113 protein-coding genes (2 of these 113 cut by a window edge) are annotated in these 110,581 nt (G+C 68.6%); 63 read left to right on the top strand and 50 right to left on the bottom strand.

Translation table 11 applies throughout. From position 1 onward, the window contains the following. The 9 genes from B9N97_RS14840 to rpmB form a co-directional block, all read left to right on the top strand. Positions 1-512: the 3' portion of a hypothetical protein gene (locus B9N97_RS14840; RefSeq protein ID WP_244560723.1), read on the top strand. The gene continues 4 nt to the left of window position 1, outside the view; only the last 512 of its 516 coding nucleotides appear in the window; its start codon lies beyond the left edge, outside the window; its stop codon occupies positions 510-512. Positions 513-592: 80 nt separating this feature from the next. After that, positions 593-2,455 carry an extracellular solute-binding protein gene (locus tag B9N97_RS14835; protein WP_085087822.1) on the top strand — a complete coding sequence of 621 codons (1,863 nt, stop codon included), beginning with the start codon at positions 593-595 and terminating at the stop codon, positions 2,453-2,455. 74 nt (positions 2,456-2,529) lie between these two features. Then, positions 2,530-4,380: an extracellular solute-binding protein gene (locus tag B9N97_RS14830; RefSeq protein ID WP_085087819.1), complete on the top strand. Its 1,851-nt coding sequence runs from the start codon at positions 2,530-2,532 to the stop codon at positions 4,378-4,380. Between the two features lie 75 nt (positions 4,381-4,455). Further along, the gene (locus tag B9N97_RS14825; protein WP_085087817.1) at positions 4,456-5,565 is read left to right on the top strand and encodes a microcin C ABC transporter permease YejB; all 1,110 of its coding nucleotides are present in this window, start codon (positions 4,456-4,458) and stop codon (positions 5,563-5,565) included. Then, positions 5,565-6,650: an ABC transporter permease gene (locus tag B9N97_RS14820; protein WP_085087814.1), complete on the top strand. Its 1,086-nt coding sequence runs from the start codon at positions 5,565-5,567 to the stop codon at positions 6,648-6,650. The genes B9N97_RS14825 and B9N97_RS14820 overlap by 1 nt, the downstream gene beginning before the upstream one ends. A 25-nt stretch (positions 6,651-6,675) precedes the next feature. After that, on the top strand, positions 6,676-8,316 hold the full coding sequence (locus B9N97_RS14815; protein ID WP_143266719.1) for an ABC transporter ATP-binding protein: 1,641 nt from the start codon (positions 6,676-6,678) through the stop codon (positions 8,314-8,316). A 358-nt stretch (positions 8,317-8,674) separates the two neighbouring features. Further along, positions 8,675-9,700: a methylmalonyl Co-A mutase-associated GTPase MeaB gene (meaB, locus tag B9N97_RS14810; RefSeq protein WP_085087811.1), complete on the top strand. Its 1,026-nt coding sequence runs from the start codon at positions 8,675-8,677 to the stop codon at positions 9,698-9,700. Positions 9,701-9,915: 215 nt separating this feature from the next. Next, positions 9,916-10,605 carry a phasin family protein gene (locus B9N97_RS14805; RefSeq protein ID WP_085087808.1) on the top strand — a complete coding sequence of 230 codons (690 nt, stop codon included), beginning with the start codon at positions 9,916-9,918 and terminating at the stop codon, positions 10,603-10,605. A gap of 230 nt (positions 10,606-10,835) precedes the next feature. Then, positions 10,836-11,135, top strand: a complete 300-nt coding sequence (gene rpmB / locus B9N97_RS14800; RefSeq protein ID WP_085087805.1) for a 50S ribosomal protein L28 — start codon at positions 10,836-10,838, stop codon at positions 11,133-11,135. 186 nt (positions 11,136-11,321) lie between these two features. On the opposite strand, the gene B9N97_RS14795 is transcribed toward rpmB, so the two are convergent. Then, positions 11,322-11,900 (bottom strand): regulatory protein RecX, encoded by a 579-nt coding sequence (locus B9N97_RS14795; RefSeq protein WP_085087802.1) that lies wholly within the window; start codon positions 11,898-11,900, stop codon positions 11,322-11,324. Positions 11,901-12,022: 122 nt separating this feature from the next. Here B9N97_RS14795 and B9N97_RS14790 point away from each other — a divergent pair, with 122 nt between their 5' ends. The 8 genes from B9N97_RS14790 (at position 12,023) to B9N97_RS14755 (ending at position 17,982) form a co-directional block, all read left to right on the top strand. Beyond that, on the top strand, positions 12,023-12,826 hold the full coding sequence (locus B9N97_RS14790; RefSeq protein ID WP_085087799.1) for an ABC transporter permease: 804 nt from the start codon (positions 12,023-12,025) through the stop codon (positions 12,824-12,826). 139 nt (positions 12,827-12,965) lie between these two features. Next, the gene (locus B9N97_RS14785) at positions 12,966-14,123 is read left to right on the top strand and encodes an acetylornithine transaminase (protein ID WP_143266855.1); all 1,158 of its coding nucleotides are present in this window, start codon (positions 12,966-12,968) and stop codon (positions 14,121-14,123) included. Continuing rightward, positions 14,120-15,061 (top strand): ornithine carbamoyltransferase, encoded by a 942-nt coding sequence (gene argF, locus B9N97_RS14780; RefSeq protein ID WP_085087796.1) that lies wholly within the window; start codon positions 14,120-14,122, stop codon positions 15,059-15,061. The genes B9N97_RS14785 and argF overlap by 4 nt, the downstream gene beginning before the upstream one ends. Before the next feature lie 245 nt (positions 15,062-15,306). Further along, on the top strand, positions 15,307-16,242 hold the full coding sequence (locus B9N97_RS14775) for an Hsp33 family molecular chaperone (protein ID WP_244560722.1): 936 nt from the start codon (positions 15,307-15,309) through the stop codon (positions 16,240-16,242). A 114-nt stretch (positions 16,243-16,356) separates the two neighbouring features. Beyond that, positions 16,357-16,620: a type II toxin-antitoxin system ParD family antitoxin gene (locus B9N97_RS14770; RefSeq protein WP_085087790.1), complete on the top strand. Its 264-nt coding sequence runs from the start codon at positions 16,357-16,359 to the stop codon at positions 16,618-16,620. Next, positions 16,617-16,925 (top strand): type II toxin-antitoxin system RelE/ParE family toxin, encoded by a 309-nt coding sequence (locus B9N97_RS14765; RefSeq protein ID WP_085087787.1) that lies wholly within the window; start codon positions 16,617-16,619, stop codon positions 16,923-16,925. Before B9N97_RS14770 ends, B9N97_RS14765 begins: the two co-directional genes overlap by 4 nt. Before the next feature lie 123 nt (positions 16,926-17,048). Then, entirely contained in the window at positions 17,049-17,645 is a 597-nt protein-coding gene (locus B9N97_RS14760) for a hypothetical protein (protein ID WP_085087784.1), read from the top strand. An 82-nt stretch (positions 17,646-17,727) separates the two neighbouring features. Beyond that, a complete protein-coding gene (locus B9N97_RS14755; protein ID WP_085087781.1) occupies positions 17,728-17,982 on the top strand; it encodes a hypothetical protein in 255 nt (84 codons plus the stop codon). 102 nt (positions 17,983-18,084) lie between these two features. Here B9N97_RS14755 and B9N97_RS14750 read toward each other — a convergent pair whose 3' ends face one another. Continuing rightward, entirely contained in the window at positions 18,085-19,977 is a 1,893-nt protein-coding gene (locus B9N97_RS14750) for a potassium transporter Kup (RefSeq protein ID WP_085087778.1), read from the bottom strand. 257 nt (positions 19,978-20,234) lie between these two features. Here B9N97_RS14750 and B9N97_RS14745 point away from each other — a divergent pair, with 257 nt between their 5' ends. The 6 genes from B9N97_RS14745 (at position 20,235) to B9N97_RS14720 (ending at position 26,965) form a co-directional block, all read left to right on the top strand. After that, positions 20,235-21,293: a GGDEF domain-containing response regulator gene (locus tag B9N97_RS14745; protein WP_085087775.1), complete on the top strand. Its 1,059-nt coding sequence runs from the start codon at positions 20,235-20,237 to the stop codon at positions 21,291-21,293. A gap of 136 nt (positions 21,294-21,429) precedes the next feature. Next, positions 21,430-21,996: a hypothetical protein gene (locus B9N97_RS14740; protein WP_085087771.1), complete on the top strand. Its 567-nt coding sequence runs from the start codon at positions 21,430-21,432 to the stop codon at positions 21,994-21,996. Between the two features lie 14 nt (positions 21,997-22,010). Beyond that, a complete protein-coding gene (locus tag B9N97_RS14735; RefSeq protein WP_085087768.1) occupies positions 22,011-22,532 on the top strand; it encodes a hypothetical protein in 522 nt (173 codons plus the stop codon). A 119-nt stretch (positions 22,533-22,651) separates the two neighbouring features. Beyond that, positions 22,652-25,759: an error-prone DNA polymerase gene (locus tag B9N97_RS14730; RefSeq protein WP_085087766.1), complete on the top strand. Its 3,108-nt coding sequence runs from the start codon at positions 22,652-22,654 to the stop codon at positions 25,757-25,759. Positions 25,760-25,868: 109 nt separating this feature from the next. After that, positions 25,869-26,246, top strand: coding sequence for a VOC family protein (locus tag B9N97_RS14725; RefSeq protein ID WP_085087763.1), 378 nt, complete (start codon positions 25,869-25,871; stop codon positions 26,244-26,246). A gap of 23 nt (positions 26,247-26,269) precedes the next feature. After that, positions 26,270-26,965: a helix-turn-helix transcriptional regulator gene (locus B9N97_RS14720; protein WP_085087760.1), complete on the top strand. Its 696-nt coding sequence runs from the start codon at positions 26,270-26,272 to the stop codon at positions 26,963-26,965. Positions 26,966-26,972: 7 nt separating this feature from the next. On the opposite strand, the gene B9N97_RS14715 is transcribed toward B9N97_RS14720, so the two are convergent. Continuing rightward, positions 26,973-27,377 (bottom strand): DUF2141 domain-containing protein, encoded by a 405-nt coding sequence (locus tag B9N97_RS14715; RefSeq protein WP_208621223.1) that lies wholly within the window; start codon positions 27,375-27,377, stop codon positions 26,973-26,975. A 26-nt stretch (positions 27,378-27,403) separates the two neighbouring features. On the opposite strand from B9N97_RS14715, the gene B9N97_RS14710 reads away from it, so the two are divergent. Next, positions 27,404-28,273 carry a LytTR family DNA-binding domain-containing protein gene (locus B9N97_RS14710; protein ID WP_244560721.1) on the top strand — a complete coding sequence of 290 codons (870 nt, stop codon included), beginning with the start codon at positions 27,404-27,406 and terminating at the stop codon, positions 28,271-28,273. Between the two features lie 6 nt (positions 28,274-28,279). On the opposite strand, the gene B9N97_RS14705 is transcribed toward B9N97_RS14710, so the two are convergent. Together B9N97_RS14705 and tsaD are read right to left on the bottom strand one after the other, a co-directional pair. Further along, complete coding sequence (locus B9N97_RS14705) at positions 28,280-29,299, bottom strand: NAD(P)H-dependent glycerol-3-phosphate dehydrogenase (RefSeq protein ID WP_085087754.1); 1,020 nt, start codon at positions 29,297-29,299, stop codon at positions 28,280-28,282. Positions 29,300-29,327: 28 nt separating this feature from the next. Further along, positions 29,328-30,401: a tRNA (adenosine(37)-N6)-threonylcarbamoyltransferase complex transferase subunit TsaD gene (tsaD, locus tag B9N97_RS14700; protein WP_085087752.1), complete on the bottom strand. Its 1,074-nt coding sequence runs from the start codon at positions 30,399-30,401 to the stop codon at positions 29,328-29,330. Between the two features lie 144 nt (positions 30,402-30,545). Here tsaD and hemC point away from each other — a divergent pair, with 144 nt between their 5' ends. The 4 genes from hemC (at position 30,546) to B9N97_RS14680 (ending at position 35,522) form a co-directional block, all read left to right on the top strand. Next, positions 30,546-31,484, top strand: coding sequence for a hydroxymethylbilane synthase (hemC, locus tag B9N97_RS14695; RefSeq protein WP_085087749.1), 939 nt, complete (start codon positions 30,546-30,548; stop codon positions 31,482-31,484). A gap of 25 nt (positions 31,485-31,509) precedes the next feature. Then, positions 31,510-32,280 (top strand): uroporphyrinogen-III synthase, encoded by a 771-nt coding sequence (locus B9N97_RS14690; RefSeq protein WP_085087747.1) that lies wholly within the window; start codon positions 31,510-31,512, stop codon positions 32,278-32,280. Positions 32,281-32,415: 135 nt separating this feature from the next. Beyond that, on the top strand, positions 32,416-34,176 hold the full coding sequence (locus B9N97_RS14685; RefSeq protein ID WP_085087745.1) for a mitofilin family membrane protein: 1,761 nt from the start codon (positions 32,416-32,418) through the stop codon (positions 34,174-34,176). After that, a complete protein-coding gene (locus tag B9N97_RS14680; protein WP_085087743.1) occupies positions 34,173-35,522 on the top strand; it encodes a heme biosynthesis protein HemY in 1,350 nt (449 codons plus the stop codon). The genes B9N97_RS14685 and B9N97_RS14680 overlap by 4 nt, the downstream gene beginning before the upstream one ends. Positions 35,523-35,678: 156 nt before the next feature. Here B9N97_RS14680 and B9N97_RS14675 read toward each other — a convergent pair whose 3' ends face one another. Next, complete coding sequence (locus B9N97_RS14675; RefSeq protein ID WP_244560720.1) at positions 35,679-37,511, bottom strand: right-handed parallel beta-helix repeat-containing protein; 1,833 nt, start codon at positions 37,509-37,511, stop codon at positions 35,679-35,681. A 353-nt stretch (positions 37,512-37,864) separates the two neighbouring features. Between B9N97_RS14675 and B9N97_RS14670 the strand changes: the two genes are divergently transcribed. Together B9N97_RS14670 and B9N97_RS14665 are read left to right on the top strand one after the other, a co-directional pair. Beyond that, the gene (locus B9N97_RS14670; RefSeq protein ID WP_085087740.1) at positions 37,865-39,274 is read left to right on the top strand and encodes an O-antigen polymerase; all 1,410 of its coding nucleotides are present in this window, start codon (positions 37,865-37,867) and stop codon (positions 39,272-39,274) included. Continuing rightward, a complete protein-coding gene (locus B9N97_RS14665; protein WP_085087738.1) occupies positions 39,271-40,221 on the top strand; it encodes a glycosyltransferase family 2 protein in 951 nt (316 codons plus the stop codon). The genes B9N97_RS14670 and B9N97_RS14665 overlap by 4 nt, the downstream gene beginning before the upstream one ends. Here the strand turns inward: B9N97_RS14665 and B9N97_RS14660 are convergent. Further along, complete coding sequence (locus tag B9N97_RS14660) at positions 40,160-40,726, bottom strand: MAPEG family protein (RefSeq protein WP_085087736.1); 567 nt, start codon at positions 40,724-40,726, stop codon at positions 40,160-40,162. The genes B9N97_RS14665 and B9N97_RS14660 overlap by 62 nt on opposite strands. Positions 40,727-40,994: 268 nt before the next feature. Between B9N97_RS14660 and B9N97_RS36755 the strand changes: the two genes are divergently transcribed. Then, positions 40,995-41,123 carry a hypothetical protein gene (locus B9N97_RS36755; protein ID WP_256379242.1) on the top strand — a complete coding sequence of 43 codons (129 nt, stop codon included), beginning with the start codon at positions 40,995-40,997 and terminating at the stop codon, positions 41,121-41,123. Between the two features lie 63 nt (positions 41,124-41,186). On the opposite strand, the gene pspC is transcribed toward B9N97_RS36755, so the two are convergent. The 4 genes from pspC to B9N97_RS35645 form a co-directional block, all read right to left on the bottom strand. Then, positions 41,187-41,588, bottom strand: coding sequence for an envelope stress response membrane protein PspC (gene pspC / locus B9N97_RS14655; protein WP_085087735.1), 402 nt, complete (start codon positions 41,586-41,588; stop codon positions 41,187-41,189). A 187-nt stretch (positions 41,589-41,775) separates the two neighbouring features. Further along, positions 41,776-42,003 (bottom strand): envelope stress response membrane protein PspB, encoded by a 228-nt coding sequence (pspB, locus tag B9N97_RS14650; RefSeq protein WP_085087734.1) that lies wholly within the window; start codon positions 42,001-42,003, stop codon positions 41,776-41,778. Between the two features lie 81 nt (positions 42,004-42,084). Continuing rightward, the gene (gene pspA, locus B9N97_RS14645) at positions 42,085-42,756 is read right to left on the bottom strand and encodes a phage shock protein PspA (protein ID WP_085087733.1); all 672 of its coding nucleotides are present in this window, start codon (positions 42,754-42,756) and stop codon (positions 42,085-42,087) included. 17 nt (positions 42,757-42,773) lie between these two features. Beyond that, positions 42,774-42,938 (bottom strand): hypothetical protein, encoded by a 165-nt coding sequence (locus B9N97_RS35645; RefSeq protein WP_167393311.1) that lies wholly within the window; start codon positions 42,936-42,938, stop codon positions 42,774-42,776. Between the two features lie 178 nt (positions 42,939-43,116). On the opposite strand from B9N97_RS35645, the gene pspF reads away from it, so the two are divergent. Next, positions 43,117-44,136: a phage shock protein operon transcriptional activator gene (gene pspF / locus B9N97_RS14640; RefSeq protein WP_085087732.1), complete on the top strand. Its 1,020-nt coding sequence runs from the start codon at positions 43,117-43,119 to the stop codon at positions 44,134-44,136. 91 nt (positions 44,137-44,227) lie between these two features. Further along, positions 44,228-45,832, top strand: a complete 1,605-nt coding sequence (gene aceB, locus B9N97_RS14635; RefSeq protein ID WP_085087731.1) for a malate synthase A — start codon at positions 44,228-44,230, stop codon at positions 45,830-45,832. A gap of 94 nt (positions 45,833-45,926) precedes the next feature. Here aceB and B9N97_RS14630 read toward each other — a convergent pair whose 3' ends face one another. Further along, entirely contained in the window at positions 45,927-46,712 is a 786-nt protein-coding gene (locus B9N97_RS14630) for a class I SAM-dependent methyltransferase (RefSeq protein ID WP_085087730.1), read from the bottom strand. Between the two features lie 192 nt (positions 46,713-46,904). Here B9N97_RS14630 and B9N97_RS14625 point away from each other — a divergent pair, with 192 nt between their 5' ends. Next, complete coding sequence (locus B9N97_RS14625; RefSeq protein WP_085087729.1) at positions 46,905-47,861, top strand: acetyl-CoA carboxylase carboxyltransferase subunit alpha; 957 nt, start codon at positions 46,905-46,907, stop codon at positions 47,859-47,861. Between the two features lie 3 nt (positions 47,862-47,864). Here B9N97_RS14625 and B9N97_RS14620 read toward each other — a convergent pair whose 3' ends face one another. Next, a complete protein-coding gene (locus B9N97_RS14620) occupies positions 47,865-49,331 on the bottom strand; it encodes a Y-family DNA polymerase (protein ID WP_167393309.1) in 1,467 nt (488 codons plus the stop codon). A 258-nt stretch (positions 49,332-49,589) separates the two neighbouring features. On the opposite strand from B9N97_RS14620, the gene B9N97_RS14615 reads away from it, so the two are divergent. The 7 genes from B9N97_RS14615 to htpG all read left to right on the top strand — a co-directional run bounded on the left by B9N97_RS14615 (position 49,590) and on the right by htpG (position 57,220). Further along, positions 49,590-50,135, top strand: coding sequence for a hypothetical protein (locus B9N97_RS14615; RefSeq protein WP_085087727.1), 546 nt, complete (start codon positions 49,590-49,592; stop codon positions 50,133-50,135). 110 nt (positions 50,136-50,245) lie between these two features. Then, positions 50,246-50,740, top strand: coding sequence for a HupE/UreJ family protein (locus B9N97_RS14610; RefSeq protein WP_085087726.1), 495 nt, complete (start codon positions 50,246-50,248; stop codon positions 50,738-50,740). 203 nt (positions 50,741-50,943) lie between these two features. Then, entirely contained in the window at positions 50,944-52,131 is a 1,188-nt protein-coding gene (locus B9N97_RS14605) for a TAXI family TRAP transporter solute-binding subunit (protein ID WP_244560719.1), read from the top strand. A gap of 119 nt (positions 52,132-52,250) precedes the next feature. Further along, entirely contained in the window at positions 52,251-52,712 is a 462-nt protein-coding gene (locus tag B9N97_RS14600; protein ID WP_085090581.1) for a GNAT family N-acetyltransferase, read from the top strand. An 88-nt stretch (positions 52,713-52,800) separates the two neighbouring features. Continuing rightward, a complete protein-coding gene (locus tag B9N97_RS14595; RefSeq protein WP_085087706.1) occupies positions 52,801-53,469 on the top strand; it encodes a glutathione S-transferase family protein in 669 nt (222 codons plus the stop codon). A 93-nt stretch (positions 53,470-53,562) separates the two neighbouring features. Continuing rightward, entirely contained in the window at positions 53,563-55,188 is a 1,626-nt protein-coding gene (locus tag B9N97_RS14590) for a hypothetical protein (RefSeq protein WP_085087703.1), read from the top strand. A gap of 151 nt (positions 55,189-55,339) precedes the next feature. Then, entirely contained in the window at positions 55,340-57,220 is a 1,881-nt protein-coding gene (htpG, locus tag B9N97_RS14585) for a molecular chaperone HtpG (protein WP_085087700.1), read from the top strand. Between the two features lie 203 nt (positions 57,221-57,423). Here the strand turns inward: htpG and B9N97_RS14580 are convergent, their stop codons facing one another. After that, positions 57,424-58,611 (bottom strand): ATP-binding protein, encoded by a 1,188-nt coding sequence (locus B9N97_RS14580; protein ID WP_244560718.1) that lies wholly within the window; start codon positions 58,609-58,611, stop codon positions 57,424-57,426. Positions 58,612-59,060: 449 nt separating this feature from the next. On the opposite strand from B9N97_RS14580, the gene B9N97_RS14575 reads away from it, so the two are divergent. The 4 genes from B9N97_RS14575 (at position 59,061) to B9N97_RS14560 (ending at position 61,363) form a co-directional block, all read left to right on the top strand. Further along, positions 59,061-59,492, top strand: a complete 432-nt coding sequence (locus B9N97_RS14575; RefSeq protein ID WP_085090580.1) for a Fur family transcriptional regulator — start codon at positions 59,061-59,063, stop codon at positions 59,490-59,492. 195 nt (positions 59,493-59,687) lie between these two features. Then, positions 59,688-60,053, top strand: coding sequence for a hypothetical protein (locus tag B9N97_RS14570; protein WP_085087695.1), 366 nt, complete (start codon positions 59,688-59,690; stop codon positions 60,051-60,053). A 121-nt stretch (positions 60,054-60,174) separates the two neighbouring features. Then, a complete protein-coding gene (locus tag B9N97_RS14565; protein WP_085087692.1) occupies positions 60,175-60,912 on the top strand; it encodes an HAD family hydrolase in 738 nt (245 codons plus the stop codon). Between the two features lie 76 nt (positions 60,913-60,988). Next, a complete protein-coding gene (locus B9N97_RS14560) occupies positions 60,989-61,363 on the top strand; it encodes a response regulator (protein ID WP_085087689.1) in 375 nt (124 codons plus the stop codon). Positions 61,364-61,375: 12 nt separating this feature from the next. Here B9N97_RS14560 and sigJ read toward each other — a convergent pair whose 3' ends face one another. From sigJ to B9N97_RS14510, 10 genes are all read right to left on the bottom strand, one after another. Beyond that, positions 61,376-62,284, bottom strand: a complete 909-nt coding sequence (gene sigJ / locus B9N97_RS14555; protein ID WP_085087686.1) for an RNA polymerase sigma factor SigJ — start codon at positions 62,282-62,284, stop codon at positions 61,376-61,378. Further along, positions 62,281-62,733, bottom strand: a complete 453-nt coding sequence (locus tag B9N97_RS14550) for a carboxymuconolactone decarboxylase family protein (protein WP_085090579.1) — start codon at positions 62,731-62,733, stop codon at positions 62,281-62,283. The genes sigJ and B9N97_RS14550 overlap by 4 nt, the downstream gene beginning before the upstream one ends. Before the next feature lie 97 nt (positions 62,734-62,830). Further along, positions 62,831-63,088 carry a hypothetical protein gene (locus B9N97_RS14545; RefSeq protein ID WP_085087683.1) on the bottom strand — a complete coding sequence of 86 codons (258 nt, stop codon included), beginning with the start codon at positions 63,086-63,088 and terminating at the stop codon, positions 62,831-62,833. A gap of 16 nt (positions 63,089-63,104) precedes the next feature. Beyond that, complete coding sequence (locus B9N97_RS14540) at positions 63,105-63,557, bottom strand: DsrE family protein (RefSeq protein ID WP_143266854.1); 453 nt, start codon at positions 63,555-63,557, stop codon at positions 63,105-63,107. 81 nt (positions 63,558-63,638) lie between these two features. Beyond that, positions 63,639-64,427, bottom strand: a complete 789-nt coding sequence (locus tag B9N97_RS14535; protein ID WP_085090577.1) for a HesA/MoeB/ThiF family protein — start codon at positions 64,425-64,427, stop codon at positions 63,639-63,641. 95 nt (positions 64,428-64,522) lie between these two features. Further along, positions 64,523-65,317, bottom strand: coding sequence for a hypothetical protein (locus B9N97_RS14530; protein WP_085087681.1), 795 nt, complete (start codon positions 65,315-65,317; stop codon positions 64,523-64,525). Between the two features lie 169 nt (positions 65,318-65,486). Then, a complete protein-coding gene (gene cysK, locus B9N97_RS14525; RefSeq protein ID WP_085087679.1) occupies positions 65,487-66,446 on the bottom strand; it encodes a cysteine synthase A in 960 nt (319 codons plus the stop codon). A gap of 186 nt (positions 66,447-66,632) precedes the next feature. Further along, a complete protein-coding gene (locus tag B9N97_RS14520) occupies positions 66,633-67,088 on the bottom strand; it encodes an RrF2 family transcriptional regulator (RefSeq protein WP_042701959.1) in 456 nt (151 codons plus the stop codon). A 154-nt stretch (positions 67,089-67,242) separates the two neighbouring features. Then, complete coding sequence (locus B9N97_RS14515; RefSeq protein WP_085087677.1) at positions 67,243-67,536, bottom strand: DUF2218 domain-containing protein; 294 nt, start codon at positions 67,534-67,536, stop codon at positions 67,243-67,245. Positions 67,537-67,556: 20 nt separating this feature from the next. Next, positions 67,557-68,168, bottom strand: coding sequence for a PadR family transcriptional regulator (locus tag B9N97_RS14510; protein ID WP_085087675.1), 612 nt, complete (start codon positions 68,166-68,168; stop codon positions 67,557-67,559). Between the two features lie 195 nt (positions 68,169-68,363). On the opposite strand from B9N97_RS14510, the gene B9N97_RS14505 reads away from it, so the two are divergent. The 6 genes from B9N97_RS14505 to B9N97_RS14475 all read left to right on the top strand — a co-directional run bounded on the left by B9N97_RS14505 (position 68,364) and on the right by B9N97_RS14475 (position 75,154). Beyond that, positions 68,364-70,292, top strand: coding sequence for a hypothetical protein (locus B9N97_RS14505; RefSeq protein ID WP_085087674.1), 1,929 nt, complete (start codon positions 68,364-68,366; stop codon positions 70,290-70,292). Between the two features lie 35 nt (positions 70,293-70,327). Next, positions 70,328-71,332 (top strand): thioredoxin-disulfide reductase, encoded by a 1,005-nt coding sequence (gene trxB / locus B9N97_RS14500; RefSeq protein WP_143266716.1) that lies wholly within the window; start codon positions 70,328-70,330, stop codon positions 71,330-71,332. A 246-nt stretch (positions 71,333-71,578) separates the two neighbouring features. Continuing rightward, a complete protein-coding gene (locus B9N97_RS14490; RefSeq protein WP_085087666.1) occupies positions 71,579-72,589 on the top strand; it encodes an ABC transporter permease in 1,011 nt (336 codons plus the stop codon). Further along, a complete protein-coding gene (nikC, locus tag B9N97_RS14485) occupies positions 72,586-73,506 on the top strand; it encodes a nickel transporter permease (protein ID WP_085087664.1) in 921 nt (306 codons plus the stop codon). The genes B9N97_RS14490 and nikC overlap by 4 nt, the downstream gene beginning before the upstream one ends. A gap of 2 nt (positions 73,507-73,508) precedes the next feature. Next, a complete protein-coding gene (locus B9N97_RS14480) occupies positions 73,509-74,369 on the top strand; it encodes an ABC transporter ATP-binding protein (RefSeq protein ID WP_244560716.1) in 861 nt (286 codons plus the stop codon). 5 nt (positions 74,370-74,374) lie between these two features. After that, complete coding sequence (locus tag B9N97_RS14475; protein ID WP_085087661.1) at positions 74,375-75,154, top strand: ABC transporter ATP-binding protein; 780 nt, start codon at positions 74,375-74,377, stop codon at positions 75,152-75,154. A 32-nt stretch (positions 75,155-75,186) separates the two neighbouring features. Here the strand turns inward: B9N97_RS14475 and B9N97_RS14470 are convergent, their stop codons facing one another. From B9N97_RS14470 to B9N97_RS14460, 3 genes are read right to left on the bottom strand one after another with little or no spacing between them, the layout of a single operon-like run. Further along, on the bottom strand, positions 75,187-75,432 hold the full coding sequence (locus tag B9N97_RS14470) for a helix-turn-helix domain-containing protein (RefSeq protein ID WP_085090575.1): 246 nt from the start codon (positions 75,430-75,432) through the stop codon (positions 75,187-75,189). A 31-nt stretch (positions 75,433-75,463) separates the two neighbouring features. Then, positions 75,464-75,739: a BrnT family toxin gene (locus B9N97_RS14465; protein ID WP_085087659.1), complete on the bottom strand. Its 276-nt coding sequence runs from the start codon at positions 75,737-75,739 to the stop codon at positions 75,464-75,466. A gap of 50 nt (positions 75,740-75,789) precedes the next feature. Next, positions 75,790-77,658, bottom strand: coding sequence for a GGDEF domain-containing protein (locus B9N97_RS14460; protein WP_085087658.1), 1,869 nt, complete (start codon positions 77,656-77,658; stop codon positions 75,790-75,792). Between the two features lie 612 nt (positions 77,659-78,270). On the opposite strand from B9N97_RS14460, the gene B9N97_RS14455 reads away from it, so the two are divergent. Next, entirely contained in the window at positions 78,271-79,836 is a 1,566-nt protein-coding gene (locus B9N97_RS14455) for an ATP-binding protein (protein WP_085087656.1), read from the top strand. A 22-nt stretch (positions 79,837-79,858) separates the two neighbouring features. Here B9N97_RS14455 and B9N97_RS14450 read toward each other — a convergent pair whose 3' ends face one another. Continuing rightward, a complete protein-coding gene (locus B9N97_RS14450; protein ID WP_085087654.1) occupies positions 79,859-80,380 on the bottom strand; it encodes a substrate-binding domain-containing protein in 522 nt (173 codons plus the stop codon). A 156-nt stretch (positions 80,381-80,536) separates the two neighbouring features. On the opposite strand from B9N97_RS14450, the gene B9N97_RS14445 reads away from it, so the two are divergent. Then, the gene (locus B9N97_RS14445) at positions 80,537-81,466 is read left to right on the top strand and encodes a LysR substrate-binding domain-containing protein (RefSeq protein WP_085087652.1); all 930 of its coding nucleotides are present in this window, start codon (positions 80,537-80,539) and stop codon (positions 81,464-81,466) included. 19 nt (positions 81,467-81,485) lie between these two features. On the opposite strand, the gene B9N97_RS14440 is transcribed toward B9N97_RS14445, so the two are convergent. After that, a complete protein-coding gene (locus tag B9N97_RS14440; RefSeq protein ID WP_085087650.1) occupies positions 81,486-82,511 on the bottom strand; it encodes a zinc-binding alcohol dehydrogenase family protein in 1,026 nt (341 codons plus the stop codon). Positions 82,512-82,752: 241 nt separating this feature from the next. On the opposite strand from B9N97_RS14440, the gene B9N97_RS14435 reads away from it, so the two are divergent. Continuing rightward, on the top strand, positions 82,753-83,091 hold the full coding sequence (locus tag B9N97_RS14435) for a hypothetical protein (RefSeq protein WP_085087648.1): 339 nt from the start codon (positions 82,753-82,755) through the stop codon (positions 83,089-83,091). A 6-nt stretch (positions 83,092-83,097) separates the two neighbouring features. Here B9N97_RS14435 and B9N97_RS14430 read toward each other — a convergent pair whose 3' ends face one another. From B9N97_RS14430 to groES, 6 genes are all read right to left on the bottom strand, one after another. Beyond that, positions 83,098-84,261 carry an ATP-binding protein gene (locus B9N97_RS14430; protein ID WP_085087646.1) on the bottom strand — a complete coding sequence of 388 codons (1,164 nt, stop codon included), beginning with the start codon at positions 84,259-84,261 and terminating at the stop codon, positions 83,098-83,100. A 153-nt stretch (positions 84,262-84,414) separates the two neighbouring features. Next, the gene (locus B9N97_RS14425) at positions 84,415-85,128 is read right to left on the bottom strand and encodes a response regulator transcription factor (protein WP_085087645.1); all 714 of its coding nucleotides are present in this window, start codon (positions 85,126-85,128) and stop codon (positions 84,415-84,417) included. A gap of 413 nt (positions 85,129-85,541) precedes the next feature. Beyond that, positions 85,542-86,459 (bottom strand): DMT family transporter, encoded by a 918-nt coding sequence (locus tag B9N97_RS14420; RefSeq protein ID WP_085087644.1) that lies wholly within the window; start codon positions 86,457-86,459, stop codon positions 85,542-85,544. Between the two features lie 15 nt (positions 86,460-86,474). Beyond that, positions 86,475-86,840, bottom strand: a complete 366-nt coding sequence (locus B9N97_RS14415; RefSeq protein WP_085087643.1) for a hypothetical protein — start codon at positions 86,838-86,840, stop codon at positions 86,475-86,477. A gap of 246 nt (positions 86,841-87,086) precedes the next feature. Next, positions 87,087-88,730, bottom strand: a complete 1,644-nt coding sequence (groL, locus tag B9N97_RS14410; RefSeq protein ID WP_085087641.1) for a chaperonin GroEL — start codon at positions 88,728-88,730, stop codon at positions 87,087-87,089. Between the two features lie 49 nt (positions 88,731-88,779). After that, entirely contained in the window at positions 88,780-89,070 is a 291-nt protein-coding gene (groES, locus tag B9N97_RS14405; RefSeq protein ID WP_042702035.1) for a co-chaperone GroES, read from the bottom strand. Positions 89,071-89,362: 292 nt separating this feature from the next. Here groES and B9N97_RS14400 point away from each other — a divergent pair, with 292 nt between their 5' ends. The 4 genes from B9N97_RS14400 to B9N97_RS14390 all read left to right on the top strand — a co-directional run bounded on the left by B9N97_RS14400 (position 89,363) and on the right by B9N97_RS14390 (position 91,726). Beyond that, a complete protein-coding gene (locus tag B9N97_RS14400; protein WP_085087638.1) occupies positions 89,363-89,626 on the top strand; it encodes an usg protein in 264 nt (87 codons plus the stop codon). Between the two features lie 120 nt (positions 89,627-89,746). Continuing rightward, complete coding sequence (locus B9N97_RS35640; protein WP_167393307.1) at positions 89,747-89,899, top strand: hypothetical protein; 153 nt, start codon at positions 89,747-89,749, stop codon at positions 89,897-89,899. 145 nt (positions 89,900-90,044) lie between these two features. Further along, positions 90,045-90,539 (top strand): lysozyme, encoded by a 495-nt coding sequence (locus B9N97_RS14395; RefSeq protein ID WP_085087635.1) that lies wholly within the window; start codon positions 90,045-90,047, stop codon positions 90,537-90,539. Between the two features lie 113 nt (positions 90,540-90,652). Next, on the top strand, positions 90,653-91,726 hold the full coding sequence (locus tag B9N97_RS14390; protein WP_085087634.1) for a COX15/CtaA family protein: 1,074 nt from the start codon (positions 90,653-90,655) through the stop codon (positions 91,724-91,726). A 226-nt stretch (positions 91,727-91,952) separates the two neighbouring features. On the opposite strand, the gene B9N97_RS14385 is transcribed toward B9N97_RS14390, so the two are convergent. The 8 genes from B9N97_RS14385 to ccoN form a co-directional block, all read right to left on the bottom strand. Further along, positions 91,953-92,639, bottom strand: a complete 687-nt coding sequence (locus B9N97_RS14385; RefSeq protein ID WP_083897443.1) for a Crp/Fnr family transcriptional regulator — start codon at positions 92,637-92,639, stop codon at positions 91,953-91,955. 158 nt (positions 92,640-92,797) lie between these two features. Next, positions 92,798-93,001 carry a cbb3-type cytochrome oxidase assembly protein CcoS gene (ccoS, locus tag B9N97_RS14380; protein ID WP_085087633.1) on the bottom strand — a complete coding sequence of 68 codons (204 nt, stop codon included), beginning with the start codon at positions 92,999-93,001 and terminating at the stop codon, positions 92,798-92,800. Further along, entirely contained in the window at positions 92,922-95,453 is a 2,532-nt protein-coding gene (locus B9N97_RS14375; protein WP_085087632.1) for a heavy metal translocating P-type ATPase metal-binding domain-containing protein, read from the bottom strand. Before B9N97_RS14375 ends, ccoS begins: the two co-directional genes overlap by 80 nt. A 45-nt stretch (positions 95,454-95,498) precedes the next feature. Further along, complete coding sequence (locus B9N97_RS14370) at positions 95,499-96,029, bottom strand: FixH family protein (protein WP_085087631.1); 531 nt, start codon at positions 96,027-96,029, stop codon at positions 95,499-95,501. Between the two features lie 243 nt (positions 96,030-96,272). Further along, positions 96,273-97,163 (bottom strand): cytochrome-c oxidase, cbb3-type subunit III, encoded by an 891-nt coding sequence (gene ccoP, locus B9N97_RS14365; protein WP_085087630.1) that lies wholly within the window; start codon positions 97,161-97,163, stop codon positions 96,273-96,275. 3 nt (positions 97,164-97,166) lie between these two features. Next, positions 97,167-97,328, bottom strand: a complete 162-nt coding sequence (locus B9N97_RS14360; protein ID WP_012972963.1) for a cbb3-type cytochrome c oxidase subunit 3 — start codon at positions 97,326-97,328, stop codon at positions 97,167-97,169. 15 nt (positions 97,329-97,343) lie between these two features. Continuing rightward, the gene (ccoO, locus tag B9N97_RS14355; RefSeq protein WP_085087629.1) at positions 97,344-98,081 is read right to left on the bottom strand and encodes a cytochrome-c oxidase, cbb3-type subunit II; all 738 of its coding nucleotides are present in this window, start codon (positions 98,079-98,081) and stop codon (positions 97,344-97,346) included. 21 nt (positions 98,082-98,102) lie between these two features. Beyond that, complete coding sequence (gene ccoN / locus B9N97_RS14350; protein WP_085087624.1) at positions 98,103-99,599, bottom strand: cytochrome-c oxidase, cbb3-type subunit I; 1,497 nt, start codon at positions 99,597-99,599, stop codon at positions 98,103-98,105. Between the two features lie 245 nt (positions 99,600-99,844). On the opposite strand from ccoN, the gene B9N97_RS14345 reads away from it, so the two are divergent. Beyond that, positions 99,845-100,414 carry a hypothetical protein gene (locus B9N97_RS14345; protein ID WP_085087622.1) on the top strand — a complete coding sequence of 190 codons (570 nt, stop codon included), beginning with the start codon at positions 99,845-99,847 and terminating at the stop codon, positions 100,412-100,414. Positions 100,415-100,480: 66 nt separating this feature from the next. Further along, positions 100,481-101,692, top strand: coding sequence for a class I SAM-dependent rRNA methyltransferase (locus B9N97_RS14340; RefSeq protein WP_085087620.1), 1,212 nt, complete (start codon positions 100,481-100,483; stop codon positions 101,690-101,692). A gap of 28 nt (positions 101,693-101,720) precedes the next feature. Here the strand turns inward: B9N97_RS14340 and B9N97_RS14335 are convergent, their stop codons facing one another. Continuing rightward, positions 101,721-103,067: a class I SAM-dependent RNA methyltransferase gene (locus tag B9N97_RS14335; protein WP_085087618.1), complete on the bottom strand. Its 1,347-nt coding sequence runs from the start codon at positions 103,065-103,067 to the stop codon at positions 101,721-101,723. 39 nt (positions 103,068-103,106) lie between these two features. Then, positions 103,107-103,529, bottom strand: coding sequence for an acyl-CoA thioesterase (locus B9N97_RS14330; RefSeq protein WP_085087616.1), 423 nt, complete (start codon positions 103,527-103,529; stop codon positions 103,107-103,109). A gap of 180 nt (positions 103,530-103,709) precedes the next feature. Between B9N97_RS14330 and B9N97_RS14325 the strand changes: the two genes are divergently transcribed. Next, entirely contained in the window at positions 103,710-103,955 is a 246-nt protein-coding gene (locus tag B9N97_RS14325; RefSeq protein WP_014248877.1) for a hypothetical protein, read from the top strand. Between the two features lie 3 nt (positions 103,956-103,958). On the opposite strand, the gene B9N97_RS14320 is transcribed toward B9N97_RS14325, so the two are convergent. The 5 genes from B9N97_RS14320 to hemA form a co-directional block, all read right to left on the bottom strand. Further along, a complete protein-coding gene (locus tag B9N97_RS14320) occupies positions 103,959-104,774 on the bottom strand; it encodes an ABC transporter permease (RefSeq protein ID WP_085087614.1) in 816 nt (271 codons plus the stop codon). Between the two features lie 25 nt (positions 104,775-104,799). Beyond that, positions 104,800-105,684 (bottom strand): ABC transporter permease, encoded by an 885-nt coding sequence (locus B9N97_RS14315; RefSeq protein ID WP_085087611.1) that lies wholly within the window; start codon positions 105,682-105,684, stop codon positions 104,800-104,802. Between the two features lie 107 nt (positions 105,685-105,791). After that, positions 105,792-106,568, bottom strand: a complete 777-nt coding sequence (locus B9N97_RS14310; RefSeq protein ID WP_085087608.1) for an Hpt domain-containing protein — start codon at positions 106,566-106,568, stop codon at positions 105,792-105,794. Positions 106,569-106,712: 144 nt separating this feature from the next. Next, entirely contained in the window at positions 106,713-107,258 is a 546-nt protein-coding gene (locus B9N97_RS14305; RefSeq protein WP_085087605.1) for a hypothetical protein, read from the bottom strand. A gap of 190 nt (positions 107,259-107,448) precedes the next feature. After that, positions 107,449-108,663, bottom strand: coding sequence for a 5-aminolevulinate synthase (hemA, locus tag B9N97_RS14300; RefSeq protein ID WP_085087602.1), 1,215 nt, complete (start codon positions 108,661-108,663; stop codon positions 107,449-107,451). A 467-nt stretch (positions 108,664-109,130) separates the two neighbouring features. Here hemA and B9N97_RS14295 point away from each other — a divergent pair, with 467 nt between their 5' ends. Together B9N97_RS14295 and B9N97_RS14290 are read left to right on the top strand one after the other, a co-directional pair. Continuing rightward, positions 109,131-110,177 (top strand): phytanoyl-CoA dioxygenase family protein, encoded by a 1,047-nt coding sequence (locus B9N97_RS14295; protein ID WP_085087599.1) that lies wholly within the window; start codon positions 109,131-109,133, stop codon positions 110,175-110,177. 193 nt (positions 110,178-110,370) lie between these two features. After that, positions 110,371-110,581: the 5' end (the start) of a DUF2235 domain-containing protein gene (locus tag B9N97_RS14290; protein WP_085087596.1), read on the top strand. The gene runs 896 nt beyond the window's last position; the window shows 211 of its 1,107 coding nt (coding positions 1-211); the start codon lies at positions 110,371-110,373; its stop codon lies off the right edge, out of view.

Below are 110,581 nucleotides of genomic sequence, written 5' to 3'. Positions count from 1 at the left end.
CCGCCCCAACGATGACCGCTATCGAGCCGCCCGCCCGTTCCGTCTTCGAAACGTCCCCTGAAAAGCTGCGGCCCTTTCTGGAAAGCCTGGCCGCGCGGGTGTCGGGCGGGTCGAACTGGATGGTGCGCAAGAAGACCGTCTGCGACCTGCTGCTGGGGCTGGACGCCTTCTTCGCCCTGCCGGCGGCCGAACGCAGCGCGCTGATGGCCGATGACACCTCTTCCGACACCCCCGCCGACGAGGGAGGCGGGCCGGAGGATTTCCGCAAGGTCCTGCCGCTCTATGTCGGCGCCATCCTGGAGGGGCTGAAGGAAACGGCCATTGCGTCCCCGGAACAGGCGGCCATCTACCTGCTGTCGATCCATCCCGAGCATCAGGCGGCGGCGGAGGCCTGGATGCTGGCCGATCCGCGCAACGGGAAGTCGGTGCGCCGGCTGATGCGGGACGACCGCCGCTATCGCCAGTTGATGGATCGCATGGCCGACCACTGGCGAAGCTCGCAAAGCCGCTGAACCTGAACCGGAATTGCGCTTGACGGGCGCGCGGGCGTGGCAATCTAACCAGAACGTCCGCTCTCCACACAGGACCGCCGATGCGCCGCCTTCTCGCCGTTGCCGCCACGATCCTGACCCTCGCCGCGCCGGCCGCCCTTACACAGGCGCAGGCCGCGACCCAGGCAATGACCAGGACCGTCACCGCGCTGAAGCAGTTCGGGGAGCCGCAATTCAAGCCCGGCTTCACCCATTTCCCCCACGTCAATCCCGACGCGCCCAAGGGCGGGTCGATCGGGCTGGCCGAATCGCAGCCGGGCACCTACGACAGCCTGAACACGCTGATCCTGCGCGGGGTGCGTCCGCGCACGCTGGGGCTGATCTCCGACACGCTGATGGTCGGGTCCGGCTGGGAGCTGGACGCCGCCTATGCCCATCTGGCGGAAAGCGTCGAGGTGCCGAACGATTACGGCTGGGCGATCTTCACGCTGCGCCAGGGTGCCCACTGGCATGACGGCACGCCGATCACCAGCGCTGACGTGGTCTTCACCTGGGACGCCATCCAGGCCCACGGTGCGCCCTTCATCAAGTCCTTCCTCGACCACATCGCCAAGGTGGAGGCGCTGGACGACCGCCGCTTCAAGATCACCCTGACCGGCACGGGGGAGATCAAGCCGATCATCGACTTCGCCACGACCTTCTCGCCGCAGCCCAAGCATTGGTGGACCGCCAATGGCCGCGACATCTCCAAGACGACGCTGGAGCCGGTGCTGGGCAGCGGCCCCTACCGGATCAAGATCGTCGATCCCGGCCGCTCCATCACCTACGAACGGGTCGCCGACTGGTGGGCGAAGGATCTGCCGACCGCCCGCGGCTTCTACAATTTCGATACGGTGAAGGACGACTTCTACCGCGACGACGACGTGATGTTCGAGGCGTTCAAGGCCGGCGCCTACGACTTCCGCGGCGAATACCGGGCGCAGCGCTGGACCACCGGCTACGACTTCCCCGCCGTCAAGGATGGCCGGGTGAAGACGCTGGAGGTGCAGAGCGAACTGCCGCTGGGCGCCCAAGGCTTCCGCCTGAACACCCGGCGCGCCAAGTTCGCCGACCCGCAGGTGCGCGAGGCGCTGACCCTGCTGTTCGACTTCGACTGGATCCAGAAGAACATCCTCTACGGCCAGTACAAGCGCACGCTCAGCAACTTCCCCAACTCCGACTTCGGGGCCAAGGGACCGCCCGGCCCGGCGGAACTGGCACTGCTGGAGCCCTATAAGGTGCAGCTGTCGGAGCGGGTGCTGACCCAGCCCTTCACCCTGCCCACCAGCGACGGCAGCGGCAACAACCGCGCCCAGGTGCGCGAGGCCACCCGCCTGTTCAAGGCAGCGGGCTGGGAGGTCCGCAACGGCAAGCTGACCAATGTGAAGACCGGCGAGGTGATGGCGATCGAATTCCTCGACGGCACCGGGGCGCTGACCCGCGTCATCCAGCCCTATGTCGAGACGCTGCGCCGCGTCGGCATCGACGCGTCCTTGCGCCTTGTCGACACCGCCCAGTATCAGGCCCGGCTCGACGAGTTCGATTTCGACGCCATTATCGTCAATCTCGCCTTCTTCACCCCGCCGGGCACCGAACTGCGCGGCTATTTCGGCTCCGCCGCCGCCGGCACCAAGGGCTCGGCCAATTATTCCGGCATCCACGACCCGGTTGCCGACGCGCTGATCGAAAAGGCGTTGGCCGCCAAGGATCTGGACAGCGTCCAGGCGGCGACCCGCGCGCTCGACCGCGTTCTGCTGTGGGGCTTCTACATGGTGCCGCAATGGTACAACCCGGAAAGCTGGATCGCCCACAAGGCGTGGCTGGCCCATCCCGCGGTCTGGCCGAAATACGACCAGGATTATCGCAGCACCAATTTCCCGGCGACTTGGTGGGTCGATGCGGCCAGTAAGGCGGCGCAGCCTTGATGGCGCCCCATTGCCGGGCTAACTCCATCCATCTGAACGGTTTTCGCGAAAACAAGCGAGGGAGGGGATCGGGTATGACGGGTCGGATGCGGTGGCTGGGCACCGGTATGGCGGCGGCGATGACGGGGATTCTGCTGCTGGCGACTCCGGCCGTGGCGCAGGAGAAGGGCAGCCACGCCCTGGCGCTGCACGGCAAGCCGAAATACGGGCCGGATTTCCAGCATCTCGACTACGTCAATCCCGACGCGCCGAAGGGTGGCGAGGTCAAGCTGATGGCCTTCGGCGGCTTCGACAACCTGAACCCCTTCATCCTGCGCGGACAGGCCGCCGCCGGCTCCGGGCTGGCGTTCCAGACCCTGACCACCAGCAACGGCGACGAGGCGATCACCGAATACGGCCTGCTGGCCGAAAGCATCGAGGTGGCGCCCGACCGCAGCTGGGTCGCCTTCACCCTGCGGCCGGAGGCCCGATTCCAGGACGGCAAGCCGGTCACGGTCGACGACGTGATCTGGAGCTTCGACACGCTCCGCGAAAAGGGCCATCCGCTCTACCGCACCTATTACGCCGACGTGACGAAGGCGGAGAAGACCGGCGAGCGCACGGTCAAATTCTCGTTCCGGGATGGCAACAATCCGGAGCTGCCGGTCATCATGGGCCAGCTGCCGGTGCTGCCCAAGCACGCCTTCGCCAACCGCGACTTCGCGACCACGACGCTGGAGCCGCTGGTCGGCAGCGGTCCCTACAAGGTGGTGGACGTGCAGCCCGGCCGCTCCATTACCTATGAGCGGGTGAAGGACTGGTGGGCGAAGGATCTGCCGATCAACCGTGGCCGCTACAATTTCGACCGCATCCGCTACGACTATTACCGCGACCTCGACGTGGCGTTCGAGGCGTTCAAGGCCGGCGCCTATGATTTCCGGCTGGAGAATTCGTCGAAGAACTGGACCACCGGCTACAATGTCCCGGCGGTGCAGAACGGTCAGATCGTCAAGGAAGAGATCAAGCACCAGGACCCGCAGGGCATGCAGGCCTTCGTGTTCAACATCCGCCGGCCGATCTTCGAGGACCGCCGGGTGCGCGAGGCGCTGAATTACCTGTTCGACTATGAATGGACGCGGGCCAACCTGTCCTACGGCCTCTATCAGCGCACCAAGAGCTATTTCGCCAACACCGAACTGGCGGCCACCGGCCTGCCCTCCCCCGCCGAGCTGAAGCTGCTGGAACCCTTCCGCGGCCAGATCCCGGACGAGGTGTTCACCAAGCCGTACGAGCCGCCGAAGACCGACGCCAGCGGCAACATCCGCGGCAACCTGCGCACCGCGCTGGGCCTGCTGAAGGAAGCCGGTTGGGAGTTGAAGAACGGCAAGCTGGTCAACGCCCAGGGCCAACCCTTCCGCTTCGAGATCCTGCTGGTCCAGGCCGACATGGAACGCATCGTCCAACCCTTCGTCCGCAATCTGGAGCGCGCCGGCATCGAGGCGCAAATCCGCGTGGTCGACAGCGCGCAGTACCAGAACCGCACCGATAATTTCGATTACGATATGATCATCGAGCGGTTCGCGCAGTCGTTGTCGCCCGGCAACGAACAGCGCGACTACTGGGAATCCTCGCGCGCCGACCAGCCGGGCAGCCGCAACGCCATCGGCATCAAGAACCCGGTGGTCGACAAGCTGGTGGAGACGCTGATCGCCGCCCCCGACCGCGAGTCGCTGATCGCCGCCACCCGGGCGCTGGACCGCGTTCTGCTGTGGAACTGGTACGTCATCCCGCACTGGCACGACACGGTGTACCGCGTCGCCTACTGGAACCGTTTCTCCCATCCGGCGGTTGCCCCCAAATACGGCCTGGGCTTCCAGGACACCTGGTGGGTCGATCCGGAAAAGAACGCCAAGCTGGCCAACAGCGCCCGCCGCACGGAACCCTGAACGGTCTGACACGTAGAACGGTCTGGTCTAAGCTGTCGTTTCCTTTGAGGATTGGGGAGGGTCGGGACACCCGCGATGCTGGCTTACATCATCCGCCGCCTGTTGCTGATCATCCCCACCCTGTTCGGGATCATGGTGATCAATTTCCTGATCGTGCAGATCGCCCCCGGCGGCCCGATCGAGCAGATGATCGCCCGTGTCCAGGGCACGGCGGTGGAGGCGACCTCGCGCATCGGCGGTTCGGCCGGCGGCGACGCCAACACCGCCCAGCGCCAGAACCAAGCCGGCGGCGACAGCGGCAGCAAGTACCGCGGCGCCCAGGGCCTGGATCCCGCCTTCATCAAGCAGCTGGAGAGGGAATTCGGCTTCGACAAGCCGCTGCACGAACGCTTCATCCACATGATGTCGAACTACATCGTGTTCGATTTCGGAACCAGCTACTTCCGCGACCGGCGGGTGGTCGATCTGGTGCTGGAGAAGATGCCGGTGTCGATCTCGCTCGGCATCTGGACGACGCTGATCGTCTATCTGGTCTCCATCCCCTTGGGCATCGCCAAGGCGGTCCGCGACGGCCAGCCCTTCGACGTCTGGACCTCCGGCGTCGTCATCGTCGGCTATGCGATTCCCAGCTTCCTGTTCGCCGTGCTGCTGATCGTGCTGTTCGCCGGCGGGCGCTATCTCGACTGGTTCCCCTTGCGCGGGCTGGTGTCGGACAATTGGGGCGACCTGCCCTGGTACAAACAGGTGCTCGACTATTTCTGGCACATGGCGCTGCCGGTGCTGTCGATGGTGATCGGCGGCTTCGCCGGGTTGACCATGCTGACCAAGAACTCCTTCATGGAGGAGATCGGCAAGCAGTACGTCATCACCGCCCGCGCCAAGGGCCTGACGGAAAACCGCGTGCTGTACGGCCATGTCTTCCGCAACGCCATGCTGATCGTCATCGCCGGCTTCCCCGGCGCCTTCATCGGCATCCTGTTCACCGGCGCGCTGCTGATCGAGGTGATCTTCTCGCTCGACGGATTGGGCCTCCTGGGCTTCGAGGCGGCGATCAACCGCGACTATCCGGTGATGTTCGGCACGCTTTACTTCTTCACGCTGCTGGGGCTGATCATGAACTTGGTCGGCGACATCACCTATGTGATGGTCGATCCCCGCATCGACTTCGAATCGCGGAGGGTGTGATGACTCCGCTGACCCGGCGCCGGCTGGCCAATTTCAAGGCGAACCGCCGCGGCTTCTGGTCCTTCTGGATCTTCCTGGTGCTGTTCTTCGTCTCGCTGGGGGCGGAGTTCATCGCCAACGACAAGCCGCTGCTGATCGAATACGAGAATCACTATTACTGGCCCGTCTTCAACGCCTACCCCGAGACGACCTTCGGCGGCGAGTTCGAGACGGAGACCGATTACCGCGACCCCTATGTCCGCGACCTGATCAATTCCAAGGGCTGGATGGTCTGGCCGCTGATCCCCTACAGCTACCGCACCATCAACTACAATTTGCCGGTCCCCGCCCCCGCCCCGCCGTCCGCCGACAACTGGCTGGGCACCGACGACCAGGGGCGCGACGTGGTGGCGCGGCTGATCTACGGCTTCCGCATCTCGGTGCTGTTCGGTCTGGTGCTGACCGCCTTCTCGTCGGTCATCGGCGTGGCGGCCGGTGCGGTGCAGGGGTATTTCGGCGGACTGACCGACCTGCTGTTCCAGCGCTTCATCGAGATCTGGCAGGGGTTGCCCACCCTGTTCCTCCTCATCATCCTGGCCAGCGTGGTGACGCCGACCTTCTGGTGGCTGCTGGGCCTGCTGCTGCTGTTCTCCTGGACCGCGCTGGTCCATGTGGTGCGGGCGGAGTTCCTGCGGGCACGCAACCTCGACTACGTGCGCGCCGCCAAGGCGCTGGGCGCCGGCGACGTCACCATCATGGTGCGCCATGTGCTGCCCAACGCCATGGTGGCGACGCTGACCTTCATGCCCTTCATCCTGAACGGCTCGATCACCACCCTGACCGCGCTGGATTTCCTCGGATTCGGCCTGCCGCCCGGCTCGCCGTCGCTGGGAGAGCTGCTGGCCCAGGGCAAGGCCAACCTCCAGGCGCCCTGGCTGGGCCTGACCGCCTTCTTCGTGCTGGCGATCATGCTGAGCCTGCTGATCTTCATCGGCGAGGCGGTGCGCGACGCCTTCGACCCGCGCAAGACCATCGCCCAGATGTCTACGGCGATGCCGGGCGAGGCCGCCGCGGCGACCGCCGCACGCAAGGAGGCGGCGGAGTGACGATGACGACCGTGAAGAGCCCGACATGACCATCATGCCCCCCAACCCCGACCTGCTGTCCGTGCGGGGCCTGCGTGTCGATTTCCGGTCGGGCGCCGGTGCGACACAGGCCGTCAAGGGCGTGTCCTTCGACATCCAGAAGGGCGAGACGCTGGCGCTCGTCGGCGAATCGGGCTCCGGCAAGTCGGTCACGGCTCTGTCGATCCTGCAGTTGCTGCCCTACCCGATGGCGCACCATCCTGCCGGCTCGATCCGCTTCCGCGACACCGAACTGCTGGGCGCCGACGAGCGCACCCTGCGGCAGGTGCGCGGCAACCGCATCGCCATGATCTTTCAGGAGCCGATGACCTCGCTGAACCCGCTGCACAGCATCGAGCGGCAGATCAACGAGACCCTGTTCCTGCACAAGCACCTGTCGACCGGCGCCGCCCGCGCCCGCACGCTGGAGTTGCTGCGCCTCGTCGGCCTGCCCGACCCGGAAAAGCGGCTGACCGCCTACCCGCACGAATTGTCGGGCGGCCAGCGCCAGCGCGTGATGATCGCCATGGCGCTGGCCAACGAGCCGGACCTGCTGATCGCCGACGAGCCGACCACCGCGCTCGACGTCACCATCCAGGCGCAGATCCTGGCGCTGCTGAAGGATCTGCAGAGCCGCTTCGGCATGGCGCTGCTGCTGATCACCCACGATCTCGGCGTGGTGCGCAAGATGGCCGACCGCGTCTGCGTGATGAACCAGGGCGAGATCGTCGAGCAGGCCAAGGTCGACGATCTCTTCATCCGCCCGCGCCACCCCTACACGCAGAAGCTGCTGTCGGCCGAGCCGCGCGGCAACCCGCTGAACCCGCCCGACGACGCGGCGGAGGTGATGGCCGCCGACCGGTTGAAGGTCTATTTCCCGATCAAGAAGGGGCTGCTGCGCCGCACCGTCGGCCATATCAAGGCGGTGGACGGCGTCGACGTCGCGGTCCGCCGTGGCCACACCGTTGGCGTCGTCGGCGAATCGGGATCGGGCAAGACCACGCTGGGCCTCGCTCTTCTACGCCTGCACGCCAGCGAGGGCGCCATCCGCTTCGACGGCACCGACATCCAGGGCTGGCAGCCCAAGCGCCTGCGGGGCCTGCGGCGCGAGATGCAGATCGTCTTCCAGGACCCCTATGGCAGCCTGTCGCCCCGCCTGTCGGTCGGCCAGATCATCGGCGAGGGGCTGGGCATCCACGGCATCGGCGATGCCAAGGAACGCGAGGCGATGGTCTCCCGCGCGCTGGAGGAGGTCGGCCTGCCGCCCGAGGCCCGCAACCGCTATCCGCACGAGTTCTCCGGCGGCCAGCGCCAGCGCATCGCCATCGCCCGCGCCCTGGTGCTGAAGCCGAAATTCGTCGTGCTGGACGAGCCGACCTCGGCGCTCGACATGTCGGTGCAGGCGCAGATCGTCGATCTGCTGCGCGACATCCAGGCCCGCCACAACCTCGCCTACCTGTTCATCAGCCACGATCTGCGGGTGGTGCGGGCGCTGTCCAGCCACGTCATGGTGATGAAGGACGGCAAGGTGGTCGAACAGGGCCCGACCCAGCGCATCTTCGAAGACCCGCGCGAGGAGTACACCCGCGCCCTGCTCGCCGCCGCGCTGAACCTGGAGGCGGTCGAGTCGCCGGCGGTGCGGACGTGAAGCGGGCGTGATCCTGAGGGTGCAGAAGGTGCAGATAAGATTGACACGGAGGTCACGAATGAAGACACGGATGTCACGGATGTTCTTGAGCTTGCGAAACAGGATGCCCAATGCCGAAGTGGGCGACTGACCAAGCTCGATAGTCAAGTGGCCATGACGATGCTTGCCCAAGCCGGCGAACACCATTTCAAACGGCATCCGTGTCATCCGTGCTTACATCCGTGACATCCGTGTCAATCTTGTTCCCCAAACCCGCACCCTCCCGCCGTGGGACAAGCCGCCACCCCGCCAAAGGCTTTATCCCAGGCCGCTCCACGGTTAGGGTAGCCCTCCCCTCGCAGCAGCCGACGCCGACGCCATGACCGACACTGCCCCGCAAGACGCCGCCCACCTCGCGACCCAACTCGCGGGGGCCGTCCGGTCGGGGGACCGGCGGGCGCTGGCCCGCGCGATCACGCTGATCGAATCGACGCGCGCCGACCATCGCGCCACCGCCGAGGCGCTCCTGGCGGCGCTGCTGCCCCACACCGGTAATTCGGTGCGACTCGGCATCTCCGGCGTGCCGGGGGTGGGGAAATCGACCTTCATCGAGGCGTTCGGGCTGCATGTCATCGGGCTGGGGCACAAGGTCGCGGTGCTGGCGGTCGATCCGTCGTCGCAGCGCACCGGCGGCTCGATCCTGGGCGACAAGACCCGGATGGTCGATCTGTCGCGCGACCCCAACGCCTTCATCCGCCCCTCCCCGGCGGGTGCGACGCTGGGCGGCGTGGCGCGCCGTACGCGCGAGGCGATGCTGATCTGCGAGGCCGCCGGCTTCGACGTGATCGTGGTGGAGACGGTCGGCGTCGGCCAGTCGGAAACCGCGGTCGCCGACATGGTCGACCTGTTCATGCTGCTGCTGCTGCCTGCCGGCGGCGACGAGCTGCAGGGCATCAAGAAGGGCATCGTCGAGCTGGCCGACCTCGTCGTCGTCAACAAGGCCGACGGCGACCTCGCCGCCACCGCCCGCCACACCGTCGCCGATTACCGCCACGCGCTGGCCCTGCTGCGTCACGGCGACTGGCGCGTGCCGGTGCTCAGCTGCTCCGCCTTCCGGAAGACGGGCATCGACACGGTGTGGCAGACCATCGGCGAGCACAAGGCGCTGACCGAGGCCAACGGCGCCCGCGCCACCCGCCGGGCGGAGCAGGCCCGTGCCTGGCTGTGGAGCGAGATCCGCGAAACGCTGATCGACCGTTTCCGCGCCCACCCCGCCGTGCGCGCCGATCTGGCGCGACTCGAGGCGGAGGTGACCGCCGGCACCACCATCCCGGCCGCCGCCGCCCATACCCTTCTGGGACGCTTCCTCGGCAAACCAGCCCCATCGGGGTCCAGCGGCGCATAATCCGTTCAGCTTATGCTGCACCGCAACAAATCCGTTGCACCGCACCAACCGTAGGGCTATTCTGCGCCGGGCGGGAAAGGGGCGACGTGTGTCGATTCGGCCTTTGTCGATTCGCTGCGCATCGCTTGGGCCGGGGTGCCCGCGGTCTCCTGGGGTTACGCCGGAGCGGCCTTTCCGTTTCCGCCAACGTGCCATCACCTACGGGAGACAACGCCATGACCGCTCAGCCGACCCCCGCCAACGTCCTGACCCTGTTCAAGACCAACGCCCAGACCACCGCGGCCAAGTCCGCCCGCGTCGCCACCCTGGTCCAGGACGGCTACCGCCGCTGGTTCGACGGCGTGACCGCGTCGGTGAACGACGCCAGCCGCCTGGCCGCCGGGCTGGGCAAGGCCCGCACCCCCGCCGATCTGGCGGCGCTGCAGCGCGATTGGCTGTCCACCACCCAGGCCCGCGTGACCGAGAGCGTGCAGGGCTTCCTGGACGTCTCCAGCAAGATCGCCGCCGAGATCACCACCCTGCCGGCTCCGGCCGCCGATGCCGCTCCGGTTGCCGCCCCCGTGGCTGCGCCGGCGCCGAAGGTCGAGGCGCCGAAGCCGGTGGCGGTCGCCGCCCCGAAGGTCGAGGCGCCCAAGGTTGAGGCGCCCAAGGTTGAGGCAAAGACCGAAGCCCCCGCCCCGGTTCCGGCCCAGGCTGCCGAAACCGCTCCGGTCGCCGCCACCGCCGCCGCCAAGCCGGCCGAGGTTCCGGTGAAGGAACTGGTCGAAACGGTGAAGGCCGAGCAGGCCGCTCCGGCCGCCGCCGTCGCCGCCGAGGTGAAGGCCGCGGCCAAGCCGGCGCCGCGCCGCGCCGCCAAGCCGGTTGCCGCCAAGCCGGCGTCGAAGACCTCCCCCACCGTGAACTGACACCGATCACGGCAAGATTGGCGCGGCGCGTCTCTTCGCCAGATCGAAGAGGCCGCCGCGCTTCGACTCTCCACCGTTCCGCGACGACTCGGCTTTTGATGGTTTCATCGCGGATCCCGGCTTGAAGACAGGCTTGACGACGGCGCTTTTGTTCGACTATATAGCGGCCTCCTTCGGGCGGCAGGCCGTCCGTTACCGGGTTTCATTTGCTAAAATAAAGGATCAGTCCGATGGCACGTCGGTGCTCCGTGACCGGCAAGGGCACGCAGTTTGGCAACAACGTCAGCCACGCCAACAACAAGAATCGCCGCCGCTTCCAGCCGAACCTCCAGGAAACGTCGCTGCTCAGCGACAGCCTGGGGCAGCTGGTGCGTCTGCGCCTCTCGGTGAACGCGATCCGCTCGATCGAGCACAAGGGCGGCCTCGACGCCTTCCTGCTCGATGCGAAGGACGCCGTCCTGAGCCTCGACGCCCGTCGCATCAAGCGCCGGATCGCCAAGGCCCAGGAGAAGCAGCAGGCCGCGGCCTGATCGCTTCCCCGGCATCTGGGGCGCGTTTGGTGTGCTGAGGCGGGGCGCTTGCCGCTCCGCCGACAAGAATTAGGACGCGTACAGGACGATTCCGACTCCCGGTAAGAGAGCGGCGCGCGACATCCGAAAGGGTGCCGCGCGTTTCGTCGTTTCTGGGGGTCTAACTGAGGCCAATAGAACCTCTTCTCACTCCCCCAGCACCTCGTCCGGGTCCTCCGCATCCACCACCCGCCGGGCGATCTCGTATCCGAACCCTGCCCGCCCCAGCGCCGCCATGTCCTTGTCGCGGTGCGCCTCGCGCTGTTCCGGCCGCCGGTACGGCCCCAACCGCCGCCGCTTCGCCAGCGCCAGCGCCGCAGTCAGGTCCAGATCGGGCCCGACATCCTCGCGCAGGCTGTCCAGCGCCTTGTCGGCGTCGTCGCGGCCGATGCCCTTGCCGGCCAGCTTCTGGGCGATCAGCCGGGTGGAGGCGCCGCGGCGGTGCAGGCTCTCCGTCCGCATGCGGGCATAGGTCTCGTCGTTCAGCAGGCCGCTGCGGACATAGCGGGCCAGCAGCTCGTCGATCCAGCGGGCGCCCTCCTCGCGGTCGGTGCCGTGGGCCTTGGCCGACAGGTCGACCTTGCGCATCAGCACACGGCGCAGGTTGGCGGTCGAACTGGCGAAGCGCTCCAGGTAATGCAGTGCCGCATTCTCCAGATACTGCGGCGTGACCCGCTTCGGCGGCTTTCGCGCCGCAGAAGCGGAACGCTTGTCGTCGGTGTTCATGGCAGTCCCTTCGGCGGCGGCGGTTGCCGGATGGACAGGCCGCACGTACAGTCCGTGGCCTTGTACCGGCCGGTTCCCAACAGGCTGCCCAGCAGGCGGCCCAACAGGCAGATCTCGACGCGATGACCCTTCCCCTTCCTCCCATGCCGCGCAATGTCGGTTCCGTCAACTGGATCGGCCTGTGGACGCTCTACGCACGCGAGGTACGGCGCTTCGTCAAGGTCCACCAGCAGACCGTCTGGGCGCCGGTGGTGACGACCCTGCTCTATTACGCGGTGTTCGCCCTGTCGCTCGGGTCGGCGGTGCGGATGGTGGGGGAGACGCCCTATCTGCAATTCCTGGCGCCCGGCCTGATCATGATGGCGATGGTGCAGAACGCCTTCGCCAACACCTCCTCCTCCGTCGTCATCGCCAAGGTCCAGGGCAACATCGTCGACATCCTGATGCCGCCGCTGTCGCCGATGGAGCTGGTCAGCGGCTTCGTCTTCGGCGGAATCACCCGCGGCGTCGTGGTCGGCTTGGTGACGGGGCTCGCCATCTGGGCGGTGATCCCGATGCACATGCCGCATCCGGGCTTCGTGCTGTTCCACGCGGTGATGGCGTCGATGCTGCTGTCGCTGCTGGGTCTGGTCGGCGGCGTCTGGTCGGAGAAGTTCGACAACATCGCCGCGGTCACCAACTTCGTGGTGACGCCGCTGTCCTTCCTGTCCGGCACCTTCTATTCGGTCGACACCCTGCCGCCGGTCTTCTGGTGGGTCGCCCATTTCGACCCCTTCTTCTACATGATCGACGGCTTCCGCTACGGCTTCATCGGGGTGTCCGACGGGGCGCGCTGGCTGGGCGTCGCGGTGATGCTGGGGGTGAATGCCGGCCTGTGGTGGCTCGCATGGCGCATGTTCAAGACCGGCTACAAGCTCAAGGCGTAAAGACGCGGCAATCGCCGCGCTTTTCCACCCCTATCCGTTGACAGAACCCATCAATCTCCGGATATTTGCCGTTCCCGGCGGTCAGGCATGGCCGCCGGATTTTCCATTTTTGGAGTCCAACGCCGTGATCCCCGTCGTTATGCCCACATACGCCCGCGCCGACATCGTGTTCGAGCGCGGTGAAGGTCCGTATCTCTACGCGACCGACGGGCGACGATTCCTCGACTTCGCCGCCGGCGTCGCGGTGAACGCGCTGGGTCACGCGCATCCCTATCTGGTCGAAAAGCTGACCGAACAGGCGAAGAAGCTGTGGCACACCTCCAACCTGTTCCGGGTCGCCGGGCAGGAAAGCCTTGGCAAGCGCCTGACCGAGGCGACCTTCGCCGACACCGTGTTCTTCACGAATTCGGGTGCGGAAGCGTGGGAATGCGGCGCCAAGGCCGTCCGCAAGTACCACTATGATTCCGGCAACCCGCAGAAGAACCGCATCATCACCTTCGAGCAGGCCTTCCACGGCCGCACGCTGGGCGCCATCTCGGCCGCCAAGCAGGAGAAGCTGGTGCACGGTTTCGACCCGCTGCTGGACGGCTTCGATCAGGTGCCGTTCGGCGACCTCGACGCCGTGCGCGCCGCTATCACGCCCGCGACCGGCGGCATCTGTGTCGAGCCGATCCAGGGCGAGGGCGGCATCCGCGCCGGCTCGGTGGAGTTCCTGCGCGGCCTGCGCGCGCTGTGCGACGAGCATGGCCTGCTGCTGTTCCTGGACGAGATCCAGTGCGGCATGGGCCGCACCGGCAAGCTGTTCGCCCATGAATGGGCCGGCATCACGCCGGACGTCATGTGCGTCGCCAAGGGCATCGGCGGCGGCTTCCCGCTCGGCGCCTGCCTTGCGACGGAGCGTGCGGCCTCGGGCATGACCGCCGGCACCCATGGCTCGACCTATGGCGGCAACCCGCTGGCCACCGCCGTCGGCAACGCCGTGCTGGACGTCGTGCTGGCGCCGGGATTCCTGGACAACGTCCAGCAGACCTCGGCCTCTCTGCGCGGCCGCCTGGAAGAGTTGGTCGCCAAGCATCCGTCGCTGTTCCTGGAACTGCGCGGCCAGGGCCTGATGCTGGGCCTGAAGCTGGGCCAGCCGGTCGGCGAGGTGGTGGCGAAGCTGCGCGCCAACGGCCTGCTGTCGGTTCCGGCCGGCGACAATGTGGTGCGGCTGCTGCCGCCCCTGAACATCGGCGATTCGGAAGTGAATGAAGCCGTCGCGATCCTCGACCGGACGGCGCAGGAGTGCGTGGGATGAGCGGCGACAATAAGAAGGTTCGGCATTTTCTCGACATCGACCGGTTGGACGGCGCCACCCTGCGCCGCCTGCTCGACCATGCCGTCCGCATCAAGGCCGACCTGAAGAAGGACCGGCTGGCCCATTCCACCCTGCTGGCCGGCCGCTCGCTGGCGCTGATCTTCGAAAAGCCCTCGACCCGCACCCGCGTGTCGTTCGAGGTCGGCATGCAGCAGTTCGGCGGCAGCGTCGTCGTGCTGAAGCCCGACGACATGCAGCTCGGCCGCGGCGAGACCATCGGCGACACCGCCCGCGTGCTGTCGCGCTTCGTCGACGCGGTGATGGTCCGCACCACCGGCGAGGAGCGGGTGCATGAGCTGGCGGCCCATGCCAGCGTGCCCATCATCAACGGCCTGACCGACCAGACCCACCCCTGCCAGATCATGGCCGACCTGATGACCTTCGAGGAGCATCGCGGCCCGATCAACGGCCGGACCGTCGCCTGGATCGGCGACTGCAACAATGTCGCGGTCAGTTGGGCGCATGCCGCCGTGCGCTTCGGCTTCGAGCTGCGTCTGGCCTGCCCGACCGTCTACGGCCCGTCGCCGGAACTGCTGGCCTGGGCGGAGCGCGAGGGCACCGGCCGTCTGGTCGTTACCGAATCGCCGGAAGAGGCGGTGCGCGGGGTGGAGTGCGTCATCACCGACGCCTGGGCCTCGATGCACAACACCGACGTGGACGAGCGCGCGGCGATCCTCTCCCCCTATCAGGTGAACGAGGCGCTGATGGCGCACGCCCATCCGGACGCGCTGTTCATGCACTGCCTGCCGGCCCACCGGAACGAGGAAGTGACCGACGGCGTGATCGACGGCCGCCATTCGGTGGTCTGGGACGAGGCGGAAAACCGCCTGCACGCCCAGAAGGCCATCCTCGGCTGGTGCATGGGCGTGCTGGACTAAGGGGGCGAGTTAGACCCCCACCTAACCTCCCCCGCTGGGCGGGGGAGGGACTGCCGCCGAACGCCGACAAAGGTCCATTTCCCTCCCCCGCCCAGCGGGGGAGGGTTAGGGTGGGGGTCTAACGCCCCCACACCACAGGCCACCCCCATGCATGGGTGCCCTGCCGATCTTGATTCGGCTCCCGTTCGCCCCGATCTTCGGCCCTACGCCTGCATAACCGGTCTCTGTCTTAAGGAATGCGCCCTATGGACGATCCGTCCGTCCGCCCGCTCACCGATGATTTCGTCCTGCCGTTCCAGATCGAGGCGTCGCGCCTGCGCGGCCGCGTCGTCAAGCTGGGGCCGGCGATCGACGAGATCCTGACCCGCCACGACTATCCGCCCACCGTCGCCCGCTTCCTGGCGGAGACGGCGACGCTGGCCGTGCTGCTCGCCAGCATGCTGAAGTACGAGGGCATCTTCACGCTGCAGACCAAGGGCGACGGACCGATCCGCCTGATGGTGGCCGACGTCACCTCGGTCGGCGACGTGCGCGCCTATGCCCAGTTCGATCCGGAAGCGCTGGCCAAGGCCGAGCGGGACGTCGATATCGCCCCGGCCGCGGCCCTGCTCGGCAAGGGCTACATCGCCTTCACGGTTGACCAGGGTCAGGACACTGACCGTTACCAGGGCATCGTCGAGCTGTACGGCAAGACGCTGACCGACTGCGTCCAGCATTACTTCCGCCAGTCGGAGCAGATCGACACCGGCCTGACCGTCTCGGTCGACCGCGAGGTGAAGCCGGACGGCACGCCGGGCCAGTGGCGCACCGGCGGCATCATGATCCAGCGCCTGCCGCAGGAGCAGGGTCTGGTCGCGTCCGACAAGGAAGACGACTGGCGCCGCGCCATGGTGCTGATGGCCAGCGTCACCGGCGACGAGCTGCTGTCGACCGACCTCGCCGCGTCCGACCTGCTCTACCGCCTGTTCCACGAGGACGGCGTGCGCATCTATGACGGCCATGCGCTCCGCTTCGGCTGCCGCTGCTCGCGCGAGCGGGTGGAAAACATGCTGCGCAGCCTGCCCCGCGAAGAGGTGCAGGAACTGAAGATCGACGACGGCCGGGTCGAGGTGACCTGCCAGTTCTGCTCGACCGACTACCACTTCACCGACGCGGACCTCGACCGCGTCTACGGCGCCTAATCGATGCGAGGGGGCCGGTGCCTTCGGGCGCCGGTCCTCCGCTTGCGCTCCCTGCCCGCCTCACCCATACTCTATGTCAATTATTGACATAGGACCCTCAGGGGAATGACGGCGATGGCGACCAACGTGCATCTGACTCCGGAGTTGGAACGGTTCGCCCGCGACTGTGTCGAAGGCGGACGCTACAACAATGTGAGCGAAGTGGTGCGTTCCGGCCTGCGGCTGCTGCAGGAAGCCGAAGAGCGGCGGCAGAGCTTCAACACCATGCTGCTCCAGGCCGAGGCCGAAGCCGACCGCGACGGCAGCATCGCCATCGACGACGTCCTGGCCGAAGCGGACGCAATCATCGAATCCGGCCCCCACTCCCGCGATCAATGACCGCCGCGTTGCTGTCGCCGGCGGCGCGTCGCGACCTGCTGGAGGCAATCCGCTGGATCGCCCGGGACAATCCCGGCGCTGCCCGCGCCTTGCGCGATACCGTCGCCCGGACGGCAAATCGCATCGGCACTCATCCGTTGGTCGGAACGCCCCGCCCTGAACTGGCCGAGCCCTCCTATCGCTTCGTCAGCCTGACCGGCTTTCCCTACATCATCGTCTACAATGCCGAACGCCGGCCGCCGTTGATCGTCCGCATTCTTCATGGCGCCCGCGACCTGCCGGCCCTGCTCGGCGACCTGTCCTGACCCCCTCGCAAGGTCGACGCATTCCATATGGGAATTCGCCGGAATAGGCGTGATGCACCCCTCCGCCTTGCCGGCTATAGTGCGGCGCAGTCTTCCAACCACCCTCCCTCACCCGGAGCCCCCATGCTGTCGCGCCGCTTTGCCCTTGCCGCCGGAATGGCCACCCTCCTGCTTGCCGCTTGCCAGAGCGCGCCGCCGCGGCCGGCGCCGCGGCCGGTCGATTTCTCCAATTTCGGGCCGATCGTGCTGAATGCCGGCACCATCGACGTGGTCGACGCCTATCGGCCTGTCGGCGGCAAGCATGTGGAGAACCGCTCCGCCGTTCCGCCGGTGGAAGCGGTGCGGCGCTGGGCGGCGGAGCGGCTGCAGGCGGCCGGCGGGGGTGGCCGCGTGCGCGTCACCATCCGCGATGCCAGCATCGTCGAGGTGCCGTTGCCCACCAAGAAGGGCCTCACCGGCTATTTCACCAACGACCAAGCCCAGCGCTATGACGGCCGGATCGAGGTGGAGATCACCGGCGAAGTGCCGGACACCGGCAACGGCGGTTTCCGCGGCGTGACCCGCTCCACCGTCACCCACTCCACCACCGTGGCGGAGAACATCTCGCTGGCCGACCGCGAGGCCACCTTCCTCGACATCACCCGCCGGATGATGGAGGACCTGAACGCCCGCCTGGACGCCGGCATCCGCAAGGATCTGGCGCCGATGGTCCGGCGGTGATTTCGCGGCGCTGACCTCCGCATAGGAGTTGGCCCGGCCCTTGCGATGGGCACTCGACCTTTCGTCAGAACGGAGAGTGCCCATGCCGAAATTCGACCTCTACGTCGTCCGGCCGCCGGAGGGATCGGCCACCGTCACCGCCATCCCCGAGGAAAAACAGCAGGCGTCCCAGGCGGCGCTCCGCAATCTCAGCCGCTCCGGCTGCGTGGTGAAGTCCCTGGGCGACATCGACCTGTCCTTCGTCAAGAAGTCGGAGGCGCAGATCAAGCTGGAACTGGCGGTGCGGCAGATGTTCGCCGCCTCCGCCTACAAGCCGCCGGTCTCGATAGTCTGGTAGCGGCATGAGGCGGGCGGTCTTCGGGCGGGGGCGGCACAATCTGCCCCCGCCCGCCGCCTCACCGGTAAAATCTGGCCGGCAAAGTCTGACCGCCACTCTGCCCTAAATCTCCAACTGCATGCCCAGCTCGACCACCCGGTTGGGCGGGATGCAGAAATACTCCGACGCGCTGGACGACAGCTTCGACAGGAAGATGAACAGCGGTTCCTGCCAGCGCGGCAGGCCGGATTTGCCGTGGGTGCGGATCAGCGTCTCGCGGCTGACGAAATAGGTCGTCTCCATCGGCTCGAACGGCAATCCTGGAATGCGCCGGGTTTCCAGCGCCAGCGGGATGTCGGGCTCGTCCTTGAAGCCGAAATGGACGATCAGCCGGAAGAAGCCGGCGGACAGCGCCTTCAGCTCGAAGCGCTGGTCGTCCGGCACATGGGGCACGTCCTCGATGTCGACGGTCAGCAGCACGACCCGCTGGTGCAGCACCTTGTAGTGCTTCAGGCTGTGCAGCAGCCCCGGCGGCAGGCCGCGCGGGTTGCCGGTCAGGAAGACGGCGGTGCCCTGCACCCGCTGCACCGACCCGCCCTTCAGCCGCTCCAGCAGCATGTCGAAGGGCAGCGCGTCCTCGGCCAGCCGCTTGCGCACCACCTCGCGCCCGCGCCGCCACGTCGCCATCAGCAGGAAGACCATCCCGCCGACCACCAGCGGGAACCAGCCGCCCTCCTCCACCTTGATCAGGTTGGACAGGAAAAAGGCGAGATCGACCGACAGGAACACCACCAGCGCCAGCACCGCCTGCCACAGCTTCCAGCGGCCGAGCGAGCGCGCCACCTTGTAGGCCAGCAGCGTGGTCGCCACCATCGTGCCGGTCACCGCGATGCCGTAGGCGGCGGCGAGGTTGCTGGAGGTCTGGAAGCTCAGCACCAGCACGATGACCCCGGCCAGCAGCAGCCAGGTCAGCTGCGGCATGTAGATCTGGCCCTTCTCGTGCTCCGAGGTGTGCATCACCTCCATCCGCGGCAGATAGCGCAGATGCATCGCCTGCAGCGTCACCGAATAGGCGCCGGAGATCACCGCCTGCCCGGCGATGATGGTGGCGGCGGTCGCCAGCAGCAGAAGCGGCACCTGCGCCCAGTCCGGCGCCAGATGGAAGAAGGGGTTCTCGATCGCCTCCGGTTCGTGCAGCAGAAGGGCGCCCTGGCCGAAATAGCACAGCAGCAGCGACGGCAGCACGATGACGTACCAGGCGCCGCGGATCGGCTTGCGGCCGAAATGGCCCATGTCGGCATAGAGCGCCTCCGCTCCCGTCACCGCCAGCACCACGGCGCCCAGCAGCAGGAAGCCGTGCCAGCCGTGGTTGAACAGCATCTCCACCGCATGGCCGGGCCATACTGCACCCAGCACGCCGGGATAGCGGACGATCTGCCCGAGACCCAGCGCCGCCAGCGTCGCGAACCACACCAGCATCACCGGCCCGAACAGCTTGCCGACCCTCTCGGTGCCGAAGCGCTGCAGGACGAACAGCCCGATCAGGATGGTCAGCGTGATCGGGATGACATAGGCGTCCAGCGCCGGCGCCACGACATGCAGCCCCTCCACCGCGCTCAGCACGGAGATCGCAGGCGTGATCAGGCTGTCGCCGTAGAACAGCGAGGCGCCCATCACGCCGATCGCCATCACCATGCCGGTGCGCCGGTGTCCCGGCCGCATGCCGCGCAGGGCCAGCGCGGTCAGCGCCAGGATGCCGCCCTCGCCCTGGTTGTCGGCGCGCATGATGAAGACGACGTATTTCACCGTCACCGTGATGATCAGCGCCCAGAAGATCAGCGACAGCACGCCCAGGATGACCTCGGGCGTCAGCGGGAAGCCGCCGCCCTCGGTCAGGCATTCGCGCAGCGTGTAGAGCGGGCTGGTGCCGATGTCGCCATAGACGACACCCAGCGCCCCCAGCGCGAGCGCGCGCAGCTTTGCCGCATGCTCCCGCCCGTCCATGCTTGCTTCCATACCCGGTCCGCTCCGATCGTTTCGTATGCACGGCCATGCCTAAGGTGGCTTGGCGTCGCCGCGCAAGCCCCGAATGGCGAAACGCGCCACCGGCCCCAAGCGATCCCCCAACAAATGCGCCGCCGGATTCAGGGCCAAATCCGCCGCACATGGTTCGAAACGATATAGGGCGGGCGCGGCACTCGGCACCGTTGCATCGACGGCAACGGCGTGGTTCTATCCTTGCGTGTAGCGTGGACAGTTCCGAGCCGGCAGCCATGTCCAATGATCTCCTGTTCGCCTCGGACGAGTCTCCCGACCCGCGGGACGCCTCCGCCGCGGCGGGTGCCGCCGATCCCGTCGCTCCGCCCTGGCTGGTGCTGGTCGCCGACGACGAGCCGGAGGTGCATGCCGTCACCCGGCTGGCGCTCGCCCGGCTGCGCTTCCGCGACCGTCCCGTCCGCCTGCTCGACTGCACCAGCGCGGCGGAGGCGGAGCGGATCCTGCGCGACACCCCGGACATCGCCGTCATCCTGCTCGACGTGGTGATGGAGACCGAGGATGCCGGCCTGCAGCTGGTCCGCCGCATCCGCCAGGATCTGGGCAACCGCGCCGTCCGCATCGTCCTGCGCACCGGCCAGCCGGCCCGCGTGCCGGAGGAGGATCTGGTCCTTGCCTATGAGATCGACGGCTATACCGCGAAGACGGAACTGACCGCCCGCCGCCTGTTCACCAGCGTGGTCACGGCGCTGCGGGCCTATGCCGAACTGGCGGATCTGGAACGCCGGCTCGCCGAGCGCAGCCGCGCGCTGGAGGAGGCGACCGTCCGTCTGAACCGCATGGCGACGCTGGACCCGCTGACCGGCGTGTGGAACCGCCGCCGCTTCCTGGAACTGGCGGCGGCGGAGCTGGCGCGGGCGCGCCGCTATGGCCGGCATCTCGGCGTCTTCCTGCTCGACCTCGACGGCTTCAAGGCGGTCAACGACGCCCATGGCGACACCGTCGGCGATGCCGTCCTGCGCGCTGTGGTGAAGCGGGTGCGGGCGGCGCTGCGCATCTCCGACCATATCGCCCGCTCCGGCGGGGCGGAGTTCGTCGTGCTGCTGCCGGAAACCGACGGGGCCGGCAGCGCGGTGGTGGCGGAGCGGGTGCGCGCCGCTCTGGCCGACAGCCCGATCCCGGTGGAGGAGCGGGCGATCCCGATCACCGCCAGCATCGGCGTCGCCGGCTGGCTGCCCAATGAACCCGGCGTCGAACAGACCCTGCACCGCGCCGAGCATGCGCTGCAGGCCGCCAAGCAGGCCGGCCGCAACCGGGTGGAACGGGCGGAGGGATGAGGCCGCCGCCACCTCCACCGGCATGTTTCATGTGAAATATCGTTACAGCACCGCGATTGAACCGTGGCAAGCTAGGGGGTAATCCTTAGGATCAGAAGCATCCACCCGGATGGCATTCCCGATCAGGGGTTCGCATATGTGGCAGGACTTTAGCAACGCGCTGATCACCGCCTTCGGGTTGTCGGGGCTGGGGTTCGGCATCGGCAAGCTCGTCATCGTGACGGGTGAGCGCGCGATCGAGCGCCGCCACGGGTCGGAGGGGGTGCGCGACGTCATCGCCCGCCGCGCCAAGATGGAGACGAAGTTCGAAGCCCGCCGCGGCGACCGCATCCGCGAGCTGAAGGAACTGGACGGCGCGGTCGAGGATGTGCTGCGCCGCCGCAAGGTGATGGAACGCCAGATCGAGGATGCGCGCCAGTCCGGCGAGCGGCTGGTCCGCCTGATCGGGGAGGAGGTCCAGGGGAGCCCCTGCTACGTCGCCATGGTCGTGAACAAATATGTCGGCACCGGCGCCGCCCAGCAGAGCCAGCACGCGCTGGTCGACCCCAGCTGGGCGCAGCCGCAAATGATCGAGGTGTGGGCGCGCTCGATGGCGGAAGCGCGGACGGAAATCGAACGGCGCTATCCGCCCGCCTTCGGCTATGCGGTGACGCGGATGCAGGAGTTCCTGTCCGCCGACACGCCCGTCGCCAAAGCCAGCTGAGACGAGGACGCGCCATGGACACCATGCCCTACGTCTTCGCCGGTCTGGTCGGCCTCGCCTCGCTGGCGGTGTCGCTGCTGCTGGCTCTGCGCCGCCTGAAGACCTCGGAGGAGCGGATCGCCACCGCCGTGTCGCGCAAGCAGGCGCAGGTGGAGCGGATCAAGAAGATCGCCCGCGTCACGCTGCAGCAGGCCCGCGACCTGCGCGAGGCCAAGCGCCGCAAGGCGATGGCCGAGCTGGGCTGCGAGGATCTCGAACAGCGCCTGAAGGCCGCCGGCGCCGCCGACCGCCGCATCTATGTGCTGGACGACCGCCGCACCCAGAAGGACCAGGGCTGGCTGCTGCGGGTGGTCAACATCGAATACGCCTCCCGCGTCAACGCCGGCCTCACCCCCACCGCGCTGGACAGCTGGAAACGCGGCCGGCGCTTCCTGGTCTGGGCGCTGGACGAGAAGAAGGCCCGCGAAAAGGTCAACGCCCGCTTCCCGGAGAACAAGGGCTTCTCCGTCATGGGCGTGGAGTCCTATCTGGGGTAAGGGCGTGGCTGTCGCGGGCGCTCCACCCTAACCCTCCCCTGCCACAATAATGACACCAATCCCATTTCCGGACTATCATCCCCGCGCGCACCCATCCGCCAGCGCCGGGGAGCCTTGCCATGATCCGTTACGCAGAGTTGCAGGTCGCCACCAACTTCAGCTTTCTGGAGGGGGCCTCGCACCCTGACGAGCTGGCGATGACGGCGGCGGCGCTGGGGCTGGCGGCGATGGGGGTGACGGATCGCAACTCGCTGGCCGGCGTGGTGCAGATGCATGCGGCGGCGAAGAAGGCGGGCATCCGGGCGCTGATCGGCTGCCGGCTCGACCTGACCGACGCCGACAGCCTGCTGGCCTACCCGACCGACCGCGCCGCCTACGCCCGGCTGTCACGGCTGCTGACGCTGGGCAAGATGCGGGCGCCGAAGGGCGAATGCTTCATCGCCCGCGCCGACGTGCTGACCCATGCCGAGGGCATGCTGTTCCTGCTGCTCGGTCCCAACCAACGCGACGAGTCGTTCCTGCGCGAACTGCGCGCCTGGCGCGGCGGGCTGGCGCGCGGGCAGCTCTATCTGGCGGCGAGCCACCGCTACCAGGGCGACGATGCCCGGCGGCTGCGCTGGCTGGCCGGGCTGGCGGAGGCGGAAGGGGTGCCGCTGGTCGCCACCAACGACGTGCTCTATCACGGCGCCGGGCGGCGGGCGCTGGCCGACGTGATGACCTGCATCCGCCACCACACCACCATCGACGAGGCCGGCTGGCGGCTGTCCGCCAATGCCGAACGCCACCTGAAGCCGGCCGTCGAGATGGTCCGCCTGTTCCGCGACCACCCCGACGCCGTCGCCCGCACCCTGGAGATCGCCGAGGCCTGCCGCTTCTCGTTGGACGAGCTGCGCTACGAATACCCCGACGAGGTGGCGGAGGGCCGCGACCCGCAGGACACGCTGGTCACCCTGACCTGGGAAGGGGCGGCCACCAAATATCCGGACGGCGTCCCCGACAAGGTCCGCGCCGCCGTCGAGCATGAGCTGGCCCTGATCGGGGAACTGCGCTACGCCCCCTATTTCCTGACCGTCCACGACATCGTCCGATTCGCGAAGGGCCAGGGCATCCTCTGCCAGGGGCGCGGCAGTGCCGCCAACTCCGCCGTCTGCTATTGCCTGGGCATCACCGCGGTCGATCCCGCCCGCTTCGACCTGCTGTTCGAACGCTTCATCTCCGCCGCCCGCAACGAGCCGCCGGACATCGACGTCGATTTCGAGCATGAGCGGCGCGAGGAGGTGATCCAGTACATCTATAAGAAGTACGGCCGCCACCGCGCCGGCTTGACCGCCACGGTCATCCGCTACCGCGCCCGCGGCGCCCTGCGCGAGGTCGGCAAGGCGATGGGGCTGTCGGCCGATCTGGTGGCGCGGCTGACCGGGTCGATCTGGGGCTGGAGCCGCGACGGCGTCGACGAGGAGCGCGCCCGCTCGCTCGGCGTCGATCCCGACGACCCCAGGCTCAGGCGCACGCTGGAACTGGCTCAGGAACTGATGGGCTTCCCCCGCCACCTGTCGCAGCATGTCGGCGGCTTCGTCATCACCCGCGGCCCGCTATCCGACCTCTGCCCGGTCGCCAACGCGGCGATGGAGGACCGCACCACCATCGAGTGGGACAAGGACGACATCGACGCGCTGGGCATCCTGAAGGTCGACATCCTGGCGCTGGGCATGCTGACCTGCGTGCGCAAGGCCTTCGACCTGATCGAGCAGGTGCACGGGCACCGCTGGACGCTCGACAGCCTGCCCAAGGAAGACCCGGCGGTCTACGACATGCTCTGCCGCGCCGACAGCCTGGGCGTTTTCCAGGTCGAAAGCCGCGCGCAGATGAGTATGCTGCCCCGGCTGCGCCCGCGGGAGTTCTACGATCTGGTGATCGAGGTCGCCATCGTCCGCCCCGGCCCGATCCAGGGCGGCATGGTCCATCCCTACCTGCGCCGCCGCAGCGGGGCGGAGGACATCACCTATCCGATGCCGGCGCTGGAGCCGGTGCTGCATAAGACGCTGGGCGTGCCGCTGTTCCAGGAACAGGCGATGAAGATCGCCATGGTCGGCGCCGGCTTCAGCGCCGAGGAGGCCGACCGGCTGCGCCGCGCCATGGCCGCCTTCCGCAAGACCGGGCAGGTCCACCTGTTCCACGACAAGTTCATCACCGGCATGACCGCCAGGGGCTGCGACCCCGCCTTCGCCGAGCGCTGTTTCCAGCAGATCGAAGGATTCGGCGAATACGGCTTCCCGGAAAGCCACGCCGCCAGCTTCGCACTGCTTGTCTATGTCTCCGCCTGGATCAAGCGCCACCACCCCGCCATCTTCGCCGCCGCCCTGCTGAACAGCCAGCCGATGGGCTTCTACGCCCCGGCCCAGATCGTCCGCGACGCCCGCGAGCACGGCGTGACGGTGCTGCCGCCGGATGTGAATGTGTCGGGATGGGATTGCGCGGTGGAAGGCTCTTCGTCCCTCCGCCTCGGCCTCCGCCTCATCAAGGGCTTCGCCGAGTCGCACGCCGAGTCGATCGTCCTCTCCCGCGCCGGCGGCTACCGCGACCCCTACGATTTGTGGCGCCGCGCCCGCCTGCCGGTCATGGCTCTGGAAAAGCTCGCGAAGGCCGACGCCTTCCGCTCCGTCGGGCTGGACCGCCGGGCGGCGCTGTGGGCGGTGCGGGCGCTGGGCGACCGGCCGCTGCCGCTGTTCGCCCGCCTCGACGGCCCGATCGCCGAGGAACCAGAGGCGCCGCTGCCGGCCATGGCGTTGGGGGAGCATGTGGTGATGGACTACACCAGCCTGTCCTTGTCGCTGAAGGCCCACCCGCTGGCCCTGCTGCGCGACGGCCTGCCCGGCGTCACCCCGGCGGAGCGGCTGGCCGGGACGCGCAACGGCCGCCGCCTGACCACCGCCGGCCTCGTCCTGGTCCGCCAGCGTCCGGGTAGCGCCGAGGGCGTCGTCTTCATCACGCTGGAGGACGAGACCGGAGTGGCCAACCTTGTCGTCATGCCCGACGCCTTCGAGACCTTCCGCCGCCCGATCATGACCGCCCGGCTGATGGCCGCCACCGGCCGGGTGCAGAACCAGGAGGGAGTCATGCATCTGCGGGTGGAATCGCTGATCGACCTGACCCACCGGCTGGCCGAACTGACCGGGGAGGACCGGCCCGCAGCAGGACCATTTCCCAAGGGCCGCAATTTTCATTGAAGGCGCTGATTGCTCCTGACATCACGCTGTCAGGAGGGGGTGTGCTATCAAGGGGGCGTGCCGGCACGAACCACGAACATCCCCTTCCCCTCTGTCAGGAGCCAATCCGATGAACATCCCGCACGTCGTCACCTGGTTCGAGATTCCGGTCACCGACCTCGCCCGCGCGGTCGGCTTCTACGAGGCCGTCTTCGCCCTCAAGATGGTGCAGGAGCCCTGCCCCAGCGGCATGACCATGGCGGTCTTCCCGGCCGAGGGCACCGCCGTCAAGGGCTGCCTGATCCAGCACGAGGCGTGCAAGCCCAGCGCCGACGGCACCACCGTCTATCTGAACGGCGGCGACGACCTGTCCGCCCCGCTGGCCCGTGCCGAGCAGGCCGGCGCCACCATCGTCGTGCCGAAGACGCTCATCACCCCCGAAATCGGCTATTTCGCCCAGTTCATCGACAGCGAGGGCAACCGCGTCGGCCTCTATTCGATGCACTGACACGTCTGACCGGAGCCGCCGCCATGCGCCGCGCCGACCGCCTGTTCCAGATCGTCCAGCATCTCCGCAAGGGGCGGCTGGTGACGGCTGCCGAACTGGCGCGCTGCCTGGAGGTGTCGGAGCGCACCGTCTACCGCGACATGCGCGACCTCGCCTCCTCCGGCGTGCCGGTGGAGGGCGAGGCCGGCGTCGGTTACCTGCTGCGCGACGGCTACGACCTGCCGCCGCTGATGTTCACCCAGGACGAGGTGGAGGCGCTGGTGGTCGGCGCCCGCCTCGCCCGTGCCTGGGTCGGCGGCGGCTTGGCCGATGCCGCCGCCCGCGCGCTCGACAAGGTGGAGGCGGTGGTGCCGGAGGCGCGGCGGCGCGAACTGGCCGACAGCCGCGTCTTCGTCCCCGACTTCTCCTTCCCCGCCCCCCTGCGCGAGCGGATGGACGTGCTGCGCTGCGCCATCAATGCCAAACGGGTCGTGCTGTTCGATTACCGGCGCGAGGACGGCACCCATTCCGCCCGCGCGGTCCAGCCGCTGGGCCTGTTCTTCTGGGGCCGCGTCTGGACGCTGGGCGCCTGGTGCGAGCTGCGCGAGGAGTTCCGCAGCTTCCGCATCGACCGCATGCAGACTCTGATGGCGCTGGAGCGCCGCTTCGACGAGATCCCCGGCCGCGGCCTGGAGGACTATCTCGCCCGCTGGCGTCAGGAGGGCTGCCCGCGCGGGTGAGGCGTCCTCACTCCACCAGCTTGATCTCCGTCGTCGCCACGCCCGACGCCCCGACGGCCACCGCGTAATCGTCGAAGCCGGGCGGGCCGAAGCTGCCGCGGGCGGAGCGGCTGAAGCCGTGCGGTTCGGCGGGGATGCCGAACAGGCCGGTTGCAAGCTCGCCGTTGTTGTCCAAATCCTGGAAGGCGATCAGCCCATAGCGGCCGGCCGGCAGGTCGGGGAAGACCACCTGCAGCTCCGGCCCCAGCGCGGCGACGAAATAGCCGGCGCGCGGCGCCTTCGCCTTCTGCGCCTCCGCACTGTCGAACAGCGCGACCATCACCTTGCCTTGATTGGGCTTGACGTTGCGGACGGTTGCGCGAAGCTCCCCCGCGGCGGCCGGACCAGCGGCGGCCAGTGCCAGCAGAGCCACTGTCACCGTTCCTGGGGCGACCATCCTTGCAGACCAACGCGCCACCCAACGCCGAAACCTCATCCCCCGCCCTCCCCTGGCAGTCGCCGCCCGTTCCCTATGGCCGGCGCGTGCTGCGCCGCCGCCTGCCGTTGCTGGCGGCCTCCATCCTAGCATTAGCTCTGCTGGGACCGTTCGGCACCTTCCGTGACATGGGCTTCGCCGTCCGGCTTGCCTACTGGGGCGGGCTGATCGCCACCGGCTGGTCGATGTTCGAACTGGTGATTCTGGTCGCCCGCCGCGTGCTGCCGAACCTGGAGCGCACATGGCCGCTGATGCTGGCTGCGGCCTATCTGACCGTCAGCGTCCTGCAGACCCTGGTGGTCGCCCTGCTGGAAAGCCGGCTGCGCGGCCAGGATTTCTTCACCCCCGCCGGGCTGGCCGAGCTGTACGGTTATGTGCTGGTCATCACCACGCTGGTGTCGGCCCTGCCGGTGTGGCTGGAACTGCGCGAGCACGGAGTCGTCGGCAACGCGCCGCCCGCCCCGCCGCAACCGCTTCCCGCCGGCGAACCGTCCGCCACGCGCCCCGCCCCCTTCCTCGACCGCATTCCGGCGAAGCTGGGGCGCGACCTGCTGGCGCTGGAGATGGAGGACCATTACGTCCGCGTCCACACCGCCCTTGGAAGCGACCTGATCCTGATGCGGATGCGCGACGCGGTGGCGGAACTGGCGGGCATCGACGGCCGGCAGGTCCACCGCTCCTACTGGGTCGCCGCCTCCGCGGTCGCGGCGGTGGAGCGCAAGCCGGACGGCAAGCTGTCGCTGCGCCTGACCAACGGCCTGCTGGTCCCGGTCAGCCGCACCCACGCGCCCTCGGTGCGCGCCGCCGGCTGGACCGAGAAAGCCGTTTCCTAAACGCCCCTAAACGCCTTCACCGCGGAAGGGCCGGGACAGCAGCCCGTCGATGGTCTCGTCCAGCCCGGCGCCGCGGTTCAGGATGGCATCCACGGCGGCGCAGATCGGCATGTCGACGCCCAGCTTCGCCGCCAGCCCGACCACCGCGGCGGCGGTATAGACGCCCTCCGCCACCGACCGCCGCGCCGCCAGGATCTCCGCCAGCGCCTTGCCCTCGCCCAGCGCCGCCCCCAGCGACATGTTGCGCGACTGCAGGCTGGAGCAGGTCAGCGTCAGGTCGCCCAGCCCCGACAGCCCCATCAGCGTCTCCGCCCGGCCGCCGAGCGCCAGCGCCAGCCGGGTGATCTCCGCCAACCCGCGGGTGATCAGCGCGGCGCGCGCGTTGTCGCCCAGCCGCCGCCCCTCGACCACGCCGCAGGCGATGGCCAGCACATTCTTCACCGCCCCGCCGATCTGCGAGCCGACGACGTCGTCCGAGCGGTAGGGCCGGAAGGTGCGGCTGCCCAGCGCCGCGACCAGCGCAGTGCCCAGCGCCTCGTCGGCGCAGGCCAGCGTCACCGCCGTCGGCAGCCCGCGCGCGACCTCCGCCGCGAAGGTCGGGCCGGACAGGATCGCCACCGGGTTGCCGGCCGGCAGCGCGGCGCCGACCGCCTCGCTCATAAGCGCGTGGCTGTCCAGCTCGATCCCCTTGGCGCAGACGACGACCGGTGCCCCCGGCTTCAGCCGCGGCGCCATGCCTGCGGTGACGCTGCGCGCATGCTGGGCCGGCGACACCAGCAGCACCGCGTCGCATTCGCCGAGATCGGCCAGATCGCCGGTGACCCGCAGCGCGTCGGGCAGCGGCACGCCGGGCAGGTAATCGCGGTTCTCGCGGCGGATGCTCATCGCCTCCACCACCGCCGGCTCACGCGCCCACAGCAGCGTCTCGCGCCCGGCCCGCAACGCCGCCAAGGCCAGCGCCGTCCCCCAGGCGCCGCCGCCGACGACACCGATGCGGTTGAGGGGGGTGGGGGGCACGGCACTCATGGCAGGTCACTCACGCTTACGAAGTCCATCACGCCTTCACCCCCGCACCGACTCCGGCGCGCCCGATCACCGGCGCGGCGGTGGGGTCCAGCGGCCAGCGCGGACGGGGGGCGAAGTTCAGCGGGTCGCTCTCGCCCAGCCGGAAGCGCTCGATCCCGGCCCAGGCGATCATCGCCGCATTGTCGGTGCACAGGCGCAGCGGCGGCGCCACGAACTGCATGCGCTGCTTCTCCGCCAACGTCGACAGCCGGCTGCGGATCGCCTTGTTGGCAGCGACGCCGCCGGCGACCACCAGGGCGCCGCCCTGCGGATGGTCCTCCTTGAAGCGGCGGATGGCGCGGGCGCAGCGGTCGGCCAGCACCTCCGCCACCGTCGCCTGGAAGGCGGCGGCGAGATCGTCGCGGTCGGCATCCGAAAGCGGCGCGCCCAACTCCTCCACATGCCGCCGCACCGCGGTCTTCAGCCCGGAGAAGGAGAAATCGCAGCCCGGACGCCCCAGCATCGGCCGCGGCAGTTCGAACCGCCCTGGGTTGGTGGCGCGCGCCGCCGCCTTTTCCACCAGCGGTCCGCCGGGATAACCCAGCCCCAGCAGCTTGGCGGTCTTGTCGAACGCCTCGCCGACCGCATCGTCGATGGTGGTGCCGAGCCGGCGGTAACGCCCGACCCCCTCCACCGCCAGAAGCTGGCAATGCCCGCCCGACACCAGCAGCAGCAGATAGGGAAAGGCGACGTCGTCGGTCAGCCGTGCGGTCAGCGCGTGGCCTTCCAGATGGTTGACGGCGACGAAGGGCAGGTTGCGCGCCGCGGCGATGGCCTTGGCGGTCATCACGCCGACGATGACGCCGCCGATCAGCCCCGGCCCGCCGGTCGCCGCCACCGCGTCGAGGTCGCCGAAGCCGATCCCCGCCTCGGCCATGGCGCGGCGGATCAGCCCGTCCAGATGTTCCAGATGGGCGCGGGCGGCAATTTCCGGGACGACGCCGCCATAGGGCGTGTGGTCGTCCAGCTGCGACAGCACGACGTCGGCGCGGATCTCGCGCGCGTCGGTGACGATTGCGGCGGCCGTCTCGTCGCAGCTCGTTTCGATTCCAAGAACGATCATGGCGCCAAATTAGCCGCCTTGCCCGTCCGGGTACAGGATGGAGTTGGGGACCTGCGCGGACATGAAATTTGATCCGCCTCAATCTTATGTATGAAGAGCCCACGAATCCTTGCAAAGCTGCGCGGATCCCCTAGAACTCGCCCTATGACGACCCACCCGCTCCGTATCGGGACGCGCGGCAGCCCGCTGGCGCTGGCGCAGGCCCACGAAACCCGCGACCGCCTGATCGCCGCCCATCCGCATCTCGCCGCGCCCGGCGCCATCGAGATCGTCGTCTTCAAGACCACCGGCGACCGCATCCTCGACCGCACCCTGGCGGAAGCGGGCGGCAAGGGCCTGTTCACCAAGGAGCTGGAGGAGGCGCTGTTCGACGGCCGCGCCGACCTTGCCGTCCATTCGATGAAGGACGTGCCGACCCAGCTTCCCGACGGGCTGGAAATCGCCACCCTGCTGCCGCGCGAGGATCCGCGCGACGCCTTCTTCGCCCGCTCCGGCGGCGGTCTGGCCGACCTGCCGGCCGGCGCCGTGGTCGGCACCGCCGGTCTGCGCCGTCAGGCCCAGGTGCTGGAACTGCGCCCCGACCTGAAGATCTTCCCGCTGCGCGGCAATGTGCAGACCCGCCTGTCCAAGCTGGACGCGGGCGAGGTCGACGCCACCCTGCTGGCGCTGGCCGGCCTGCGCCGCCTCGGCCTGACCGACCGCATCACCGCGGTGCTGGAGCCGGAAACCATGCTGCCGGCGGTCGCCCAGGGCGCCATCGGCATCGAGATCCGCAGCGACGACGACGCCACCCGCGCCCTGCTCGCCCCGCTGAACTGTGCGGAGACCATGGTCCGCGTCACGGCGGAACGCGCGCTGCTGGCCGCGCTCGACGGCTCCTGCCGCACGCCCATCGCGGCGCTGGCGATGCTGGACGGCGACGACCTGCATCTGCGCGCCAAGGTGCTGTCGACCGACGGACGCATCATCTTCCGGGCGGAACGCCGCGGCAAGGCGGCCGAGGCCGAGTCGCTGGGCGCCGCTGCCGGGGCCGAGATCCGGGCGCAGCTTCCGCCCGATTTCTTCGCCGCCGCACCGCACTGACCGCCGCTCCGTCCGGGTTTTCCGCATGACGGGAAAACAGCCTGAGCCCTCTTCCACCCCTCCCCGTACGCGTCTTCTGGTGACGCGTCCGGCGGAGGATGCCGAGCCGCTGGTCCGCCGGCTGCAGGCGCTCGGCTTCGCCACGGCGGTGGAGCCGATGCTGTCGATGGTCTGGCTCGACGGGCCGGAGCCCGACCTGTCCGACGTACAAGCCCTGCTGTTCACCAGCGCGAACGGCGTACGCGCCTACGCCAAACGTACGAGCCGGCGCGACCGTCCGGTGCATGCCGTCGGCGACGCCACCGCGCGGGCGGCCAGGGCGGCCGGTTTCGCGCAGGTCGACAGCGCGTCGGGCGACGTGTACGCGCTGGCCGACCATGTCCGGCACTTGCGCGATCCGGCCGCCGGTACGCTTCTGCATGTGGCCGGCAGCAAGGTGGCGGGCGACCTCGCCGGCCTCTTGGGGGCCGCCGGGTTCACGCTGCGGCGCAGCGTGATGTACGATGCCGTACCCGCGCTAACCCTGTCGGACGATACCGCGACATTTTTGCGTACGTCGGCGCTCGACGGCGTGTTGTTTTTCTCTCCCCGTACCGCGGCATCCTTTGTTAGGCTGCTGGCCGAGGCGGGGCTGGTCGATTGTTGTCGTACGGTCGATGCGTTCTGCCTCAGCCCCGCGGTCGCGGAGGCTGCCCGTGCGTACGGCGACCAGGGAGTGACGCCGTGGCGAAGCGTACGGGTGGCGGCGCGGCCGGAGCAGGACGCCCTGCTCGATCTGTTGCCGGTCGCCGGATAAACCCGGCGCGGTCCGGCCGTACGGCTTACACCCCCGGTGCTTCCGGATGGGTGCATCAGCCGTACGGGGGACGAGGGGGACCGGTCAGGGGGCTGTGACGTTAAAACGAACAACAGCGAACCGAAGGTACAGCCCATGACCTCTCGTCCAGGCCCCGAACGCCCCGGCACCGACCGTGACGGCGACGGCGCCAGCACCGGCAATGCGGCGGTCGACCGCATCGTCGAACGTTTCGGCGGCATCCGCCCGATGGCCCACAAGCTGGACACCCCGGTGACGACGGTCCAGGGCTGGAAGAAGCGCGGCGCGATCCCGCTGGCCCGCCATGCCGACCTGCGCACCGCCGCCGCCAAGCACCGCATCAAGCTGGACGACGCCGACCTGGACGCGGCAACCCCCAGCGAGGACCGGCCGACCGACGCCTCCGCCGCGTCCGTCATCACCCCGCCCGCCACGATCGTCGATGCCGCTCCGGTGGTGGAGCCGGTGCCGACCGCGTCCCCGGCCGACACCATCCCCGGCGCCGACACCCCGGCGGCCGGCGCGGCCACCGGTCCTGCGACCGAGTTGCAGTCCTCCGACGCCCTGATCCCGCCGGCCACGCCGATCGGCGCGACCGACAGCCTCGCCGACACGCCGAAGGGCGACGCCGAAAAGGCGGAAGAGGCCAAGGACGACGGCATCAAGTCCGATATCGGCAAGTCCGACGCCACCAAGTCCGATGAGCCGAAGACCACCACCGGCAGCTGGACGCCGTCCGGCACCACCGGCAGCGCGGGCTACAGCCGCAGCGCCGATGCCGAGCCGGCGCGTCCGACCATCGCCCCGACTCCGTCTTACCTCGACGAGCCGCGCTCCGGCGGCGGGTTCGCCACCGCCCTGTCGGTGGTCGCATTGCTGGTCGGCGCCGCCGCCCTGTCGGAGCCCTGGTGGGGTCCCGCCCTGCCCGGCTGGCCGTCCACCTCCGCCTCCTCCACCGCTTCGACCGGCGCCGCCCCGGCCGACCCGGCGCTGAAGTCACAGATCCAGCAGATCGCCGACCGCGTCAACAAGCTGGAGCAGCGCCCGGCCGCCGCCGGGAACACCGCAAGCAACGGCGGCAACGGCGCCGACCTCTCCGCGCTGACCCAGCGGATCGACGCGCTGGAGAAGCGCCCGACCGCCAGCGCCGATGCCGGCGACGCCCGCAAGGAACTGGCCGACCGCATCGCCGCGCTGGAGCAGAAGGTCTCCGCCGTCTCCGGCAACTCCCAGGCGGCGCAGGAGCTGCGCAGCGAGGTCGAGCAGCTGAAGCAGCAGGTCACCAGCGTCAACCAGGCGGTCAGCGAGCGCCAGGACGCCGCCACCGCCGCCCAGGCGCTGGTGCTGGCCGCCGGTCAACTGCGCGCCTCCCTGTCGGGCGGCCAGCCGTTCCAGCAGGACCTGCAGGCGGTCCGCGCGCTCAACATCTCCGACGCCGGGGTGACCCAGCCGCTCGACGCCGTGGCGCCCTATGCCGCCAAGGGCATCCCGACCCGCGCCCAGCTGACCGACCGCTTCCAGCCGCTGGCCGGCGAGATCGTCCGCGCCGACATCCGCGGCGAGGGCAACAGCTGGATCGACACCGCGGTCGGCAAGCTGTCCACCCTGGTCACCGTCCGCCAGGAGGGCGGCGGGGTGGTCGGCACCACCGCCAACGCCATCGTCGCCCGCGCCGAGGCCGCGCTGAACGAGGGCAACCTCGCCAAGGCGGTGGAGGAGCTGTCGGCCCTGCAGGGTCCGGCCGCGCAGACCGCCGCCCCGTGGCTGGCCGACGCCAAGGCGCGTCTGGCCGCCGATCAGGCCGCGCGCCAGCTGAACGACCGCGCCATCGCCCTGATGACCACCGCCGCCGGCGGTAAGGGGACGGCCCAATGATCCGCGCCCTCTGGTTCCTTCTGAAGGTCGCGGTGGTCATTGCCGCCGCGATCTGGCTCGCCGACCGTCCCGGCACCGTCAGCGTCCACTGGCTGGGCTACGCCGTCGAGGCGCCCTTCTGGGTCGCCCTGCTGGTCACGATCGTGGCGCTGGGCATCGCGGCGCTTGGGTATCGCCTGATCCGCGGGCTGATCCGCACGCCGTATCGCATCCGCCGCCACAGCCGGGTCCGCCGCCGCGAACGCGGCTACCGCGCCCTGACGCAGGGCATGGTCGCCATCGCTGCCGGCGACGCGCAGACCGCGCGCAAGATGGCGCGCAAGGCCGACGGGCTGCTGAACGAGCCGCCGCTGACCATGCTGCTGTCGGCCCAGGCCGCCCAGCTGCAGGGCGACGAGCGCGCCGCCAAGGAATATTTCACCGCCATGCTGGAGCGGCCGGAGACGGCCTTCCTCGGCATGCGCGGGCTGCTGACCCAGGCGATCAAGTCGGGCGACCGGGTGGAGGCGCTGACGCTGGCCCGCAAGGCGCGCGGGCTGCAGCCCAACACGCCCTGGCTGCTCGGCACGCTCTATGACCTGGAGGCGCAGGCCGGCGACTGGGCTGCCGCCGAAGGCACGCTGCAGCAGGCGATCCAGGCCGGCGCCATCCCGACCGACGAGGGCCGCCGCCACCGCGCCGTCCTGCTGCTGGAGCGCAGCTTCGAGGCGGAGCGCCGCGGCCGGGCCGACGCCGCCCTGTCGCACGCCCAGGCCGCGCACGACATGATGCCGGGCTTCGTCCCCGCCGCCGTCCGTCTGGCCCGCCTGCAGCTCGCCGCCGACCGGCTGAAGCCGGCCGCCAAGGTGGTGGAGCGGGCATGGCGCCACTCGCCGCATCCGGAACTGGCCGACATCTACCGGTCGATCGTCGCCAGCTACGATCCGCTGACCCGCGTCCGGCTGTTCCAGAAGCTGGTGCGTCAGTCGCCGGATTCGGCCGAATCGCACCTCGCCGTCGCCCGCGCCGCCATCGACGCCCAGCTGTGGGGCGAGGCGCGCCAGCACCTGAACCGCGCTATGGAGATCGGTCCGACCCGCCGCACCTACCGCCTGATGGCCGAGCTGGACCGCGGCGAGCGTCATGACGAGGACGCGGCGAAGGACTGGCTGGCCAAGGCCGCCAACGCGCCGGAGGATCCGGTGTGGACCTGCAGCTCCTGCGGGGCGGTCAGCCACAGCTGGGGCGGCCTGTGCGGTCATTGCGGCGCCTTCGACACGCTGACCTGGAAGACCCCGACGGTCGCCGTCCCGCTGATGGAACCGACCGACATCCCCCCGGCGCTGGCCCGTCCGGCCACGGCGTGAGGTCGGCCACCGCGTGAGGAATGAGCCAAGGCTCAAGAAAAAGCGCCCTTCCTTACCGGAAAGGGCGCTTTTTCTTTTCAGGATGTCCGTCGGTTTTGGCGGTCTCCCGTCCACCGAGGCCAACGGCCGAATGAGGATCGCTCCAGCCCGTTGCCTCTACCGCATCCCCTCCGGTCCGACGCGGTCGAGAGGCAGTTCCTTCTTCGCCAGCAGGCGGTCGAGCAGGCGCCCCCCGGCCGGTGCATTCGCGGCCCTGGCGGCGCTGGCCACACCGGCAGCCTCCGCCGTGGGCGCCGCGTTTTCCAGCTGCGTGTTCTCGACCCGGTACTCGCCGCCGGACAGGCTGTTGACGACCTGATCCTTCGCCGCCGGGCCGGCCACCACGTTGCCGTCGGCGACGTTGCCGTGCATCAGCCCGTTCTTCCCGGCGCTGGGCACCCATTCCAGCCGCAGGAAGCGGTCCTTGCCGTCGTTCATCACCGTGATGTTGTCCGACACCCGGTTGTTGTCGCCGCCATGCAGGAAGATCGCCGCCATGCCGGTGTTCTCCAGCAGGTTGCCCTGCACCGTCACGCCGCTGGTCATGTCGTCCAGATAGATGCCGAAGCCCTTGTAGCGGACCAGCCAGCGCCCCTGCGCGTCGGTGGCGAGGCCGCCGGTGTCGCGGATGTCGTTGAAGCGGATGATGCTGCGGGTGTCGTTGCCGCTGCGGCCCAGCATCTCGATGGCGCCGGCGTCTGCGGTCTGGCGGGCGGTGTCGCGGATGCGGTTGAACTCGACGGTGTTGTCGCTGTTCACCGTCTGCGGGTTCCAGTTCTTGATCGAGATGCCGTAGCGCGCCGACCGGCGGATGTCGTTGTGGGCGATCAGCGTGTTGCGGATGCCGGCCCCCATCACGCCGCCGCTGAAGAAGCGCACCTCGCCGATGTCGCTGATGCGGTTGGCGAGGATGCGGTTATCGCTGCTGCCCGGCGCCAGCATCACGCCGGAGCGGCCGAGATGCTCCATCCGGTTGCCCGACACCTCGCTGCGGCCGGAGCCGTCCAGCATCACCGCGGTGCCGACCAGCAGGAAGCGGTTGCCGGCGATCCGCAGGCCATTGCTCCCCTTCGCCAGCACCGCGGTGCCGTCCCACGGCACGTCGGCGAAAGTCAGCCCCTCCACCGTCACATTGCGGGCGTTGTCCAGCCGCAGCAGCACCGGCTGCCGGGCCACCACCAGTTCCGCCCCCGCGGCGTTCAGCCCGGTCGGCGGCTTGACCAACAGGCGCCCGGCCTTGGCATCCCAGGCGAATTCGCCCGGCCGCGTCAGGAAATCGGGATGGCCGAGCAGCCGCACGGTCGAGCCGTCGCGGTAAGGATACTGCCCGTCGGCATTGAAGGTCAGCAACCCGTTCGGATTGGCCGAAACCACACCCAGCAGATCGTCCGACAGCCGTTCCCGGTCCAGCGCCTGCGCCCGCACCCCCGGCCCGGCCCAACCGGCCTTCAGCACGCCGGCGGGCAGCCGCATCTGCCGCTTGCTCCCCGGATTTTTCGGATCGGACTGCACCGCCTTGGCCGGGAACCAGCCGCTGCGCGGGTCGCCGGGGGTGAAATCGCCGCTGCGCGCGGCGTCCAGCCGCAACCTTTCACCGGGCCCGCCGATCGAGACGTCCAGCCCCGGATCGCGCGCCAGCGGCGCCGACAGCAAGCCGTTCGCCGGTTGCGCGCCGCCCACCACCTCGCCGCCCGACAGCACCGGCTGCTCCCCCTCCACCGCGGTCAGCCGCAGCCCCGGCATGGAGCCGTCCACCACCAGCGGCGCCGTCAGCCGGTAGGTCCCGCCATGCAGCCGCACGGTGGCCGGACCGCTTCCCTTGGCAGCGGCCAGCGCGCGGGCCGGGGTGGCGAAGGGACCGTCGCGCCCGTCCGCCGACGGCTGGGACAGCCGTCCCGACCAGCGGTCGTTGCCGGTCGGCGACACATAGAAGGTCGTCTCATCTGCCATCGCCGGCCTCCATCCGGCGGCAGGCAGCAGAAGCGCGCTCAGCAACAGAACACGGGACAGGATTTCGGCCGCTCCACTCCGGCGACGAGGTTGGGAACGGAACATGGGAGACCCTCCTCCAGAACAACGGCGATGCCGCCGAAGGGGGGAGACTGACCCAGCCCCACGGCAACCGGCAAAAGCGCGAAGGGGGTGTGCGGGTGCGAAGGGGCCACGCCCTCTGCACCCCTGCCGGACCGGGACGGGGCGTATAGGCTGACTTTTCATCCTAGCCTGACCGGCTGGTCGTACCCGCTTGCCCGTGGGCCACGCCCGTCATCAGGCGGAGCCTAATTACCGGGGACTGTTTGCCGATGATCGAAATGGCGCTGATCGCGCAGGTCCTGGTGCTGGTGCTGGTAACCGTCGTGTTTCTCAGCTCCGGCAGCGCATCGATGTTCCATCCGCTGACGCTGTACCTGATCTTCCACGCCCTGGTCTTCGTCATGCGGCCGATCCTGGTCCACACGCAGGGCTTCGACGATGTCTGGCTGTTCATGGGCTTCTGGCCGAACGAGCAGCAGTTCGTCATGACCCTGGTGGTCAGTTCGGTCGGGCTGATCGCCTTCGCCGCCGCCTGCATGTGGGCCGGTCTGGTCAAGCCCGACTGGACCCCGAACGGCGAGCCGGCGCCGGCCTTCTCCTTCGACCGCGTCGACATCGTGGCCTTCCTGACCACCGCGCTGCTGCTGGGTCCGCTCGCCATCTATTCGGCGATCCAGCGCCAGGGCGGCGCCAGCTTCGACGGCACCGGCGACGTGCAGATGGAGCGCGATCCGCTGACCGGCCAGCCGATCTACACCAACACCACCGGCTACATCGCGGAGGCCCATTCGATGGGCCTGCCGCTGACGCTGGGGCTGATCTGGGTCTGCCGCTTCCACCCGCTGTCCTTCATCCCCTTCGCCGGCTTCGTCGCCTACCGCGCCTATCTGGGCTGGGGACGCTGGGCGATCATCATGGGCATCCTGGGGCTGGTGCTGCTGATGCTGTACCGCACCCGCACCAAATGGTTCCGGCTGTGGCATGTGCTGGCCGCGATCCCGGTGATGGGCCTGTTCACCGTGCTGGGCAACAACCGTGACGCCTTCCGCGACGTGCTGGCCGGCGACGCCCCGGTTTCCGTCCTGCTGCGCTTCAACGGCGGCAGCGGCAGCGGCCGGGCGCTCGACGCGCTGGCCGGCCAGGATTTGGCGAATTTCGACTTCCTCGCCTACATCCTGTGGGTGGTGCCGAAACAGTCGGGCACCTACACCTGGTTCACCCAGTATCTGCAGTTGTTCACCGAACCGATCCCGCGCCTGCTGTGGCCGGGCAAGCCGGTCGGCGCGCCGGTGAAGTGGGTGGACCTGAACGACTACGGCGTCTTCTACAACCTGACCACCTCGCTCCCCGGCGACGGCTGGATGAGCGCCGGCTGGATCGGCATGATCGTCACCATGGTGGTGGTCGGCCTGATCCTGGGCCGCATGCACCGCTGGTTCTGGACCAGCGGCTTCCGCAACCGCTACGCCGTGCTGTTCTATTGCGCCTTCCTGCCGCTGTGCCTGCAATGGTTCCGCGACGGCAACATCACCATCGTGAAGTTCGGCTTCTTCTCGCTGCTGCCGATCCTGCTGTGGATCGGGCTGACCCGCGCGCTCCGCGCCTGGGGGATTCTGGAGGACGACCCGCTGCGCCCGATGGTGGCGCCGCCCAAATTCGCCAGAAGGGAGCCGTCATGACGCTGACCGTCAGCGCCGTCATCGCCACCTACAACCGCGGGCCGGAACTGCGCATCGCGCTGACCCGGCTGATGAACCAGACCACCCCGCCGATGGAGATCATCGTCATCGACGACGGCTCCAGCGACGGCACCGGCGCGATGATGCGGGCGGAGTTCCCGACCGTCCGCTATGTCCGCCAGCCGCACAATGGCGGGCTGATCCTGGCCCGCAACTTCGGTTTCGTGAACACCACCGGCGATTGCATCCTGTCGGTCGACGACGACAGCTGGTTCGAGGATCCGGACGGTCTGGCCCGCTGCGTCGCCTATCTGGAACGGAATCCGGAGGTCGCCGCCGTCGCCTGCAACATCGAGACGCGCGACGGGCTGGTCTATTTCCCCAAGGGTGCCGCCCCCTTCGATGTGCCCTGGTATGTCGGCTGCGGCCATCTGCTGCGGCGCAGCGCCGTGGAGCAGGTCGGCCTCTACATGCCCGAACTCTACCGCCAGGGGGAGGAGAAGGACCGCTGCCTGCGGCTGGTCGGCGCCGGATACCGCGTCGTCGCTCTGCCCGATGTCATGGTCTACCACGACAAGAGCGAGAAGGGCCGCAAGCCGGGGATGGAGCGCTTCTACAACCACCGCAACGACCTGATCCGCGAGGTGGCGCGCTGCCCGTCCTCGCTGATGGCGTGGCGGCTGGCGCGCAGTTGGGCCGGCAACAGCTGGAAGAACCTGCGCCACGGCCCGCGGATGACCGACCTGAAGGTGCTGCTGGCCCTGCCGCAGATCCTGCGCATCGGGCTGAAGCACCGGGCGCCGGTAAGCGCCGAGGCCTACCGCCGCTGGCTGCATCTGGCGAAGACGGCGGCCCCGGCCAGCGCACCGCCTGCGGAGAAGCCCGTCAGCCGGGCTGCATCCCGCCCAGTTGCAGCAGAACGGCCCAGCCCAGCACGATCAGATTGACGGTCAGCGTCATCGCCATGCCAGGGGCGCGGGCGAAGGGATGCACAAGATAGCCCGCCCAGAACAGCAGCCGGCCCAGCACGAACAGCGCGGTCGCCGCCACCGCCGCCCCCAGCGAGGGCTGCGGCAGGGTGGCGACCAGGGCGGCCAGCGCCGGGACGAAGATGGCGGTCTGCTCCACGCTGTTGGCGAGCACCCGCTGGCAGACGCGCTGACTGCGCGATTCGGGATCCTCGATGGGATTGAAGGCCTGGGTGCGGCCACGCATCGCCATTACACCAAAGACCATGCCGAACAGGACCAACGCTGGCCAGACGACCAGCCGCGCCCACAACGCCATCCGCGCGCCCGGTGCGTTGACGCCCATCGGCGGCGCCACCAGCGACAGCAGCAGGACGAACAGCAGCGCCGTCACCACCATCGACGCACCGTTCAGCATCAGGGCGCGGAGCACCAGGGATCTGCGCCGGCGGGGGGCGCTTTGGCGAAGGCTGGTATCGGACATCGAGGCGGGGCTCCGTCAAAGGCCGGGGATTCGACAAGGGTCCGATCGCTTCCCATCTGGAAAGGACCGCACCCTGTTCCTTCGACCAATAACGGCCCGGCTCGTGATTTGGATCAAGGCCGGGGCGACGCGGAGGGTGTCCCATGTCGGCAGGTATCAGGGACTGCCCCGATGGGAGAGATGTTGTCAGTCTCTCTTTTCGCTACCATGTTCTAACCAACTGCTTCACCATGTGGGTGACTGCAGGGATCTCGATGGTGGAGGGCCTATGATGGATCTCGTTCTGCTCGGTGGTGCGGTGGCGACGGCTGCGGCGTTGGCCGGTCTGATCGCCACGATGCCCACACCGAAACCGATCCCGATCCGCGTCCGCGACCGGCGCCGCCAGCGGCGCTGACGACATCGGCCCCCGGCCTTTCCGGCCGGGGATCAGATCAGCGATCCAGCTTGCCGAAGGCAATCAACGATCCAGATCGCGGATCGCGCGGTTCAGTTCGAATTCCTTGGAGGCGACGTAGGCCTCCATCCCGACGATCCGCTTCTCCATGTCGCGGAAGCGCTGGGTCAGGCCGGCGAGCGTCCGGTCGGGCTTGGTCGACACCGTGCGCCAGAAGGCCTCCTCCTCGGCATCGCGATAGACCTGTGCCGGACGCACCGGCAACACCAGCAGCGCGATGACATAGGCGATCACCAGCGGCACCGAAAAGAAGAACAGGGCGAACAGCATCGCCAGCCGGACGACGGCCGGCTGCACGCCGAAGTAATCGGCGACGCCCGTGCACACCCCGCCCAGCACCCCGCGCTGCGGATCGCGATAGAGCCGGTGCGGATTCGGCGAGTCGTAAGGGGACGCGCGGTCCATGGCGGGCTCGGTCCTTTCGTTGAGTTTCGGGTTGGGAGGTGTCGGCGTAGATTGCCCCCTCCCCATCCCTCCCCCTCTTCGAGGGAGAGGGGGCAGGATGCTTGCGGCGATCATGCAAAGGAGCGGCGGCAGTCCCCTCTCCCGCAAAGCGGGGGAGGGATGGGGAGGGGGCACCGCCCTGTAACCCTCACACCTTGTCGCGCCAGTTTGGCGCCTCGGCGTCCAGCACGCGCTCCAGCGAGTGGACGCGGGCTTCCAGCCGGTTGGAGATCTCCCACAATTCGGCCAGAAGCCGTTCGTCCTGCGCGGTCAATCCGCGCTGGGAGCGCCATTTGGTGATGTAGTGGAAGACGATCCAGACCGGCGCCACCACCACCATGAACAGCACCGCGAGGACGAAACCCAGGAACCCCATGGTCTTCGGGCCTTCTTATTGTCGTGGGAAGAGCGGGCGGGGCCGCAAAGCCCCACCCCTGCACCGGATTCTCGCCGCCGGTCAGCCGTTGCGCCGCGCGGCGATGCGGGCCTTCAGCGCGGCCAGATCCTCTTCGACCTTGTGCGTCGCCTCAAGCTCGGCGATCTCCTCGGTCAGGCTCTTGGTGCGGCCGACGTCATAGGCCTCGACCCGGCCCTCCATCTCGTCAAGGTTGCGCTCGACCTGCTCGAAGCGCGACAGGGCGTCGTTGATGCGCTCGTCGTGCAGGACGGTGCGGACCTTGACCCGGTTGCTGGCCGTCTGGGTGCGGGCGACCAGCGCCTTCTCGCGGGTCTTGGCGTCGGTCAGCTTGGCCTGCAGGCGACCGATGTCCTCGTTGGCCTTGGACAGCGCGGCCTCGACCTGCACCAGCTGCTCGGCCAGCGCGTCGGCCTGCTCGGCGACCTTGGACTTCGCCATCAGCGCGCCCTTGGCCAGATCCTCGCGGTCGCGGGTCAGCGCCACCTCGGCCTTGCGGTCCCATTCGTCGCGCTCGCGGTGGAGGTCGGCGACGCGGCGTTCGATCTCCTTCTTCTCCGCGATGATCTTGACGGTGGAGGAGCGCACCTCGACCAGCGTGTCTTCCATCTCCTGGATGATCAGGCGGATCAGCTTCTCCGGCTCCTCGGCGCGGTCGAGCAGGGAATTCAGGTTCGACTGCACGATGTCGGTCAGGCGCGAAAAGATGCTCATGATGGATGTCCCGTGTGTCAGCCGAGGATGGCGCCGGCGACGATGCCGGCGAAGAAGAACAGCCAGCTTTCCGCCGGCCGGGTGGCGAGATAGTTGCGCACGCGACGCGCCAGCGGGCGGCCCTGCGCGGTGTTGAAGCGGTCACCGCCGTAGCGGCGGCGGAAATCGCTGAAATCGCTCATGGATGACCTCCTTGCCATGACACCGGTATCGCAACCGCCGTGCCAATTCCGGCGGATCGGCCCCAAACCGTTGCAAAGCCTGGACTTGCCGAGCTTGCGCTGCTCAGCGCTCCGGGTTGCCGCTTCGCCGCCTAGGCGATACCATCGTCAATTCCGCGAAACAGTAGCGAAACAGGCGATGACCATCACTCCTCCCTCCCTGCTCGGCGAATCGCCGGCCTTCCTGGCGGCGCTGACACATGTGTCGCGGGTGGCGCCGCTGGAGCGGCCGGTGCTGGTGATCGGCGAGCGCGGGACCGGCAAGGAGCTGATCGCCGCCCGCCTGCACTACCTGTCGCAGCGGTGGGACCGTCCCTTCGTCAAGGTGAACTGCGCGGCGCTGCCTGAGTCGCTGCTGGATTCTGAGCTGTTCGGGCATGAGGCCGGGGCCTTCACCGGCGCCACCCGGCGGCAGATCGGCCGGATCGAGCAGGCCGACGGCGGCACCCTGTTCCTGGACGAGATCGCCACCGCCTCCCCCGCCGTTCAGGAGAAGCTGCTGCGCGCCGTCGAGTATGGCGAGATCGAGCGGGTCGGCGGCCGCACCGCCACCGTCGATGTGCGGGTGGTCGGCGCCACCAATGCCGACCTGCCGGCGCTGGCCGCCGCCGGCCGCTTCCGCGCCGACCTGCTGGACCGGCTGGCCTTCGACGTGGTGACCCTGCCGCCGCTGCGCGCCCGGCCCGACGACATCCCGCCGCTGGCCGAGCATTTCGCGCTGGGCATGGTGCGCGAGCTGCAACGCCCGCTCTTCCCCGGCTTCACCGCCGCCGCGCTGGATCGTCTGCGCGGCCATGACTGGCCCGGCAATGTGCGCGAGCTGCGCAACGCGGTGGAGCGCTCCGTCGCCGCCGCCGATCCCGACGAGCCGCTCGACCACATCATCCTCGACCCCTTCGAGTCGCCCTGGCGCCCGTCCGTTGTGCCAACCGCCCGCACCGAGCCCGCCCCCGTCGCGGAGAAGGTCGCAATGCCTGAGTTCGACGGCGGCATCCTCGATCAGGTCCGCGCCTTCGAGGCCGCCCGGCTGCGCGAGGCGCTGGAGCGCAACCGCTTCAACCAGCGCCAGACCGCGGAGGCGCTGGGGCTGGGCTATCACCAGTTGCGCGGCATGCTGAAGAAGCACGGGCTGATCCCGCCCGCCCCTCTGCGACCATAGGCCGTCCCCGGCTTGCGCCTGTACCGTGCTATACCGGTCGCTCAACCGTCGAGAGAGCGGTTCGTCACGATACGGGAAGGGGAGCAGCACGATGGCCACCAGCATGTCCGGTCTTGAAATCCGTGGTCCGATCAAGCCCGGTTTCGAGGAGATCCTGACGCCGGAGGCGATGGCCTTCCTGGCGGAGCTGGAGGGGCGTTTCGGTGGCGAACGGCTGCGGCTGCTGGATGTGCGGACCAAGCGGCAGGCGCTGCTCGACCAGGGCCACAAGCCCGATTTCCTGCCGGAAACCCGCGCGATCCGCGAGGCCGACTGGACCATCGCCCCGCTGCCCGTCGACCTGCTCGACCGCCGGGTGGAGATCACCGGCCCGGTCGACCGAAAGATGGTCATCAACGCGCTGAACAGCGGCGCCAAGGTCTTCATGGCCGATTACGAGGATGCCACCTGCCCGACCTGGACCAATCTGGTCGAGGGGCAGATCAACATCCGCGACGCCGTGCGCCGGACCATTTCGTACGAGGACCCCACCAGCGGGAAGAAATACCGGCTCAGCGACAAGACCGCCGTCCTGAAGGTCCGGCCGCGCGGCTGGCATCTGGAGGAGCGCCATGTGCTGATGGACGGCGAGCCGATGTCCGGCGCGCTGTTCGACTTCGGCCTGCATGTCTTCCACAACGCCAAGGAGCTGCTGGCGCGCGGCAGCGGCCCCTATTTCTACCTTCCCAAGCTGGAAAGCCATTTCGAGGCGCGGCTGTGGCGCGAGGTCTTCCTGGTGGCGGAGGAATACCTGCATCTGCCGCACGGCTCGATCAAGGCGACGGTGCTGATCGAGACCATCCTCGCCGCCTTCGAGATGGACGAGATCCTCTATGAGCTGCGCGAGCATTCCGCCGGCCTGAACTGCGGCCGCTGGGACTATATCTTCAGCTTCATCAAGAAGTTCCGGAAGGACCCCGCCGCCGTCATGCCCGACCGGGCGGAGGTGACGATGGCCACCCCCTTCCTGTCCGCCTACAGCCAGCTGGCGATCAGGACCTGCCACCGCCGCGGCGCGCCGGCCATCGGCGGCATGGCTGCCTTCATCCCGGTCAAGGACAACCCGGAGGCCAACGAGGCCGCCTTCTCCCGCGTGCGCGCCGACAAGGAGCGCGAGGCGTCCAACGGCCATGACGGCACCTGGGTCGCCCATCCCGGACTGGTCCCGGTGGCGCGCGAGGTGTTCGACGCCTACATGCCGACGCCGAACCAGATCGCCCGCAAGCGCACCGACGTGACCGTCACCGCCGCCGACCTGCTGGCGGTGCCCGCCGGACCGAAGACGGAAGCGGGCCTGCGCAACAACGTGGCGGTCGGCATCGGCTATATCGAGGCGTGGCTGCGCGGCCAGGGTTGCGTCCCGCTGTTCAACCTGATGGAGGACGCCGCCACCGCGGAGATCAGCCGCACCCAGGTCTGGCAGTGGCTCCACACCGGCACGGCGCTGGACGACGGGCAGGCCGTCACGCTCGACCTCGTGGATCGCGTGATCGCGGAGGAGCTGTCGGGCTGGAAGGACCGCATCGGCGCCGATGCCTACGCCAAGGGCCGCTACGCCGACGCCGCATCCCTGTTCCGCGATCTGGTCGCGCGCGAGGACTTCACCGACTTCCTGACCCTGCCGGCCTACGAGCGCGTGGTGGCGGAGGGGGCGTAAGGGTCGGCCTCCGGCCCCCTCCCTCCCACGCTTCGCGGGAGAGGGTGGATTTGCAGAGCGGCGGCAGTCCCCTCTCCCTCGAAGAGGGGGAGGGTTAGGGAGGGGGCAAAACCCGCCCCAGCCGAACCGTCAGCGGCCAGCGGATCCGCCGCTCCGTCTCCGCATCGCCCCACAGCGGCGCGATCTCCTCGGCGAAGTCCTCCAGCGGGTTGCGCCCCAGCGCCTTGGTCGCCGCCTTCACCCCCGACCAGGTGTTCATGTAGCCGAGCAGCCGCGGCAGCGTCCAAACCGCCTCCATCGCCAGCGGCGGCACCGGCAGTTCCGGGAACGGGAAGTCCATGCCGCGATAGCCCCCGATCACCTTCCAGCGGTCGGCCGGCCAATACCGTCCCAGCGTGCCGTTGTGGAACCGCTCCACCACCGGATCCAGCATGGGATGGTCGAGCCATTGCCGGCCATAGCAGACCAGCGCCACCGCCGCCCCCGGCTTCGCCACCCGCCGCACCTCGGCATAGAAGCGCCCCAGGTCGAACCAGTGCGCCGCCTGCGCCGCGACGATCAGGTCGCAGCAGCCGTCGGGCAGCCCGCTGTCGTCCGCCGGGGCGACGGCATAGCGCACCCGCGGATGCGCTTCCGCCTGGGCGATCTGCTCCGCGCTGGCGTCGGTGGCGTGGACCGCCGCGAACTGGTCGGCCAGGGAAACGGAGAACTGCCCGTTACCGCAACCGACGTCCCAGGCCAGGTCGCGGGCCGGCGCCGCATCGGCCAGGGCGGCGGCCAGGCCGGGCGGATAGGTGGGACGAAAGGCGCGGTAATCGCCGGCATGGCCGGAGAAATGGTCCTTGAAGGAGGTGGGGAAGGAGGTGGGGAATGAGGGCATGCAGCGATCCGCCTTGCACGATCCGGGCAACGATTAGGCTTGGAATTTCCCGGCGGATAAGGATAAACCCTGTGGGTTCGTCGCGGAACCCTTCCCAGGCTGTCCCGCATCTTTCCGCTGTGGCGCAGGCGCGCCGGGCGTGCTACCAAGCGCGCGCTTTTTTGTGCGCCTCGCCAACCACCCGTGTCCGGCATGCAGACCTTCCTGGAATTCGAAAAGCCGATCGCCGAGCTTGAAGGCAAGATCGAGGAGTTGCGGCACCTGACCAACGCCGGCGACATCAACATCGCCGACGAGGTCGCCAAGCTGCAGGCCAAGGTCGACAAGCTCCTGCGGCAGACCTACGCCAAGCTCACGCCCGCGCAGAAGGTTCAGGTGGCCCGCCACCCCAATCGGCCGCACTGCCTGGACTATGTGAACGGCCTGATCGAGGACTTCACGCCGCTGGCCGGCGACCGCCATTTCGCCGAGGACCGCGCGGTCATCGGCGGGCTGGGTCGCTTCCGCGGCCGTTCGGTGGTGGTGATTGGCCAGGAAAAGGGCAACGACACCGAATCGCGCGTCCGCCACAATTTCGGCATGGCCAAGCCGGAAGGCTACCGCAAGGCCCAGCGCCTGATGGATCTGGCCGACCGCTTCAAGCTGCCGGTCGTCTCGCTGGTCGACACCGCCGGCGCCTTCCCCGGCGTCCAGGCGGAGGAGCGCGGCCAGGCCGAGGCCATCGCCAAGAGCATCGAGCGCTGCCTGCGGCTGAACGTGCCGATGGTCGCCTCGGTGATCGGCGAGGGCGGCTCGGGCGGCGCCATCGCCATCGCCACCGCCGACCGCGTGCTGATGCTGGAACACGCCATCTATTCGGTGATCTCGCCGGAAGGCTGCGCGTCGATCCTGTGGCGCAGCTCCGACATGGCGGGCGAGGCGGCCATCGCGCTGCGCCTGATCAGCCAGGACCTGAAGGAACTGGGCGTCATCGACCATGTGGTGAGCGAGCCGATCGGCGGCGCCCATCGCGACCCGGCCGAGACGATCAAGAAGCTGGGCGACTGCATCGAGGAGTCGCTGGGCGAACTGGACGGCCTGGACGGCGCCACCCTGCGCGCCAAGCGCCGCGAGAAGTTCCTTGAGATGGGGCAGAAGGGGCTGGGGTGAGTCTCACCCCAGGAACCCGTGCAGGAACCAGCGCGGGTTCTCCCCCGGCCGGTACAGCCCGGCCCTGAACAGCCAGAACCGGCGGCCGTCGCCATCCTCCACGCGGTAGTAATCGCGCACGGCCAGCCCCAGCGATCCTTCCCCACGCCACCATTCGCATTCGATCCGCTCCGGCCCCTCGGCCCGGCTGACGCGGTGGCGCACGCCGCGCCAGACGAATTGCAGCGGCGGATCGTCGGGCAGCGGGGCGGTGGCCTCCACCGCTTCGGGCGGGGTCAGCAGGCGCAACGGGCGCGGCTGTCCCGCCGGCCAGGGCTTCGGCGGCGGCAACCTCTCCAATGGCGGATGCGGCGCCACGCAGCGTTCCGGCAGCCAGCTTTCCCGCGGCACCAGCCGCAGCACCGCCCGCTCCCCCAGCCGCAGAGTCAGCCGGTCCACCAGCTCGGCGAGGCCATCGTTGATTCCTGGGCCGTCAACCTCCTCCCCCTTTAGACCGGTCTGCACGGCCGACAGCGGTCCCGTCTCCGTCGCCGACAGCACCAGCGTCTCCAGCCCCAGCCCCGACCCTAGATCGATGCGCTCCAGCAGCGGGGCGAACAGCCGGGCCAGCGCCGCCGGGTCGCGGGTCGGGCGGCTGGTGCCGAGCGTCAGGCTCTGCGGCTCGTCGTCCACCCGCTGGTCGGTGCGGTGGGCGTCCAGCCGCAACCGGCGCGCGCCCTGCCCCGCCGCCTCCAGCCCCTTGCACAGCCGGCCCAGCAGATGGCGCAGCGCTCCGGCGATCGACTCGGGCGTGGCGATCGGTTCGGCGAAAGTCAGGCGCTCGCGGTGATCCGCCACCGGCCGGCGCGGGGAGATCGGCTCGTCCAGCCGGCCGAGGGCCTGATCGTAGCGTTGCAGCAACCTGCCCCCGAACCTTGCGGCGAGCCCCGCCCGCGGCATGGCGTGCAGGTCGCCGATCCGGCGCAGACCCAGCGCATGCAGCCCCTCCACCATTTCCGCCGGCAATCGCAGGGCGGTGAGCGGCAGGCCGTCCAGCCGCTCCTCCCGCCGCTCCTCCGGATTGCCGAAGCGCACCAGCCCCCAGGCGGCGGCCGGGGTGTCGGCAATGGCGGCGCGGGCGGCGAAGCCGGCGGCGCGCAGCCGGCCGGTCAGGTCGGCGGCCAGCGCCGGCTCGCCGCCGAAGAGATGGGCGCAGCCGGTGATGTCGATCACCACCCCGTCCGGCTCGTCCACCGCGGTCCAGGGGCTGTAGCGCCGCGCCCAGTCGGCGATGCGGCCGAGCAGGGCCGAATCGGCTTCCGGCGTCGCCTCCGCCACCTCCAGCGCCGGCTCCAGCGCACGGGCGTCGCTGAGGGTCTGGCCGGGAGCGATTCCCAGCACCGCCGCCGCCCGGTTGACCGCGACCACCATCCGCCGCTGGCGCTCCGTCCACAGCAGGGCAAGGGGACGGGCACGCAGGTCCGGCGGCATCAGCCGCTCCCGCGCGTCGGTCGGCAGGCGAGGGAGCCACAGAGCGAGGATACGGCGCTTTCCCCTCTCTCCACCATTCCACATTGCCCTCTCCCGGGGAGGAGAGGGGGATTGGTCCGGATGTGAGAAAGAGCGTGTCATACAGAACCCAACAATCCAGAACAAAAAAAGAACACTCTAGCGCTGGCTTGGCCTTGGAGCGAGTCCCTCCTTTGGGGTCATCTTGCCGAAACGATCAGCAATGCCGACATTCCATCAATGACCCCACATCTCCCGCCCCTGGCCTATCATCTGGCTCCGCTCCTTCTCCTGCTGGCGGCCGGTGCCTGCGCGCCGCAGGACCTGCGCGACGACATGCCCGGCCGTGCCCAGGCCTTTCCGCCGGTCCACGAGCAGACGGTGATTCCCGGCGGCGGGGAGCGGCGGACCTGGAGCCAGATCCAGGCGGAGCAGTCGCGCGCCGGCTCGAAGCCCATCCCCCAAGCCCAAGCCCGGCAGGCCGAGCCCCCGCAGGCGCGCCGCGACTCAGGCGACACCGACCAGCCCCCGCCCAAGCGCCGCCGCGGCAGTTCGTCGCCGCCGCCCGACCCGGCCGTCCTGCCCCAGCCGCCGCGCCCGATCCCGGTGCCGCCGCCGCCCTCGTCCCAGAGCGCCACCGACGCCTTCAAGCGCGACCTGATCCGGCCGGAGGTCGACCGCATGCGCACCAACGACGCCATGGGGCGGCTCGACCCGCTGGGCCAGCGCGAGCTGATGAAGCGCGAGAACGACCTGCGGCAATGGGGCGACCCGCTGGCGCGCTAGCCTTCCCTCCACCCTTGCCCTCCCCGACCTGAAGCCTGACCGCTTGACCCCGCCCCGCCTCAGCCGCCATACCGGCTGCCGGAGCGACACGTGATGGGGGATGCGGGCGCATGACGACGCTGACGGGGGCCTTCGGCAGCGGGCTGACCACGCCGGTGTGGGTGCTGCAGCATCTGCTGGGCATCCTCGGCATCGGCATGTGGGCCGGGCAGACCGGCGGCACCGCGGTGTGGCAGGTGCCGGCCGCCGCCGTGACCGCGGCGCTGGCGGCGGGCTTCGCCGCCCAGATGGGGGTGCGGCTGCCCTATGCCGGGCCGGGGCTCGCCGCCTCGCTGCTGGTGGTCGGGTCGCTGGTGGCGCTGGGGGTGCGGGCGCCGGCCGTGCTGGCGGTGCTGGTCGCCGCGGTCGCTGCCGTGTTCCACGGCCATGCCCACCAGGGGCCGCCGCTCTACTGGGCCGGATTCGCCGCCGGGCTGATGCTGGTCGCCTGCGGCGGACTCGGGCTGTCCATCGCGGTGACGCAGGCCGAGTCGGACCGTGCGGTGCGGCTGTGTGGCGGTGCGGTAGCAGTCGCCGGCGTTCTTGACCTCGTCGGCGTGATTTGACCGGTTGCGCCTTGAAATGACGGGGTTGCGCGGAAATCTTTGAAGACACGCCCCTCCTTCCCGCCCCGCCCCTCCCGTCCGGGACGAGCGGGCCAGACGAACGGAACGCCCCGGTGCCCCGCGCAGCCGCCAAAGCCTGCCCTACCCCGCCGGGGCTCCCCTCATCGGAGCTTCGGGAAGATCCCGACGCGCCCGCTTCCGACATGTCCAGCCTGACCCGCCGCCATCTGCTGGGCGGCCTCATGGGAGGGGTGGCGCTGGCGCCGCTGCTGGGCGGCGCACTGTCCGGCAGGTCGGCCATGGCGCAGGATCTGCGCTATTTCCGCATCGGCACCGGCACCACCGCCGGCACCTATTTCCCGATCGGCGGGCTGATCGCCAACGCCATCTCCAACCCGCCCGGCTCCCGCCCCTGCGACAAGGGGGGAAGCTGCGGCATCCCCGGCCTGATCGTGGTGGCACAGGCCAGCAACGGTTCGGTCGACAACATCGAGATGCTGCGCGCCGGCACGGTGGAGGCCGGCTTCGCCCAGGCCGACGTCGCCTATTGGGCCTACAGCGGCACCGGCAGCTTCACCGGCAAGCGCCCGTTCGCGGAACTGCGCTCGCTCGGCATGCTGTATGCGGAGGCGATCCAGGTCGTCGTCCGCTCCGACGGCTTCATCGACCGCATGGCCGACCTGAAGGGCCGCAGCATCTCGCTGGGTGAGGAAGGCTCCGGCACGCTGGTGGAGGCGCGGCTGATCCTGGACGCCTACGGCTTGTCGGAAAGCACGATCACGCCGCTCTACCTGAAGCCCGGCACGGCGGCCGACCGGCTGGCGAAGGGCGAGCTGGACGGCTTCTTCATGGTCGGCGGCTATCCGGTGGCGGCGGTCGCCGACGTGGCGGCGCGGGTGCCGATCCGGCTGGTGCCGCTGGACGGCGAGCCGGCCGACCGGCTGCTGCGGACCCAGCGCTTCTATATCGAGGACGAGATCCCGGCGAACGCCTATCCCGGCACCGCTCCCACCCCGACGCTCAGCCTGGGGGCGGAGCTGCTGACCCGCGCCGACCGCGATCCCGACCTGATCTATGGCATCGTCCGCGCGCTGTGGCACGAGAACACCCGCCGCGTCCTGGCCGACGGCCACCCGCAGGGCCGCAACTTCGATCCCGCCCGCGCGGTCGCCAACGTCTCGGTCCCGCTTCATCCGGGGGCGGAGCGCTATTACCGCGAGGCCGGCCTGCTCGGCAACGCCGCCAACGAGCCGGCGGGTGCGCCGGCCGGCACGACCGGCACCGACAGCCCCACCGGCGAGAAGGCCGCGAACGGCAAGCCCCCTGCCGAGAAGCCCCCTGCCGAGAAGACAGCCACCGGCAAGGCGGCCGGGGACAAGGCGCCGCCCTGAACGCTCCCGTCCCCGGACAGGACGAAAGGACCGTTCCCCGACGGCCCGACGGTGGAATAGTCTGACCGGAAATCCGGTTGATCCACATGATCGGGCGCAACGGGCAGAAGGAGAGGGGCATGCCGGCCGGGGAAGGGGTGCGCATTGCGATCCGTTCCGCCCGCAGCGCCGACTCCGAACGCTGTGCCGAGATCTTCCTGCACGGCCGCCGCCAGGCCTTCTCCTGGCAACCCGCCGACCGCTTCGGGCTGGACGATTACTACGACTGCGTGCGCGAAGACTCGGTGCTGGTCGCCGAGGCGGATGGGACGGTGGTCGGCTTCGTCTCGCTCGATCCCCAGGCCGGCGTCATCCACAACCTGTTCATCGACCCCGGATGGCACAAGCGCGGCATCGGTTCCGCCCTGCTGCGCGAGGCGCTGGCCCTGCTGCGCGGCGGCCCCCACCCGGTCGAACTGGCCTGCGCCGCCCGCAACGCCGCCGCCCGCGCCTTCTACGAACGCAACGGCTGGACGCCGGTGAGCACCCCCTCCGACCAGCCGGATGCGCTGGTGCTCTACCGCCTGTCGCGGGCGGGGTAAAGTGCCGCAAAACCTCCCCGAACGAGACCTTCGGGCGCATATGCGCAGGCTGTTTTCCTTTGCGGCGTTGCGGTAAAGTCCCGCCGCCATGCGAACCCTGTACCACCACCCGATCCACGCCCTGTCGCGCACCGCGCGCGTGATGCTCGCCGAGAAGGCCCTGCCCTTCGAACCCGTGGTCGAAAGGCCATGGGAACGGCGCACCGACTTCCTGAAGCTGAACCCGGCCGCCGAGGTTCCGGTTCTGGTGGAGGAGGACGGGACGGTCGTCGCCGGCGGCCTCGCCGTGATCGAATATCTGGAGGAGGCCTATCCCGACACCCCCCTGCTGCCGCGCGAGATCGCGGCGCGGGCCGAGGTGCGGCGGGTCGCCGACTGGTTCCTGAACAAGTTCGACCGCGAGGTGACCGAGAATCTGGTGGGCGAGAAGCTGATCAAGCGGCTGTCCGGCCAGGGCCATCCCTTCGCCCCGGCGATTCGCGCCGGGCTGGCCAACGTCACCTATCATCTCGACTACATCGCCTTCCTGTCGGAACGCCGGCCGTGGCTGGCCGGATCGGTCTTCACCCTGGCCGACATCGCCGCCGCGGCGCAGCTGTCCTGCCTGGACTATATCGACAACGTGCCGTGGGACCGCAGTCCGGAGGCCAAGGACTGGTACGCCCGGATCAAGTCGCGCCCCAGCTTCCGCGCGCTGCTGGCCGACAACATCACCGGCTGCCCGCCGCCGAAGCACTACGCCGACCTGGATTTTTAACCGCCTCTTGAGATTCGACTCATCAGAGGCATGGACCGGCCTCGCGTATCAAGCTTAACGTGCTCCCAAATCGTACCCGGGAGAAGTTCCTCGATGCGTCTCAGCCGTCTTTCGCCCGTCCCGGCCCTGCCGGTCCGTTCCCTGAGGCCCGCCCTGATCGCCGGCGGCATGCTGGCGCTGGTGGCCGGCTGGTCGCCCGTCCAGGCCGCTCCGGCCGTCGACGATGCCGGGGCCAAGGCGCTCGCCGCCTCGCTGAAGAAGGATCTGCCCCGCTGGTTCCCGCCGCCCAGCGAGGATGGCGAGGGCGTCGGCTTCGAATGGCAGGGCGAGCCGACCGTCAAGCCGGCCGGCGACCATTACGACGTCGCCCTGCCCCGCCTGTCGGCCGAGGATGCCGAAGGCACGCTGTTCGACATCGGCACCGTGCTGCTGTCGGTGACGCCGAAGGACGACGGCCAGTATGGCGTGTCGATCACGCTGCCCAGCGCGATCAAGGTGCAGAACCTCGACGACAACGACGAGTATGTCGACGCCGCCACCATCTCCATCGGCAAGCAGTCCTTCACCAGCACCTGGTCGGGCGCGCTGGAGACTCTGCTGGCGGTCGATGCCGCCTACAACGACATCGCGGTCAGCGCCGCCGACGGCAAGGGCAAGATCTCCGTCGCCTCCATGACCATGGTCCAGGACCTGAAGCCGGAGGCCGGGACCGCCGGCGCCACCCTGTGGAGCGGCCCGGCCGCCTTCGCCTTCGGCGGCCTGTCGGTGAAGGACGACAAGAACAAGGAGCTGGTGAAGATCGGCGGCGTCACCGCCGAGGCCACCTACACCCGCGTCGACCTGACCAAGGTCAGCGCGCTGCAGAAGCTGTCGGAACAGACCGCCGCCAAGGGGACCACCCCGACCAGCGCCGAGCTGCTGCCGAAGCTGCAGGGCATCTTCGGCGGCGTCAGCGGCGCCATGCGCCTGTCCAACCTGTCCGTCGTCAATCCGGAGGACGGGACCACGGTGACGCTGGGCCAGCTCGCCTTCCGCAGCGGCCTGACCGACCTCGACCAGGCGCAATCCACCGTCAGCATGGGCATCGAGGCGCGCGACTTCGCCATGACGCCGTCGCCGGCCCCCGAAGCCTTCACCCCGCGCGCTTTCGAGGTCAAGCTGTCGGTCGCCAAGCTGCCGAACAGCGCCCTGTGGAAGGCCTTCACCGAGCTGGCCAAGGCCGCCGAGGCGGAAGAGGCCCAGCCGAAGAAGGGCGCCAAGACCAAGGCCCCGCCGCCGCCGTCCTCCGACGTCGTCATGCAGCAGGCGATGGCCGCGATGGGCGAGGCCGGGACGGAACTGCGGATCGACGCGCTGAACCTCGACACCCCGGCGACCGCCGGTACCGCCACCGGCGCGGTCAAGGTCGCCACCCAGGCCGCCTTCGGCGTCACCGGCGGCGCCACCGTCCTGCTGCGCGGCATCGACGCCGCGGTGAAGGCGATGCAGCCGGCCCCGGGCGCCAAGCCCGACAAGGAGACCCAGGATCTGCTGGGCGGTCTGGCGATGGTCCAGGCCATGGGCCAGGCCGGCAAGGACGACACCGGCGCCGACATCCGCACCTACAAGTTCGAGGTGACGGAGGCTGGCCAGCTCCTGCTGAACGGCGCCGACATGACCCCGCTGCTGGCCGGCGGCGGCGAACCGGCTCCGGCGGAGCAGCCGAAGAAGAAGAAGTAAGGGGGAGCGTCGGGCGCGGCGCCCTCCACCGCGACACCTGACCGCACACCTCCCGCGGTTGCACGCCACAAGCCTCTTGAACGGCGGAGACGCTTTCACATATCTCCGCCGTCTTGACGCCCACCTGTGCAAAACCAACGAAGGTGCCCCCATGACCGAGGAACGGCTCAGTTTTCAAGCCGAGGTCAGCCGTCTGCTCGACATCGTCGCCCACTCGCTCTACAGCGAGAAGGAAGTGTTCCTGCGCGAACTGGTCTCCAACGCGTCGGACGCCTGCGACCGCCTGCGCTATGCGGCCCTGACCCAGCCCGAACTCTCGGCCGATGATCCGAACCTCAAGGTCCGCCTGCTGGTCGACAAGGACGCGCGGACCCTGACCGTCGCCGACAACGGCATCGGCATGAACCGCGAGGATCTGGTCGAGAATCTCGGTACCATCGCCCGCTCCGGCACCGCCGCCTTCATGAAGTCGCTGGAAGGTGCGGAGAAGGGTGACGGCAAGAAGGACGTCAACCTGATCGGCCAGTTCGGCGTCGGCTTCTATTCCGCCTTCATGGCCGCCGACAAGGTCACCGTGCTGACCCGCAAGGCCGGCGAAACCCAGGGCTGGCGCTGGGAATCCGACGGCAAGGGCGAGTTCACCATCGCCGAGACCGACGGCCTGCCGCGCGGCACGCAGATCGTCCTGCACCTGCGCGAAGGCGACGACGAGTATCTCGACGAGGCGCGGCTCGGCGGCATCGTCCGCAAGTACTCCGACCACATCGCCATTCCGATCCTGTTCGGCGAGGGCGAGGACGCCAAGGCGCTGAACAGCGCGTCGGCCCTGTGGACCCGGTCGAAGTCGGAGATCACCGCCGACCAGTACAAGGAATTCTACCACCATGTCGGCCACGCCTTCGACGATCCGTGGCTGACCCTGCACTGGCGGGCCGAAGGGGCGCTGGAATACACCAACCTGCTCTACGTCCCCTCGACCAAGCCCTTCGACCTGTTCGACCCCAAGCGCGCCCACCGGGTGAAGCTGTACGTCAAGCGCGTCTTCATCACCGACGCGGCGGAAGGGCTGATCCCGCCCTATCTGCGTTTCCTGCGCGGCGTGGTCGACAGCGAGGATCTGCCGCTGAACATCAGCCGCGAGATGCTGCAGCACAACCCGATGCTGGCCAAGATCAAGGCCGGCATCACGCGGCGCGTCCTGTCGGAACTGTCGAAGAAGGCCAAGGACAGCGAGAACGCGGCCGAATACGACACGTTCTGGGAAAACTTCGGCGCGGTGCTGAAGGAAGGCCTCTATGAGGATTACGAGCACCGGGACGAGTTGCTGAAGCTGCTGCGCTTCCGCACCACCGCCGGCGAGGAGCTGGTCTCGCTGGAGCAGTATGTCGCCCGCATGAAGGAGGGCCAGGACGCCATCTACACCATCAGCGGCGACGACATCGACACCCTGCTGCGCAGCCCGCAGTTGGAAGGCTTCAAGGCCAAGGGCGTCGAGGTCCTGCTGCTGACCGACCCGGTGGACGAGTTCTGGATGCCGTCGGTCGGCGTCTATGACGGCAAGCCGTTCAAGTCGGTGACCCGCGGCGGCGCCGATCTCGGCAAGATCAAGGGCGAAGAGGCCGAGAAGCCGGAGGAGAAGACGCCGGAGGGCGAGCTGACCGATCTGCTGGCCCTGCTGAAGCTGACCCTGTCCGACGCGGTGAAGGATGTACGCAAGTCCGAACGCCTGACCGACAGCGCCGTCTGTCTGGTCGCCGACGACAACGACATGGACATGCATCTCGAACGCCTGCTGAAGCAGCACAAGCAGCTGAACGGCGAGGTCGGCAAGCGCATCCTGGAGATCAACCCGTCCCACGCCCTGATCAAGCGTCTGGCCGAACGGGCCAAGGGCACCGGCGCCACCGACGCGCTGGAGGACGCGGCCTGGCTGCTGCTGGATCAGGCCCGCATCGTCGAGGGCGAGGCCCTGCCCGACCCCGCCGCCTTCGCCCGCCGTCTGGCGAGCGCGATGGAGAAGGGGCTGGCGTAGGACTCTCCGCCTCGCAACGGCTTCCCTCTCCCGCCCCGGGAGAGGGAAGGGGCCCATGCGGAGCATGGGAAGGGTGAGGGGTGGGGCACGAAGCACTGCGGTTCGGGATTTTTGGATCACCCCTCACCCTCCCCGCCTTCGGCGGGTCCCCTCCCTCTCCCGGGGCGGGAGAGGGCGATCTAGAATGAGGGGGCTTTTCCGTTCTACCCCCGCCCCACCCGCTTGGCCGGGAAGACCAGCGACATGGTGGTGCCTTCGTCGCGGCGGCTGACGACGTCCAGGCGGCCGCCATGCAGTTCGATCAGCCGCTTGGTCAGCGGCAGCCCCAGGCCGGTGCCGATCTGGCTGCGGGCCAGCGCACTGTCCACCTGCCCCCAGGGCTCCAGCGCCTTGCCCAGTTCCTCCCCGGTCATGCCGATGCCGGTGTCCTGGACCGACAGCCACAAGGCGCCGTCCGCCGCCACACGGGCCCTGAGCGTCACGATCCCGTCGTTGGGCGTGAACTTCACCGCGTTGGAGAGCAGGTTCAGCAGCATCTGGCGCAGCTTGCGCTCGTCCGCGCGCAGCGGCGGCAGGTCCAGCGGCACCGCGGTGGCGATGCTGACGCCATGGCGCAATGCCCGTTCGGTCAGCAGCCGGGCCGTGCCGATCGCCACCCGCACCACGTCCACCGTCCCGTCCACCAGCTCCAGCCGGTCGGCGTCGGCCTTGGACAGGTCGAGCAAGTCGTTGATGAGTTCCATCAGGTGCCGGCCGCTCTCGGCGATGTCGCGGGCGTATTCGCGATAGAGCGGGATGGCGTGCGGTCCCAGCACCTCCTGCTCCAGCAGCTCGGCAAAGCCCATCATCGCGGTCAGCGGTGTGCGGATCTCGTGGCTCATGTTGGCGAGGAAGGCGGTCTTGGCCCGGATCGCCTGTTCGGCCTGCCGGCGCGCCTCCTCCAGCTGGCGGGCGCGCAGCTCCGTCTGTTCGGCCGAGCGCGCCATCAGCCCGGTCACCGTGCCGACGCCGAGATAGCGGCCCTGCTCCACCACCAGGAATCCGGTCACCAGCGCCGCCGGCTTCAGCCGGGCCAGTTGCCGGCCGATCTCCGCCAGCGGGGTCGCCTCGTCGATCAGCAGCGGGTGCGGGTCCATCACGTCGGAGACCAGCCGTTGCCCGAAACCGTCTCCCCCGGCCCCGTCTGCCCCGCCCCCCTCTCCTCCGCCCTCCGGCGGCAGGCGGCCACGTTCCAGCAGCCCGGCGACGCGGCCGTCGCCGTCGACCACCGGCAGGGCGGCAAGCTCCGGCTGGCGCCGGAAGCGGGCAAGCGCGGCGGCGCACTCCTGGTCCCGGGTCAGCGGCGGCACCGGAACGGCCAACCCCGCGGCGGTGAAGGCGGGTTCGTCCATGGGCAGCTCCGCCGGATTCGTCAGGACGGAAGGCGGGACGGGGGGACGGGTGTCGAATGGCGTCATTGCGGCTCCTCCCCCTCCCCGTCTGCATGGTCATGTCGGATGCGGCGCCGTGCCGGACTGCACGACGCACGTTCCGGCAAAACCTAGCAGGGGATTATGAGCAATTGGTTTCCGCCCCGCCTGCCCGCCCCTTTCTGCCAATAGTCTGAAAGTATTATGTCCTCGGCTGGGAAAACCCCGTCCGCTCGGCCGTCCGGCGGGGGCGTGGGTGTTTGAGAATGCGTCCGAAACACAGTATATTGGTCGGATATTCGGGGTGCCGCGAATGGCCGGCCGGGATGGAACATCCGGTCGGCGTTCGGTGCTGGCGTTCCCGGGGATCAGGGAGACCGGAGGGGCGAACCGTCGCCCGTCGAACAAAGACAGGAATACAGGGGATGTCCATGCCCTCGCGCCTTGAAGAACTGTGCGTGAAGAAGGGATTGAAGATGACCGACCAGCGCCGCGTGATCTCGCGCGTGCTGTCGGAGGCGACGGACCATCCCGATGTGGAGGAAGTGCACCGCCGTGCATCCGCCATCGATCCGCGCATTTCCATCGCCACGGTCTATCGCACGATGCGGCTGTTCGAGGAGGCGCATGTCATCGACCGGCTGGATTTCGGTGACGGCCGCGCGCGCTACGAAGAAACCAGAACCGATCATCACCACCATCTGATAGATGTCGATTCGGGTGAAGTGATCGAGTTCACCAACGATGAAATGGAACGGCTGAAGGAAAGCATAGCCCGCGAGCTTGGCTATGACCTCATCGGCCATCGGTTGGAACTGTACGGTGTTCCGCGCAAACGCCGCACCGATAAATCTGAGTCTTAACTGTATACGGAACTTGCTGGCGATGCGCACAAGGGGTGCCGGCTGAATCGTCCTTCCCCGGAATCTCCACACGCGGAACGAGCGGATCAGGCGGCCATCGCTTGCGGGGTGCATCGGCTGTTGGGCTGGACCTTGCCGGCCGCTGGCCCAAGGTTAGGCGAGGAGCAAACCTCACTGACCGGAACCGGCCGCACCATGGATGATCGTCCCGACAACCGCCAGGATCAACGCCCCGACGCCCGGCCCGAAAGCCCGCCCAGCACGGCCGGGCCGGGTCCCGACCCCGTCCTCGAACGGCTGGACCGCCTGTCCGACCTGCTGATGCGCCGCATCGACCGGCTGGAAGAGCGGGTCCGCAGCCTGGAGCAGGACAATGGCGAGATCATCAACCTGCTGATCGCCGTCAAGGCCGGGCTGGAGGAAGCCTCGGGCGACCTGATCGCCCAGCTTGAAGAGGTGGACGACAGCGCCGGAGCGGACTTCGCATCCAACGACGCGGAGGACGGGTCGGAAGAGGGACCGCTCTTCGAGGCGCCCTGCGGCCCCACCATGCTGCATTGATCGGCTTTGCCGGGACCGACTTGGCCAGGCCGCCGTGACTGGGCGACTTGACTGGGCGACTTGACTGGGCCGACCTGAAAATCCTTGCCTGCCGCACCGCACCGGCCGGATAACCATCGTCATGCAAACGACGTCCGTTCCGCCCCGCGGCATCGAGCCCCGGACCAGCCTCACGCCGCCCGCGCCGCTGCTGGCGATGGCTCCCGATTCGCCGGCTATCGAGTCGTCGGTCTTCGGCCCTGCCGGCGTGGCCTTCTTCGACTTCGACGGGACGCTGATCCACGGCGACAGCCTGCCGATGTTCGTCGGCGAGGTGATCGGCCGGCGCCGCGCGGCCCTGGCGCTGGCCGACGCCATCCGCTCGGCCCTGCACCGCCATGTCCGCGGTCGCGGGCCGGGTTGCGATTTTCCGGGTTCGGTCAAGGCGATCTATCTGAAGCGCACCCTGCGCGGCCTGCCGGTGGCCGACGCGCTGGCCGCGGCGGAGCGGATGGTCCCGCGCGTGCGCTGGCACCAGCCCATGCTCGACGTGCTGAAGGAGCATCGCCGGCAGGGCCGCCGCGTGGTGATCGCCACCGGCGCGCTCGACCTCTACATGCCGGCGCTGCTGCGCGGGCTGGAGGTGGACGACCTGCTGGCGACGGGCATGGAGGTGGTGGACGGCAAACTGACCGGCCGGCTCAGCACCGCCAACTGCGTGCGCCTGGACAAGGCGGAGCGGGTGACCGGCTGGATCGCCGGCAACGGCCCGGTCGCCGCCACCTGGGGTTATGGCAACCATCCCAGCGACCTGCCGATGCTGGCGCTGATGCACAAGGGCGAAGTGGTCCGTATTCGACGAAGGTCGAACCACAGGTAGCGGCCGTTTACAACCCGCCCACCCAACCGCATACTCGTTCCGTCCATAACAAAAACATGATGGACGGAGGGGGAACGTGGCTTTCAGCATCGAAGCGGACATCCGGATGCCGGGGTACGGCGGGCGCCGCGCCGTGGTCGCCGATGCCGACCGCATCCAGCGCGAGGCGCTGGCCGGCCATCTGTCCGGGCGCGGCTTCCAGGTCTCGCAGACCGCCGATGCGCTGGAGGCCCTGACCCTCATCGGGGCGGAAGCGCCGGTCGTGGCCCTGCTGCCGCTCGACCATGAGGGCGACGAGGGCGACCGCGCCGCGGCGCTGGCGGCGATGCTCTATCCGCAGACGCGCATCCTGATGACCGGCCCGCGCATGCCAAACCTGCCCTTTCCCATCCTGCCCCGCCCGGTCGACCTGACCGCGCTCGACCGCTGGCTGGACGAGGCGGCCGGCTAAAAACCGGAGAGCTTAAAAGCCGGACACGCGCTCCAGCTTCTGCGGGTTGGCGACCTGATAGACCCGCACAATCCGGCCCCCGGAATCATTAAAGGGTGCAACGTCGAAGGCCAGCACGCTGCGGAACGACCCGCCCAGGTCGGTCAGCAGTCCCGGCCCGCCATTGACCCGCACCGGCACGAATTGGAAGCTGACGCCGCGCTTGCGCTGGACGCCGATCAGGAAGCGGGCGATGCGGTCGGCACCGAACAGCGGGTTGACCGCCGTCCGCACCATCCCGCCGCCGTCGCTCAGCCACTGGGCGTCGTCCGACAGCAGGGCGACGATGGCGGCATAGTCGCGCCGGACGCTGGCCTCGGCGAAGGCGGCGGCCAGACGGCGGCCGGTATCCGGATCGGCCATCGCGGCGGACGGCTCGGCCATGCGGGCACGGGCGCGCCGCATGATCTGGCGGCAGGCCTCGACCGACTTGCCGAGCATGCCTGCGATCTCCGCATAATCCAGATCCATCGCCTCGCGCAGGACGAAGACCGCCCGCTGCTCCGGCGCCAGCCGTTCCAGCAACAGGAGCATCGCCAGCGGCACCGACTCGGACTCAGCCCCGTCCTCCGGCCCGTCCTCCGCCCCGTCACCCCAGTCGGCGACCTCGGGCTCGGGCAGCCACAGCCCGTAATAGCGCTCCCGCGTCACCCGGGCGGAGCGCAGCCGGTCGAGCGCCAGCCGCGTCACCAGCGTCGTCAGAAAGGCGGGGGCCGACCCGACGCTGCCGGGCGCCACCGCGGACCAGCGCAGCCAGGCGTCCTGCAGCGTGTCCTCCGCCTCCGCCACCGAGCCGAGCAGCCGGTAGGCCAGGGCACGCAGCCGCGCCCGCTCGCCCGCGAAGGCGGCGAGCGCGGTGTCCGGGTCGGCCAGCGCCGTCACGCCGCCATCCCGACGGCGGTGCCCTCGATATGCTGGGCGATGCCGACGCGGTTCCAGGCGTTGATCTGCGCCGCCGTCACCGTCAACTGGGCGATCTGCTCGGCGCTGAAATGGCGCTGCAGCGCCTGATAGGCGTCGTCGATGCGGTCATGCTGGGTGCGGGTCAGCACCTCGGCCCAGGCGAAGGCGGCGCGTTCGTCCGGCAGGAACAGGTCAGAGTGCTCCCACCCGGCAAGGGCGGCGATGCGCTCGTCCGACTGGCCGTCGTGGCGGGCTTCCTTGGTATGCAGGTCGATGCAATAGGCGCAGCCGTTGATCTGCGACACGCGCAGGTCGATCAGGTGGACCAGCCCGGTCGGCAGGCCGCTGCCGCGGATGGCCTTGGCGGTGGCGAACAGCGTGGCGTACAGGGACGGGGCCTCGGTGGCGACGGTGAAACGGAAAGCCATGGTGGTCATCCTCATCTGGAGTGTTTTCACCCCCATGACGGGGCGCACGTCTCCAGCGTGACGCATGGCTGCCTTGCGCTCAGCTCGGGCGCCGGCTTCAGGCGTCGCTCAGCAGCCCCACCGCCTCGCGCAGGATGGCGATCTTGGCGGCGAACCGCCCCTCGGGATCGCTCTCGCCGATCAGCTGGATCATGATCCCAAGCGCATGGGCGACCCGCGGCGCCATGCCCGGCCGCTCCCGCACGCGCCCGGCAAGCTCGGCCAGCGCCGGCCGGTAGGGACGCCCCTCGAAGCCGTCGGTGGCGATCGACTCGAACCGGTTGGCGAGGTCGAGGATCTCGCGGTTGTCGCTCATGCCCGTTCCAGCGGTTTCAGACGAACAGCATGGCGCCGCCGGCCGGCGCCTCGTTCAGGAAGGTGACGACGCCGCCGGTGGCGACCGGGACGTCCGCACGCAGCGAGACGCCCGGCGGCAGCCCCAGCGCCCGCAGCCCCATCTCGCAGGCCATCACGGTGACGCCCATGGCGACGCAGGCCTCCAGCAGCTCCTCGAAGGTGGCGAGGCCGTGGGTGGCGAAATAGCGGTCGCGCGCCACCGGCGTGCTGCCGTCGTCGGCAGGATCCAGGTCGTGCCAGCCCAGCACCCCCGGCTCCCGCTCATGCACCAGGGCGCGCAGGGCGCGGCCGGTGAAGAACAGCGTGACCTTGCGGTTGGTGGCCGCCGCGGCGCTGGCCATCACCAGCGCGTAATGGACGCGGTCGAAGCCGCCGGCGAACAGCACGATCGACAGGGCCGACGTGCCGCCGGCTCCCGTCACAGGCATGGTTACAGGCATGGTCTCAGGCATGGTCTCAGGCAAGGCAGTGGACATGGTGGCCGCCTCCCGTCTTTGCCGCGGCGCCCGTCAGTGGGCGGAGAGGTCATGGATCGTCGGATGATCGCCGCAAAGCGCGCAGTCGGGATCCCGCTTGATGGAGATGCGCTGATAGGACGCATAGAGCGTGTCCATCATCAACAGGCTGCCCGACAGGCTCTCGCCCAGCCCCAGCAGCTCCTTCAGCACCTCCGTCGCCTGCAGCGAGCCGACGGAGCCGGCCAGCGCCCCCAGAACCCCGCCTTCCGAGCAGGACGGCACCGCGCCGCGCGGCGGCGGTTCGGGGAACAGGCAGCGATAGCAGGGGTGCGGCGCGCCCAGATGCGCCTTGAAGGTGGTCAGCTGCCCGTCGAAGCGCAGGATCGCCGCCGACACCAGCGTCTTGCCGGCCAGGAAACAGGCATCGTTCAGCAGGAAGCGCGTGGCGAAATTGTCCGACCCGTCGGCGACCAGATCATAGCCGGCGATCAGGTCCATCGCGTTGTCGCGGCTGATCCGGGTGCGGTGCGTCTCCACCCGAACATCCGGGTTCAGCGCCCGGATGCGGGCGGCGGCACTCTCCACCTTCGGCAGGCCGAGCGACGACTCGTCGTGGATGACCTGCCGCTGCAGGTTCGACAGGTCGACGGTGTCGTCGTCGACGATGCCGATGGTGCCGACGCCGGCCGCCGCCAGATAGAGCAGCAGGGGCGCGCCCAGGCCGCCGGCACCGACGACCAGCACCTTGGAACGCAACAGCTTTTCCTGGCCGATGCCGCCGACTTCCGGCAGCACGATGTGGCGGGAATAGCGGTGAAGCTGGGTATCCGTGAAGTCCATGGCCCGCAGCATAGCGCAAGGACGGGCCGTTGCAGCAACATTCGATGCCGCGTTTTCCGCAAGCCGGCAGTGCCGCCGGTCAGGCCCCGATTCCGTCAGGCTTTGGTCGAGGTGGTGGGCTTCGCTTCCGACGCCCATTGCTGCAGCCGGGCCTGCCGTTCGCGCAGCGTCTTCTGGATGGCGCTTTCCTGGTTGAGACCGCTGTCCGTCAGGTCGGGATTGCGCGGCACGAAGCCCAGCCGGAAATCGGTCGGGGTCTTCAGATCGGACGGCGGCACCACAACCATGGTGTATTGGCCGGGTTCCAGCTTGTAAGTCGGCTTTTGCAGGAAGGTCTGCTGCGCGTCGGGTTTTGTCGATTCGCTGGCGGCCACCACCTTGCCGTCCTTGTCCATCATCGCCCAGCGCGTGTTGGGAAGCGAGATGTCGGCGGTGAAGGTGCCGCCCTGCACGACGTTGAAGGTGTGCTTCTGGACGCCGGTGTCGCCGTTCCCCGGCGGCTGCGCGGTGCCCTTCAAGGTCGCGCCGCCGGCCGTCACCAGGACATTCTGCCGTTCGGTGACGTCCATCGAATAGTCGCGGACGCCGGCCGCCCGGTTGGCCTGCGAGAAGGTCGCGGTGTAGGTGCCGGGGCCCAGCCGCGCGGTGGCGTCCGCCGCCGATTCCTTCGACCGGATGGTGGTCACCACCTCGTTGCGGTCGTTGCGGATCTCGACGTTGGTGAAGGTGTTGTTGATCTTGAAATTGAACTCGCCGGCCTTGCTGACCGTGAAGGTCTGGCTGTCGGCGTTCGCCCCGTCGGCACCGATCTTGGTCGTCTTCCCCTTCAGCTGGGAGAAGGCGCTGCTCGACAGGTTCGGAACATAAGTGGCGGCGGTAATATCCGTCATGGCGGTCACTCCCCGGCGGCGGCACGGACGGAAATGGCGGTGCGGTTACCGGGAAGATTAGCCGAAAGGGCAAATTCCGTCAAATTTCGGGCCGGAATTTCGCCGCCAAGCTGCGAACCGATGCTGCGGGTGGGGGTAAGGATCGCCCCTCACCCGCATCGGTACAGCCTTACTCCAGCCCTTCGAACAGCGCGGTCGACAGGTAGCGTTCGGCGAAGGACGGCAGGATCACGACGATCTGCTTGCCGGCATTCTCCGGACGGGCGCCGATCTCCAGCGCCGCGGCCAGCGCCGCGCCGGAAGAGATGCCGACCGGCACGCCTTCCAGGCGGGCGACGCTGCGGGCGGTCTCGAAGGCACGCTGGTTGGAGATGCGCACCACCTCGTCGATCAGCTCCTTCTTCAGGATGTCGGGGACGAAGCCGGCGCCGATGCCCTGGATCTTGTGCGGGCCGGGCATGCCGCCGGACAGGACGGGGCTGTCCTCCGGCTCCACCGCCACCGCCTTGAAGGAGGGCTTGCGCGCCTTGATGACCTCGGCGGTGCCGGTCAGCGTGCCGCCGGTGCCGACGCCGGAGATCAGGAAATCGACCTGACCGTCGGTGTCCTTCCAGATTTCCTCCGCCGTGGTGGCGCGGTGGACGGCCGGGTTGGCGGCGTTCTTGAACTGCTGCAGCAGATAGGCGTTCGGGTCGGCGGCCAGGATCTCCTCCGCCTTGCGGATGGCGCCCTTCATGCCCTCCGCCGCCGGGGTCAGCACCAGCTCGGCGCCCAGCAGCTTCAGCATCTTGCGCCGCTCCACCGACATGCTTTCCGGCATGGTCAGGATCAGCTTGTAGCCCTTGGCGGCGGCGACGAAGGCCAGCGCGATGCCGGTGTTGCCGGAGGTGGGCTCGACCAGCGTCGTGCGGCCGGGGGCGATGGTGCCGGCGGCCTCGGCGGCCTCGATCATGGCGCGGCCGATGCGGTCCTTGACGCTGGCCAGCGGGTTGAAGAACTCCAGCTTGCCGATGATCTGGGCCTTCACCCCCGCCTCGGCGGCGAGACGGTCGAGCCGCACCAGCGGCGTGGCGCCGATCGTATCGAGGATGCTGTCGTAGATCTTGCCGCGGAACTCCGGTGCAGCCATGATTCCACCTCTGAGATTTGTGTTATAAGTGAGTTCAACACCCCAGGCGGAGCATTATCCAGCCTCGGCACCCTGTCAAATGGCAAGTGGGGCAAATGGCAAGTGGGGTCCCCAGGCCATCCGCACCAGCCCAGTCCGACCGCATCAGCCCGACCAGATCAGCCCGACCAGATCAGCCCGACCAGATCAGATGGTGAAGTCGATCCGGTCCTCGGTCTCGCTCTCCACCCCGGCACGCCGCGCGCGCATGCACAGATCCTCGATGGTGATGGTGTCGAGCTTGGCCATGCACTCTTCCTGCAGTTCGCCCCACAGCGGACGCACCACCTGATGGCCCAGCACCGAACCGGCCGGCTCCTCGATCGGGTCGGTGGCGGTCTCCATCGCGCGGACGACCTTGACGATCTCGCCCAACGTGATCCGCCGCCGCTCGCGCGCCAGCCGGTAGCCGCCGCGCGGGCCCCGCACCCCGGCCAGCACGCCTTCGCGCACCAGCTGCTGCAGCACCTGTTCCAGATATCGCTTCGGGATGCCCTGGCGCCGGGTGATCTCCCCCGACTGCACCGGCTCGGTGCCCGCGTTGTAGGCGATGTCGAGGACCGCCTCGATGGCGAACATCAGCTTCTTGGAGATGCGGAGCATCACGAACGACTCCCGGTGATCTGTCCATGGGCGGCCCGGCGGTGGAAAACCGCCTTCTCTCCCATTCCCGCCTGTTGGTTAAGAACCGTTTTACACCGCCGGCGCGGTAATTCTCAACAGGATTTGTCGCAGACAGATTCGGGAAAATGTGCCCTCACCCCACCGGAGCCCAGGTCACCTCCCCCAGATCCTCGCGGAAGGCGAAGCGCTTCAGGTGGTCGATCACCACCCCCTGCATGCGCTCCATCTGTCCGGAATCCTCCACCTCCAGGGTCAGGGTCAGCCCCGCATCGTCGGCCGCCATGCGGCAACGGCTGTCGGGGCCGAAGGGGACGAGGCCCTGGGTCTCGTCATGGACGACCTCGAACTTGTGCGCCCAGTGCTTGCACAGCTGGGTCATGTAGCGGCGCCCGTTCGGCGTCGCGATGCGTGCGGTCGATGCGGCCATGGTCGTTGTCTCCTGTCCGGTCAGATGCGTTCGACGCTGCGGGCGGCGTTGTCGATGATGTCGGCGATGGCCTGGGTCTGCTCCGTCGTCAGGTCGCCGCGGGACAGGCGCATCCGCAGGGCCATCTTGAAGTTCTCGACGGCGCGGACGATCTGCGGCGACGATTCACGCTGGCGGCAGGCCTTCGCATGGGCGATGCGCTCGCGCACCGCCGCCACCGTCGGCTCCGCCGCCGCCAGCGCCGCCGTGCCCTCCGGCGTGATCTCGTAGAGCTTCTTGTTGCCCTCGGTCGCGCCGACCCGGATGTGGCCCTGCTCTTCCAGCAGCGTCAGGGTCGGGTAGACGACGCCGGGGCTGGGGCTGTAGGCGCCGCCGACCATCTCCTCGATCGTCTTGATCAGGTCATAGCCGGAGCGCGGCTTCTCCGCGATCAGCCACAGCAGGACCAGGCGCAGGTCGCCATGGTCGAAGATGCGCCGCTCCCCGCGCCCACCCTTGCCGTGGCCACCCCAGCCCTCCCAGCCGCCGCGATGACCGTGGCGCCCGTGCCGGCCGCGGCCTTCAGGAGCCTCGTCGTCGAAGTCCGGACGCGAGAAGCGGCGGCCGTGGCCGTGAAACAGATGCCGAAGCATGGAACCCTCTCTCGATGCAGTTTCGATATAACGGAAACTTAGATATATCGAAACCCGCTCTTCGACAAGGGGGTTCGTTCGGGTGGGCGTTCGCGCCGCCGGACAATTCGACCTCGCCTGCAAATCACTGTCGCCTGCCCGGCCGAAGGGGCTATAACCGACGCCCTGGCTTTGCTTTCGCGCGTGTGTGTCCTCATGCCCCTTCGGATCGAGACCTTTTCCAACGTCACCGGCGGCTCCAGCTTCTTCAAGGCGGTGGGCCATCCGCTGGCGGCGCCCAAGGCCGCGATCCTGATCGCGCGGCTGGCTTCCTTCGGCCCGGTGGCGGTCTATGACCCGCTGGGCCTGCTGTCGGGTCTGGCGGAGTTCTATGACCTGTCGTCGATCGACATCGGCGGCATCTATGTCCAGGACGTGGAGCAGGTGGGCCGCGAGGTGTTCGGCCACGCCGCCCGTCCGGTGACCGACCTGCCGTCCAGCGGCGCCCGCACCGTCTTCGTCGTCGCCTTCGATTCCCAGCGGCTGGAAGGCCACATCGCCCACCTGATCCCGAAGCAGGCCGGCGTCGTCTCGCTCGACGCCATGCGCGTGCCGGAAGACATGCTGAACGACCCCGGCCATTACCTGTCGAAGTTCAACTGGGCGACCAACTTCGCCTGGTTCCGCGACGGCAACGGCCATCACACCCGCGTGGTGTCGGCCAATTACTGGCCGCGCTACGGTGCCAAGGGCACCCGGCTGTGGGCCTGCCTGTTCGACGAAGAGGGCCGCCCCATCGCCGACTGGACGGAGCCGATGCCGCCGACCGACGGCACCGTGGTGATCGACAGCCGGCAGGTGCGCGACCGCTTCAAGCTGTCCGACTTCTGCGGCTCGCTGTTCCTGCACGTCATCGGCGCCGCCGGGCATGACGTGGTGAAATACGCGCTCGACACCTATGGCGACGACGACAGCGTGCTGTCCTGCACCCACGACGCCAACGCTTGGCCGGCCGACCTCTATGCCGGCCTGCCCGCCCCGCGCGAGGGCGAGCGTGTGACCCTGTGGATCCAGAACAGCCACCCGACCCCGATCCCGGCCGGCGCCGTCGGCCTGAACCTGATGGGCTCGGCCGACATCCGCACGCTCGACCGGCCAGTCCCGGCCTTCGCCACCGTCGAGCTGGACGTTTCCACCCTGTTCCCCGGGGCGCGCTGGCCGCAGCAGTTCGAGGTGCAGGCCGGCAAGCATTTCGTCCGCCCGCGTTACGAAATCGTCGCCGCCGACGGCCGCCGCCGCATGGCCCATGCCAATGTCGAGCGCACCGACCTGAAGCCCGACCCCAAGTTGCCGCAACTGACCGGTGGCGCCATGGACAAGGGCGTGGTGGGCAAGGGCCACATCCTGCCGGCGCCGCTGCTGCCGATGGGCCGCTGGCGCACCATCCTGCTGCCGACGCCGATGAGCACGGCGCAGACGGAGTTGCCGGTGAAGGCCGTCGTCTACGACCGCAACGGCGCCGCGGTGACCGAACACCGCTTCGGCAACCTGAAGCGGTCCGACAGCGTGGCGCTGGACGTGACCGGGCTGGTCGCCGACAAGACCGTCACCGATGGCTGGGGCCATGTCGAACTGGTCTATGATTTCGAAGCCGGAACGATTGCCGACGGCTGGCTGCACGCGCTGGTCCGTTACGAAGACGTAACGACCGGCCATGTGGCGGAGACCAGCTTCGGCAGCCATATGTTCAACATGGCGATGGTCTATCGCAACGAACCGCAGAGCTACCATGGCCACCCGCCCGGCCTGTCGACCCGCCTGTTCCTTCGGCTGGGCACCGACCCGTGGGACACGCTCTGCCACCTCGTCTACCCTGCCTCGACCCGGTGGCATGACAGCTCCGACACCAGCCTGATCCTGGTACGGCGCGACGGCGTCGAAGTGGCGCGCAAGCGGCTGGCGATTCCCTGCGGCGGCTCGCGCTTCTGGCGCTATCACGAGATGTTTACGGAAGCGGAACGGTTGGCGGCGGGCGAGCACGCCTATGTGCTGATCCGCGACACCACCTGCCGCCTGTTCGGCTACCATGGCTGCCTTGCTGCCGGTGACAGCGCCTTCAGCCTCGACCATATGTTCGGTTTCTAGAAGCGTTCCAATTGCAAATCCGCGGGATCAGATCCATGGCCACGACCCACCACACCAAGGTCCTCATCATCGGCGCCGGCCCGGCCGGCTACACCGCCGCCATCTATGCCGCGCGCGCCAATCTGGAACCGCTGATGGTCCAGGGCATGCAGCCGGGCGGGCAGCTGATGATCACCACCGATGTGGAGAATTTCCCCGGCTTCGCCGATCCGATCCAGGGCCCCTGGCTGATGGAGCAGATGCAGAAGCAGGCGGAGCATGTCGGCACCAAGATGGTGTTCGACCTGATCACCGACGTCGACTTCACGCAGCGTCCCTTCGTCTGTAAGGGCGACAGCGGCGACACCTACACCGCCGACAGCGTCATCATCGCCACCGGCGCCCAGGCGCGCTGGCTCGGCATCTCGACCGAGGAGATCTACCGCGGCTTCGGCGTCTCGGCCTGCGCCACCTGCGACGGCTTCTTCTTCCGCGGCAAGGAGGTCGCGGTGATCGGCGGCGGCAACTCCGCGGTGGAGGAGGCGCTGTACCTGACCAACCACGCCACCAAGGTGACGGTCATCCACCGCCGCGACAGCTTCCGCGCCGAACGCATCATGCAGGACCGCCTGTTCCGCCACCCGAAGATCGAGGTGGTGTGGGACAGCACGGTGGAGGAGATCGTCGGCGAGGGCGACGGCACCATGGGCAACCCGCGCGCCGTCACCGGCGTCCGCGTGAAGAACGTCAAGTCGGGCGAGGAGCGCGTGATCCCGGTCGCCGGCGTCTTCGTCGCCATCGGCCACGAGCCGGCGACCGGCATCTTCAAGGGCAAGGTGAAGATGGACGAGTCGGGCTACATCATCACCGCCCCCGATTCGACCGCCACCGACATCGCGGGCGTCTTCGCCGCCGGCGACGTGAAGGACAAGGTCTATCGTCAGGCCGTCACCGCCGCCGGCATGGGCTGCATGGCCGCGCTGGAGGCCGAACGCTGGCTCGCCCACCACGAGCCCGCCGCCGGCGCCCATGGCGATCCCAGCCCGGCGGGGACCTGGTGAGCTGAAAACGCCCTCTCCCGTCCCGGGAGAGGGAGGGGACCCACGAAGTGGGGAGGGTGAGGGGCATTCCAAGAATTCCGAACCGCATGGTTCCTTGCGCTGCCCCTCACCCTTCCCACCGCTCCGCGGCGGGCCCCTTCCCTCTCCCGGGGCGGGAGAGGGAGATTACCCCCCTATGCCCTTGACGGGCTTTGCACAAAGCCCCGACTGTGATTCCTTAGCGCGTCCAACCGCGAGGGAGTCCTCTTGCCTACGCTGAAACGCGGCCTGACCCTGCTGGTCACGGTCGCCGCCACCCTGCTGGGCCTGCTGCTGGTCACCTTCCTGATCGGCCGCGTCGTGCCGATCGATCCGGTGCTGTCCGCGCTCGGCGACCGCGCCAGCGCCGAAAGCTATGCGCAGATGCGCACGCAGCTGGGCCTCGACCTGCCGCTGTGGCAGCAGTTCCTCCGCTATGTCGGCGATGTGCTGCAGGGCGACCTCGGCACCTCGGTGCTGACCTCCCGCCCGGTGCTGGAGGATGTGCTGCGCGTCTTCCCGGCGACGCTGGAACTGGCGACCGTCGCCGTCGTGCTCGGCGCCCTGCTGGGCGTGCCGGCCGGCGTGTTCGCCGCCACCCACCGCGGGCGCTGGCCCGACCACGCCATCCGCCTGCTCGGCCTGATCGGCCATTCGGTGCCGATCTTCTGGCTGGGGCTGATGGCGCTGCTGCTGTTCTATGCCAGGCTGGACTGGGTGCCGGGGCCGGGGCGGGTCGATGTCTTCTATGAGGGCATGGTCGATCCGGTGACCGGCATCGTCACGGTCGATGCCCTGCTGGCCGGCGAGACCGAGATCTTCTGGAACGCCGTCCAGCATCTGGTGCTGCCCTCGGCCATCCTCGGCCTCTACAGCGTCGCCTACATCGCGCGGATGACGCGCGGCTTCATGCTGGACCAGCTGCGCCAGGAATACATCACCACCGCGCGGGTGAAGGGCCTGTCGGAGACCCGCGTGGTCTGGGGCCATGCGCTGCGCAACATCGCGGTGCCGCTGATCACCGTCATCGCCCTGTCCTATGCCAGCCTGCTGGAAGGGTCGGTGCTGACCGAGACGGTGTTCGCCTGGCCCGGCCTCGGGCTCTACATCACCAATTCGCTGCTCAGCGCCGACATGAACGCGGTGCTGGGCGGGACGCTGGTGGTCGGCGCGGTCTTCATCGCGCTGAACCTGCTGTCCGACCTGCTCTATCGCCTTCTGGATCCGCGTGCCCGATGACCGCGCATACCGACACCCGATCCGCCGGCTGGCGGGAGTGGCTGACCACCGACACGCCGCAGTCCCGCGCCCAGGCCCGGCTCGGCCGCGCCTGGGCCGGCTGGACCGCCTTCCGCCGCAACCGGCTGGCCGTCGCCGGGCTGCTGATCGTGCTGGCCCTGGTCGTCGTCGCGGCGCTGGCCCCGGTGCTGGCGCCCTACCATCCCTATGCCCAGGATCTGAACAACCGGCTGATGCCGCCCAGTGCGGCCCATTGGCTGGGCACCGACGCCTTCGGACGCGACATCCTCTCGCGCCTGATCCACGGCGCGCGGCTGACGCTGATGATCGTGGCGCTGGTGGCGGCGACGGCGCCGCTGGCCGGTCTGATCATCGGCACCGTCGCCGGATATTTCGGCGGCTGGGTCGACACCGTGCTGATGCGCTTCACCGACATCGCGCTGGCCTTCCCGAAGCTGATCCTGGCGCTGGCCTTCGTCGCGGCGCTCGGCCCCGGCATCGAGAATGCGGTGATCGCCATCGCCATCACCTCCTGGCCGCCCTATGCCCGCATCGCGCGGGCGGAGACGCTGACCGTCCGCCGCGCCGACTTCATCAGCGCCGCCCGGCTGCAGGGCGCCTCCAGCCTGCGCATCATCCTCGGCCACATCATGCCGCTGTGCATCGCCTCGCTGATCGTGCGGACGACGCTGGACATGGCCGGCGTGATCCTGACCGCCGCCGGCCTCGGCTTCCTCGGCCTCGGCGCCCAGCCGCCGCTGCCGGAATGGGGGGCGATGATCGCCACCGGCCGGCAATATGTGCTGGAGCAATGGTGGGTCGCCGCCATGCCAGGATTCGCCATCTTCATCGTCAGCCTGGGCTTCAATCTGCTGGGCGATGGCCTGCGCGACGTGCTGGACCCGAAGGGGGACTGACGATGACCAACCAAAAGATGGCAGACAACACTCCCCTGCTCGAAGTCTCCAACCTCCGCGTCGCCTTCCCCACCCGCACCGGCATGGCCGAGGCGGTGCGCGGCGTCTCCTTCACGCTTGCGCGGGAGAAGCTGGGCATCGTCGGCGAGTCGGGATCCGGCAAGTCGATGACCGGCCGCTCCATCCTGCGCCTCGTCCCGCCGCCGGGCCGGGTCACCGCCGACCGGCTGGCCTTCAACGGCGAGGATCTGCTGGCGGCCTCGTCCAGGCGCATGCGCGACATCCGCGGCCGGCGCATCGCCATGGTGATGCAGGACCCGAAATACTCGCTGAACCCGGTGATGACCGTCGGCCGCCAGATCGCCGAGGCCTACCGCGTCCACAGCAAGGCCGGCGCGGCGGAGGCCAAGCGCCGCGCGCTGGAGATGCTGGCCGCCGTGCGCATCCGCGATCCGGAACGGGTCTATGACCGCTACCCGCACGAGGTGTCGGGCGGCATGGGCCAGCGCATCATGATCGCGATGATGCTGATCCCCGACCCCGACCTGCTGATCGCCGACGAGCCGACCTCGGCGCTCGACGTCACCGTGCAAATGCAGGTGCTGGCGATCCTCGACGACCTCTGTTCCCAGCGCGGCATGGGCATGATCTTCGTCAGCCACGATTTGAACCTCGTCGCCTCCTTCTGCGACCGCATCCTGATCATGTATGCCGGCCGGGTGGTGGAGAGCTGCCGCGCGTCGGACCTGCACGCCGCCCAGCACCCCTACACCCGCGGCCTGCTGGCCAGCCTGCCGAAGATCGACGAGCGCCCGGGCGACCTGCCGGTGCTGAGCCGCGACCCCGCTTGGTTGGAGTCGTAAGGACGATGATGATCGACATCCAGGACCTGCGGGTCAGTTTCGGTGACGGCGCCGATACCGTCACCGCGGTGGACGGCGTCACCCTGTCGGTGCGCGAGGGGGAAAGCTTCGGCCTCGTCGGCGAGTCGGGCTCCGGCAAGTCCACCGTCCTGCGCGCGGTCAGCGGCCTGAACGACGACTGGACCGGCCGCATCGCCGTTGCCGGCGCGGAGCAGGGACCGAAGCGGCAAAAGGGCTTCTACAAGCTCTGCCAGATGGTGTTCCAGGACCCCTATGGCTCGCTGCACCCGCGCCACACGGTGGACCGCATCCTGGCGGAGCCGATCGCCATCCACGGGCTGGGCGATGCCGACGCCCGCATCGACCGGGTGCTGCGCGATGTCGGTCTCGGCCCCGCCTTCCGCTTCCGCTACCCGCACCAGCTGTCGGGCGGCCAGCGCCAGCGCGTCGCCATCGCCCGCGCCCTGGTGCTGGAGCCGCGCGTCCTGCTGCTGGACGAGCCGACCTCGGCGCTCGACGTGTCGGTCCAGGCGGAAATCCTGAACCTGCTGCGCCGGCTGCGGGCGGAGCACGGCCTGACCATGGTGCTGGTCACCCACAACCTCGCCGTCGTCGCCAATCTGTGCGACCGCTTGGCGGTGATGAACCGCGGCCGTCTGGTGGAGGAGATGAGCGTCGAGGAATTGCGCCGGGGTGCGGCGCGCGAGCCCTACACGCTGCAACTCCTGCGCGCCAGCCTGGGCTATGACCGCGCCACGGCGGAGAGTTTCCGGGATTATGCGTGAGGGGGCGGGGGCTCCCTCACCTTAATCTGTAATCACTCGGCTGCCAGAACCTGGGCGACCATGTCCGGTTCCTTTTCGATGACGCGCAGATAGGACGCGACGGCGGCATCCGGCTCCCGCCGCCCTTGCTCCCACTCCTGAAGCGTGCGCAGCGGAATGCCGAAGCGCTCGGCAAAGGCCTCCTGCGACAAGCCGGTCGAACGGCGAACCCGCTTCGCCAGGGGCGGGTGCCTCATGGCGGCGAGTTGCTCGTCGGTGAAGGTTTCGCGGTCGCTCATCTGCATCACCATGGGTCTAGGACGCCGTCGCTCAGGAGTTGGCTTTGAAATAGTAAGCCGCCTCGCGTTTGTCGGCCTCCCGTACGGAAATGAACCTTATCCCCTCGGCACGTTCGGTGTAGGTGACGGCGTAGATCCTCCCATTGACCATGCCCAGCGCATTGAAACGCTCCTCGCCATAATCCATGGACAGATCAAGCGCTTCGATCAGGTTTCGGTCACGAAGAACCTCCGCCCCAAAGGACAGATCCAAGCCGTGCTTGCGGCGGTTGAGCAGGTTCTTGACGGGATCGAAAGGCTCGCCCATGAACAGCGATACTACGTCATTGACGGAGTTGAAGCCAGGGGGATATCACATCACCCCAGCCGCACCACGCACAGCTTGTCGTCCGCTCCCTTGGCGGCGGCCTTGTGGTCGGCGATGGCGGCGTTGACGGTGTCGGGGGTCAGCCCATGGCAGCCCGGCGGGATCACCACGGCCACGCCGCTGGCCGCCAGCAGCGGGAAACGCCGCAGCGCGCCGTAACGGTCCTTGGCCAGAAACCCGCCGCTGACCCGCGTTTCCGCGTCGTACAGGCTCTCGGCGTCGGAGCGGAACAGGGCCAGCAGTTCCACCAGCCGGGCCAGCACCTCGCCCTCATCGCCGCCGCTGACGCCCAGAAAGAAGTCGTCGCCGCCGATATGGCCGGCGAAGGCGTCGGCGTCGATGGCCGCCCCGGCGCTGCCGGCCCAGGCCTTCAGCCGCTCGCTGAACATCAGGATGGCGCGGTCGCCCTGGCGGAAACCGAAATTGTCGTTGAACGGCTTGAAGTTGTCGAAATCCAGATAGGCCAGCACATGGCCGCGGCTCCCATCGGCCAGCGCCCCCTCGATGTGGCGCAGGATCGCCGCATTGCCCGGAAGCCTGGTCAGCGGATTCTGGTCGGTCGCCATCGCCAGGTTGCGCTCATGCACCAGACGCAGCAGCGCGCCGCTCGACAGCACGCCGGCATAGGCGCCGCCCTCCACGATCACGATCCCGTCGGCGGCGGATTCGGTGGAGAAGGCCTCGATCACCCGGTCCAGCGGGGTGGAAATGTCGCAGACCGGCGAGCGGATGACCAGATCGTCCAGCCGGTCGCCCAGGCCACGGTTGCGCAGCAGCTCTCCGCCGAAGCGGGAATAGACGTAACGCTTCAGGTCGCGCTCGCGGATCAGGCCGAGCGGCCGGTCATGCTCGTCGACGATCGGCGCGATGGGGGCGCTGCCGTCGCGGCGGAAATAGTCCAGCAGTTCGGTCTTGCGCGAGTCGCCCCGCAGCGGCGGCAGCCGTTCGATCACCTCCGACAGGCGGCGGTGCGACTCGCTGGGCTGGCGGCGGTCCTGGCGGTTGAGATCCTCCACCATCGCATAGCGGTTGGGCAGCCCGGTCAGATCCACCCGCGGCCGGGCGATCAGGAAGCCCTGGGCGAAGTCGCAGCCCAGATCCCGGCAGGTGTAGAACTCGGTCGCGGTCTCCACCCCTTCCGCCACGATCTGGATGCCCAGCGCATGGGCATGGCCGGCCAGGGCCGCCACCAGCGCCCGCTTGCGCGAATCCGCGTCGATGCCGGCAACGAAGAAGCGGTCGATCTTCACATAGTCCGGCCGCGCCTCGTACAGCGTGCGCAGGCCGGAATGGCCGACGCCGAAATCGTCGATGGCGATGCCGACCCCGCTCTGGCGGTAGCGGTCCACCGCCGCATCCACCGCGACGCCGCTGGGCACCGGACGGCTTTCCGACAGTTCCAGCACGATGCCGCTGTTGCGCGATGCCGCCGGATCGCGGGCGAGCCAGGGCGAGTCGGGCCGGCCGATCAGCCGGGCGTCCAGGTTCAGGAACAGCTTCGCCTCGCTCCACCCCGACAGCGCGCGATAGGCCGCGACCGCCTTGGCATGCAGCGCCGTCTCCACCGTCGCCAGCAGGCCGGCGGCCTCGGCGGCGTCCAGCAACTCGCCGGCATTGGCGAAGCCGGTGCGCTCGAACCCGCGCAGCAGCGCCTCATAGCCATGGCAGCGGCCGGAGCGCAGCTGGACGATGGGTTGGAAGGCATAGCGCAAGTGCCCGACCGCCGATGCCCAATCGAACGCCGCGGCGGCACCGTCGGCGGAGCGGACGGCGGTCCAGTTCGCGCCATAGGACCCGGCGGCATCGATTGCCGTCCGTCCGGTTTTGGCCCCGGCTGTAGTCGTGGTCAGCACAGTCATCGCTCGGTCCGCCAGCGCCGATCCCGCATAAGATCAGCATCCGCTTGTAACAGAGCTTGTTTGCGGTTTCATGACCGCAGCGCCACGTTGTTGCGCAACGCGCCCTCCCGCCGCAGACGCGGAGGAACAGGCAGAATCCGAATTCCGGTTGAATGCAGACCGCTCGCGCGCACGGTGCGGTGGAATGCGCATTGCCCGCACCACCACGCATCGCTATGCATGCATCGGTGGGAACCGGGCGGCGGAAGGGCCACCGCCCGCGTCCCACCTACCTGGGAGCACAGAGTGGAAAAAGCACTCGTCCTCCTGGTCCTGGTGCTTCAGCTGATCAAGGCGATCCTTGACCTGCTGAAGTAACCGGACCGGACGGGGGGTGCGGTTGGCGCCGCACCCTCCTGTCCGCCAGAATATGGTCAAACCGCCCTCCGCCGCAAGACCCAGCCCACCACCGGAGCGCTCATCGGCGCCATAGCCGCTCAATCGGCCGGAGAGTGACTTCCCGTCTGCAGGCCGGCCGCCCCGAATCGAATCCTCGTATCGTCGCGCCCGCCTGCGCTATAGGAAGGCCCCGCCAGCGTTGGAGGCGGTTCGGGTGAGTGGGAGGCGAGCGGGATGAAAGTCGGCATCGACATGGGGGCGACGAACGCGGGCAGCGCCGCGACGCTCGACCTGGAGGAGCTGCTGGCGACCCGTCTGCTGGTCCAGGGCAATTCCGGCTCCGGCAAGTCGCACCTGCTGCGCCGGCTGATCGAACAGAGCGCCCAATGGGTGCAGCAGGCGGTGATCGACCCGGAAGGCGACTTCGTCACCCTGGCCGAACGCTTCGGCCATGTGGTGGTGGAGGCGGACGAGCACAGCGAGGCCGCGTTGCAATCGGTTGCCGCCCGCGTGCGCCAGCACCGCGTTTCCGTCGTCCTGAACCTGGAAGGGCTGGACGCGGAAATGCAGATGCGCCACGCCGCCGCCTTCCTGGGCGGGCTGTTCGATGCCGACCGCGACTTCTGGTATCCGATGCTGGTGGTGGTGGACGAGGCGCAGCTGTTCGCCCCCTCGGCCGCCGGCGAGGTATCGGACGAGGCGCGCAAGGTCTCGCTCGGCGCCATGACCAACCTGATGTGCCGCGGGCGCAAGCGCGGGCTGGCCGGGGTGATCGCCACCCAACGTCTGGCCAAGCTGGCGAAGAATGTCGCGGCCGAGGCGTCCAACTTCCTGATGGGCCGCACCTTCCTCGACATCGACATGGCGCGCGCCGCCGACCTGCTGGGCATGGAGCGCCGGCAGGCGGAGATGTTCCGCGACCTGGAGCGCGGGCATTTCATTGCGCTCGGCCCCGCCCTCTCGCGCCGGCCGCTGCCGCTGCGCATCGGCGCGGTGGAAACCCAGGGCCGCACCGGCAGCCCGACCCTGATGCCTCCCCCCGCCACCCCGGTGGAGGACGCCCGCGACCTGATCTTCACCACCACCGAGCCGGAGCCGCCACGCTACGTGCGCCGCCCCTCCACCTCGGCCAGCGCCGACCTGATGGCGCAGCTGGCGCGCGGCCGTCCCGCCGCCCCGCCGCCGTCCCCCGGCAACAATGCCGACGACGGCGCCGCCGAACAGCCGGCCCTGCTGCCCCTGGAGCCGGAGGAAACCCCCGAACAGGCCGCCGAGCGCGAGGCCCAGTACGATGAGGTGCTGGCCGAGGTTCTGGCCGACCCGGAGGCGCCATACCGCTCGCTGGCCGTGCTGTACCAGGATTTCCTGGTGCGCTGCCGGGGCCGCGGGGTGGATGGCGACCGGCTGGCCCTGCCCGCCTTCCGCCGCCGTCTCGCCACCGCCCGCGCCGGGGCCGGCAGCGGCGACGATCCCGCCTGGCAGCGCGCGACGGAGGTCGCCGCCACGCTGGCGGAGGACATCCAGCCGGTCTTCCTGCTGCTGGCCCGCGCCGCGCTGGACCACGCCCCCTGCCCGTCCGACGCCGACGTGGCGCGCGCCTGCGGCAGCCGGTCGAAGGGACGCGGCCGCCGCCTGCTGACCTACATGGAACAGCGCGGCTTCATCACCAGCCGCAGCGGCCTCGGCAACACCCGCGCCATCACCCTGCCGGCATTGGGCTGGGAAACCGCGCTCGGCGATCCGAACGCGGACGACGCTGCCGATGTCCCCGATGAGGGCGGGCTGTTCGCGGCGGGGTGATCCGCCCTCAACTTTCCCTCCCTCAGCTCCCCGCCGTCGGTGCGCTCACCGGCTTGCCGCTCTGGCTCCAGCTGGTGACGAAGTCGTTGACGCCGGGCACCGCCATCCTGTGCGAGTCCTTGACATAGACGAAGCGCTTCGGCCCGAAATCATACTCGGTCAGCGTGATGCCGGCGGCGCGGCAACGCTTGTATTCAGCGGCGCTGATCGGGCGGTCGGAGGCCACCATGTCCGGATGGTCCAGACCGACCCCGGCGCAGAAGGTGCGGAAACCGGCGGCGGTGCCGCGGGCGTCCAGGTGCGGCTTGGTATCGGGGCCGCCGTCATATTTGGCAGCCGCCTGATCGATGGTGCCGCGCAGGGCCGGGCTGCCGACGATCCAGATGCCGCGGGCTTCCGGCGGCGGCTTGGGCACCGCCGGCGGCGGAAGGGCGGCGGTCTGTTGCGGCGGCGGCATGGTGCCCGGCATCTGGCAGCCGGCGAGCAGGGCCGCAGCGGCAAATGCGAGAGCCAAACTGCCGGCCGGCGCGGAAAAACGGATCATCGGGCGTCTCTCTCCTCAGGGTCGTCAGGCATCCGGGCGACGAGGCCCGGGGGCTGACAATGAGAACGCCCCCGCCCGGCTTCAACGGCCCGGCCGCCGCTTGTCCCACAGGCTGCCCCGATGCGCCGCTCGCCATCCATGAGCAATCGCGATAGGATGAGCGTCACCGATGATCATCCGGAATGCATCACCATGTCCCTGCCCGATCTGGAGATCGACGCGCTGCGCGCCTTCGTCACCGTGGCGGAGGCCGGCGGCTTCACCGCGGCGGCCGAACGGCTGGGCCGGACGCAGTCGGCGGTCAGCGTCAAGATCAGGAAACTGGAGGACATGCTCGGCCGCCGGGTGTTCGAGCGGACCAGCCGGTCGCTGGCGCTGACCCATGACGGCGAACTGCTGATGGGCTATGCCCGCCGCCTGCTCGACCTGAACGACGAGACGGTGCGCCGCTTCACCGAACCGGCGGCGGAGGGCGAGCTGCGGCTGGGGGTGGCCGAATATTTCCTGTCCGACCATCTGCCCCATGTGCTGCGCCGCTTCGCCAAGCTGCACCCGCGCCTGCACATCGACGTGCGGGTGGGCCTGTGCAACGATCTGGTCTCGGCGCTGGATACGGGAGAACTGGATCTCGTGATCTCGCGCCGCGATGCCGGCGACAGCCGCGGCCGCGCCATCTGGACCGAGCCGATGCGCTGGATCGCCGCTCCCGGACTGGAAATCCCGGCCGACGGCCCCCTGCCCTTCTGCGCCCTGCCGGCCCCTTGCGTCTTCCGCAACCGCGGGCTGGCGGCGCTGGGCGAGACCGGCCGGTCCTGGCGGGTGGTCTACACCAGCGCCAGCGTCATGGGGGTCCAGGCCGCTGTCCGCGCCGGGCTGGGGGTGGCGGTGCTCAGCGAATCCTCGGTGCCCGAGGGCGTGCGCCGGCTGGGGGTGGAGGACGGCCTGCCCGAGCTGGGCAATGTCGAAATGGCGATCTTCGGCGAGACGCCGCGCAACCGCCGCCTCGCCGAGCCGCTGGTCGGCTTCATCGTGGAGAGTCTGGCGGCGATGCGTCCGGCCCGCCCGCCGCTCGCCCTCGCAGGCTAAAGCGGCGGGGGGACGCCGATCAGAAGCCTTCCAGCACCACCTTGCCGCGGGCCTTGCCCGACTCGATCAGGGCATGCGCCTTGCGCAGGGTGGCGGCGTCGATGCGGCCCAGCGTTTCCGTCAGCGTGGTGCGCAGGGTTCCGGCATCGACCAGCCGCGACACCTCGGTCAGCAGCTCGTGCTGGGCGATCATGTCGGCGGTCTGGAACAGCGACCGGGTGAACATCAGCTCCCAATGGAGCGAGACGCTCTTGCGCTTCAGCAGGCGGACGTCGATGGGCTCCGGATCGTCGATCAGACCGATATGGCCCTGCGGCGCCACCAGCTCGACCAGATCCTGGAAATGGCGGTCGGTCGCGTTGGTCGAGAAGACGTAATCGACGCCGGCCAGCCCCAGCGCCTTCACCTGCTCCGCCATCGGCCGGCTGTGGTCGATCACGTCATGAGCGCCCAACTCGCGCACCCAGTCGGCGGTCTCCGGACGGGACGCGGTGGCCAGCACCCGGACCTTGCTCAGCCGGCGGGCCAGCTGGATGGCGATGGAGCCGACGCCGCCGGCCCCGCCGACGATCAGCAGCGATTTCCCGTCACCCCCGTTGTTCCCATTGCCCTCACGCGGCAGGCCCAGCCGGTCGAACAGCATCTCCCAGGCGGTGATGGCGGTCAGCGGCAGGGCGGCGGCCTCGGCGACGCTCAGGCTGGCCGGGCGGGCACCGACGATGCGCTCGTCGACCAGATGAAACTCGCTGTTGGTGCCGGGACGGTCGATGGCGCCGGCATAGAACACCGCGTCGCCGGGACGGAACAGGGTCACGTCCGGCCCGACCGCCTCGACGATGCCGGCGGCGTCGAAGCCCAGGATGCGCAGGCCGCCGTCGGCCGGAGAGGCGTTTCGGCGCAGCTTGGTGTCCACCGGGTTGACCGACACCGCCTCCACCCGGACCAGCAGGTCGCGGCCGGTGGGCGTCGGACGGTCGATCTCGACGTCGATCAGCGCGTCGGCATCGGTGACGGGCAGGGACTTGCGGTAGCCGATGGCTTTCATGATGGCCTCGTCTTCATGCTGTGGAGGAAGTCGGGACACAGGATGGCGGCGTCCACCGGATATGTGAAATTCATAGTTCTTGTTTCATCCATCCGAAACAGCGATGGACAGCCCGCCGCCGCGTCCGTTCCGGACAGGGTGACGCCAAAGGGGTATGGAATAGCCGGGCGGGTTGGGCTGTTTGTACCGATGACCGCTTTCCTCACCGATCCCGGTCCTCCGCAAGACAGGAAGCAAGGCCATGCGCACCATCCGACCGACGATCCTGCCGAAGATGCTGACCGCCCTGCTTCTGGCCGCGGGTGCGGCAACGCTGTCCGGCTGTGTCGCCTACGACGGCTACGACCCCTATTATCCTGCCTATGGCGGGCCGGTGGTGGCGCCGCCGCCCACCGTCTATGCGGTGCCGCCGCCGGTCATCGTGCAGCCCGGTTACCGCTACCGCTCGTGGGATGGCGACCGTGGCCGTGGGGGTCGCGATTGGGGCGACCGCGGCTGGCACCGGCGGGGAGGGGACCACAACGGCGACCCGCATGCCTGGGAACGCCCCGGCGGTCCGCATGGCTGGGGCCGCCGATAGTCCTCGTCAGACGGCCGAGGCCGGCACCTGATCGGCACGGTTGCGCAACACCAGGACGGTGTGGTCGTCGTCGCACACCGCGCCGTCGCGTAGCAGGACCAGCGCCGCCAGCGTCGGTTCGACCATGCGCAGGTCACGGCGGATGAACAGGGCGGGCAGCCGGGCGCATCCGCCGGTGTAGAGCACGACGTGGTCGCCCGGTCCCCACAGCAGATGGACGGCGGCCGGAGCCAGCGGGTTGAAGCCGATCAACGCCCAGCGCGCGCCGAGCGCCGTCAACTCCTGCGGGCGCACCACCGCCCCGGCCACCGTGCCGAGCGCGGTATAGTCCACGGCCTTGGCGTCGAAGCGCAGAACCGCGACGGCGGCCCGCCCGATCTGCGCCAGGCTCCTGTCCTCGGAAAGCCCCAGTTCGGGCCGCCCCTTCAGATCGCGCCGGATCGCATTGACCACCATGGGCGCCGGCAGGCCGGGCACCGTGGCGGCAACCACCGTCTCCACCTGCCGGATCACCCCGGGCGTCATCACGGTGGGGGGATAGCGGGGAGGACCATAGACGTCGGCCCCCTCGGGATTCACGCCTGCAATGCCGCCGGCCACCGTGTCGCCGTCGATCATCAGCGCGATGCCGCAGGGGCCGTCCCCGCCGCGGGCGGGCGCGCAGCGGACGAACCAATGGTCGATGAAGGGGCCGCCCCGTGCGGCCTCGCCCCCGCTACGCTCGACCATCACCGCTCCGGTCTGCACCATGGCGTCGGCCGGCGGCGCATCGTCCGCCCCGGGCCGCAGCACGCGGGCCAGCAGCGCCGAGCCGATGCCCGGCGTCACATGGATGTGGAAGCGGTCGGCCTGCGCCCGAACCGTTTCCAGCCCGATGCCCAGCCCGGCAGGCGCATCGCCTTCGGACGGCGCCGGCGGTTCGGTGGTGGCGGGGTCGCGGTCGTAGGCCAGACATTCGACGCCGGCGCCCGACCGCATCCGCGCGATCAGCAGCGTCCCGTCCGGCCGACCCAGCGCATGCTCGGCCAGCGCGGCCACCAGCCGGTCCAGCCGGGCCGCCTCGTCGGCCGCCAGAACGCCCTCGGCCCGCTCCGCCGCGATCCGACGCGCCGTGGCGATGTCGTCGGGCGACGCCACGGCGATGCGACGGTGACCATGATCGGGGAACATCGAACCGCTCCTATCGGCGTTCTGGTTGCTCTTCGCCAGAACATTACAATCCTCTTGTGGTCAAGCCCATGCAAAGGACACGTCTCGTCTCATTTTTTGTCCCCCCGGAGCCGGAAGAAGCGCAACGTCCAAGGTTCCGCTTCGTGCCCAGCGTCAGGATGCCGCCACTTCCATCAGCGCCGGCTGGGCCGGCTGGCGGACGGTAAGCGCATGGGGCATGTCGCGCCCGCGCAGCATCTCCGCCGCCTCCCACAGGCGGCCCAGCCCGACGATGGACCGGCAGCCGGTCTTTTCCATGATGCGGGCGCGGTGGACCTCCACCGTCTTGATGCTGATGCCCAGCTCCCAGGCGATGGTCTTGCTCTGCTTGCCCTCGACGATCAGCTCCAGGACCTCCGACTCGCGGCGGCTCAGCAGGGCCAGCCGGCGGACGGCGTCGCGGCTGCGGTCGCGCTGCTGCGCCTGGGGATTGCCGGAGGCGAGGCAGGCGCGCAGCCGCTCCAGGAAGGGCGGGATGGCGAAGGGATGGGCGATGCAGTCCATCGCGCCGGCCTTCATCGCGGCTACGGCGGCGTCGACGTCGCCCTGCTCGGTCACCACCAGCACCGGCAGGTCATGCCCAAGCAGCGAGGCCTCCGCCATGAATTCGATGGCGGTCATGTCCGGCAGGTCGCTGCGCAGGACGATGCAGGCCGACGCGGTGCCCAGCACGGCCAGCGCGTCGGCGGCGGTGCTGTGGACCCGGCAGGCGATGCCGACGGCGCCCAGCGCCCGCGAGAGCGTGCTGCGCGACAGCAGGTCGCCGTCGACGATGTGAACCAGGCAGGCGGTTTGCGAGTAGGCGGGCGCGGACATTTGCAGGGGCATCTTGGGACCTCCACCACATCGGACCGGCGAACAGCGCCGGCTCCACATGACGATCGATCCGACACCGAACCGCCGCCATGACCCGCATTTTAGCGGTCATCCCTTATTGACCGCCGCAGGCGCGAGGGATAGTGGGGCTGTCTAAAAGGATATCGGGGATATTATACGGGCGAACACCCGAACAAGAAATCCAATCAAAGCGCTATCCCGTGGTACAAGACAAAACCGAACGGCGAACTTCACAAGTATATTCGCAAGTTCTTCCGGCAAACCCTTTACCAGCCGACAAGAAACGCCGCCCCAATTTTGTCCCACATATGATAACCCGATCTTAGCTTTTTTATTTCATCAGCACAGTTTGAAAGTTTCTCTTTGCCGGAAATTTTCTTATTGCCGCCAGCCGCCTCCTCCGCTCAGGCGCGGCGGCGGGTCGCCAGGACGATGCCGGCGGCGATCAGCGCGATGCCGATCCCGTGATAGAGATGCGGCTGCTCGCCCAGGAACAGGATGGCCAGCAGGCTGCCGAAGACCGGCACCAGATGGATGGCGAGACCGGCGGTGTTGGGACCGAGCAGTTCCACCGCCCGGTTGAAGCAGAGATAGGCGGCGATGGACGGGAACAGCACGGTATAGCCGACCGCCAGCAGCGTGATGCCGCTGGCCTGCACAGGATGCCCGCTCAGGCTCTCCCAGATGTAGAAGGGCAGCAGTTCCACCGCGCCGATGGCGAAGGTGACGACGACGAAGCTCAGGCCATGGATCGCCGGCCGGCGGCGCAGAAGCGTGGTATAGGCGGCATAGATCACCACCGCCGCCAGCATCCAGACGTCGCCGACATTCAGCTCCAGCCCCAGCAGCGTCGCCGGATCGCCGTGGGAGATCAGCGTCATCGCGCCGACCAGGGAGACGGCGATCCCCACCCCCTGCATCGCCCCGATCCGGTCGCGGAACAGGACGAGGCTCATCAGCACGATCATCACCGGCATCGACGACTGCAGCATCACGCAGTTCAGCGCGGTGGTCGTGTTCAGCGCGATGTATTGAAAGGTGTTGTAGATGCCGATGCCGAGCGTGCCCAGAAGCAGCACGCTCTTCCACCGCGCCAGGATCGGCGTGATGTCGTGGCGCAGGTGCGGCCAGGCGAAGGGCAGCACCACCAGCATGCCCAGACACCAGCGCCAGAAGGCCAGCCCGATGGGCGGCACCGCCCCGGCGACCGCGCGCCCCAGGACCGCGTTGCCGGCCCAGAACAGGGGCGGCAGCATCATCAGCAGCCAGGCCTGATCGGCCAGACGGGATCCTTTGGCGGAGGCGACGCGGTCGGCGGGCATCGGGCTGTCCGTGATTTAGCTGCGGCGGCGGGGCGAGGCGAAGACGCTGGACGCCGACAGCGCGCCGCCGCGGTCGCTGCCGTCTTCGGCGCGGAAGACGCTGGGGCGGGATTCGCGGCGGGGATGGCGCGGCGCGTCTTCACGGCCCTCGCCACCACGACCCTCGCGGCCCTCACGACCTTCGCGGGGCGGCTTGGCGGGCTGGCGCAGTTCGGCGTCGAGTTCGGCGATGCGCTTGACCAGCGCTTCACGGATGGCGGGGGCCGCGTGGGCTTTCAGCGTCGCCAGCTGCTCCTTGAGCTGAACCAGCTGGCGCTGCTTCTGCTCGCGGGTGCGCTTGATGGCGACGTTGTCGGAATGCTGGCCCTCGAAGGAGCGCATGGAACAGGCCCTCGTTAAAATACGGAAGTCAGGAGGCCGGCGCCCCACGCTGGGGGACCCGGCAAGAGAGGGGCGGATTATTGGGAGGCGACCGCGGCAAAGCAAGGCGGAGTTCGCCTTGACATTTCAGGATGGCGGGCTGTGGCGACAGCGGCGCGGCGGACCCCCTCTTCCGGCATAGAAAAAGGGCGCCCCCTTGCGGAGGCGCCCCTTTCCCGAACCGACAGACAGCCGGACAGTGGGCTATTAGAAGCCCATGTCGTCCATGCCGCCCATGCCACCCGGCATGCCGGCCGGAGCAGCCTTCTTCTCCGGCTTCTCGGCGATCATCGCCTCGGTGGTGATCAGCAGGCCGGCGATCGAGGCCGCATCCTGCAGGGCGGTGCGAACCACCTTCACCGGGTCGATGATGCCGGCGGCGACCAGATCGGTGAACTCACCCTTCTGGGCGTCGTAGCCGTAGTTGGTGTCGTTCTGGTCCAGCAGCTTGCCGACGACGATCGAACCGTCGGTGCCGGCATTGTAGGCGATCTGACGGACCGGGGCCTGCAGGGCGCGGCGGATGATGTCGATGCCGACGCGCTGCTCGTCGTTGGCCGGGGTCAGCTTGTCCAGCGCCTTGGAGGCGTACAGCAGGGCGGTGCCGCCGCCGGCGACCACACCCTCTTCCACGGCGGCGCGGGTGGCGTGCATCGCGTCGTCAACGCGATCCTTGCGCTCCTTCACCTCGACCTCGGTCGCACCGCCGACGCGGATGACGGCGACGCCGCCGGCCAGCTTGGCCAGACGCTCCTGCAGCTTCTCGCGGTCGTAGTCCGAGGTGGTCTCCTCGACCTGGGCGCGGATCTGGCCGCAACGGGCTTCGATGTCGGCCTTGTCGCCGGCGCCGTCGACGATGGTGGTGGCCTCCTTGGAGATCACGACCTTCTTGGCGGTGCCCAGCATGTCGAGCGTGACGTTCTCGAGCTTGATGCCGAGATCTTCCGAGATGACCTGACCGCCGGTGAGGATGGCCATGTCCTCCAGCATCGCCTTGCGGCGATCACCGAAGCCCGGAGCCTTGACGGCGGCGATCTTCAGGCCGCCGCGCAGCTTGTTGACCACCAGGGTGGCCAGCGCCTCGCCCTCGATGTCCTCGGCGATGATCAGCAGCGGACGCGAGGACTGGACGACGGCTTCCAGAACCGGCAGCAGCGGCTGCAGGCCCGACAGCTTCTTCTCGTGCAGCAGGATGTACGGGTTCTCGAGGTCCGCGACCATCTTGTCGGCGTTGGTCACGAAGTACGGCGACAGGTAGCCGCGGTCGAACTGCATGCCCTCGACGACGTCCAGCTCGGTGTCCAGGCTCTTGGCCTCTTCCACCGTGATGACGCCCTCGTTGCCGACCTTCTCCATCGCCTGGGCGATCATCTTGCCGATCTCGGCTTCGCCGTTGGCGGAGATGGTGCCGACCTGGGCGATCTCGTCGTTGGTCGTGACCTTCTTGGCGCGGGCCTGGATGTCGGCGACGACGGTGGCGACGGCCACGTCGATGCCGCGCTTCAGGTCCATCGGGTTCAGGCCGGCGGCGACCTTGGTCACGCCTTCGCGGACGATGGCCTGGGCCAGGACGGTGGCGGTGGTGGTGCCGTCACCGGCCAGATCGTTGGTCTTCGAGGCGACCTCGCGGACCATCTGGGCGCCCATGTTCTCGAACTTGTCGGCCAGCTCGATTTCCTTGGCGACCGACACGCCGTCCTTGGTGATGCGCGGAGCACCGAAGGACTTTTCGATCACGACGTTGCGGCCCTTCGGGCCCAGCGTGACCTTCACGGCGTCGGCGAGGATGTCAACGCCACGCAGCAGCTTTTCGCGCGCGGTGGGGCCGAACTTGACGTCTTTGGCAGCCATGTCTCGATTCCTTTTAACTTGTAAATTTCGAAGGATACGGGCGGAGGACTTAGGCCTCGATGACGCCCATGATGTCCGATTCCTTCATGATCAGGTAATCGACGCCTTCGATCTTCACTTCCGTGCCCGACCACTTGCCGAACAGGATGCGGTCGCCGGCCTTGACGTCCAGCGCCACGACCTTGCCCGACTCGTCACGGGCGCCGGGGCCGACGGCGATGATCTCGCCTTCCTGCGGCTTTTCCTTGGCCGTGTCGGGGATGATGATCCCACCCTTGGTCTTGGTGTCGGACTCCAGACGCTTGACGACGACGCGGTCGTGCAGCGGGCGGAACTTCATGGAATGCCTCCTTGGATCAAGGCTTGGTTCTGACTGACGCGGATTGGCGCGGGCGGCGGCTTGTTAGCACTCCCTCCCGGCGAGTGCCAGACAGCTAATCCAAGCGCTTTGGGGATTCAAGAGGCTCGTTTCGGAATTTGGCGCAAATGCCGGCAGCACTCACAGGGCGATGCTGCTAACACATTGAGAAATATGAATTTACCCCGTTGCACCACGAACCGTGCGCAGGCAAGATTTCTTCAAACGGTCACGAAGCTTCCGGCCGTTCCACCCTCAGCATGGGAGTCCGCGCATGGCCGATCTCAGCCTCCAGCTCCGCGATTTCCGCCTGACCACCGCCGAGATTCTCTACCATATGCCGGATCATCCCGGCCTGCTGCAGTGCTACCTGTGGCAGGAACTGGACCGGGCGCCGGACTATCCGGTGCTGCACCGCTTCCTCGATTTCTGGCAGCGCACTCTGGACGGCAAGCTGCACTCGGTGCGGCTGGCGAGCCAGACCCTGATCACCCCCGGCGAGCTTCGCCACGCCGCCGCCGATTTCCGCCTTCACTGAGTCCGCCGGGCACTGATCCCGGCCGGCACTCTTCCGCCTCCTGTGACCGCCGTCACAGCATCACCCCCCCCGGTATTCACTAAAATTTTAGCGAATACCGGGACTGCAGAGGGGGAGGGGATGATGGCGGCCAAGAGGAAGGCGGCGGACTGGCGGACTCGCGAGGGCCGGCTGGTGGAAGCGCTGCTGGAGATCACCACCATCGCCGGGCTGTTCGCGCTGCTGTTCGCCCTGTTCGTGCTGTTCGGCGCCGCGCAGACGCTGACGCCCTGACGCTTCGGCAGCCCGTCCGGCCAGCGTGCGGCGAATTGCGACAATTTGCATTCAATCCTTCCCGTTGCGCGCGCATCTCGAATAGGATCGCTCCCGTTGCGGGCGGAGGGTGTCCGCCCGGCGCGCCAACCGGGAGTTCCCATCCATGACCACCAAGCCGGTCTGCCAAGCCGCGGTCGATCTCGTGAAGCATTTCGAAGGCCTGTACCTCAATGCCTATCTCTGCCCGGCCGGCGTTCCCACCATCGGCTACGGCCACACCGCCGGGGTGAAGATGGGCCAGACCATCACCGCGGAGCAGGCCGACGCCTTTCTCGCCGCCGACCTGACCGAGGCGGCGGGCCGCGTCGACGGGCTGGTGAAGGTGGCGCTGAACGACGACCAGCGTGGCGCCCTGTCCTCCTTCGTCTTCAACCTCGGCGCCGGCAGCCTGCAAAGCTCGACCCTGCTGAAGCTGCTGAATGCCGGCGACTACGCCGGGGCCGCCGACCAGTTCGGCCGCTGGGTCTATGCCACGGTGAACGGCAAGCCGACCAAGCTGGCCGGCCTCGTCGCCCGCCGAGCGGCGGAAGAGGCGTTGTTCCAGGGCCAGACCGCCCAACCCCAGGCCGGCGTGACCACCGCCGACGGCACCGCCTGATCCACTCTCCCGGCACGCACAGGGTAAGAGGCGCCGGACACGAGAAATTTGACGCGACGGGATGTTCGCACCACATTGGCGAACATCCCACCGCCGCGCTCCGGAATGCCGCCTTGACCGCCTTCGCCTCCGACAGCTTCGCCGCCCCCACGTCACCCAACCCGAACCGGCCCATCGCCGTCTGGCTTCTGATCTGCGCCGCCATGGTGCTGGCCATGGCCGTGATCGGCGCCATCACCCGGCTGACGGAATCCGGCCTGTCGATGGTGGAATGGAAGCCGCTGATCGGCATCCTGCCGCCGCTGTCCTCGGCGGAATGGAACCGCGTCTTCGACCTGTACAAGGCGACGCCGGAATTCCGCATCTACAACAGCCACATGGATCTGGCCGGCTTCCAGTCGATCTTCTGGTGGGAGTGGTTCCACCGGCTGTGGGGCCAGCTGATCGGCTTCGTCTTCCTGATCCCCTTCCTACGCTTCTGGATGCAGGGCCGCATCTCGGCGGAGCTTTGGCCGAAGCTGGCCGGGCTGTTCCTGCTGGGCGGGCTGCAGGGCGGCATCGGCTGGTTCATGGTGAAGAGCGGGCTGGTCGATTCGCCGAACGTCAGCCATTACCGGCTGGCCCTGCATCTCAGCACCGCGATCCTGATCTATGCCCTGCTGCTGCGCACCGCGCTGGGCCTGCTCGATCCGCTGCCGCTGGCCGGCTGGCGGCCGGAATCGGCGCCGTTGCGCCGCCACGCCCGCTGGGCGATGGGGCTGGTCGCCGTCACCATCGTCTGGGGCGCCTTCGTCGCCGGATCGGACGCCGGCTTCGCCTATAACACCTTCCCGCTGATGGCCGGCCACTGGATCCCGCCGGAGGTCGACACGCTGACCCCCTGGTGGATCAACCCGTTCGAGAACACCGCGGCGATCCAGCTGATCCACCGCGTGCTGGCGATCCTGACCGGGGTGGTGGTGCTGGTGCTGGCCGCCCGCGTCCTGAACGCCCGCCTGCCCGGCCGCGCCGGCCGCGCCGCGCTGGCCTCGGGCGCCATGGTCCTGCTGCAGATCGCCATGGGCATCGCCACGCTGCTGACCGTGGTGTGGATCCCCATCGCCGCCGCCCATCAGGCCGGCGCGATCCTCGTGGTGTCGATGCTGGTGTGGCTGCTGTTCGAACTGCGGCCGATCGGTAGGGAGTAACGCGCGCTGGCTGTATTCTTGCCGGCGCGCAGAGATGCCTTGCAAGATCTACACGGATGTCACGTATTTATACACGGATTACACGGATTTTTTCATGACTCGCCAAGGCGGATGCTCTTCGGAAGACCAAGGCCTTGCGGAAGAACATCCGTGACATCCGTGTTTAAATCCGTGACATCCGTGGAAAAATTGTCGAACACGCCCGCACCCCGCGAAGGTGCGTGCCTCACGCCCCTTCGGCCAGATCGTACATCGCGTCGAGGTCGGCGATCAGGACCTTGTTGCCTTCCTGCAGCGAGATCACCCCGGCGGTCTTCAGTTGGGTGAAGGTGCGGCTGACGGTTTCGGTGGTCAGGCCGAGATAGTCGGCGATGTCGGCGCGGCTCATCGGCACGAAGACCGGGTTTTCCTTGTGGCCGCGGCGGGCGGCGCGCTGCGACAGCATCAGCAGGAAGGAGCAGATCTTCTCCTTCGCCGTCTTGCGGCCGAGCAGAAGCATCTGATCCTGCGCGGCGGCCAGCTCGTTCGACGCCATGGAGAACAGGCGCCGCTGCATCTTGGGGAATTCCTCCAGCAACGCGTCGATCTTCTTGCGCGGAAAGCGGCAGAGCGAGGCGCTGGTCACCGACTCGGCGGTGTAGGCATAGCTGTCGTTGACGGCCAGCCCCAGGAAATCGCCGGTCACCAGGAAGCCGGTGATCTGGCGGCGCCCGTCCGGCAGCAGCTTGTAAAGCTTCACCGTGCCCGACGTGACGTTGTAGAGCGCGTCGGCGGCGTCGCCCTCGGCGAACAGGGTATGGCCGGCATCGATGCGCACATTCTGCAGAATGTCGGCGAGACGGCGCAATTCCTCCGGTTCCAGCGCGGCGCACACCGTCAGGCTGCGCACGGGACAGGCCCCGCAAGGATTCATTTCCGTCGCAGCGCTCTTGTCGCGAGCGCGGACCATATCGAAGGGTGGCATGGAGGAGCCCAGCCTTTCATTCCGCATGCGCCCATATTGGTGGCAATCGCAGAGAATCGCAACCTCGCACGCATACAACCCTTTCATTGCCCATATCGGACCTGGGGCTATTGCCCGCGCGCGGCCTCCGCCGGCTTGGCCGGTTCATGTCCGGCGCGGGCGGGCGGCGGCAGATCGTCGTCGAACAGCACGCGGTGGGCCGCTCCGTCCAGATCGTCGAATTGGCCGGACTTAAGCGCCCACAGAAAGGCCGCCAGCCCCAGACCGCCCAGGCTGAGCGCGATCGCGATCAGATAGAGAAGCTCGTCCATCACCCGAATCCTTACCCGACGCTTCCCGCGCGGCGATGTCCCGCAGGGGAAGATCCTTGACGACGGCGCCGCGGGCCAGCCGCAGCGCGTTGAGAATGACGATCAGCGACGAGGACGACATGGCCAGCGCCGCCAGCAGCGGCGTCAGCAGCCCCCCCATCGCGAGCGGCACGGCGCACAGGTTATACACCAGCGCGATGCCGAAATTCTGCTTCACCAGCCGGCCGGAGCGGCGGGAAACCTCCAGCGTCTCGACGATCGGGCGCAGCAGGCGGCCCTGGAACACCACGTCGGCGGCGGTCTGGCTGACATCCACCGCGGTGGAGGGCGACATCGACACCGCGGCGGCGGCCAGCGCCGGCGCGTCGTTCAGCCCGTCGCCGACCATCAGCACGCTGCGGCCCTCTGCGGCCAGCTCGGCCAGCGCCGCGGTCTTGTCGCCCGGCGTCTGCTCGGCCCGCCAGTCGGCGATGCCCAGCCGCTCCGCCACCGCCGCCACCGCACCCCGGCGGTCGCCCGACAGCAGCTTCACCTCCAGACCACGCGCCTTCAGCGCCGCCACCACCGCGGCGGCATCCGGGCGCGGGGCGTCGAGGAAGACGATCCGGCGCGGCTCCTCGCCCGGACGGGCGAGCCACAGCTCCGGACCGGCGGCGTCCTCGGCCTCCGCCGGCGCGCCGGTGAAGCGGCGGCTGCCCAGCCGCACCTCGCCGTCCGCCGTCTGCAGGGACAGGCCGGCGCCGGCGATTTCGCGCACGCCCGCGGCCACCGGCACCTCCGGTGCGACTGCGGCCAGTGCGCGGGCCAGCGGATGGCGGCTGGCCGCGGCGAGCGAGGCGGCCAGCGCCAGATCCTCCGCCGCCAGCCCGTCCAGTTGCGGCACCGGCCGCCCCTCGGTCAAAGTCCCGGTCTTGTCGAACACCACCGTGTCGATGGTGGCGAGCCGTTCCAGCGCTGTCGGGCTTTTCAGCAGGGTGCCCTGGCGCATCAGCCGGCCGCTGGCGATCACCTGCACCACCGGCACGGCCAGCGCCAGCGCGCAGGGGCAGGTGATGATCAGCACGGCGATGGCGTTCATCAGCGCGTCCTGCCACACCACCCCGCCCAGCAGCATCCAGGCGGCGAAGGTGGTCAGCGCGGTCAGATGCACGACGGGGGCGTAGAGGCGCGACACCCGGTCGGCGATGGCGACGTATTTGGCGCGGCCCTGCTCCGCCACCTCCATCAGCCGGACGATCTCGGCCAGCAGCGTGCCCTCCCCCACGGCGGTGACGGTCAGGCGCAGCGGCGCGGTCAGGTTCAGGGTGCCGGCGAAGACCTGGTCGCCCGGCCGCGCGGTGCCGGGCACCGTCTCGCCGGTGATCAGCGCGGTGTCGAGGTCCGACACGCCGTCGGACACCCGGCCGTCGACGGGAATGCGCTCGCCGGCCGCGACCAGGATGGTGGTTCCGGGGACGACCTGCTCCGGCGCCACCACGGCGCTGGTGCCGTCCGCGTTCAGGACGGTGACGGCGTTGGCGCGCAGGCCCAGCAGTTGCTCCGCCGCCGAGCGTGCCCGGCCGCGCGCCCGCTGGTCGAGATAGCGGCCGATCAGCAGGAAGAACAGCAGCATCACCGCGCCGTCGAAATAGGCGTGCTCGCCGCTGTGGATCGTCTCGAACAGGCTCATGCCGGTGGCGAGCAGGACGCCGATGGTGATCGGCACGTCCATGTTGGTGCGGCCGTGGCGCAGTGCCGATAGCGCCGAGCGCGCGAAGGGACGCAGCGCATAGGCGATGGCCGGCATGCAGACCAGCGCCGAAATCCAATGCATCAGGTCGCGGGTGGCGGTGCCCATGCCCTGGCTGTGGCCGGCCCAGACCGACACCGACAGCAGCATGACGTTGCCCATGGCGAAGCCCGCCACCGCCATGGCGCGCAGCAGTTCCTTCTCGCTCTTCGCCTGGGCGCCGCCCAGCCGCTCCGGGTCGAAGGGCACGGCGCGGTATCCCAGCTGCGCCACGGTGCCGACCACCGCGTTGGCGTCGGTCTCCTTGGGGTTCCAGCGCACGGTCAGCCGGCGCGTGGTCATGTTCATGCGGGCCTGACCGATGCCCGGCTGGCGGCTGAGCGCCGATTCGATCAGCCAGACGCAGGCCGCGCACTGCATGCCGTCGACCATCAGGTGCAGGCTGCGGCTGCCGTCGGACTCCTCGCGCGCATGCGGCTCGTAATCGGCGGCCGGGGTCTCGTCGGGGCGCAGCGGCCGGGCGGTGGGATCGACGCTGCGGCGCTCGTAATAGCGCTCCAGCCCCAGCCCGCGGACGAGGTCGTAGGCGGCGGCGCAGCCGGTGCAGCAGAAGGGCCCAGCGCCGTCACCGGCGGTCATGGCACCGGCGGCCAAAGCACCGGCAGTCGTCCCATTCTGCGCGCCTTCGCCCAGCTCTTGTCCGCAATGGAGGCAGACGGTCATCTCAAGGTCACCCTGGCTGTCCCGGTCGCGGCGGTGTCGCCGCCGTCACTGCACCCAGACGCGCTTCTGGTCCTGATAGTCGCCGGTGGCGTGGGTGATGACGAAGCGCATGTCCCACTGGCCCTCCAGATCCAGCTCCACCGGGGCGCCATAGCGGCCCTCGCCCAGATAGGGCAGCGTCAGGCTCTTGTCGTGCCCCTCCGCGGTCGGGCGGATCATCGTCACGGTGACGGTGGCGTCCTTCAGGACCTGGCCCTGCTTGTCGCGGGCGGTGATGGCGACCACGGCCTTGCGCGGCTCGGTGCTGGTGAATTGCGGCTCGACCTGCCAGCCGCGCTCCGCCTGGGCGCGGGCGCCGGCGAGGTCGTTGTTGTAGCCGAGCCCCTTGATGAAGTGGTTCTCGGTCTCCACCCCGGTCCAGCTCGACATCGCGAAATGGACCATGACCCCGTTCACCGCCATGACGATCATGAAGACGCCGACGAAGATCCAGGGGATGTACCATCCCGGCTGGCGCGATGCCTTTCCAGGCTTCGGGGAGACGGGACGGTTTCCGGTGGCGGTGCTGATGCTCATGGTCGCTGGCTGCCCTTCGACTGGTCGGCTGCTTTCGATCGGCGGCGTTTGATCGACGATGTGTGTGGCCGGTCGGGAGGCACTATGGCGACCGATTGCCGCAGGTACATTGCGATGGATCAAATGACAGGAAGTTAACGAAACCGCCGGCCGGCCGCCGGTCGCGCATGAGAAAAGGCGCCGGGGAGAGACCTCCCCGACGCCCTTCCGGTCGGTTCCGAACCTGCTCCCGGGACCGACGGCTTACTTGCCGCCGCCCAGGTTGTGGACGTAGACGGCCAGCGACTTGATCGTCGCGTCGTCCAGGCGCTTGGACCAGGCCGGCATCACGCCGGCGCGGCCGTTGGTCACCGTGTCCATCAGCGTCGCCTTGTCGCCGCCGTAGAGCCAGTTGGCCTGTTTCAGCGGAGGAGCGCCAATGCCGTCGAGACCGGCGGCAACCGCACCCTGGGCCGCGTCGCCGTGGCAGGCGGCGCAGTTCTCGTCATAGACGGTCTTGCCCTTTTCGGCCTTGCCCGCGTCGGCAGGCTTGCCGTTCAGCGACAGGACATAGTCCGTCACCTGATCGATCTGATCGCGGGTGAGGATGCCGTCCTTGCCGAAGGCGGTCATGCCGACATTCGGCACGCCACGGGTTTCGCCGTCATCCGAGCGGATGCCGTGCTGGATGGTCTTGTAGATGTCGGCCGAGGCACCGCCCCACAGCCACACGTCGTCGGCCAGCGTCGGGAAGCCCTTGGCACCCTGGCCGCCGGCGCCGTGGCAGGCGGCGCAGTTCTCGTTGAAGTACGACCGGCCGCCGGCCATCGCGAAGCCCAGCAGGTCCTTGTCCTTCTGGATTTCGTCGACCGACTTGGCGGCGATGGCGGTCAGGTACTTGGCCTGGCCGGCCTTCGCTTCCGCCAGCTTGGTGTCCAGCTCCTCGCGCTGGGAATAGCCGAGGATGCCCTTCGTGTAGGTCTTGCCCAGCGGCCAGGCCGGGTAGAACACGTAGTACACCATCGCCCAGGCGATGCAGACGTAGAAGAGATACAGCCACCACTTGGGCAGCGGATTGTTCAGTTCGCGCAGTCCATCCCACTCGTGGCCGGTGGTCTCGACGCCGGACAGCTCGTCCTTGTAATTCTGTGCCATGGTCTAAAGCTCCTGACCATCATCCTTGAGCGGGATCTGGGCGGCGTCGTCGAAGGTGCGGCGGTTGCCGGGCCACATGGCGTAAACCAGGATGCCCGTCAGCAGCAGCATCAACCACACCGTCCAGAAGGACCGAAGCATCACCGTGATCGAATCCAAGTCCATGGATTCCTCCCCCGATTACTGCTGCAGCTGCTTGGACTGGTACTTGGTGAAATCCACCATGGTGCCCAGCACTTGCAGGTAGGCGACCAGAGCGTCCATTTCGGTGACGGTCTTGTTGCCGGTGAAGTTCGCGACCACGGCCTTCGGGTAGCGCTTCATCAGCCCGGCGGTATCGGCGTCGGGGTTCTTCTGCGCTTCCAGGTCGGCCTTGGCGTTGGCGATCTGCTCGTCGGTGTAGGGCACCCCGACGACCTTCAGGGTCTTCAGGTGGTCGGCGATGTCGCCGTAGTTCAGCGGACGGTCCTTCATCCAGCCGTAGTTCGGCATGATCGACTCCGGCACGACCGCGCGCGGGTTCACCAGATGGGCGACCTGCCAGTCGTTGGAGTACTTGCCGCCGACGCGGGCCAGATCCGGGCCGGTGCGCTTGGAGCCCCACTGGAACGGATGGTCGTACATCGACTCCGCCGCCAGCGAGTAGTGACCATAGCGTTCGACCTCGTCACGGAACGGACGGATCTGCTGGCTGTGACAGTTGTAGCAGCCTTCGCGGAAGTAGATGTTCTGCCCGGCCAGCTCGAGCGGGGAGTAGGGACGGACCCCCTCCACCTTCTCGATGGTCGATTCGATCGTGAAGAGCGGGACGATCTGAACCAGACCGCCGATCGACACGGTGATCAGCACGAGCACGATCAGCAGAAGGGTGTTCCGCTCGATCAGGTCGTGGCTGAAGCCCTTTTTATCCTGAGCCATTTCTCGCATCCTTCCCTAGCGTCAGGCCGCGCCGACCGTCGCCTTGTGCGGCGTGGTGACATAGGGCTTCTCGATGCGGACATCGCCCTTCGCCGTGCGCCACAGGTTGTAGACCATGATGAGAGCGCCGGTGACGAACAGGACGCCGCCCATCGCGCGGATCACGTAGAACGGGTGCATCGCCGCGACGGTCTCCACGAAGGAGTACTGCAGGAAGCCCAGGTTGTCGTAGGCGCGCCACATCAGGCCCTGCATGATGCCCGACACCCACATGGCGGTGATGTACAGCACGATGCCGATGGTGGCGGTCCAGAAGTGGTAGCTGACCAGACGCAGGCTGTAGAGCTGCGAGCGCTTCCACAGCACCGGGACCAGATAGTAGATCGCGCCGAAGGAGATGAAGGCGACCCAGCCGAGCGCGCCGGAGTGCACGTGGCCGACGGTCCAGTCGGTGTAGTGCGACAGGGCGTTGACCGGCTTGACCGACATCAGCGGGCCTTCGAAGGTCGACATGCCGTAGAAGGCGACCGAGGTGACCAGGAAGCGCAGGACCGGGTCGGTGCGCAGCTTATCCCAGGCGCCCGACAGGGTCATGATGCCGTTGATCATGCCGCCCCAGGACGGCATCCACAGCATGACGGAGAAGGTCATGCCCAGCGTCTGCGCCCAGTCCGGCAGGGAGGTGTAGTGCAGGTGGTGCGGGCCGGCCCAGATGTAGAGGAAGATCAGGGTCCAGAAGTGGACGATCGACAGGCGGTAGGAATAGACCGGCCGCTCGGCGCGCTTGGGCACGAAATAGTACATGATGCCCAGGAAGCCGGCGGTCAGGAAGAAGCCGACCGCGTTGTGGCCGTACCACCACTGCACCATCGCGCTCTGCACGCCCGACACGTAGGTGTAGGACTTCATGCCGAACAGCGACACCGGAACGTTGACGTTGTTGCCGATGTGCAGGATGGCGACGGTCAGGATGAACGCCATGAAGAACCAGTTCGCCACATAGATGTGCGACTCGCGCCGCGTCATCACGGTGCCGATGAACTGGACCGCATAGAGCACCCAGACGACCGTCAGGTACAGGTCGAGGATCCACTCCGGCTCGGCGTATTCCTTGCCCTGGGTGAAGCCCAGGACATAGCTCAGCGCCGCGAGCACGATGAAGATGTTGTAGTTCCAGAAGATGAACTTCGCCAGCCCTTCGCCCCCGAAGAGATGCTGGCGGCAGGTCCGCTGGACCGAGTAGAGCGAGGTGGCGAGCAGCACGTTGCCGCCGAACGCGAAAATCACGGCCGAGGTGTGGACCGGGCGCAGGCGCCCGAAACTCGTCCACTCCAGCCCGAGATTCAGCGCCGGGAAGGCCAGCTGCAGAGCGATGAAGGTGCCGGCCAGGAAACCGACCACGCCCCAGAACACTGCAGCGATAACGAAGAGTCGGATGGCGTCCTCATTGTAACGCACGTCTTCCGACACCCGCTGGCTGCCCAGGGTGGCCCCTGAAGTCAGAGTCGCTGATGTCATACAATCTCTCCCGTTTGCCCCGGGCGGCCGTGGGCCGCGCCTTCTGGGTTGCACCACCACTGGGTACGTACTGTTAAGGAGCGGGACAGGTTGCACTCGGAAATGCCGAAAGGGACGCCGGGCGCGCCTGTCTCCAATGGACGCCACTATGTGGAGGGGGGGCTTCAGCAACATTGATCTACGTCAACGACCCTTGCGGCCAGGGCCTGCCATCGTTCAGCGTCCTTGCAATCGGCCGGACTGAAATGGACGACAGTTTCATCGCCAAACCCCTTGGCCGGCGCCAGATCGACCAGGCCTATCCGCTGGTCTGCGCCATCGCGCCGGGCCTGGGGATCGACCAATGGCGCGCATTTGCCGCAGCGGTGCTGGACAGCGCAACCGTGGGCAGCAGCGACGGGGAGGGGAAGAAGGGGGCCGGGAAGGACTGCCCGCCGGCGGTCCGGGGGATCATGACCGTGCAGAACGCGCAAGGGTACATGCACGGCCTGTTCTCCTACGCGGTGGAGGCGCAGCTGCTCCACGGCCGGACGCTATGCGTCGACAACTTCGTCGTGCTCGACCTGTTCGACGTCGCCGGCCCCACCGAGACGCTGCTGCAGGCGATGGAGGGGCTGGCCCGGCAGCTCGGCTGCACCGCCATCCACACCACCCTGCCGGAGCGCTATCTGCCGCGGGACTCCCGCCGCAGCCCGATCCCCGACTGTTTCCACAGCGAAGGCCACCGGCAGGAGACGGTCCGTTTCTGCAAGGATCTGGTGGTGGTCAACGACAACGCCCCCGACCGGCCGGGCGGCGCCGTCGGAGCGGAATAGAGGCGCCGGCACGGGGGGCACAGCCAGCCATTGCGCGCCGGCGATTTGCCGCTAGGATGCGGCCCCATGAGCGACACCGGCACCAAACCCGTCAAGAAATACCCGCCGATCCATCTGCAGGCCGGCCGCCAGCGGCGCGTCATGCATGGACATCCCTGGGTCTATTCCAACGAAGTCCAGATGGACAGCATTGCCAAGGCGGTGCCTCCCGGCAGCCCGGTGCGGCTTCTGGACCCCGGCGGGACGCCGCTGGGCATCTACACCTTCAATCCGCACACGCTGATCGCCGCCCGGCTGCTGTCGACCGACCCGGCGACCGTGGTGGACCGCGCCTTCATCGCCGACCGGCTGCGCCGCGCGGTGGAATTGCGCGACCAGCTGTTCGACCGCCCCTTCTACCGCGTCGTCCATGCCGAGGCGGACGGTCTGCCCGGCCTGATCGTCGACCGGTTCGACGACGTGGTGACGGTCCAGGCCAACTCCGTCTTCATGGACAGCCGGATCGACGACATCCTGGCCGCCATCGACGAGGTGATGGCGCCGCGCGCGGTCATCCTGCGCAACGACGGCAGCCAGCGCGCGCTGGAAGGGCTGAGCGAGGAGACCCGGCTGGCCAAGGGCGAGCTCGACGGTCCGATCCGCCTGGAAGAGAACGGCGTGACCTTCTTCGCCAACCCGCTGGACGGTCAGAAGACCGGCTGGTTCTACGACCAGCGCGACAACCGCGCCTTCATCGCCTCGCTGGCCAAGGGCGGCCGGGCCATCGACTTCTACAGCTACAACGGCGGCTTCGGCATCCAGTGCGCGGTGGCCGGCGCCACCCATGTGGTCGCGGTCGACCGCTCCGCCCTGGCCCTGGAGAACGCCACCCGCGCCGCCGAGGCGAACGGCGTCGCCGACCGCTTCGAGGCGCGCAAGGCCGACGCCTTCCAGGAGATGGAACGGCTGAGCGAGGCCGGCGAGACCTTCCAGGTGGTGGTCGCCGATCCGCCGGCCTTCGTGAAATCGAAGAAGGATCTGGCGGCCGGCTCCCGCGCCTACCGCAAGATGGCGCGTCTGGCGGCGAAGATCACGGCGCCCGGCGGCTATCTGCTCTGCGGGTCGTGCAGCCACAATGTCGATCCGCCGACCTTCGCCGAGCTGGTCGCCCGCGGCCTGCACGACGCCGGCCGCACCGGCCGCATCCTGCGCAGCGCCGGCGCCGGCCCCGACCACCCGGTCCACCCGCACCTGCCGGAGTCGGCCTATCTGAAGGCGATCGTTCTGCAGCTGGATTGACGCGAGGGGGGAGGCTGCGACAGCCTCCTCACCGCTCGAACAGGCCCACCACCTCCACATGGGCCGACCACAGGAACTGGTCGACCGGCCAGACCTTCACCAGACGATAGCCGCCATCCACCAGCACCCGCGCGTCGCGGGCGAAGCTGGCGGGGTTGCAGGACACCCCCACCACCCGCGGCACCTTGGCTCCGGCGAGCGTCGCCGCCTGGGCCGCCGCCCCGGCGCGCGGCGGGTCGAACACCACCGCATCAAAGCGGTTGAGGTCCTTCGCCCCCAGCGGATTCTCGAACAGGTCGCGCCGCTCAACCGTCAGCCGGAGCCCCTGCACCGCGCGGCCGAGCGCGGCCACCGCCGCCTCGTCGCCTTCCACCGCATGCACCGCGGCCTGTTGCGCAAGCGGAATGGAAAAGGTGCCGATGCCGGCGAACAGGTCGGCGATGCGGCCCGCCTGCCCCACCCCCTCGCGCACTGCGGCGACCAGGGCCGTCTCGCCCTCCGCACTCGCCTGCAGGAAGGCGCCGGGCGGCGGCTGGATCGGAACGCCTGCGAAACGGATGAAGGCCGGCCGGCGGTTCGCCACCGGCTCCGCCGCCGCGCGGTCGGTGGGCTGCCAGGCGATGCGGGCGATGCGCTCCGGCTCGAAGGCGACCAGCGCCTCGCGGGCGCCGCGATCCAGGCTGCGCGGCCCGACCAGCAGCAGGTCGACGCCGCCCTCCAGGTCGGTCAGCACCACGTCGGCGTCGCCGCCGTCCGGCAGGATCTCCGCCAGCACGGCACGCAGCGGCTCCACCAGGGCGAACAGGCGGGGAGCCAGGATCGGGCACTCCTCCAGATCGACCAGCCGGTGGCTCTGCCGTTCGTTGAAGCCGAACCAGACGCGTTTGCCACGCTTCAGCGCCGCGAAACGGGCACGGCGGCGGGCACCGGCGGGCGTACGCGCCAGCGGCTCCAGCGGCACGTCGCCCAGCCCGACCCGTTCCAGCGCGCCGCGCACCATCCCGCTGTTCCAGGCGGCGTACGTCGCATCGTCCATCTGCTGCAGCGTACAGCCGCCGCAGCGGCCGAAATGGCGGCAGGGCGGCGTCTGGCGGCCGGGGCCGGGTTCGAGAACCTCGAGCAGGTCGGCCCGTACGCCCTCCCCTTTTCCATCGCCCTCGGCGACACGTACACGCACGCGGTCGCCGGTCACCGTATAGGGTACGAACAGGCGCAGGCCCTCGGCGAACGCGATCCCATCGCCGCGCGCGCCGACATCGGCGATGGCGACCTCCATCTCCCGCATCTCGGCGGGCGGCTGGGCGGTCTTGCGGGCGGGCGGGCGTCCCTTGGCGAAGGGGCGCTTGCCGGAAGGGCGCTGGGGTGAGCGCGTCATGTCGAGGATCCGGTGGTGCGGGGGCTGTTGCGCCTCCCTTTACGCCTCCAGCAGCTTGGCGCGCAACGGTTCCGGGATGGGGGTCGGGCGATGGGCCTCCTTGTCCACGATCACCGCAACCGCCTCCTGGGTGGCGATGCAGCGGTCGCCCAGGAAGATGGCGCAGCCCAGCGTGATCGAGCTGGTGCCCAGCCGCAGCGTCCGCGCGCCGACCCGGACGATGTTGGGATAGAGCAGTTCCGCCTTGTATTCGATCAGGCTGCGGGCCAGCACGACGGTCCACGGAACCTCGTCGGTGAAGCCGCCGACCTGATGGATCAGGGCGACGCGCGCCTGTTCGAAATAGACGCCGAGGGCATTGTTGTTGACGTGCCCCACCGCGTCGAGGTCGTTGAAGCGCACGCGCTCCTCCCACCAGAAGCGGTACAGGTCGGGGCTGGTCAGGTCGGGCGTCCCGGTCATGCGGTCTCTCTTGCCGTATAGGTCAATGCATCTCCGGACTGTGGCGTATGGTCCGGGGCGGTGCAAGCCCGGCCTCCCGCTTCGCGGCCTCTATTTGCGACCCTACCCGCGAATTCCCGCGCCAATCGCCGATTGGGCGTGTTATTGGAGTCGGACCAACCCTCCGCAACGGACCGGACGATGAGCAAGGACACCACCAACCAGACGGCCGAGGCGCTGTTCGAAAAGGCGCTGTCGATCGCCGAAAAGCACCTGGATGAGGCGATCAAGGAAGGTGGCCCGCTCGGCCCCTACATCGCCGTCGCCATGATCGAGGCCGCGGTGAACGCCGCCGTGGACGAGACCAGCCACGAAGACGTCATCGACATGCTGCGCGACCTCGCCGCCCAGATCGAGGCGGACGCCGACGAGGCGGAAGAGGACTAAGGATCAGCCGGTTACGGGCCCTGCCTGCCGGCGCGCCTCGCGCCGGCGCAGGATCTCGTACATGACGGCGCCCAGGACGGTCAGCGCGATCAGGACCAGCGACAGCGCGTTGACCGCAGGGGTCAGCCCGGTCCGCACCTTGGTCGCGATGTAGACGGTCAGGGTGGTGTCCAGCCCGCGCACGAACAGCGTGGTGTTGTAGTTCTCGAAACTCTGCAGGAAGGCCAGCAGGGCCGCCGACAGGATCGCCGGCATCAGGTACGGCAGCGTGATGCGCCGGAACACCTGCCCATGGGTGGCGCCGAGGTCGAGCGCGGCCTCCTCCAGCACCGGATCGAACCGCTCCAGCCTTGCCGAGAACAGCAGCATGGCATAGGCGGCGATGAAGCTGGACTGCGCGACCACGGTCAAAAACAGCCCGCCGCTGACCCCGAACCACTCCCGCCAGAACACCAGCGTCGAAATGCCGACGATCACCCCCGGCGTCAGCAGCGGCGACACCATCAGCGCGTAGAGGAAGGTCTTGGCCCGGCTGTGCAGCCGGTCGAGCAGCAGCGCCGCCGCCAGCCCCAGCGGCACCGCCAGCGCGATCACCCCCGCCCCGACGATCAGGCTGGTGCCCAGCGCCGCCCACATGCGCTGGTCCTCCCACAGCGCCTGGAACCAGCCCAGCGTGAAGCCCATCCACGGCGTCACGGTGGGAAAGCGGCTGCTGTTGAAGGTCGCCGCCGCCATGATGCCCAGCGGCAGGAACAGATAGCCGAAGAACAGCACCAGATAGGCGCCGGTCAGCAGGCGGCGGAGTTGGGCGGCGCTCATGGTTGCGGGCTCACTTCGCGATGGCTCATTTCGCTATATCCGCCAGCCCGACGCGGAACAGCCGCATCGCGCCGAGGATGAAGCCGATGCACAGCACCAGCAGGATGAAGGCGTAGGCCGCCCCCTGGTTCCAGTTCCCGCCCTCGAAGAACCAGTTGTAGATGATCTCGGTGAACCAGCGGCTGTTCGGCCCGCCCAGCAGGGCCGGCACGGCATAGCTGCCGGCGGCCAGCATGAAGGTCATGATGCAGCCGACGGCGATGCCCGGCTTCGCGTGCGGCAGCACGATGCGGCGATGGATGCGCAGCCAGCCGGCACCCAGGTCCCGCGCCGCCTCGATCTGGTTGCGGTCCAGCGATTCGATGGCGTTGTACAGCGGGAAGACCATGAACAGGATGTAGACATAGACCATCCCGACGATCACCCCGCCGTCGCCGCCCAGGAAACGCTGCGGCTCGTCGATGATGCCAAGCCCCAGCAGGATCGCATTCAGCGGCCCGTTGAACGCCAGGATGATGTACCAGGAGAAAGTGCGCAGCAGTTCGTTGATCCAGAAGGGCACGACCAGCATCAGGATCAGCAGCGGCAATCGCCGTTTCGGCGCCACCTGCGCCAGGTAGTAGGCGACCGGATAGCAGACCGCCAGCGTGGTCGCGGTGACCAGCGCGCTGGCCCAGATCGTCTTCAGGAAGATCGACAGATGGATGCTGTTGGTCCACAGCGTCAGGTAATTCCTGACCGTGAACACATCCTCCGGCCCGCCGATCTTGGACGGCGGCAGCGACGGCCGGAAGGAGAAGCCGATCATCATCAGCTGCGGCAGCACCACCAGCAGCGCCAGCCACAGCGCCACCGCCAACAGGATCACTCCGGTCAGGACCGGGCCGTACCGGCGAAGAACCTCCGTCATTCGGGCGCTGCTCCAGCCTGTGGGACCGTTTCGACGCCTAACATGAGGATTCCCGCCGGCGCAAGCGCGGCTATATGACGATGACGTTCAGCCGAATGGCTGCCCGCTCACCCCAGATTGTGCTTGGCCACCACCGCGGCGAAATCGTCGCCGAAATGCTCGCCGACGCGGATGACGGAGACGCCGTACGGGATCTCCTTCAGCGACGGGTGGTCGAGGTTCAGCGAGGTCAGCAGCGCCATCGGCACATGCTGGGTCACGCTCATCGCGCGCAGGCCGCGGATCAGGTCGAGGCCGGACAGCCCGTCCATCACCATCGAGGCGATGACCATGTCCGGCGGCACGCGCACGGCGAGGCTGATCGACTCGATCGGGTCGGTCACCGTCATGGTGCGGAAGCCGCAGGCCGCCAGTTCCGTCCCCAGCTTCTTGGCGACGACCTTGGACGGGGTGACCAGCATGATCTCGACGTTGCGGACATCGACGTCGGTGACCTGGAACTCGTAGCGCACCGGCAGGGCGCGGATGATCCGGTTGGTCTCGGCCAGCAGCGGCTGCTCGGCGCGGTCGACCAGTTCGGAGATGCGGTCGATGAAGATCTGGGCGTCGACCAGCTGCTTCTCGTCCAGCCGCTTCAGGCCGCTGAGGTAATCCTCCAGGCGGTGGGCGACGAGGCTGACGGTGGGATAGCCGAAGCTGGTGCCCATGCCCTTGAAATTATGGGCTTCCAGCCGCAGGACGCCGATGGTGTCCGTGTCGCTGCGCCCGCCCTTCACGCGATCCGCCAGCGTCGCGTTCATCAGCTCCAGACGATCGCGCGCGTCGTCCACGAACTCCATGCGCAAGCGGTCTTCGAGGTCGTCGGTCGACAGGGGCGAGGCCATGGAGGGGGTTCCGGCTGGGGGAAAGGGGTAGCCCGAAGGTACACCAAAACCGCACGCCGAAACAGACGCGGCGCGCCCCTATGCGATAAGGGCGCGCCGCGCGAAATAAAACCTTAGGTCCCGCAGGGGGATCGGAGCAGGGGATCAGAGCCGGGAGAGCAGTTCCTGGAACCAGGCCAGACGTTCTTCCGTCTGGGTGATGTCCCGGTCCAGCCAGGAAGCGAAATGGCCGTCGCTGCCGACATTCGCCCGCTTCAGGTCGCCCAACCGCGCCAGTTCGGTCTCGCAGAGCGCCACGAGGTTGTCGATCTGGTCGCGCTGCGACTCGATGTCCAGCAGATGCAAGAAGCGCAGCTTCAGTGCGATGACCAGCTTGTTCAGCCCGTCGGCCGACGGCGCGCGGACATTGGCGCGCATCAGCGTGTCGAACTCCGCCCGGCCGGATTCGGTCGGACCCAGCAGGGCGTTGTCTTCCATGCCGCTGCCGTCCAGCGCCTCGATCAGCCCCTCGTAGCGCAGCATCTCCAGCGAGGTGCCCATCAGGTCCAGCGACGGACCCATCATGCGGTCGAGGAAATGACGGACGGAACCGGCCAGATCGGCGTAGCGCAGCGGGCCGCCCTGGATCAGCGTGCCCAGGACGACGAGGCGCACAGCCTCCTTCGGCATCAGCGAGTTGTCACGGTACATGGCGAACCCCCTGGGCGATGCCCTGGATTGAAGGATGGACGGCAGGCGCAACGGCCGACCCGCAGCGACAAAGCTGCGAACCGGTCGCAACACTACCCCTCAAAGTAGGGGCGCACGAGCCGTCTGTCCAGAGGACAAAACGTCCTTACATCCAAAGGGGTCTTTCCCAGGGTTTCCAGGGGGGTGCGGCTCAGGCGGCGAGCCGCAGGTCCAGCCGGCTCCAGACGTCCAGCAGCGCATCGACCAGCATGCCCATCTGTGCGTCGGTGTGCAGCGGGGTCGGGGTGAAGCGCAGCCGCTCCGTCCCGCGCGGAACGGTGGGGTAGTTGATCGGCTGGACATAGATGTTGTGCCGGTCCAGCAGCTCGTCGGACGCGCGTTTGCAGCGGTGGGCGTCGCCGACCATCAGCGGGACGATGTGGCTGACCGACGGCATCACCGGCAGGCCGGCGTCGGCGAACATGCGCTTCAGCGTGGCGGCGCGCTCCTGGTGCTGCGTCCGCTCGGTCTGGCTGTGCTTCAGGTGGCGGATGGAGGCCAGTGCGCCCGCCGCCAGCACCGGCGACAGCGAGGTGGAGAAGATGAAGCCGGCGGCGAAGCTGCGGACGCAGTCGATCAGCGCGGAAGAGCCGGTGATGTAGCCGCCCTGCACGCCGAAGGCCTTGCCCAGCGTGCCCTCGACGATGGTCAGCCGGTCCATGGCGCCGTCGCGCTCGGCCACGCCGGCGCCGCGGGCGCCGTACATGCCGACGGCATGGACCTCGTCCAGATAGGTCATGGCGCCGTGCTTGTCGGCGACGTCGCACAGGTCATGGATGGGGGCGATGTCGCCGTCCATCGAATAGACGCTCTCGAACGCCACCACCTTGGGCCGGCCGGGGGCGATGCCCGACAGCAGTTCGTCCAGATGCTTGGGGTCGTTGTGGCGGAAGATGTGCTTCTCGGCGCCCGAATTGCGGATGCCGGTGATCATCGAATTGTGGTTCAGCGCGTCCGACAGGATCACGCAGTTGGGCAGGATCTTGCCCAGCGTGGTCAGCGTCGCGTCGTTCGACACATAGCCCGAGGTGAAGAGCAGCGCCGCTTCCTTGTGGTGCAGGTCGGCCAGTTCGCGTTCCAGCAGCACATGGTAGATGTTGGTGCCGGAGATGTTGCGGGTGCCGCCGGCGCCGGCACCGACCTGATCCAGCGCGTCGTGCATCGCCTTCATGACGCTCGGGTGCTGGCCCATGCCGAGATAGTCGTTGGAGCACCAGACCGTGACCGGACGTTCGCGCCCGTTGGAATCGCGAAAGGTCGCCGTCGGGAAGTTGCCCGCATGGCGTTCCAGATTGGCGAACACCCGGTAGCGGCCATCCTGCTTCAGGGTCGCAATCTGGTTGCGGAAGAAAGTCTCGTAATCCATCGCGCGTTCCCGTTCGCGTTCATCCACTAAGGATCGGCTGCACCGGTTGAAGGCATATGGGCTAGGCCATTCGGTCGGCGCGTCGAAGAGGATGGCATGATCCTTTCCGTCACGCCACCCGGCATTGATCGAAATCAAGCCAATGTCATATGGCACCTTCGCACAAGTGGCAGGGTCGCACGTCCTGCGGATGCCGCATGTCGGCTTCCCGCCGATGGGCCGTCAGCAAGGCGACGACTTGAATCCCGCAGAGAAGTTGGGGGCATGAACTTCCCGACCGGCCATGGACGCGATCCGAAAGCATATGCCCGAACCTCGCTCGATGCCTCTCACCCAGGTTGTCATGCGTTCGCCAGAGCATGCCGTGAGTGTGCTTGCCGCCATCCCGTGACACCATGGTTGCATCGGTGCCGCCGATCCGGCAAACATGCGGAGTTCGCTCCTCATCCCGGTTTGGATCAGCCGCCATGGCGCAGGCCCGCAGCACCATCGCCCTAGCCGACTTCGCCGAGGTGGGGGCGCTCGGGGTGATGGGCCTCAAGCGCATCTGGTCACGGCCGTTCTCCGGCTCCACCGCCGCGGGCGACGAGGCCGTGCGCGAATGGCACGCCGTCCAAGTGCTGAGCAGCGGCCTTCAGGTCGGGCTGGAGGAGTTGTATCGCCACTTGGGCGTCGCCCGGCCCAGCTTCGCGTCCTTCGAGGGCTGGATCCTTGAACGCAACGGCGGATCGGTCGACCGCGACACGGTCGATCGCATCAACGCCGCGCTCACCGGGCTGCCGCCGCCCGCCGCCGCCCGCGCCCTGGCCGCCGAAATCGACGCCATGGCCCCGGTGCTGGACGCCGACGACCTCGCCCATTGGGAGGAGCATGGCTGGGTCATCCTGCACGACTCGATCGACCCGGAAGCCTGCCGGGCGACCGCACAGGCGGTGTGGGACGTGCTGGGCAAATCGGCGGACGATCCGGCCTCCTGGGAGGAGCGGACGGACCTTCAGCAATGCGTGTTCACCCAACTGTTCCGCCATCCGGCACTGGACGCCAACCGGCGGTCGCGGCGCATCCACAAGGCCTTTGCCCAACTCTGGGGAAGTGCCGACCTGTGGGTGAGCATCGACCGCGTGGGCTTCAATCCGCCGGTCACGCCGAGATGCGGCTTTCCCGGCCCGGACCTCCATTGGGATGTCAGCCTCGTCCGCCCAATTCCGTTCGGCGTCCAGGGCTTGATCTATTTGACCGACACCGCCGCGATCCAGGGGGCGCTCGGCGTGGTGCCGGGCATGCATCGCACGCTCGGCACCTGGCTCGACTCCCTGCCGCCGGACGCGTCACCGCGCATGCACGCCCAGCAGCATCTGACGCTGACGCCCATCGCCGGACGGGCCGGCGATCTCGTCCTGTGGCACCACGCGCTCGCGCACGGCCCAACGCCAAATCACTCCGACCGGCCGCGCCTGGTACACTACCTCAAGATGTTCCCGGCCGACTTCCCATACACTCCGGCCTGGCTATAGATCGGATCGCGTGAGATCGGACCCGGTTTGGATCGTCAATCCGATCGCCGGCCATAAGGCCACCGCAAGGCCCATTGAACGTCTTGCGGCTTTCTATCTGCTTGCGATAGTCGGGCTTGATAAAAACACTTTGAGAGGGAAAAACAAATACGCCATCATCCCGGACGTGTGCAGGCATGGCAGGGAGGGCAAGATGGCGAAGCGGATCGTCCTGTGTTTCGACGGCACCTGGAACACGCCGGGCAGCGGCAACCAGCCCGACAAGGACAACGAGGTGGCGACCAACGTCTGGAAATTCCACAAATCGGTTCTCAAGACCGCCCCCGACGGCACGATACAGATCAGCCATTACGACTCCGGTGTCGGCACCGACGACAAGGGCGGCTTCCTCCACGACTGGTTCG

The sequence above is a fragment of the Azospirillum oryzae genome (genome assembly GCF_900177515.1).
Classification (GTDB): domain Bacteria; phylum Pseudomonadota; class Alphaproteobacteria; order Azospirillales; family Azospirillaceae; genus Azospirillum; species Azospirillum oryzae_A.
Note: the sequence above shows the minus strand (reverse complement) of the source record. Positions and strands in the feature narration are given on the sequence as shown.

Coding starts and splice junctions, on each gene's coding strand:
- B9N97_RS14675 (WP_244560720.1), bottom strand. CDS start 37,511: ATGGCAGATGAGACGACCTTCTATGTGTCGCCGACCGGCAACGACCGC.
- B9N97_RS14605 (WP_244560719.1), top strand. CDS start 50,944: ATGTCCAGCCTGACCCGCCGCCATCTGCTGGGCGGCCTCATGGGAGGG.
- B9N97_RS14305 (WP_085087605.1), bottom strand. CDS start 107,258: ATGTACCGTGACAACTCGCTGATGCCGAAGGAGGCTGTGCGCCTCGTC.
- B9N97_RS14665 (WP_085087738.1), top strand. CDS start 39,271: ATGACGCTGACCGTCAGCGCCGTCATCGCCACCTACAACCGCGGGCCG.
- B9N97_RS14460 (WP_085087658.1), bottom strand. CDS start 77,658: ATGACTGTGCTGACCACGACTACAGCCGGGGCCAAAACCGGACGGACG.
- B9N97_RS14370 (WP_085087631.1), bottom strand. CDS start 96,029: ATGAGCATCAGCACCGCCACCGGAAACCGTCCCGTCTCCCCGAAGCCT.
- B9N97_RS14745 (WP_085087775.1), top strand. CDS start 20,235: ATGTCCAATGATCTCCTGTTCGCCTCGGACGAGTCTCCCGACCCGCGG.
- argF (WP_085087796.1), top strand. CDS start 14,120: ATGAGCGGCGACAATAAGAAGGTTCGGCATTTTCTCGACATCGACCGG.
- B9N97_RS14825 (WP_085087817.1), top strand. CDS start 4,456: ATGCTGGCTTACATCATCCGCCGCCTGTTGCTGATCATCCCCACCCTG.
- B9N97_RS14750 (WP_085087778.1), bottom strand. CDS start 19,977: ATGGAAGCAAGCATGGACGGGCGGGAGCATGCGGCAAAGCTGCGCGCG.
- B9N97_RS14335 (WP_085087618.1), bottom strand. CDS start 103,067: ATGACGCGCTCACCCCAGCGCCCTTCCGGCAAGCGCCCCTTCGCCAAG.
- B9N97_RS14630 (WP_085087730.1), bottom strand. CDS start 46,712: ATGCCCTCATTCCCCACCTCCTTCCCCACCTCCTTCAAGGACCATTTC.
- B9N97_RS14375 (WP_085087632.1), bottom strand. CDS start 95,453: ATGACCGTCTGCCTCCATTGCGGACAAGAGCTGGGCGAAGGCGCGCAG.
- B9N97_RS14435 (WP_085087648.1), top strand. CDS start 82,753: ATGCGCACCATCCGACCGACGATCCTGCCGAAGATGCTGACCGCCCTG.
- meaB (WP_085087811.1), top strand. CDS start 8,675: ATGACCGACACTGCCCCGCAAGACGCCGCCCACCTCGCGACCCAACTC.
- B9N97_RS14475 (WP_085087661.1), top strand. CDS start 74,375: ATGATGATCGACATCCAGGACCTGCGGGTCAGTTTCGGTGACGGCGCC.
- B9N97_RS14320 (WP_085087614.1), bottom strand. CDS start 104,774: ATGAGCGCCGCCCAACTCCGCCGCCTGCTGACCGGCGCCTATCTGGTG.
- B9N97_RS14625 (WP_085087729.1), top strand. CDS start 46,905: ATGCAGACCTTCCTGGAATTCGAAAAGCCGATCGCCGAGCTTGAAGGC.
- B9N97_RS14310 (WP_085087608.1), bottom strand. CDS start 106,568: ATGGCCTCGCCCCTGTCGACCGACGACCTCGAAGACCGCTTGCGCATG.
- B9N97_RS14505 (WP_085087674.1), top strand. CDS start 68,364: ATGCCCCTTCGGATCGAGACCTTTTCCAACGTCACCGGCGGCTCCAGC.
- B9N97_RS14325 (WP_014248877.1), top strand. CDS start 103,710: ATGAGCAAGGACACCACCAACCAGACGGCCGAGGCGCTGTTCGAAAAG.
- B9N97_RS14785 (WP_143266855.1), top strand. CDS start 12,966: ATGCCCACATACGCCCGCGCCGACATCGTGTTCGAGCGCGGTGAAGGT.
- B9N97_RS14465 (WP_085087659.1), bottom strand. CDS start 75,739: ATGGGCGAGCCTTTCGATCCCGTCAAGAACCTGCTCAACCGCCGCAAG.
- nikC (WP_085087664.1), top strand. CDS start 72,586: ATGACCGCGCATACCGACACCCGATCCGCCGGCTGGCGGGAGTGGCTG.
- B9N97_RS14590 (WP_085087703.1), top strand. CDS start 53,563: ATGCGTCTCAGCCGTCTTTCGCCCGTCCCGGCCCTGCCGGTCCGTTCC.
- hemA (WP_085087602.1), bottom strand. CDS start 108,663: ATGGATTACGAGACTTTCTTCCGCAACCAGATTGCGACCCTGAAGCAG.
- B9N97_RS14430 (WP_085087646.1), bottom strand. CDS start 84,261: ATGTTCCCCGATCATGGTCACCGTCGCATCGCCGTGGCGTCGCCCGAC.
- B9N97_RS14765 (WP_085087787.1), top strand. CDS start 16,617: ATGACCGCCGCGTTGCTGTCGCCGGCGGCGCGTCGCGACCTGCTGGAG.
- B9N97_RS14420 (WP_085087644.1), bottom strand. CDS start 86,459: ATGCCCGCCGACCGCGTCGCCTCCGCCAAAGGATCCCGTCTGGCCGAT.
- B9N97_RS14540 (WP_143266854.1), bottom strand. CDS start 63,557: ATGCCTGTGACGGGAGCCGGCGGCACGTCGGCCCTGTCGATCGTGCTG.
- B9N97_RS14830 (WP_085087819.1), top strand. CDS start 2,530: ATGACGGGTCGGATGCGGTGGCTGGGCACCGGTATGGCGGCGGCGATG.
- B9N97_RS14570 (WP_085087695.1), top strand. CDS start 59,688: ATGGATGATCGTCCCGACAACCGCCAGGATCAACGCCCCGACGCCCGG.
- B9N97_RS14415 (WP_085087643.1), bottom strand. CDS start 86,840: ATGCGCTCCTTCGAGGGCCAGCATTCCGACAACGTCGCCATCAAGCGC.
- B9N97_RS14760 (WP_085087784.1), top strand. CDS start 17,049: ATGCTGTCGCGCCGCTTTGCCCTTGCCGCCGGAATGGCCACCCTCCTG.
- B9N97_RS35645 (WP_167393311.1), bottom strand. CDS start 42,938: ATGAGCGATTTCAGCGATTTCCGCCGCCGCTACGGCGGTGACCGCTTC.
- B9N97_RS14620 (WP_167393309.1), bottom strand. CDS start 49,331: ATGCCGCCGGACCTGCGTGCCCGTCCCCTTGCCCTGCTGTGGACGGAG.
- rpmB (WP_085087805.1), top strand. CDS start 10,836: ATGGCACGTCGGTGCTCCGTGACCGGCAAGGGCACGCAGTTTGGCAAC.
- B9N97_RS14345 (WP_085087622.1), top strand. CDS start 99,845: ATGGACGACAGTTTCATCGCCAAACCCCTTGGCCGGCGCCAGATCGAC.
- B9N97_RS14520 (WP_042701959.1), bottom strand. CDS start 67,088: ATGCTCCGCATCTCCAAGAAGCTGATGTTCGCCATCGAGGCGGTCCTC.
- B9N97_RS14730 (WP_085087766.1), top strand. CDS start 22,652: ATGATCCGTTACGCAGAGTTGCAGGTCGCCACCAACTTCAGCTTTCTG.
- B9N97_RS14580 (WP_244560718.1), bottom strand. CDS start 58,611: ATGGACGAACCCGCCTTCACCGCCGCGGGGTTGGCCGTTCCGGTGCCG.
- pspF (WP_085087732.1), top strand. CDS start 43,117: ATGACCATCACTCCTCCCTCCCTGCTCGGCGAATCGCCGGCCTTCCTG.
- B9N97_RS14755 (WP_085087781.1), top strand. CDS start 17,728: ATGCCGAAATTCGACCTCTACGTCGTCCGGCCGCCGGAGGGATCGGCC.
- B9N97_RS14685 (WP_085087745.1), top strand. CDS start 32,416: ATGACCTCTCGTCCAGGCCCCGAACGCCCCGGCACCGACCGTGACGGC.
- B9N97_RS14565 (WP_085087692.1), top strand. CDS start 60,175: ATGCAAACGACGTCCGTTCCGCCCCGCGGCATCGAGCCCCGGACCAGC.
- B9N97_RS14815 (WP_143266719.1), top strand. CDS start 6,676: ATGACCATCATGCCCCCCAACCCCGACCTGCTGTCCGTGCGGGGCCTG.
- B9N97_RS36755 (WP_256379242.1), top strand. CDS start 40,995: ATGATGGATCTCGTTCTGCTCGGTGGTGCGGTGGCGACGGCTGCGGCG.
- B9N97_RS14575 (WP_085090580.1), top strand. CDS start 59,061: ATGCCCTCGCGCCTTGAAGAACTGTGCGTGAAGAAGGGATTGAAGATG.
- B9N97_RS14775 (WP_244560722.1), top strand. CDS start 15,307: ATGGACGATCCGTCCGTCCGCCCGCTCACCGATGATTTCGTCCTGCCG.
- B9N97_RS14725 (WP_085087763.1), top strand. CDS start 25,869: ATGAACATCCCGCACGTCGTCACCTGGTTCGAGATTCCGGTCACCGAC.
- pspA (WP_085087733.1), bottom strand. CDS start 42,756: ATGAGCATCTTTTCGCGCCTGACCGACATCGTGCAGTCGAACCTGAAT.
- B9N97_RS14720 (WP_085087760.1), top strand. CDS start 26,270: ATGCGCCGCGCCGACCGCCTGTTCCAGATCGTCCAGCATCTCCGCAAG.
- B9N97_RS14795 (WP_085087802.1), bottom strand. CDS start 11,900: ATGAACACCGACGACAAGCGTTCCGCTTCTGCGGCGCGAAAGCCGCCG.
- B9N97_RS14535 (WP_085090577.1), bottom strand. CDS start 64,427: ATGGACTTCACGGATACCCAGCTTCACCGCTATTCCCGCCACATCGTG.
- ccoS (WP_085087633.1), bottom strand. CDS start 93,001: ATGGACGAGCTTCTCTATCTGATCGCGATCGCGCTCAGCCTGGGCGGT.
- B9N97_RS14510 (WP_085087675.1), bottom strand. CDS start 68,168: ATGCTTCGGCATCTGTTTCACGGCCACGGCCGCCGCTTCTCGCGTCCG.
- groL (WP_085087641.1), bottom strand. CDS start 88,730: ATGGCTGCCAAAGACGTCAAGTTCGGCCCCACCGCGCGCGAAAAGCTG.
- B9N97_RS14455 (WP_085087656.1), top strand. CDS start 78,271: ATGAAAGTCGGCATCGACATGGGGGCGACGAACGCGGGCAGCGCCGCG.
- B9N97_RS14340 (WP_085087620.1), top strand. CDS start 100,481: ATGAGCGACACCGGCACCAAACCCGTCAAGAAATACCCGCCGATCCAT.
- B9N97_RS14790 (WP_085087799.1), top strand. CDS start 12,023: ATGACCCTTCCCCTTCCTCCCATGCCGCGCAATGTCGGTTCCGTCAAC.
- trxB (WP_143266716.1), top strand. CDS start 70,328: ATGGCCACGACCCACCACACCAAGGTCCTCATCATCGGCGCCGGCCCG.
- B9N97_RS14480 (WP_244560716.1), top strand. CDS start 73,509: ATGACCAACCAAAAGATGGCAGACAACACTCCCCTGCTCGAAGTCTCC.
- B9N97_RS14315 (WP_085087611.1), bottom strand. CDS start 105,684: ATGACGGAGGTTCTTCGCCGGTACGGCCCGGTCCTGACCGGAGTGATC.
- B9N97_RS14395 (WP_085087635.1), top strand. CDS start 90,045: ATGACCACCAAGCCGGTCTGCCAAGCCGCGGTCGATCTCGTGAAGCAT.
- B9N97_RS14470 (WP_085090575.1), bottom strand. CDS start 75,432: ATGAGCGACCGCGAAACCTTCACCGACGAGCAACTCGCCGCCATGAGG.
- ccoN (WP_085087624.1), bottom strand. CDS start 99,599: ATGACATCAGCGACTCTGACTTCAGGGGCCACCCTGGGCAGCCAGCGG.
- pspB (WP_085087734.1), bottom strand. CDS start 42,003: ATGGGGTTCCTGGGTTTCGTCCTCGCGGTGCTGTTCATGGTGGTGGTG.
- htpG (WP_085087700.1), top strand. CDS start 55,340: ATGACCGAGGAACGGCTCAGTTTTCAAGCCGAGGTCAGCCGTCTGCTC.
- B9N97_RS14740 (WP_085087771.1), top strand. CDS start 21,430: ATGTGGCAGGACTTTAGCAACGCGCTGATCACCGCCTTCGGGTTGTCG.
- pspC (WP_085087735.1), bottom strand. CDS start 41,588: ATGGACCGCGCGTCCCCTTACGACTCGCCGAATCCGCACCGGCTCTAT.
- B9N97_RS14600 (WP_085090581.1), top strand. CDS start 52,251: ATGCCGGCCGGGGAAGGGGTGCGCATTGCGATCCGTTCCGCCCGCAGC.
- B9N97_RS14550 (WP_085090579.1), bottom strand. CDS start 62,733: ATGGCTTTCCGTTTCACCGTCGCCACCGAGGCCCCGTCCCTGTACGCC.
- B9N97_RS14425 (WP_085087645.1), bottom strand. CDS start 85,128: ATGCCCCTGCAAATGTCCGCGCCCGCCTACTCGCAAACCGCCTGCCTG.
- B9N97_RS14360 (WP_012972963.1), bottom strand. CDS start 97,328: ATGGACTTGGATTCGATCACGGTGATGCTTCGGTCCTTCTGGACGGTG.
- aceB (WP_085087731.1), top strand. CDS start 44,228: ATGGCCACCAGCATGTCCGGTCTTGAAATCCGTGGTCCGATCAAGCCC.
- B9N97_RS14705 (WP_085087754.1), bottom strand. CDS start 29,299: ATGAGTGCCGTGCCCCCCACCCCCCTCAACCGCATCGGTGTCGTCGGC.
- tsaD (WP_085087752.1), bottom strand. CDS start 30,401: ATGATCGTTCTTGGAATCGAAACGAGCTGCGACGAGACGGCCGCCGCA.
- B9N97_RS14735 (WP_085087768.1), top strand. CDS start 22,011: ATGGACACCATGCCCTACGTCTTCGCCGGTCTGGTCGGCCTCGCCTCG.
- B9N97_RS14400 (WP_085087638.1), top strand. CDS start 89,363: ATGGCCGATCTCAGCCTCCAGCTCCGCGATTTCCGCCTGACCACCGCC.
- B9N97_RS14770 (WP_085087790.1), top strand. CDS start 16,357: ATGGCGACCAACGTGCATCTGACTCCGGAGTTGGAACGGTTCGCCCGC.
- B9N97_RS14680 (WP_085087743.1), top strand. CDS start 34,173: ATGATCCGCGCCCTCTGGTTCCTTCTGAAGGTCGCGGTGGTCATTGCC.
- B9N97_RS14445 (WP_085087652.1), top strand. CDS start 80,537: ATGAGCGTCACCGATGATCATCCGGAATGCATCACCATGTCCCTGCCC.
- hemC (WP_085087749.1), top strand. CDS start 30,546: ATGACGACCCACCCGCTCCGTATCGGGACGCGCGGCAGCCCGCTGGCG.
- B9N97_RS35640 (WP_167393307.1), top strand. CDS start 89,747: ATGATGGCGGCCAAGAGGAAGGCGGCGGACTGGCGGACTCGCGAGGGC.
- B9N97_RS14690 (WP_085087747.1), top strand. CDS start 31,510: ATGACGGGAAAACAGCCTGAGCCCTCTTCCACCCCTCCCCGTACGCGT.
- B9N97_RS14295 (WP_085087599.1), top strand. CDS start 109,131: ATGGCGCAGGCCCGCAGCACCATCGCCCTAGCCGACTTCGCCGAGGTG.
- B9N97_RS14515 (WP_085087677.1), bottom strand. CDS start 67,536: ATGGCCGCATCGACCGCACGCATCGCGACGCCGAACGGGCGCCGCTAC.
- B9N97_RS14615 (WP_085087727.1), top strand. CDS start 49,590: ATGACCCCACATCTCCCGCCCCTGGCCTATCATCTGGCTCCGCTCCTT.
- B9N97_RS14835 (WP_085087822.1), top strand. CDS start 593: ATGCGCCGCCTTCTCGCCGTTGCCGCCACGATCCTGACCCTCGCCGCG.
- B9N97_RS14385 (WP_083897443.1), bottom strand. CDS start 92,639: ATGAATCCTTGCGGGGCCTGTCCCGTGCGCAGCCTGACGGTGTGCGCC.
- B9N97_RS14610 (WP_085087726.1), top strand. CDS start 50,246: ATGACGACGCTGACGGGGGCCTTCGGCAGCGGGCTGACCACGCCGGTG.
- B9N97_RS14330 (WP_085087616.1), bottom strand. CDS start 103,529: ATGACCGGGACGCCCGACCTGACCAGCCCCGACCTGTACCGCTTCTGG.
- B9N97_RS14670 (WP_085087740.1), top strand. CDS start 37,865: ATGATCGAAATGGCGCTGATCGCGCAGGTCCTGGTGCTGGTGCTGGTA.
- B9N97_RS14820 (WP_085087814.1), top strand. CDS start 5,565: ATGACTCCGCTGACCCGGCGCCGGCTGGCCAATTTCAAGGCGAACCGC.
- B9N97_RS14530 (WP_085087681.1), bottom strand. CDS start 65,317: ATGACGGATATTACCGCCGCCACTTATGTTCCGAACCTGTCGAGCAGC.
- B9N97_RS14440 (WP_085087650.1), bottom strand. CDS start 82,511: ATGAAAGCCATCGGCTACCGCAAGTCCCTGCCCGTCACCGATGCCGAC.
- ccoO (WP_085087629.1), bottom strand. CDS start 98,081: ATGGCTCAGGATAAAAAGGGCTTCAGCCACGACCTGATCGAGCGGAAC.
- groES (WP_042702035.1), bottom strand. CDS start 89,070: ATGAAGTTCCGCCCGCTGCACGACCGCGTCGTCGTCAAGCGTCTGGAG.
- cysK (WP_085087679.1), bottom strand. CDS start 66,446: ATGGCTGCACCGGAGTTCCGCGGCAAGATCTACGACAGCATCCTCGAT.
- B9N97_RS14805 (WP_085087808.1), top strand. CDS start 9,916: ATGACCGCTCAGCCGACCCCCGCCAACGTCCTGACCCTGTTCAAGACC.
- B9N97_RS14595 (WP_085087706.1), top strand. CDS start 52,801: ATGCGAACCCTGTACCACCACCCGATCCACGCCCTGTCGCGCACCGCG.
- B9N97_RS14450 (WP_085087654.1), bottom strand. CDS start 80,380: ATGATCCGTTTTTCCGCGCCGGCCGGCAGTTTGGCTCTCGCATTTGCC.
- B9N97_RS14660 (WP_085087736.1), bottom strand. CDS start 40,726: ATGTCCGATACCAGCCTTCGCCAAAGCGCCCCCCGCCGGCGCAGATCC.
- B9N97_RS14545 (WP_085087683.1), bottom strand. CDS start 63,088: ATGAGCGACAACCGCGAGATCCTCGACCTCGCCAACCGGTTCGAGTCG.
- ccoP (WP_085087630.1), bottom strand. CDS start 97,163: ATGGCACAGAATTACAAGGACGAGCTGTCCGGCGTCGAGACCACCGGC.